At 41.0% G+C, this 115343-nt stretch carries 98 protein-coding genes and 1 tRNA gene; 41 read left to right on the top strand and 58 right to left on the bottom strand.

Going from position 1 to position 115343, the window contains the following annotated elements; genetic code table 11:
• Positions 1 to 463: 463 nt before the first annotated feature.
• On the top strand, positions 464 to 901 hold the full coding sequence (locus H5187_RS01070; RefSeq protein ID WP_182718992.1) for a DUF4265 domain-containing protein: 438 nt from the start codon (positions 464 to 466) through the stop codon (positions 899 to 901).
• A gap of 378 nt (positions 902 to 1279) precedes the next feature.
• Here the strand turns inward: H5187_RS01070 and H5187_RS01075 are convergent, their stop codons facing one another.
• The 8 genes from H5187_RS01075 to H5187_RS01110 all read right to left on the bottom strand — a co-directional run bounded on the left by H5187_RS01075 (position 1280) and on the right by H5187_RS01110 (position 10031).
• Positions 1280 to 2131: an HDOD domain-containing protein gene (locus H5187_RS01075; protein ID WP_182797460.1), complete on the bottom strand. Its 852-nt coding sequence runs from the start codon at positions 2129 to 2131 to the stop codon at positions 1280 to 1282.
• Positions 2132 to 2392: 261 nt separating this feature from the next.
• Complete coding sequence (locus tag H5187_RS01080; RefSeq protein ID WP_145233291.1) at positions 2393 to 3154, bottom strand: SDR family oxidoreductase; 762 nt, start codon at positions 3152 to 3154, stop codon at positions 2393 to 2395.
• A gap of 3 nt (positions 3155 to 3157) precedes the next feature.
• Complete coding sequence (mmsB, locus tag H5187_RS01085; protein ID WP_182797461.1) at positions 3158 to 4048, bottom strand: 3-hydroxyisobutyrate dehydrogenase; 891 nt, start codon at positions 4046 to 4048, stop codon at positions 3158 to 3160.
• Positions 4049 to 4052: 4 nt separating this feature from the next.
• On the bottom strand, positions 4053 to 5198 hold the full coding sequence (locus H5187_RS01090; protein WP_182797462.1) for an enoyl-CoA hydratase/isomerase family protein: 1146 nt from the start codon (positions 5196 to 5198) through the stop codon (positions 4053 to 4055).
• On the bottom strand, positions 5198 to 5977 hold the full coding sequence (locus H5187_RS01095) for an enoyl-CoA hydratase (RefSeq protein ID WP_182797463.1): 780 nt from the start codon (positions 5975 to 5977) through the stop codon (positions 5198 to 5200). The genes H5187_RS01090 and H5187_RS01095 overlap by 1 nt, the downstream gene beginning before the upstream one ends.
• Positions 5978 to 5987: 10 nt before the next feature.
• Positions 5988 to 7145 (bottom strand): acyl-CoA dehydrogenase family protein, encoded by a 1158-nt coding sequence (locus tag H5187_RS01100; protein ID WP_145233281.1) that lies wholly within the window; start codon positions 7143 to 7145, stop codon positions 5988 to 5990.
• A 124-nt stretch (positions 7146 to 7269) separates the two neighbouring features.
• The gene (locus H5187_RS01105) at positions 7270 to 8760 is read right to left on the bottom strand and encodes a CoA-acylating methylmalonate-semialdehyde dehydrogenase (protein WP_182797464.1); all 1491 of its coding nucleotides are present in this window, start codon (positions 8758 to 8760) and stop codon (positions 7270 to 7272) included.
• Positions 8761 to 8849: 89 nt separating this feature from the next.
• On the bottom strand, positions 8850 to 10031 hold the full coding sequence (locus H5187_RS01110) for an acetyl-CoA C-acyltransferase (protein ID WP_145233277.1): 1182 nt from the start codon (positions 10029 to 10031) through the stop codon (positions 8850 to 8852).
• Positions 10032 to 10360: 329 nt separating this feature from the next.
• Between H5187_RS01110 and H5187_RS01115 the strand changes: the two genes are divergently transcribed.
• From H5187_RS01115 to H5187_RS01155, 9 genes are all read left to right on the top strand, one after another.
• Positions 10361 to 10795 (top strand): MerR family DNA-binding transcriptional regulator, encoded by a 435-nt coding sequence (locus tag H5187_RS01115; RefSeq protein WP_145233276.1) that lies wholly within the window; start codon positions 10361 to 10363, stop codon positions 10793 to 10795.
• Between the two features lie 63 nt (positions 10796 to 10858).
• Entirely contained in the window at positions 10859 to 12034 is a 1176-nt protein-coding gene (locus H5187_RS01120; RefSeq protein ID WP_145233275.1) for an isovaleryl-CoA dehydrogenase, read from the top strand.
• 11 nt (positions 12035 to 12045) lie between these two features.
• Positions 12046 to 13653, top strand: a complete 1608-nt coding sequence (locus H5187_RS01125) for a carboxyl transferase domain-containing protein (protein WP_149982463.1) — start codon at positions 12046 to 12048, stop codon at positions 13651 to 13653.
• Between the two features lie 10 nt (positions 13654 to 13663).
• Positions 13664 to 14434, top strand: coding sequence for an enoyl-CoA hydratase/isomerase family protein (locus H5187_RS01130; protein WP_182794776.1), 771 nt, complete (start codon positions 13664 to 13666; stop codon positions 14432 to 14434).
• An 8-nt stretch (positions 14435 to 14442) separates the two neighbouring features.
• Positions 14443 to 16419, top strand: coding sequence for an acetyl/propionyl/methylcrotonyl-CoA carboxylase subunit alpha (locus H5187_RS01135; protein ID WP_182730586.1), 1977 nt, complete (start codon positions 14443 to 14445; stop codon positions 16417 to 16419).
• Complete coding sequence (locus H5187_RS01140) at positions 16412 to 17323, top strand: hydroxymethylglutaryl-CoA lyase (RefSeq protein ID WP_145233271.1); 912 nt, start codon at positions 16412 to 16414, stop codon at positions 17321 to 17323. The genes H5187_RS01135 and H5187_RS01140 overlap by 8 nt, the downstream gene beginning before the upstream one ends.
• A gap of 54 nt (positions 17324 to 17377) precedes the next feature.
• Positions 17378 to 18076 carry a CoA transferase subunit A gene (locus H5187_RS01145; protein WP_145233270.1) on the top strand — a complete coding sequence of 233 codons (699 nt, stop codon included), beginning with the start codon at positions 17378 to 17380 and terminating at the stop codon, positions 18074 to 18076.
• 12 nt (positions 18077 to 18088) lie between these two features.
• A complete protein-coding gene (locus tag H5187_RS01150; protein WP_145233269.1) occupies positions 18089 to 18745 on the top strand; it encodes a 3-oxoacid CoA-transferase subunit B in 657 nt (218 codons plus the stop codon).
• 359 nt (positions 18746 to 19104) lie between these two features.
• Positions 19105 to 19983 (top strand): LysR family transcriptional regulator, encoded by an 879-nt coding sequence (locus H5187_RS01155; RefSeq protein WP_145233266.1) that lies wholly within the window; start codon positions 19105 to 19107, stop codon positions 19981 to 19983.
• Positions 19984 to 20136: 153 nt separating this feature from the next.
• On the opposite strand, the gene msrA is transcribed toward H5187_RS01155, so the two are convergent.
• The gene (msrA, locus tag H5187_RS01160) at positions 20137 to 21429 is read right to left on the bottom strand and encodes a peptide-methionine (S)-S-oxide reductase MsrA (protein WP_182797465.1); all 1293 of its coding nucleotides are present in this window, start codon (positions 21427 to 21429) and stop codon (positions 20137 to 20139) included.
• A 167-nt stretch (positions 21430 to 21596) separates the two neighbouring features.
• Between msrA and H5187_RS01165 the strand changes: the two genes are divergently transcribed.
• The 8 genes from H5187_RS01165 (at position 21597) to H5187_RS01200 (ending at position 30128) form a co-directional block, all read left to right on the top strand.
• The gene (locus tag H5187_RS01165; protein WP_182719002.1) at positions 21597 to 23114 is read left to right on the top strand and encodes a leucyl aminopeptidase; all 1518 of its coding nucleotides are present in this window, start codon (positions 21597 to 21599) and stop codon (positions 23112 to 23114) included.
• Positions 23115 to 23411: 297 nt separating this feature from the next.
• Positions 23412 to 24080 (top strand): 5-oxoprolinase subunit PxpB, encoded by a 669-nt coding sequence (pxpB, locus tag H5187_RS01170; RefSeq protein ID WP_145233263.1) that lies wholly within the window; start codon positions 23412 to 23414, stop codon positions 24078 to 24080.
• On the top strand, positions 24077 to 25012 hold the full coding sequence (locus H5187_RS01175; protein ID WP_149982470.1) for a biotin-dependent carboxyltransferase family protein: 936 nt from the start codon (positions 24077 to 24079) through the stop codon (positions 25010 to 25012). The genes pxpB and H5187_RS01175 overlap by 4 nt, the downstream gene beginning before the upstream one ends.
• A 65-nt stretch (positions 25013 to 25077) precedes the next feature.
• Positions 25078 to 25782 (top strand): DUF969 domain-containing protein, encoded by a 705-nt coding sequence (locus H5187_RS01180; protein ID WP_182797495.1) that lies wholly within the window; start codon positions 25078 to 25080, stop codon positions 25780 to 25782.
• Positions 25782 to 26807, top strand: a complete 1026-nt coding sequence (locus H5187_RS01185) for a DUF979 domain-containing protein (RefSeq protein ID WP_182797466.1) — start codon at positions 25782 to 25784, stop codon at positions 26805 to 26807. Before H5187_RS01180 ends, H5187_RS01185 begins: the two co-directional genes overlap by 1 nt.
• Positions 26800 to 27468 (top strand): pyroglutamyl-peptidase I, encoded by a 669-nt coding sequence (pcp, locus tag H5187_RS01190; RefSeq protein ID WP_149982472.1) that lies wholly within the window; start codon positions 26800 to 26802, stop codon positions 27466 to 27468. The genes H5187_RS01185 and pcp overlap by 8 nt, the downstream gene beginning before the upstream one ends.
• A 154-nt stretch (positions 27469 to 27622) precedes the next feature.
• The gene (gene asnB, locus H5187_RS01195) at positions 27623 to 29296 is read left to right on the top strand and encodes an asparagine synthase B (RefSeq protein ID WP_145233255.1); all 1674 of its coding nucleotides are present in this window, start codon (positions 27623 to 27625) and stop codon (positions 29294 to 29296) included.
• Positions 29280 to 30128 carry a PhzF family phenazine biosynthesis protein gene (locus H5187_RS01200; RefSeq protein ID WP_182797467.1) on the top strand — a complete coding sequence of 283 codons (849 nt, stop codon included), beginning with the start codon at positions 29280 to 29282 and terminating at the stop codon, positions 30126 to 30128. The genes asnB and H5187_RS01200 overlap by 17 nt, the downstream gene beginning before the upstream one ends.
• On the opposite strand, the gene H5187_RS01205 is transcribed toward H5187_RS01200, so the two are convergent.
• From H5187_RS01205 to egtB, 3 genes are all read right to left on the bottom strand, one after another.
• A complete protein-coding gene (locus H5187_RS01205) occupies positions 30099 to 30887 on the bottom strand; it encodes a 2-keto-4-pentenoate hydratase (RefSeq protein ID WP_220493218.1) in 789 nt (262 codons plus the stop codon). The two genes, H5187_RS01200 and H5187_RS01205, sit on opposite strands and share 30 nt — an antisense overlap.
• Positions 30888 to 31029: 142 nt before the next feature.
• Positions 31030 to 32001 carry an L-histidine N(alpha)-methyltransferase gene (gene egtD / locus H5187_RS01210; RefSeq protein WP_182797468.1) on the bottom strand — a complete coding sequence of 324 codons (972 nt, stop codon included), beginning with the start codon at positions 31999 to 32001 and terminating at the stop codon, positions 31030 to 31032.
• A 2-nt stretch (positions 32002 to 32003) separates the two neighbouring features.
• On the bottom strand, positions 32004 to 33233 hold the full coding sequence (gene egtB / locus H5187_RS01215) for an ergothioneine biosynthesis protein EgtB (protein ID WP_182740128.1): 1230 nt from the start codon (positions 33231 to 33233) through the stop codon (positions 32004 to 32006).
• 506 nt (positions 33234 to 33739) lie between these two features.
• On the opposite strand from egtB, the gene H5187_RS01220 reads away from it, so the two are divergent.
• Positions 33740 to 35320 (top strand): BCCT family transporter, encoded by a 1581-nt coding sequence (locus H5187_RS01220; protein WP_145233245.1) that lies wholly within the window; start codon positions 33740 to 33742, stop codon positions 35318 to 35320.
• Positions 35321 to 35403: 83 nt separating this feature from the next.
• Here the strand turns inward: H5187_RS01220 and H5187_RS01225 are convergent, their stop codons facing one another.
• From H5187_RS01225 to H5187_RS01240, 4 genes are all read right to left on the bottom strand, one after another.
• Positions 35404 to 36114, bottom strand: coding sequence for a 3'-5' exonuclease (locus H5187_RS01225; protein WP_182794771.1), 711 nt, complete (start codon positions 36112 to 36114; stop codon positions 35404 to 35406).
• Positions 36115 to 36117: 3 nt separating this feature from the next.
• Positions 36118 to 38013 carry a DUF294 nucleotidyltransferase-like domain-containing protein gene (locus tag H5187_RS01230; protein ID WP_145233241.1) on the bottom strand — a complete coding sequence of 632 codons (1896 nt, stop codon included), beginning with the start codon at positions 38011 to 38013 and terminating at the stop codon, positions 36118 to 36120.
• 94 nt (positions 38014 to 38107) lie between these two features.
• The gene (locus H5187_RS01235; RefSeq protein WP_145233239.1) at positions 38108 to 41188 is read right to left on the bottom strand and encodes an efflux RND transporter permease subunit; all 3081 of its coding nucleotides are present in this window, start codon (positions 41186 to 41188) and stop codon (positions 38108 to 38110) included.
• Positions 41189 to 41190: 2 nt separating this feature from the next.
• Positions 41191 to 42207 carry an efflux RND transporter periplasmic adaptor subunit gene (locus H5187_RS01240; RefSeq protein ID WP_182740129.1) on the bottom strand — a complete coding sequence of 339 codons (1017 nt, stop codon included), beginning with the start codon at positions 42205 to 42207 and terminating at the stop codon, positions 41191 to 41193.
• Positions 42208 to 42617: 410 nt separating this feature from the next.
• Here H5187_RS01240 and H5187_RS01245 point away from each other — a divergent pair, with 410 nt between their 5' ends.
• Positions 42618 to 42959: a hypothetical protein gene (locus tag H5187_RS01245; protein WP_149982479.1), complete on the top strand. Its 342-nt coding sequence runs from the start codon at positions 42618 to 42620 to the stop codon at positions 42957 to 42959.
• Positions 42960 to 43279: 320 nt separating this feature from the next.
• Here H5187_RS01245 and aroQ read toward each other — a convergent pair whose 3' ends face one another.
• Both aroQ and H5187_RS01255 read right to left on the bottom strand, forming a co-directional pair.
• Complete coding sequence (gene aroQ, locus H5187_RS01250; protein WP_149982480.1) at positions 43280 to 43810, bottom strand: gamma subclass chorismate mutase AroQ; 531 nt, start codon at positions 43808 to 43810, stop codon at positions 43280 to 43282.
• 136 nt (positions 43811 to 43946) lie between these two features.
• On the bottom strand, positions 43947 to 44954 hold the full coding sequence (locus tag H5187_RS01255; protein ID WP_182761865.1) for a rhodanese-related sulfurtransferase: 1008 nt from the start codon (positions 44952 to 44954) through the stop codon (positions 43947 to 43949).
• A 215-nt stretch (positions 44955 to 45169) separates the two neighbouring features.
• Here H5187_RS01255 and H5187_RS01260 point away from each other — a divergent pair, with 215 nt between their 5' ends.
• The 4 genes from H5187_RS01260 (at position 45170) to H5187_RS01275 (ending at position 49595) form a co-directional block, all read left to right on the top strand.
• Entirely contained in the window at positions 45170 to 46498 is a 1329-nt protein-coding gene (locus H5187_RS01260) for a DEAD/DEAH box helicase (RefSeq protein WP_145233234.1), read from the top strand.
• Positions 46499 to 46500: 2 nt separating this feature from the next.
• Complete coding sequence (locus H5187_RS01265; protein ID WP_182719011.1) at positions 46501 to 47331, top strand: S1 RNA-binding domain-containing protein; 831 nt, start codon at positions 46501 to 46503, stop codon at positions 47329 to 47331.
• A gap of 373 nt (positions 47332 to 47704) precedes the next feature.
• On the top strand, positions 47705 to 48964 hold the full coding sequence (locus H5187_RS01270; protein WP_182797469.1) for an AAA family ATPase: 1260 nt from the start codon (positions 47705 to 47707) through the stop codon (positions 48962 to 48964).
• Entirely contained in the window at positions 48942 to 49595 is a 654-nt protein-coding gene (locus tag H5187_RS01275) for an HNH endonuclease (RefSeq protein WP_182797470.1), read from the top strand. The genes H5187_RS01270 and H5187_RS01275 overlap by 23 nt, the downstream gene beginning before the upstream one ends.
• Positions 49596 to 49892: 297 nt before the next feature.
• On the opposite strand, the gene pyrF is transcribed toward H5187_RS01275, so the two are convergent.
• From pyrF to gyrA, 9 genes are all read right to left on the bottom strand, one after another.
• Complete coding sequence (pyrF, locus tag H5187_RS01280) at positions 49893 to 50597, bottom strand: orotidine-5'-phosphate decarboxylase (protein WP_182797471.1); 705 nt, start codon at positions 50595 to 50597, stop codon at positions 49893 to 49895.
• Between the two features lie 49 nt (positions 50598 to 50646).
• A complete protein-coding gene (lapB, locus tag H5187_RS01285) occupies positions 50647 to 51783 on the bottom strand; it encodes a lipopolysaccharide assembly protein LapB (protein WP_182797472.1) in 1137 nt (378 codons plus the stop codon).
• 2 nt (positions 51784 to 51785) lie between these two features.
• Positions 51786 to 52067 (bottom strand): lipopolysaccharide assembly protein LapA domain-containing protein, encoded by a 282-nt coding sequence (locus H5187_RS01290; protein WP_016707217.1) that lies wholly within the window; start codon positions 52065 to 52067, stop codon positions 51786 to 51788.
• Positions 52068 to 52088: 21 nt separating this feature from the next.
• Positions 52089 to 52376 carry an integration host factor subunit beta gene (ihfB, locus tag H5187_RS01295; protein WP_016707218.1) on the bottom strand — a complete coding sequence of 96 codons (288 nt, stop codon included), beginning with the start codon at positions 52374 to 52376 and terminating at the stop codon, positions 52089 to 52091.
• A 62-nt stretch (positions 52377 to 52438) separates the two neighbouring features.
• Positions 52439 to 54106: a 30S ribosomal protein S1 gene (gene rpsA, locus H5187_RS01300; RefSeq protein ID WP_029216020.1), complete on the bottom strand. Its 1668-nt coding sequence runs from the start codon at positions 54104 to 54106 to the stop codon at positions 52439 to 52441.
• Between the two features lie 93 nt (positions 54107 to 54199).
• Entirely contained in the window at positions 54200 to 54910 is a 711-nt protein-coding gene (gene cmk, locus H5187_RS01305) for a (d)CMP kinase (protein ID WP_149982486.1), read from the bottom strand.
• Positions 54911 to 55017: 107 nt separating this feature from the next.
• Positions 55018 to 56295, bottom strand: a complete 1278-nt coding sequence (aroA, locus tag H5187_RS01310) for a 3-phosphoshikimate 1-carboxyvinyltransferase (RefSeq protein ID WP_182730600.1) — start codon at positions 56293 to 56295, stop codon at positions 55018 to 55020.
• The gene (gene serC, locus H5187_RS01315) at positions 56295 to 57377 is read right to left on the bottom strand and encodes a 3-phosphoserine/phosphohydroxythreonine transaminase (protein ID WP_182730601.1); all 1083 of its coding nucleotides are present in this window, start codon (positions 57375 to 57377) and stop codon (positions 56295 to 56297) included. The genes aroA and serC overlap by 1 nt, the downstream gene beginning before the upstream one ends.
• Positions 57378 to 57491: 114 nt before the next feature.
• The gene (gene gyrA / locus H5187_RS01320; protein WP_182734225.1) at positions 57492 to 60191 is read right to left on the bottom strand and encodes a DNA topoisomerase (ATP-hydrolyzing) subunit A; all 2700 of its coding nucleotides are present in this window, start codon (positions 60189 to 60191) and stop codon (positions 57492 to 57494) included.
• Between the two features lie 179 nt (positions 60192 to 60370).
• Between gyrA and ubiG the strand changes: the two genes are divergently transcribed.
• From ubiG to yfaE, 5 genes are all read left to right on the top strand, one after another.
• Positions 60371 to 61081 carry a bifunctional 2-polyprenyl-6-hydroxyphenol methylase/3-demethylubiquinol 3-O-methyltransferase UbiG gene (gene ubiG / locus H5187_RS01325; protein ID WP_145233215.1) on the top strand — a complete coding sequence of 237 codons (711 nt, stop codon included), beginning with the start codon at positions 60371 to 60373 and terminating at the stop codon, positions 61079 to 61081.
• Positions 61081 to 61764 carry an HAD family hydrolase gene (locus tag H5187_RS01330; protein ID WP_182740744.1) on the top strand — a complete coding sequence of 228 codons (684 nt, stop codon included), beginning with the start codon at positions 61081 to 61083 and terminating at the stop codon, positions 61762 to 61764. Before ubiG ends, H5187_RS01330 begins: the two co-directional genes overlap by 1 nt.
• Positions 61765 to 62165: 401 nt before the next feature.
• Positions 62166 to 64448, top strand: coding sequence for a class 1a ribonucleoside-diphosphate reductase subunit alpha (nrdA, locus tag H5187_RS01335; RefSeq protein ID WP_145233211.1), 2283 nt, complete (start codon positions 62166 to 62168; stop codon positions 64446 to 64448).
• Positions 64449 to 64517: 69 nt separating this feature from the next.
• Complete coding sequence (gene nrdB, locus H5187_RS01340; RefSeq protein ID WP_145233209.1) at positions 64518 to 65648, top strand: class Ia ribonucleoside-diphosphate reductase subunit beta; 1131 nt, start codon at positions 64518 to 64520, stop codon at positions 65646 to 65648.
• On the top strand, positions 65648 to 65920 hold the full coding sequence (gene yfaE, locus H5187_RS01345) for a class I ribonucleotide reductase maintenance protein YfaE (RefSeq protein ID WP_145233207.1): 273 nt from the start codon (positions 65648 to 65650) through the stop codon (positions 65918 to 65920). The genes nrdB and yfaE overlap by 1 nt, the downstream gene beginning before the upstream one ends.
• Positions 65921 to 65924: 4 nt before the next feature.
• Here yfaE and H5187_RS01350 read toward each other — a convergent pair whose 3' ends face one another.
• The gene (locus H5187_RS01350; RefSeq protein WP_182717449.1) at positions 65925 to 66452 is read right to left on the bottom strand and encodes a YaeQ family protein; all 528 of its coding nucleotides are present in this window, start codon (positions 66450 to 66452) and stop codon (positions 65925 to 65927) included.
• Between the two features lie 149 nt (positions 66453 to 66601).
• On the opposite strand from H5187_RS01350, the gene H5187_RS01355 reads away from it, so the two are divergent.
• Positions 66602 to 69004 (top strand): TonB-dependent receptor domain-containing protein, encoded by a 2403-nt coding sequence (locus H5187_RS01355; protein ID WP_182797473.1) that lies wholly within the window; start codon positions 66602 to 66604, stop codon positions 69002 to 69004.
• 70 nt (positions 69005 to 69074) lie between these two features.
• Here the strand turns inward: H5187_RS01355 and H5187_RS01360 are convergent, their stop codons facing one another.
• The 7 genes from H5187_RS01360 to H5187_RS01390 form a co-directional block, all read right to left on the bottom strand.
• The gene (locus H5187_RS01360) at positions 69075 to 69692 is read right to left on the bottom strand and encodes an FKBP-type peptidyl-prolyl cis-trans isomerase (RefSeq protein ID WP_182760918.1); all 618 of its coding nucleotides are present in this window, start codon (positions 69690 to 69692) and stop codon (positions 69075 to 69077) included.
• A gap of 104 nt (positions 69693 to 69796) precedes the next feature.
• Complete coding sequence (locus H5187_RS01365; RefSeq protein ID WP_182717446.1) at positions 69797 to 70183, bottom strand: hypothetical protein; 387 nt, start codon at positions 70181 to 70183, stop codon at positions 69797 to 69799.
• 49 nt (positions 70184 to 70232) lie between these two features.
• A tRNA-Ser gene (locus H5187_RS01370) sits at positions 70233 to 70323 on the bottom strand.
• Positions 70324 to 70424: 101 nt separating this feature from the next.
• A complete protein-coding gene (locus H5187_RS01375) occupies positions 70425 to 70802 on the bottom strand; it encodes a hypothetical protein (RefSeq protein ID WP_145233198.1) in 378 nt (125 codons plus the stop codon).
• Positions 70803 to 71004: 202 nt separating this feature from the next.
• The gene (locus H5187_RS01380; RefSeq protein ID WP_182739601.1) at positions 71005 to 71553 is read right to left on the bottom strand and encodes an NAD(P)H nitroreductase; all 549 of its coding nucleotides are present in this window, start codon (positions 71551 to 71553) and stop codon (positions 71005 to 71007) included.
• A 114-nt stretch (positions 71554 to 71667) separates the two neighbouring features.
• The gene (locus H5187_RS01385; RefSeq protein ID WP_149982495.1) at positions 71668 to 72345 is read right to left on the bottom strand and encodes a DoxX family protein; all 678 of its coding nucleotides are present in this window, start codon (positions 72343 to 72345) and stop codon (positions 71668 to 71670) included.
• 64 nt (positions 72346 to 72409) lie between these two features.
• Positions 72410 to 74371 (bottom strand): FAD-dependent oxidoreductase, encoded by a 1962-nt coding sequence (locus tag H5187_RS01390; protein ID WP_182717443.1) that lies wholly within the window; start codon positions 74369 to 74371, stop codon positions 72410 to 72412.
• A gap of 218 nt (positions 74372 to 74589) precedes the next feature.
• Here H5187_RS01390 and sppA point away from each other — a divergent pair, with 218 nt between their 5' ends.
• Together sppA and ansA are read left to right on the top strand one after the other, a co-directional pair.
• Complete coding sequence (gene sppA / locus H5187_RS01395; protein ID WP_182797474.1) at positions 74590 to 76455, top strand: signal peptide peptidase SppA; 1866 nt, start codon at positions 74590 to 74592, stop codon at positions 76453 to 76455.
• A 70-nt stretch (positions 76456 to 76525) separates the two neighbouring features.
• On the top strand, positions 76526 to 77536 hold the full coding sequence (ansA, locus tag H5187_RS01400) for an asparaginase (protein ID WP_149982498.1): 1011 nt from the start codon (positions 76526 to 76528) through the stop codon (positions 77534 to 77536).
• Positions 77537 to 77621: 85 nt separating this feature from the next.
• Here the strand turns inward: ansA and gndA are convergent, their stop codons facing one another.
• Complete coding sequence (gene gndA, locus H5187_RS01405) at positions 77622 to 78995, bottom strand: NADP-dependent phosphogluconate dehydrogenase (protein ID WP_182797475.1); 1374 nt, start codon at positions 78993 to 78995, stop codon at positions 77622 to 77624.
• A gap of 404 nt (positions 78996 to 79399) precedes the next feature.
• On the opposite strand from gndA, the gene pyk reads away from it, so the two are divergent.
• Positions 79400 to 80836, top strand: a complete 1437-nt coding sequence (pyk, locus tag H5187_RS01410) for a pyruvate kinase (protein WP_149982500.1) — start codon at positions 79400 to 79402, stop codon at positions 80834 to 80836.
• Positions 80837 to 80940: 104 nt separating this feature from the next.
• On the opposite strand, the gene H5187_RS01415 is transcribed toward pyk, so the two are convergent.
• The 6 genes from H5187_RS01415 to thrS form a co-directional block, all read right to left on the bottom strand.
• Positions 80941 to 81765 (bottom strand): LytTR family DNA-binding domain-containing protein, encoded by an 825-nt coding sequence (locus tag H5187_RS01415; protein ID WP_149982501.1) that lies wholly within the window; start codon positions 81763 to 81765, stop codon positions 80941 to 80943.
• Positions 81762 to 82835 (bottom strand): sensor histidine kinase, encoded by a 1074-nt coding sequence (locus tag H5187_RS01420; RefSeq protein ID WP_149982502.1) that lies wholly within the window; start codon positions 82833 to 82835, stop codon positions 81762 to 81764. Before H5187_RS01420 ends, H5187_RS01415 begins: the two co-directional genes overlap by 4 nt.
• A 173-nt stretch (positions 82836 to 83008) precedes the next feature.
• Positions 83009 to 83371, bottom strand: a complete 363-nt coding sequence (gene rplT / locus H5187_RS01425; RefSeq protein ID WP_008110477.1) for a 50S ribosomal protein L20 — start codon at positions 83369 to 83371, stop codon at positions 83009 to 83011.
• 15 nt (positions 83372 to 83386) lie between these two features.
• A complete protein-coding gene (rpmI, locus tag H5187_RS01430; protein ID WP_004587840.1) occupies positions 83387 to 83587 on the bottom strand; it encodes a 50S ribosomal protein L35 in 201 nt (66 codons plus the stop codon).
• 208 nt (positions 83588 to 83795) lie between these two features.
• Positions 83796 to 84359: a translation initiation factor IF-3 gene (gene infC, locus H5187_RS01435; protein ID WP_145233176.1), complete on the bottom strand. Its 564-nt coding sequence runs from the start codon at positions 84357 to 84359 to the stop codon at positions 83796 to 83798.
• Between the two features lie 59 nt (positions 84360 to 84418).
• Entirely contained in the window at positions 84419 to 86329 is a 1911-nt protein-coding gene (thrS, locus tag H5187_RS01440) for a threonine--tRNA ligase (RefSeq protein WP_145233174.1), read from the bottom strand.
• 258 nt (positions 86330 to 86587) lie between these two features.
• On the opposite strand from thrS, the gene H5187_RS01445 reads away from it, so the two are divergent.
• The 3 genes from H5187_RS01445 (at position 86588) to H5187_RS01455 (ending at position 90061) form a co-directional block, all read left to right on the top strand.
• Positions 86588 to 87601 (top strand): endonuclease/exonuclease/phosphatase family protein, encoded by a 1014-nt coding sequence (locus H5187_RS01445; protein ID WP_182717438.1) that lies wholly within the window; start codon positions 86588 to 86590, stop codon positions 87599 to 87601.
• A 66-nt stretch (positions 87602 to 87667) separates the two neighbouring features.
• Positions 87668 to 88114 (top strand): DUF3010 family protein, encoded by a 447-nt coding sequence (locus H5187_RS01450; RefSeq protein ID WP_145233170.1) that lies wholly within the window; start codon positions 87668 to 87670, stop codon positions 88112 to 88114.
• 201 nt (positions 88115 to 88315) lie between these two features.
• On the top strand, positions 88316 to 90061 hold the full coding sequence (locus H5187_RS01455) for an AMP-binding protein (RefSeq protein WP_182717437.1): 1746 nt from the start codon (positions 88316 to 88318) through the stop codon (positions 90059 to 90061).
• Positions 90062 to 90143: 82 nt separating this feature from the next.
• Here the strand turns inward: H5187_RS01455 and H5187_RS01460 are convergent, their stop codons facing one another.
• The 5 genes from H5187_RS01460 to H5187_RS01480 all read right to left on the bottom strand — a co-directional run bounded on the left by H5187_RS01460 (position 90144) and on the right by H5187_RS01480 (position 99425).
• The gene (locus H5187_RS01460; protein ID WP_182717436.1) at positions 90144 to 91073 is read right to left on the bottom strand and encodes an alpha-E domain-containing protein; all 930 of its coding nucleotides are present in this window, start codon (positions 91071 to 91073) and stop codon (positions 90144 to 90146) included.
• Position 91074: 1 nt separating this feature from the next.
• Complete coding sequence (locus H5187_RS01465; RefSeq protein ID WP_182717435.1) at positions 91075 to 92529, bottom strand: circularly permuted type 2 ATP-grasp protein; 1455 nt, start codon at positions 92527 to 92529, stop codon at positions 91075 to 91077.
• A gap of 43 nt (positions 92530 to 92572) precedes the next feature.
• Positions 92573 to 93451 carry a transglutaminase family protein gene (locus H5187_RS01470; RefSeq protein ID WP_145233166.1) on the bottom strand — a complete coding sequence of 293 codons (879 nt, stop codon included), beginning with the start codon at positions 93449 to 93451 and terminating at the stop codon, positions 92573 to 92575.
• Positions 93448 to 95967, bottom strand: coding sequence for a circularly permuted type 2 ATP-grasp protein (locus tag H5187_RS01475; RefSeq protein WP_182797476.1), 2520 nt, complete (start codon positions 95965 to 95967; stop codon positions 93448 to 93450). The genes H5187_RS01470 and H5187_RS01475 overlap by 4 nt, the downstream gene beginning before the upstream one ends.
• Positions 95968 to 96113: 146 nt before the next feature.
• Entirely contained in the window at positions 96114 to 99425 is a 3312-nt protein-coding gene (locus tag H5187_RS01480) for a DUF2126 domain-containing protein (RefSeq protein WP_182797477.1), read from the bottom strand.
• 575 nt (positions 99426 to 100000) lie between these two features.
• On the opposite strand from H5187_RS01480, the gene H5187_RS01485 reads away from it, so the two are divergent.
• Both H5187_RS01485 and H5187_RS01490 read left to right on the top strand, forming a co-directional pair.
• The gene (locus tag H5187_RS01485) at positions 100001 to 100801 is read left to right on the top strand and encodes an SHOCT domain-containing protein (protein WP_182797478.1); all 801 of its coding nucleotides are present in this window, start codon (positions 100001 to 100003) and stop codon (positions 100799 to 100801) included.
• Between the two features lie 128 nt (positions 100802 to 100929).
• Positions 100930 to 102105 carry a putative zinc-binding metallopeptidase gene (locus H5187_RS01490; protein WP_182797479.1) on the top strand — a complete coding sequence of 392 codons (1176 nt, stop codon included), beginning with the start codon at positions 100930 to 100932 and terminating at the stop codon, positions 102103 to 102105.
• Positions 102106 to 102256: 151 nt separating this feature from the next.
• Here H5187_RS01490 and H5187_RS01495 read toward each other — a convergent pair whose 3' ends face one another.
• From H5187_RS01495 to H5187_RS01515, 5 genes are all read right to left on the bottom strand, one after another.
• A complete protein-coding gene (locus tag H5187_RS01495; RefSeq protein WP_182797480.1) occupies positions 102257 to 102727 on the bottom strand; it encodes a hypothetical protein in 471 nt (156 codons plus the stop codon).
• Positions 102728 to 102741: 14 nt separating this feature from the next.
• Entirely contained in the window at positions 102742 to 103173 is a 432-nt protein-coding gene (locus tag H5187_RS01500; protein ID WP_182797481.1) for a hypothetical protein, read from the bottom strand.
• 215 nt (positions 103174 to 103388) lie between these two features.
• Positions 103389 to 104786 (bottom strand): M28 family peptidase, encoded by a 1398-nt coding sequence (locus H5187_RS01505; protein WP_182760911.1) that lies wholly within the window; start codon positions 104784 to 104786, stop codon positions 103389 to 103391.
• 203 nt (positions 104787 to 104989) lie between these two features.
• On the bottom strand, positions 104990 to 106342 hold the full coding sequence (gene gdhA / locus H5187_RS01510) for an NADP-specific glutamate dehydrogenase (protein ID WP_182760910.1): 1353 nt from the start codon (positions 106340 to 106342) through the stop codon (positions 104990 to 104992).
• Between the two features lie 334 nt (positions 106343 to 106676).
• A complete protein-coding gene (locus tag H5187_RS01515) occupies positions 106677 to 107150 on the bottom strand; it encodes a DUF1456 family protein (RefSeq protein WP_182783613.1) in 474 nt (157 codons plus the stop codon).
• Positions 107151 to 107285: 135 nt separating this feature from the next.
• Here H5187_RS01515 and H5187_RS01520 point away from each other — a divergent pair, with 135 nt between their 5' ends.
• Positions 107286 to 108050: a spermidine synthase gene (locus H5187_RS01520; RefSeq protein WP_182783586.1), complete on the top strand. Its 765-nt coding sequence runs from the start codon at positions 107286 to 107288 to the stop codon at positions 108048 to 108050.
• On the opposite strand, the gene H5187_RS01525 is transcribed toward H5187_RS01520, so the two are convergent.
• The 5 genes from H5187_RS01525 to H5187_RS01545 all read right to left on the bottom strand — a co-directional run bounded on the left by H5187_RS01525 (position 108047) and on the right by H5187_RS01545 (position 112739).
• Positions 108047 to 108580, bottom strand: a complete 534-nt coding sequence (locus H5187_RS01525) for a DUF924 family protein (protein WP_145233156.1) — start codon at positions 108578 to 108580, stop codon at positions 108047 to 108049. The genes H5187_RS01520 and H5187_RS01525 overlap by 4 nt on opposite strands.
• A 9-nt stretch (positions 108581 to 108589) precedes the next feature.
• Entirely contained in the window at positions 108590 to 109834 is a 1245-nt protein-coding gene (locus tag H5187_RS01530) for a lipoprotein-releasing ABC transporter permease subunit (RefSeq protein WP_145233155.1), read from the bottom strand.
• Positions 109824 to 110522, bottom strand: a complete 699-nt coding sequence (lolD, locus tag H5187_RS01535; protein ID WP_145233154.1) for a lipoprotein-releasing ABC transporter ATP-binding protein LolD — start codon at positions 110520 to 110522, stop codon at positions 109824 to 109826. Before lolD ends, H5187_RS01530 begins: the two co-directional genes overlap by 11 nt.
• Positions 110515 to 111732, bottom strand: coding sequence for a lipoprotein-releasing ABC transporter permease subunit (locus H5187_RS01540; RefSeq protein WP_145233153.1), 1218 nt, complete (start codon positions 111730 to 111732; stop codon positions 110515 to 110517). Before H5187_RS01540 ends, lolD begins: the two co-directional genes overlap by 8 nt.
• 137 nt (positions 111733 to 111869) lie before the next feature.
• A complete protein-coding gene (locus H5187_RS01545; RefSeq protein WP_182739612.1) occupies positions 111870 to 112739 on the bottom strand; it encodes a LysR family transcriptional regulator in 870 nt (289 codons plus the stop codon).
• A 117-nt stretch (positions 112740 to 112856) separates the two neighbouring features.
• Between H5187_RS01545 and H5187_RS01550 the strand changes: the two genes are divergently transcribed.
• Both H5187_RS01550 and fghA read left to right on the top strand, forming a co-directional pair.
• Positions 112857 to 113978, top strand: coding sequence for an S-(hydroxymethyl)glutathione dehydrogenase/class III alcohol dehydrogenase (locus H5187_RS01550; protein ID WP_182739613.1), 1122 nt, complete (start codon positions 112857 to 112859; stop codon positions 113976 to 113978).
• Between the two features lie 59 nt (positions 113979 to 114037).
• Positions 114038 to 114880: an S-formylglutathione hydrolase gene (fghA, locus tag H5187_RS01555; protein ID WP_182797482.1), complete on the top strand. Its 843-nt coding sequence runs from the start codon at positions 114038 to 114040 to the stop codon at positions 114878 to 114880.
• On the opposite strand, the gene H5187_RS01560 is transcribed toward fghA, so the two are convergent.
• Positions 114834 to 115217 carry a hypothetical protein gene (locus H5187_RS01560; protein ID WP_182797483.1) on the bottom strand — a complete coding sequence of 128 codons (384 nt, stop codon included), beginning with the start codon at positions 115215 to 115217 and terminating at the stop codon, positions 114834 to 114836. The genes fghA and H5187_RS01560 overlap by 47 nt on opposite strands.
• Positions 115218 to 115343 lie beyond the last annotated feature (126 nt).

The following is a 115343-nucleotide window of genomic DNA, read 5'->3' on the forward strand; positions in this document are numbered from 1 at the left end:
GTGATCTAAATCCACCGTTAGCTAATTAAAATAAAGGTCAAAATAGACAGTCCAATGGCGCGACGACAGGTTTTTCTTGAAGGAATGGCAAACAACGTGGTTTTATAGAGCCGCTTTACTGAGGTGAAAAGCGAAATTTTACGGTCAACAAAGGCATGAAAAAACTGATCTTACGGGTTAAAACGAAAGTAAACTCCCAATACAACTGTATTGCTTAGTTCATAATATAGAAAAGCTGCAAACAGGCTGCATTAAAACCACTTAAGCCGTAATATAGCCAGTAAACCAACTGTAATACCTTGCAAAATGCCAATTAAAGCAACAGCAAATCCTTTTTTATATTTTATGTGAAAGTCAGTTGTCGATTGAATCAAAATAGGAACTCGGCTATGGTTAATGCATCAATAAAAATAAATTAAAAACGAGTTATTCTACAAGCTCGTTAGGTGAAAAAGGAAGTTCAGTGTCTGCCAAAAAAGTAATGTTCGCTTTAGATATCGAAAACGGTTGGCCACCAGTAAGTGCTGAAGGTGCTTGGTGCGAGCGAGTTAATGGTAACTATAAGTTAGTTAATGCCCCTTTCTTTGTTCCTGATTTGGCTTATGGCGATATTTTTTCTGCTACTCCGGATGAAGTAAATGAGCATATATTTGAATTTAAAGTTGTAAAAAAGTCAGGTCATTCTGTTATCTGGGTTATGAATAATGATGGTATAGATACCACTTTTTTCATAGATATGCTTAAACGACTAGGTTGTAAAGTTGAGACTCTCAACCAGTTTTCTTTAATGTCAGTCGATGTACCGCCAGGACTAGATCTTGATGCACTAGATCCACTATTAGATTTACATGAAGAACAAGGCTTAGAATATGCTTTTCCAGTCTGGAGGCACGGTGATTAATTTAACCTAATCGGGTAAACGTAGGTCTATAACCTCCAGCCCCCACACCACCCATCATGCACTTTTTATTAAAATGAAGTGCAATGGGCGGGTCATCTCCCGTAATGAATATTGATCCAAATATCTCTCAGTGACACTAAACCTTGTGAATCTAAGTCATTGCCTAGCGCAATGTTAATTCCTTTTGTTTTCGAGCTTCAACGGTAAGCATATGGCTAACAACACCTAGTTTACTCAATGTTCCAGGGTAACAGCGGCTCAAGGTTATTAGGCTGCTCAGTAAGGTGCCCAAGCAAGTAGAAATATAGTGCTAAAAACTGGACTAACATTGGCACTAAACGATAGCTGAGGCGAAAGCTAAGAACCTTAATTAATTATTTATGAGCAACTGTTTAAAAAATCAATAACGTCCTCTTTTAAGTCACAATACTCATCATCATTCAAATGCAGTACATCTAAGACTTTTGATTCTATAATACCCCACTGTGGTATAGGCGAGCCTCGTCTGACCGTAGTCACTAAGTTTTCAGACATTTTCAAAATAGCAAAGCAGATTTGTTCATCTGTATCTGTCACCTCAGCAAGAATAGCTGCATTGTGGTGGTTGAGGATTAACTGACATATCTCTTTTGGTAAATGCCAACTATTAGCAAAATAATAGCCAACAACTGCATGGTTTGTTTTATATAAACGCTCTTCAATCTCAATAATAGTTTCTTTGTCTGTTTGATTAGCACAGTGTAAAGCGGTTAAATAATTATCATATTTTATTGCCATAGGAGGCACACCGCAATCATGAAAAAGCCCAAGCGTATACAAGGGCTCTATGGCTATCTGTTTTTTAAGACGCTGACCTATCATCATGTTTACATTAGCAATCTCGGTTGAAGTATCCCAAAATCTTTCTAAACTAATACAGCTGTTATCGGTTGCAAACATTTCTTTTAATTTCAAGCCCTGTGCAAGCGTATTGACTCCGTCCCAACCAAGAAACATCACGGCTTGTTTTATATCAGCAACAGTACGAGATAAGCCATAAGCAGGAGAATTTATTATTTTTAGTATTGCTGATGAAATTGCTAAATCTTTTACCACTACCTTAGCGGCATCAGCAATAGGCGCATCGCCAGTTGCTATTAAATTTTGTAACTCAGTTAATATTTCAGGTTTAGGAGGAATAATAAAATTTCTATTTATATCTTTCAGTATCTGTTCGTTTATCTCAATCATGTATGTTTGATCCCTGAAGGTGCTTATCATTATAAGAACAAATAGATAATTAATAGTAGAAGTTCATCGCAACTATGACAACTAAAATAGGAAGCGCTAAATGAATTACAGCCCAATTCGTTAAGCTATTACTGATAAACAAAAAAAGCACTGTATGTACATACAGTGCCATTTAAAATGCTACTTTATTAACCAATTAAGTTATAAAACAAAAACGGCAAGCCGAGGCTTGCCGTTTTATTACACTTAAAAAAGGTTTACTTACAAACGAATACCGCCGTCAATCTCAACCACGCGACCGGTGAAGAAGTCGTTTTCGATAATATACTGTGCTGTGTGCGCAATTTCATCCGCTTCACCAAAGCGCCCTACGGGTGTTACTGCTAGCATACGCTGCTTGGCTTCTGGTTTCATAGCATCAGTCATATTAGTACGAATAACGCCTGGTGCAATGGCACCTACACGAATACCAAAACGGCCAAGCTCTTTTGCCCAACCTGTAGTCATCGCTACCACACCCGCTTTCGACGCAGCGTAGTTAGTTTGACCAATGTTACCTGCACGAGCAACACTCGACATATTAACTATCACGCCACCTTTACCCGATTCAATCATATGACATGCAGCTTCACGCCCCGCTAAAAACACGCCGGTTAAGTTTACATCAATCACTGACTTAAATTGATCAAGCGCCATTTTTGCAACCACTTTGCCTTCTTTGGCTTTGATAAACATACCATCGCGTAAAATACCGGCATTATTTATCAATACACCAATATGACCAAAATCTGTATTGATGGTATTAAATGTATTTACCACCGCATCTTCATCAGTCACATTGGCAACATAGGCTTTTACAGTTACACCATGTTGGCTAAGCTCAGCAACTGCATCATCTAACAACGCTTGTTGCATATCAATTAACGCAATATTAGCACCAAGCGACGCAAGTTTATGCGCCATTGCAAATCCTAAGCCTTGTGCGCCACCGGTGATCACCACGGTATTATTTTTAATTTCCACCTGTTACTCCTTCGAGAATAATTTAAATATGGCGCTAAAGTCTTCGCTGCCCGCACCTTGGTGTTGCAACATGGTATAAAGGTTTTTAGCCATTGACCCCATCGGGGTTACTGAATTACTTTGCTGCGCGGCTTCCATCGCAAGACCTAGGTCTTTAGCCATTAAATCAACCATAAAGCCTGGTTTATAATCATTACTAGCAGGGGCTGTGTCCATCACACCTGGGCAAGGATTGTAAAGCTCAAGAGTCCAGTTACGACCAGAGCTGGCGGTCATAATGTCGCTCAGCACTTTTGCGTCAAGGCCATTATTTATACCCATTTGAATTGCTTCACTGGTTCCCGCCATAAGAATACTCAATAGCATGTTATTACAAATTTTTGCGACTTGTCCTGCGCCAATATCACCTGCATGAAAGATATTTTTACCCATATCAGCAAGCACCGGCTGGGCCTTAGCAAATTGCTCATCGCCACCACCGACAATAAAGGTCAATGTGCCAGCCGTTGCACCGGCAACGCCACCAGACACTGGCGCGTCAACAAAGGCAATACCGTGTTCACCAAGTTCAGCACCGACTTCGCGCGCCGATGCAGCATCAATCGTTGAGCAATCAATAACCAATGTGGTTTTAGCTAACACATGGACAAGACCGGTATCACCTAAATAAAGTGACTTAACGTGCTTACTGGCCGGTAGCATGCTGATCAATACATCAACATCCGTTGCACAATGTTTAGCATCATCCGCGGCGATCGCGCCATTTTCAGCAAGTAGATTTACGACCGTTCGGTTTAAATCAAACACCTTAACCTGATGACCCGCTTTAACTAAGTTGGCAGCCATTGGGCCACCCATGTTACCTAAACCAATAAAACCAATAGAAAGTGACATAACATTATCCTTGTGTAAGTTGTTTTAGTGGATGTGAGTCGTGATCCCAACGTTGAACGAAAAAACTCTCGACTAATTCATCTGGGATCTGTTCAAGCGTTTTAAACTGCCAATTAGGCGCGCCGTCTTTATCAATCAGTAACGCACGAATACCTTCTTGAAACTCGCCGACTTCACCACAGCGAACCGACATACCCAGTTCCATTTGAAAGCATTCGCCTAAACTTTTACCTTTTGAACTAGCAAGTTGACGCTCAACTAAGGCGCAACTGAGCGGGCAACCATGCTTTAATGCTTTTTGTGCTCGGGTAAGCCACGTATCGTCAGTTTCTAGATTTAAGATATAATTTACTTTATCGCGTAGATCAGTAAATTCACCCAATTGTTGAATGGTGGCTAAATGCGCCTTTACATTGCCTTTTGGCATTCGCCCAGAAACATTATCAAGTTCGGTAAGTAAACTGGTCAGCTTCTCGTGATTCAATGAAGCCGTTTTACCCCACTTAATGCTGCACAATTGCTCAATCAGAGTGTCGTATTTATCCGCTTTGAGGTAGTGATCAGCTAATGCCACATACATTGCATCGTCACAATTAATAGACGCTGCAGTTAACCCCAAAAATAAGCCGACATGTTCAGGCATTTTATGTAGAAAATAACTGCCGCCTACATCTGGGTATAAACCAATTGTTAGCTCAGGCATAGCTATACGTGAGTTCTCAGTTACCACACGATGACTTGCACCCGCCATTAAGCCTAAACCGCCGCCCATCACAATACCATTACCCCAAACAAGGATCGGTTTATCATAACAATGAATGAGGTGGTCAAGGCGATATTCGTGAGCAAAGTAATCTTCTATTAGATTTGCCGGTTCACCGCTGTTCATAGCATTATGCAGGCTGACTACATCACCACCGGCACAAAATGCTTTATCCCCTGCCCCTTTAAGTATCACCATCGCTACATTACTGTCAGCCGCCCATGCGTTAAGTTGCGGCGCTAATAATTTGATCATCTCAAAATTAAGTGCATTTAACGATTTAGGGGAGTTGAGCGTGGCAAAACCAATGAGTGAACCGTTTGCAGCGCTCGCAGTTTCAAACACCACGGGCGCATCTGGTGAATTTAATTGCGTTAACTCAATCATTAGCCATTCACCCAATTTGCTTTGCGTTTTTCTAGGAAGGCATTCACCCCTTCTTGTTGATCTTGTGTATCAAACAAACCAACAAATAACTCACGTTCAAGCGGTAATACATGCGCCATTGGCTGAGTGCGGCCCTTTTGGATCAGGGTTTTACAGGCACTAACAGCAACAGGACTTTGATCTGCCACTTGAGTAGCTAATTTAAGTGCCACAGCAAGACTTTCGCCTTGTGGTACCACTTCTTCAACTAAGCCGATTTGTAGGGCTTTATCTGCTTTTAGACGCTCACCACATAAGATCATACGTTTAGCCCAGCCTTCACCAACTAACCATGCTAGGTTTTGCGTGCCACCCGCACACGGTAGTAAACCTACTTTGGCTTCTGGTAGTGCCATTTGTGCTTGCTCTTCTGCAATGCGAATATCACATGCTAACGCCACTTCTAGACCACCACCCATGGCATAGCCATTGATCGCGGCAATGGATACACCTCTAAATGCAGTTAATGCTTCAAATGCGTCACCAAATACTTGCGACATAGTCGCTGCTACGCCTTTATCGCCACCAGCAAATACATTTAAATCAGCACCAGCACTGAAGAATTTTTCACCTTCACCGGTGATCACTAAGGAGTAAACATTTTTATTGCCATTGAGCTCATTTACCATATTTTTTAAGGCAATTAACGTGTCTTTAGTCCAGGTATTCGCTGGCGGATTAGACATGGTTAAAATCGCTACGTGACCTTCAATGGTTAATTCAATACTTGGGTTTGACATTTCGCGCTCCTTATAGAATATCGGCTGCTGATTCAGCTAAAATACGGCGTGCAATAATCACCCGCATGATCTCGTTAGTACCTTCAAGAATTTGATGAACGCGCACATCACGAACGTGGCGCTCCAGTGGGTATTCTTTGATATAACCATAACCACCATGAATTTGTAGTGCGTCATTACACACAGTAAAACCTACATCAGTGGCAAAACGCTTTGCCATGGCGCAATAAGTGGTTTTTTCGCTGTCATTATTATCAAGTTTAAAAGCCGCTAAACGCACCATTTGACGCGCCGCAACAAGCTCGGTATTCATATCGGCAATTTTAAATTGCAGCGCTTGAAAAGCAGCCAACGGTTTACCAAATTGTGTGCGTTCTTTTAAGTATTCACGGGCTGTTTCAAGTGCCGCTTGGGCAGTGCCAATTGAACAAGTTGCAATATTAATACGCCCGCCATCAAGGCCTTGCATTGCAAACTTAAAGCCTTCACCTTCTTGACCTAATAAATTATGAGCAGGTATGCGTACATCTTCAAAACTAATTAGTCGTGTTGGCTGCGCATTCCAGCCCATTTTTTCTTCTGCTTTACCGTATTCAACGCCTTTGGCATCAGCCGGTACTACAAACGCAGAAATACCCGCCGCACCTTCACCGCCAGTACGCGCCATAACTACTAACACTTCGGTCTCGCCTGCGCCTGAGATAAACATTTTTGAGCCATTGATCACGTAATCATCGCCATCACGAACCGCTTTTGTTTTCAATGAGGCTGCATCGGAGCCTGAACCAGGCTCTGTTAAACAATAAGAAGCTAGTAGTTCACCCATAACAAGTTGGTCACAATATTGAGCTTTTGTTTGCTCAGTACCAAAACTTGCAATCATCCAGGTCGCCATATTGTGAATGGTCAACATGGCGGTTGTAGCTGTACAACCCATCGCCAACTGTTCAAAAATAATACTTGAATCTAAGCGCGACAGGCCTAAACCGCCTGCTTCCTCTGGCGTATACAAACCACAGAAACCCAGTTCACCTGCAGCTTTAATGGTATCTTTTGGAAAAATATGTTCGCGGTCCCATTTTGCTGCATAAGGAGCCAGTGCTGATTCTGCGAATTGACGAGCTGTTTGAGCAAATGCTTGCTGATCTTCAGTTAAATTAAAGTCCATTGGAGACCTCTTGTTTATAATTGCGTTGTCAAATTAGATATTCGTGAAGAGCAACGAAGGCAATATTGTGTGTGAAATAGCCTTCGTGCCCCTCTTTTTTATTATGTGGAGTAAGTTAAATTAGTTATTTAAGATTAATGCTCATGTTTGGACCAGAGGCAATCTCGTCTTCAAACCAACGTGAAGTAATTGTTTTGGTCTCAGTATAAAAACGAATACCTTGCTTACCGTACGTATGCGTATCGCCATAGAATGAACCTTTCCAACCGGTGAACGAAAAGAATGGCAGTGGCACAGGAATTGGTACGTTAATACCCACTTGACCAACTTCAATCTCATGTTGGAACTTACGCGCAACCGCACCACTTGAGGTGAATAACGACGTGCCATTCCCAAATGGAGAATCATTTATAAGCGCGATTGCTTCATCAAGCGAATCAACAAACATACACGCCAGTACTGGGCCAAAAATTTCTTCTTTGTATAAATCCATCTCAGTGGTGACGTCAGTAAATAAGGTAGGTCCTACCCAGTTACCTTTTTCATAGCCTGCAACAGTAAAATCAGAGCCATCAATTAAACACGTTGCACCTTGCTCTTTACCTTGTGCAATCAGTGACAAAATACGCGCTTTGGCTGCGGTCGATGTTTGCGGACCATAGGCTGCATCTTTGTCATCCCACACACCCGGGCGCACATTGGCAAAACCGGCTTTGATATCTTCAACCCAGTCTTTCGCTTGGCCAACAAACACCGCCACTGAAATACCCATACAACGCTGACCCGCAGCACCAACAGAGGCACCAACAAGGTTATTAACTACATGTGAGCGACTTGCATCAGGCATGATCACCATGTGGTTTTTAGCACCGACACAGGCTTGTACACGTTTTAAATTAGCCGTGCCTTTAGAGTAAATGTATTCACCTACGCCACACGAGCCAACAAACGAAATTGCGCGTACTACGGGATCTTCTAATAAGCGGTCAACTTGTACTTTAGTGCCATGAACAACTTGTAATACACCTGCTGGTGCGCCGGCTTCAATGAACAGTTCAGCGAGTCGCATTGGCGTCAGCGGATCTTGCTCAGAGGGTTTTAAAATAAAGGTGTTACCACAGACAATCGCAAGTGGGAACATCCATAGTGGGATCATCGCTGGAAAGTTAAACGGCGTAATACCCGCGCACACACCCAGTGGTTGCATGTATGAGTAAGTATCGATTTTACGGGCCACGTTTTCCATGGTTTCGCCCATCATTAAAGATGGCGCATTAGCTGCTTGCTCAACCACTTCAATACCACGCCAAACATCGCCTTTGGCATCTTCAAAGGTTTTGCCTAATTCATGGCAAATAATGGTGGCTAGTTCATCGTGGTGCTCTTTTAAAAGTGCTGCATACTTCATCATAATGCGCGCACGTTCAGTAATTGGCACGTCTTTCCAGCTTTTAAAGGTGTCTTTGGCAGATGCGATAGCCGCATCCATTTCAGCGTCGTTAGCACACGGAACTTGTGCTAACACTTCTTGGTTTGCTGGATTAATAACGTCAATCAGTTGATCTGATGTTGATTGAACAAATTCGCCGTTGATCAGTAATGGTACTTGGTGCATAACGCACTCCTCCCCAGAGGGTAATAAATTAAGCCGCAGTAGTTATTGTTAAAAGAGCCTACGGCTGTAAGAGTTTAAATTTAACTAATTTATAGTGCTTCAACCGCCAGTGCGACCGCCTCGCCACCGCCAATGCATAAAGACGCTACGCCTTTTTTCAGGCCACGATTTTTAAGAGCATGGATAAGTGTCACTAAAATACGTGCGCCGCTAGCACCAATTGGGTGGCCAAGTGCACAAGCACCACCATTAACATTCACTTTACTGGCATCAAGTTTTAATTCATTAATCGCCAACATTGTTACCATGGCGAATGCTTCGTTAATTTCCCATAAGTCAACGTCGTCAGTTGTCCAGCCTGCTTTTGCAAGCAAACTATTCATTGCGCCAACAGGAGCAAGAGTAAACTCACTTGGTTTTTGAGAATGGGTACTGTGCGCAACAATACGACACAGTGGCGTAAGCCCTTGTGCTTTGGCGTGCGATTCACTCATTAAAATAAGGGCTGCGCCACCGTCTGAAATTGACGATGAATTAGCCGCAGTGATGGTGCCGTCTTTTTTAAACGCAGCACGCAAACCGGGAATTTTTTCTGGGCGTGCATTACCTGGTTGCTCGTCAATGCTGATGGTTACATCGCCCTTGCGAGAGCTAATAGTGTGCGGCGCAATTTCATTTACAAAATCGCCATTTGCAATCGCTGCATTGGCTTTGGTCAGTGAATTAAGTGCAAATTCATCCATTTGCTCGCGGCCAATACCGTATTCATCAGCCGTATCTTGAGCAAAACAGCCCATCGCTTTATTATCGTATGCGTCTTCTAGGCCATCACTCATCATGTGATCTTTAATTTCGCCATGGCCCATACGCATACCGCCACGCGCTTTAGGAATAAAATATGGCGAGTTGGTCATGCTTTCCATGCCACCTGCAACCGCGCTGTTAATTGAACCGGCTTTAATTAAATCATGTGCAAGCATGGCGGCCTTTAAACCTGAACCACATACTTTATTGATGGTCGTAGCGCCAGTACTGCGCGCAAGACCTGCTTTTAACATTGCTTGACGTGCTGGCGCTTGACCTAAACCTGCCGGTAATACACAGCCCATGATCACTTCATCAATAGCTGTATCGCTTAATCCGGTGTCAGCAAGCGCACTGGCAATGGCTGTTGCACCTAACTCAGTGGCGGCTGCATCACTAAGGGCTCCCATAAAACCACCCATTGGGGTGCGTTTTGCTGCTACAATAACAACGGCTTCGGTAGTCATAAAAAAGGCTCCATTTTATAATTGGCTATATTCATATGCAGAGATTAGCCAAACACTGTAATTTATAATCTGCTTATGAGCATACATAATATTTACGTTTACGCCAACGTAAATCTAAAATCAAGGTTTTTGCGCCCAACGAAAGTGTAAACATATCTTTATTTTGCTGTAGCCTAATACAAACAGCGCCCCTGCAAGCTGCATTAATACAGGTTACACCTGCTATTTATGGCTTTAGGTTATTAGTCTAAAGTATAAGTTCTACAATCCACTTTACCTTTACGTAAACTTCACTTATATTGGAGTTATTCGAATGAGGTAAAAACACTATGAATCAAGATAATCAAACAAACTTTGCAAGTTCAGCCGCCGAACCGGCAAGCAATGAACAAACCTTTAGTATCAGTGAACTGGCTAAAGAGTTTGATATAACCACCCGCTCAATTCGCTTTTATGAAGATCAGGGCTTAATTTCACCTGAGCGTAATGGCCAAACCCGTATTTATTCAAAACGCGATAAAGTGCGTTTAAAACTTATTTTACGTGGCAAGCGGTTAGGTTTTACCTTAGCTGAAACAGGCCGTTTGTTTGAACTTTATGATGCCGATAAATCCAGCGCTAAACAGTTAGTGACTATGCTTGACTTAATTTCAGATAAAAAAGCTGATCTAAGCCAACAAATGGATGACATTAAAGTTGTCTTGATGGAATTAGTAACCGCAGAGCGTCGTTGTCGCGACACCTTAAATCAATTAGATGAATAACTAGCTTTAAACAATAACGATTAAATGACTATTCATTAACAGTCTCTCACACAGGAATGAATCATGAGCACTATTTCACTATATAAAGAAATGAACTTTGGCCTTGGCGAAACCGCAGATATGATCCGCGATCATGTAAACAGTTTTGCTAGCCAAGAAATTGCCCCTTTAGCTGAAAAAACCGATCTTGATAATGCGTTTCCTAATCAGCTTTGGCCACAACTTGGCGAAATGGGCTTACTAGGTATGACCGTACCCGAAGAGCTCGGTGGTGCCGGTCTTGGTTACCTTGAACACGTAATCGCAATGGAAGAAATTAGCCGAGCGAGTGCCTCTATCGGCCTAAGTTACGGTGCTCATTCTAACCTGTGTGTTAATCAAATTAATCGCAATGGCACGCAAGCACAAAAAGAAAAATACTTACCTAAATTAATTAGTGGTGAGCACATTGGTGCCCTTGCCATGAGTGAGCCAAACGCAGGCTCTGACGTAGTATCAATGAAACTTAAAGCCGAGAAAAAAGGCGATAAGTACATTTTAAACGGTAATAAAATGTGGATCACCAATGGTCCAGATGCGCATACTTTAGTGATCTATGCTAAAACTGATTTAACCGCTGGCGCTAAAGGCATCACCGCATTTATTGTTGAGAGTAATTTCCCTGGTTTTTCTACCGCCCAAAAACTCGACAAACTCGGGATGCGCGGCTCAAATACCTGTGAATTAGTGTTCGAAAACTGTGAAGTACCAGAAGAGAATATTCTTGGCAATTTAAACGAAGGCGTTAAGGTACTAATGAGTGGCCTTGATTATGAACGTGTTGTACTAGCGGCAGGCCCGCTGGGTATCATGCAAGCCTGTATGGATATTGTAGTACCGTATATTCATGAACGTAAGCAGTTTGATACACCGATTGGTCAATTTCAGCTGATACAAGGCAAAGTAGCCGACATGTATACACAAATGAATGCAGCTCGCTCTTATGTATACACTGTTGCGCGTTCATGTGATCGCGGTGAAACCACCCGTAAAGATGCCGCAGGCGCAATTTTATATGCGGCAGAGCTGGCAACTAAAATGGCACTTGATGCTATTCAAATTCTCGGTGGTAACGGTTATATCAACGAATACGCCACTGGCCGCCTGTTGCGTGACGCTAAGCTTTATGAAATTGGTGCCGGTACCTCGGAAATTCGTCGCATGCTAATTGGTCGCGAATTATTTACTGAAAGCCGTTAAGGATAAGCGCTATGACTATTTTAAAATCAAGCGTCAACCCTCACGACCCGCAGTTTTTGCAAAATCATAAAAATATGGCGGCACTGGTTGATGATTTACGCGATAAAGTAAGCGAGATCAGCCAAGGTGGTGGCGTAGCGTTAATAGAACGCCATGAAAGCCGTGGTAAAATGTTCGTGCGTGAACGCATTAGTACCTTACTTGACGAAGGTTCACCATTTTTAGAGATTTCACAATTTGCAGCCTTTGGTGTTTATGAGCAAGCGATTCCTTGTGCCGGTGTAGTTGCTGGTATTGGCCGTGTTAAAGGCGTTGAATGTATGATCATCGCCAATGATGCGACAGTTAAGGGCGGCACCTATTTTCCGCTAACCGTTAAAAAACATTTACGCGCACAAGATATTGCTGAGCGGTGTCACCTACCGTGTATATATTTGGTTGATTCAGGTGGTGCCAACCTACCTGAGCAAGATGATGTGTTTCCTGACAAACTGCACTTTGGTCGTATTTTTTATAATCAAGCGCGGATGTCGGGCAAAGGCATTCCACAAATTGCAGTCGTTATGGGTTTATGTACCGCAGGTGGCGCGTACGTGCCTGCAATGGCCGACGAAAGCATCATTGTAAAAGAGCAAGGCACAATATTTTTAGCCGGCCCACCGCTGGTAAAAGCGGCTACAGGTGAAGAGGTAACCGCAGAAGAACTTGGCGGCGCTGATGTCCACTGTAAAACATCAGGGGTTGCCGATCATTACGCTGAAAATGACGCTCATGCGTTATCAATTGCTCGCCAATGTATTGAACGAATTAATTATCAACGCCCTACTTCGCCAATATTAGAGCAAGTAAAAGCACCGCGTTATGATATTAACGAATTATACGGCATTGTTGGCACCGATCTTAAAAAGCCATTTGATGTTCGCGAAGTGATTGCACGTACCGTGGATGACTCTTCGTTTGATGAGTTTAAACGTTACTTTGGCGATACCTTAGTGACTGGGTTTGCGAAAATCTATGGTCATCCGGTTGGGATTGTTGCTAACAATGGCATTTTGTTTAGTGAGTCAGCTCAAAAAGGCGCGCACTTTATACAGCTGTGCGCACAACGAAATATTCCACTGGTGTTTTTACAAAATATTACCGGCTTTATGGTAGGTAAAAAATACGAAGCCGAAGGCATTGCTAAACACGGTGCTAAAATGGTGATGGCTGTTTCGTGTGCTGATGTTCCAAAATTTACCGTATTAATTGGCGGCTCTTATGGCGCAGGTAACTATGGCATGTGTGGTCGTGCGTTTGAACCGACTATGATGTGGATGTGGCCTAATGCGCGTATTTCTGTGATGGGCGGCGAACAAGCAGCAGGCGTTATGGCGCAAGTTAAACAAGATGGTTTAGCCCGTAAAGGCCAAAGCATGACTGATGAGCAAATCAGCGAGTTTAAACAGCCGATTATCGAGCAATACGAGCAACAAGGTCATCCATACTATGCCAGCGCCCGTTTGTGGGATGACGGTATCATCGATCCAGCAGATACCCGTAGTGTGCTAGGTTTAGCCCTCAGTGCCGCAGCCAATGCACCAAAACGTGATTCGCAATTCGGCGTATTTAGAATGTAAGGACGTGAGTATGTCAGTAACACTACAAATAACTAAATCAAATGTGGCTGTACTCGTTTTAAGTCGCCCTGAAAAGCGCAATGCCTTTAACGAGCAAGTGATCCAAGAACTTATTCAATGTATAGAGCATGCTAATAGCTTAGATGTACGCGCCCTTGTTTTAAAAACTGAGGGAGAGCATTTCTCTGCAGGGGCTGATCTTAATTGGATGAAGTCCATGGCAAACAATGACTTCAGTGAGAATCTTGCGGATTCAAAACAACTTGCCAAATTAATGCATGTATTAGCCAGCAGCCCACTGCCAACGGTATGTGCTGTGCAAGGCGCGGCATTTGGCGGCGCACTGGGCTTAATTGCCTGTTGTGACATAGCCATATGCCAAGACAATGCACAGTTTTGTTTAAGCGAAGTAAAACTTGGCCTCATTCCAGCTGTAATCAGCCCGTATGTGATCAGAGCCATTGGCGAGCGCGCTGCACGTCGTTATTTTTTAACCGCTGAGATTTTTGATGCCCACACAGCCAAGCAATTAGGCTTAATTCATCAAGTAACCGGTAAACTTGAATGCGCGCTTGATCAACTACTCGAAACACTGATCAACAACGGCCCTGTCGCGGTTCGCGCAGCAAAACAATTGATCAACGATGTAGCTGGCCATGATATTAGTGAACAAATCATAAATTTAACCGCAGAGCGTATCGCCAAAATTCGCGTATCTGAAGAAGGTCAAGAAGGGTTATCTGCCTTTTTTGAAAAACGCCCACCAAATTGGCAAAAATAGGGATCACCATGAGCACACAATCATTACAAAAAATTCTTATTGCTAATCGCGGCGAAATTGCCTGTCGGGTTATGCGTACCGCAAAGCAAATGGGCTTAACCACTGTGGCGGTTTACTCTGATGCAGATAAAAATTCACAACATGTAAAACTCGCCGATGAAGCCTACCATATTGGCGCAGCGCCGAGTAAAGACTCCTATTTGGTAGCTGATAAAATTATCCAAGTAGCACTGGATGCCGGTGCTGATTGCATTCACCCTGGTTACGGCTTTTTATCTGAGAACAGTGAATTTGCAAAGGCCTGTGAAGCCAATAATATTGCGTTTATAGGCCCACCAGCGAGCAGTATCGAAGCAATGGGCTCAAAAACCCGCGCCAAAGAAATAATGGCAGCCGCGAATGTACCATTAGTACCTGGTTATTATGGTGACAAACAAGATCCTGCGTTTTTACAAGCTGAAGCTGAAAAAATTGGTTACCCAGTGCTTATCAAAGCAGCCTTTGGTGGCGGTGGTAAAGGCATGCGCGTGGTTGAACATGCAAAAGACTTTATCAGTGCTCTACAAGGTGCACAGCGTGAGGCAATCGCCGGTTTTGGTAACGACTTAGTACTACTTGAGCGCTATGTTAATAAACCACGCCATGTTGAAGTGCAAGTGTTTGCTGATAATCACGGTAACTGTGTGTACTTAGGTGATCGTGATTGTTCATTACAACGCCGCCATCAAAAGGTGATTGAAGAAGCCCCCGCGCCTGGTTTATCTGACGAACTACGCAAAGAAATGGGAGAAGCCGCAGTACGCTGTGCACTTGCGATCAATTACCGAGGTGCAGGCACGGTGGAGTTTTTACTGTGTGGCGATGAATTCTTCTTTATGGAAATGAACACCCGGCTGCAAGTTGAGCACCCTGTTACTGAAATGGTGACTGGTGTCGATTTAGTTAATTGGCAAATTAACGTCGCCGCAGGTAACCCATTACCCATGCAACAAAGTGATATCCAATTACAGGGCCACAGCTTTGAAGCGCGTATTTACGCCGAAGATCCAAGCAATGACTTTATTCCTTGCTCTGGTACCATCAATGGCTTGTATATACCAGTTCAATCTGAGTATGTACGCATTGATACTGGGATCATGCAAGGGGATGAGATCAGTCCATTTTACGATCCTATGATCGCTAAATTGATCGTTCATGATGACTCGCGCGAGCAAGCTTTAGCACGATTAAGCACAGCCCTTGAACAATTTCATTTAGCGGGCTTTAGTTGTAATGTGAGCTTCTTACACACCCTTGCTAACCATGCAACCTTTAAGCAAGGCGCTCCTGATACTCACTTTATTGAAGAGCAAGGCGATGCGTTGCTTAAAGTTAATCAACAACACGCTGTTAGCAGCCGCATTATAGCTGCATTTAGCTATTTAACTGGGCTTAATCGTCAAGGAACTCAGAACGCATGGGACAGTCTAGCTGGTTTTAAACTCAATGCAGAAGCAACAATCAAGGTGCCATTCGTTGATAATGCGATCACTGCAACAGCTCATCAAGCGGGGTACACAGTCCGCATCGATGAGGTTGACTATACAACCTCTGGCAGTATCGACAATAACCTGTGTAGTGTATTTATCAATGGCAATAAACATATCGCCCATGTGGTTACTGCAGACAATAGCATCACAGTAATGTACAAGGCATTGCAAACTACCTTTGATATTTTTGATAAACACTATATCAGTGATCACGAAAGCGATGCCCTACCGCTTGCAGCACCACTTAATGGTACCGTTGTAAAACACCTTATTGACGTTGGCAGCACCATCACAAAAGGTGATGCTGTGGTGATCATAGAAGCAATGAAAATGGAATATACGCTCACCGCCCCCCATGATGGTGTATTGCAAAGCTATTGTTTTGCAGAAGGTGCTCTGGTGAGTCATGGTGCCCTATTAGCAATTGTCAGCGATGAGAGCGCAGCAGATGAATAGTACACTACCAAGTCATGTTCGCATTGTTGAAGTTGGTGCCCGTGATGGCTTACAAAACGAGCGTGCAGTAACTACCCAAGATAAGGTAACCTTAATTAACGCTCTTGCTGATGCAGGTGTTAAAGACATTGAAGCAGGCGCATTTGTATCACCGAAATGGGTGCCACAAATGGCCGATTCCAGCAATGTGATCAGTGCGCTTGATTTACCTACGACTAATTTAACGGCACTTACGCCTAACTTAAAAGGTGCAGAAGCAGCCCATGCTGTAGGTATTAAAGAATTTGCTATTTTTACCGCTGCCAGTGAAGCCTTTTGTCAGAAAAATATTAACTGCTCAATTGACCAAAGCATAGCCCGCTTTACTGATGTAATGGCCTTTGCTAAATCACATAATATTCGTGTTCGTGGTTATGTTAGTTGTGTGCTTGGCTGCCCATACGAAGGCGATATCGATCCGCAGCGCGTACTACAAGTATGTCAAAAGTTATTAGACCTTGGTTGTTACGAAGTAAGCCTAGGTGACACTATTGGCGTAGGTACCGCAAAAAAGGTCGATGAGCTGTTGGACGTGCTACTAGCTGAAATTGATAAGTCATTGTTAGCTGTTCATTTTCACGACACTTATGGTCAAGCGCTCACAAATATTTACACTGCCTTAAAGCGTGGTATAGCAACGGTTGACAGTGCGGTTGCAGGCCTTGGTGGCTGCCCTTATGCAAAGGGTGCGTCAGGAAATGTTGCCACTGAAGATGTAGTTTACTTACTACAAGGACTTGGCATAGAGCATGGAATTGATTTAGAAAGACTGGCTAAAGCTGGTTGGGCAATTTGCACGGCATTAAATAAACAACCTGTGAGCAAGGTATCCTTGGCACTTAAAAATCAAACTACTGATCAATAGTCTATATTTAGCCTTAAATTAGTAGTCATATAATTACAAATAAGGAGTGGGCCCATGGCCGGTTTCGATAAAGTGGTTTCAAGTTATGAAGCTGCAATGGAAGGCTTAAAAGATGGCGATACCATTATCGCTGGTGGTTTTGGTTTATGCGGTATCCCTGAGGGATTGATCAGCGAAATCAAACGTAAACAAACCAAAGAACTTACTGTGGTATCGAATAACTGCGGTGTAGATGATTTTGGTTTAGGTATTTTATTGCACGACAAGCAAATTAAAAAAATTATTGCCTCCTACGTGGGTGAAAATGCCCTATTCGAACAGCAATTGTTGAGCGGCGAAATTGATGTAGAGCTTACTCCGCAAGGTACGCTGGCTGAAAAAATGCGTGCCGGTGGTGCTGGCATTCCTGCTTTTTATACAGCAACAGGTTACGGTACGCCTGTGGCAGAAGGTAAAGATGTAAAAGAATTTAACGGACGCCCTTATATCTTAGAAGAATCAATCACTGGTGAGTTTGCCATTGTAAAAGCATGGAAAGCGGACCGTTATGGTAATTTAGTGTTTCGACACACGGCGATGAACTTCAACCCAATGGCCGCAACAGCAGGTAAAATTACCGTTGCTGAAGTTGAAGAAATTGTTGAACCAGGCGAACTTGAGCCAAGCCAAATTCACACCCCTGGTATTTTTGTTAATCGCGTGATCAAAGGTAACTTTGAAAAACGCATTGAACGTGTAACCACTCGCGATTAAGGAGCAATAATTATGGCATTATCACGTGAACAAGTCGCAATGCGCGTTGCACAAGAACTACAAGACGGTTATTACGTTAACCTCGGTATCGGTATTCCTACGTTAGTGGCAAACTACGTACCTGATAACATTGAGGTGATGTTACAGTCTGAAAATGGCTTACTAGGCATGGGGCAATACCCTACTAAAGCAGAGCTTGATGCAGATATGATCAACGCGGGTAAAGAAACCGTGACAGCAGCTAAAGGCGCAGCCATATTTAATAGTGCAGATAGTTTTGCAATGATCCGTGGAGGTCATGTAGACTTAACTGTTCTAGGTGCATTTGAAGTTGACCAAAACGGTAGTATCGCATCGTGGATGATCCCTAAAAAGTTGATCAAAGGCATGGGCGGCGCGATGGACCTTGTCGCTGGTGCAAAAAATATTATCGTTACTATGACCCATGCAAGTAAACATGGTGACTCGAAACTGCTAGAAAGTTGCTCTTTACCTTTAACTGGTGTTAACTGTGTGAAGAAAATAGTAACAGATTTAGCCGTGTTAGAAGTCAAAGACGGCGCATTTCATCTTTTAGAACGCGCACCGGGCGTGTCAGTTGATGAAATTATTAGTAAAACAGCAGGTAAATTACTTGTTGATGGTGAAATCCCTGAGATGGTTTTTTAATTTAACGCTCAGGTCCACCTTGTACCGACCTCATTCCCAGTGCCAATGGCGCTGAGTTACCCAAAATCCCTCGCAAGAGGGATTTTTTTTGGCTGCACCAATTTGTCACACAAATAGCGTATAATGCCCCATGATTGTGAAAATCACTGAAATTGCTTAAACATATAATTTAATAAGCAACGGAAATAACTTAATATATTAGCTATTTAAATACTTATAGCAGATTAAACAATCCAATAAAGTCTATTTATTAGGCATTCTGGCAAATATTACCTATTCCCATACTTTAAGCAGAGGTTTTTTGCAAATTGGGATAATAATTGCTTAACTAACGTTATTGAGAATTACTAGCAACGACTATGCAAACACCTATCAGAGGATTGCGTTCATTTTGTTTTGCGGCAAGAACGCTAAGCTTTAAAGAAGCCGCCAATCAGCTTTATTTGACTCCATCTGCTGTTAGTCATCAAATAAAGCAACTAGAAGAACAGTTAGGGATTGAGTTGTTTGAGCGCCAAACACGCTCGATCAGACTTACAGCTGCGGGGAAAAACTTTTATGACTCGGTATCACCACTTATAAAAGCACTCGAAAAAACCATTAACGAATTTAGTCAGCTGCAAGAAAATATAACCATCAGCATTACTTTGCCAGAGTTTTTTGCCAGTGAGTTATTAATGCCGAAACTGAGCGAGTGGACTGTTGAGCACCCTAAAACCAATTTACAACTAAACACCATGAAAACGCGTAAAGAGTTAACTAAACAAAGTGATTTATCTATTGTGCTGTCGTCTTCGAAGCCAATTGAAGGCGTTGTCCACGAGCTGTTTTCATTACAATACACACCGGCTTGTAATAAAGAAAATTGGCAACAGTGGCACAAAAAGCCACTTGAAGCATTACAACAAGTGCCGTTAATTTTGCACAAAGCGCGTCCTTGGGCTTGGCATCAATGGGCTGAACATGCAGGCCTTGATGACTTTTCACCCAAGCAAATTATACAAGTAGATAGTATGTTTGGTGTTGCCCGTGCAGCGCAACAAGGTATGGGTATAGCGCTAATTCCTTTGCCTATTAGTCAAACATGGTTTGACGAAGGCTGGTTGTGCAACTTTACTGATGAACCATTAGTAACCAAGGATAAATACTATTTAGTACAGCACTACCCTGGCGAGGCAAATGCACAGCTTGAGCTATTTATAAAATGGCTGCTAGACACATTTAAACACTTAAAATAAAGCCAATAACAGTGATGATCCGACATTAATTGTACTCTTATAATTTGATATACAACTCATTAAATACGATAAACCCAGCTCAATGGGTTTATCGTAAAAATAGTTTATTTTGAAGCCTTACTCTGCAATTTCCTCAGCCATTATTCTGAACTGTTAGGTGTCTTTGCGAGCGACAAAATCTAACACAGTTGCATTGATACAATAACGATCTTCACCTTTTGGGCCTTCACCTGGGAACAAATGCCCTAAATGAATACCCGTAGATTTAGATTTAATTTCAATACGTTGCATACCGTAACTATTGTCTTCATGCATGGTCACACTGTCTTTGATAGGGTGAGTAAATGACAGCCACCCGGTGCCCGATTTGAACCGATCCCGAGTATCAAACAGTGGTACACCACTGAGTTTGTCTATAAAAATACCATCCGGGGTATTTTTAAAAATATCGTACTGTTTACAAAACGGACTATCTGTACGGGCCTTAAATGCCACTGTATATGCTTCACTATCCCCTAATTTAAATGCGCCAAGTGCTTTATAAAACTCTTCGCTAGACACATAACCTTGGCGACCATAAACCTCTTTACCATCTTCTAAAAATAAGATTGTTGGGGTGGCCCAGGTCGCTGATTTAATCGTTAAACCATCAAGTTGATCGGCTTTACGATAAGTGACGGCAATGGTTCCTTGATAATCATTTAACACATCTTTTTTGAGTTTTTCACAATAAGGGCAGTAATCTCGTGAATCAATGATCACTATCTGCTTTCCTGCGAGTAAAGCCGTATTATCAACTTTATCATCACTGCGTTTTTCAAAAACAACGCCTGTTGAATGATCAGGGCAATAGCCATTAGGATTTTTAACTAAGTAGTCTTGGTGATATTCCTCAGCCGGAAAAAATACCGTTAATGGTTTTATAATGGTTTTTATAGAGCCATAACCAGCTTGGGTTAGTTTATCTTGATACTGCTGTTTTAATTCTTCAGCCAGTGCAGCTTGTTGCTCAGTAGTAGTTAAAATAATTGAACGGTACTGCGTGCCAATATCATTTCCTTGGCGATTTTTTTGCGTTGGATCATGACTTTCAAAGTAACTTTTTAATAACGTTGCAGCACTGATTATATTGCTATTGTAAGTAACCTGAACAACTTCAGCGTAATTATTTTCATCGAACTTGCGCGATGATTGGGTAATATTACGATAAGTTGCTTTAAAACCCTTACCATCTGCATAGCCTGACTTTGCATCAATTACACCAGCAAGCGCTTCATAACGTTTTTCTGCCCCCCAAAAGCAACCAGAACCAAGTACCATGGTTTCTAAATGCATTGTTGCTTGAATATCATTATCTTTTTCATTGTTAAGGGAAACACCATAACTTGCCGCACTGAACAAAATTGTTAAAGTGGTTAATTTAAGCCAATTCTTTGCTGCCAACATACTCTACCTCTTTCTATTTGTTGCTTCATTTTAGTAGACCTTGAAGCAGAACATATTATTTCAGGAATGTGGGTTATTTTATCGCTCATTATTGCGGCTTTACCGAATCCGACTTAACCTATGCGAATAAATGAGGTAAAACGTATTTATTTAATAAAGGTACAAACATGAAAAACCTTATTGCTTTTTCTGCATTATCAATTGCCCTTGCACTTAGTACGCAAAGCCATGCTGCAGAGTTTAATTTTTCTTCCAAGCTTGATAGTAATGCACAAGCATTAGTGTTGTTTTACAGTGAGGATGGGAGCAATACCGCATTTAACTCAATCAATAAAAAGTTCAATGCTCAATTACAGCACGCTATTGAAAATGAAAGTTTTAGTGGCAAATACGCCAGTACTGTTGAATTAATTGCACCTTATAATAGTGACTATAAACGCGTGCTAATTGTTGGTACCGGTAAGCAAGATAAGCTTGATAGAGCGTTAATGACCAAACTAGGTGGTAATATTCATGCGCGATTAATGAGCAGTAAAACAACAACTGCTGCGGTTGCATTCGATGACGTTGAAGGCGTAAACAATAACAGTGTACTTAGTGCTCACTTTGCACACGGTGCAAATTTACGCGACCATCGTTTTGAAAAATATAAACAAACTCCGAACACTCACACTGTCAGTTATCATTTTGACGTTAGTAATTCCAAGCAAACAAAACGTAACTATTCTGAACTTGAAAGCATTCAAGCAGGAGTGTTTTTAGCACGTGATTTAACCTCAGAAGTGGCCAGCGAAATGACTCCTGTTGACTTTGCTAGTGCGGCAAAAGAGCTTGAGTCTCTAGGTGTAGAAATCACTATTTTAGAGCCTAAGCAATTAATAGAACTAGGTATGGGGGCACTTGAAGCTGTCGGGCGTGGCAGCGAACAAGGCGCTCGCTTAGTCGTTGCACATTACAAAGGCTCAAACGCGACCCCTATTGCTCTGGTTGGTAAAGGGATCACCTTTGACTCTGGTGGTTATAGTATCAAAACAGGCGCATCAATTGCGCGTATGAAATCTGATATGGCTGGCGCCGCCGCTGTACTTGGGACTATCAAAGCAATGGCGCTTGCAAAAGCTGACAAAAACATTGTTGCCGTTATGGGAATGGCTGCCAATATGGTGTCGCAATACGCTGTTGCCCCTGGTGATGTGGTTCGCACCGCAGAAGGTTTAAGCGTTGAGATTGTTAATACTGATGCAGAAGGACGCTTAGTATTAAGTGATGCAATGTGGTATGCACGTGAATATTTCAAGCCCGAGATCATGATAGACGTTGCCACCCTTACCGGCTCTAAAATCAAAGCCGTAGGTAACGATTATGCGGCGGTGTTTTCTGATGACGATACGCTTGTTACGCAACTCACTTTAGCTGGAATGCAAGTAAACGAAAACCTATGGCGCTTACCGCTGGGATATAAAGAAACCTTAAGTTCAGACATTGCCGATCTTAAAAACCTAGGCTCAAGTGGCCCCGGAGCAACAACGGCCGCCAGCTTTTTGCAACATTTTGCTGGTGAAACTCGTTGGGTACACATAGATATTGCAGGTAATGCACTAGCAACTAAAGGAAAAGATGAAATTTCACCAGGCGGCACAGGTTATGGTGTGCGCTTGCTCAGTGAGTGGCTGTTAAGTAATTAGCAGTAAGCTATTATAACTTAATGCATTCTACTAACATCATTAGTTGTTATAACAACTGTGGCATTATCAAACACCTACTCTAAGCAATAGTGAGTGATATGCCACAGTTTTTTATAGTCTGACTCACATATCTAGTTTACGTGTATTAGTCCAGAACATTCCATAACCAAACTAATGTGTTTGCGCTACACTGGGTAATGTTAATATTGCAAGGTTGTTAACTAGTCGCATCGCTATAAACATTTCATACGTTATATGCTAGTTTGAGGTATTCAAGAATAATAAATACATTTGGCTATGGATCAACAAACTATCTCTCCAACTATTAGTGTCCTCAGTAATAACAGCATATTGCTTGATGCCACTGCCCTAAACGATGACAGTCTGAGCATTCAAAAAAAAATCTGGGCACTAGTGCAACAATGCAACACCAGCGACGCCTTTATAGATGTAGTACCCGCAATGAACTCGCTGACAGTTTATTTAATAGACCCTACTTCGCTTGCTCACTGGCAAGCTCAGTTAGCACTTTGGTGGGCAAATATAAATCCGCACGACTATCAGGGTAAGCATCATAAAATTATTACCCAATACGGTGGTGACTATGGCCCAGATCTAGACTATGTAGCTGAGTATCACAATTTATCGCCACAACAAGTAATTGATATACATAGCCAAGGGCATTATCAAGTATTGTTTTTAGGCTTTCAGCCAGGCTTTGCATATTTGCACGGTCTGAATAGTCAATTACATACTCCGCGCAGAGCACAGCCGCGAACTCGAGTGCCCAAAGGTTCGGTTGCCATTGGCGCTAATCAAACCGCGATTTACCCAGCTGATTCGCCCGGTGGTTGGCATATTATCGGCCACAGTGATTTTGCATTATTTGACAGTGAAAATACTCCACCATGCGCAATACAACCGGGCGATACGCTGCAATTTATTACTAAGGAGTCGGTATTATGATCACCGTAATAAAGCCCGGAATGCAAATGACGATTCAAGATCTCGGCCGTCATGGCTATCGTCATTTAGGAATTGCCCAATCTGGTGCGCTTGACCCTTATGCAATGATCATTGCCAATCGTTTAGTGGGCAATGATGATAATCAAAGTGTTATTGAGATCACTTTAGGCTTAGCACAATTACAGTTTCAATGTGCCACTGTTATTGCGCTGCATGGCGCTGATATGCAAGCAAAGCTTGATGGGGTAAGTATTTATCCCGGCTGGAGTTACCCAGTAGAGCAAGGACAAACACTGACATTTGCCACCGCTCGGCAAGGGTTTCGCAGCTACCTCGCAATTAAAGGCGGCATTGATTGTCATGCAGTGATGAATTCAACAGCCACCGATATTGCAGCAGGTTTTGGTGGCCTAACGGGCGCGCCTTTACAAGCCAATGATCAAGTCCCAATCACGCCATTTGATGGCAATTGGCCGCAACGTGGAGCGATTGCCCCCGCTAAGCGCAGTGTGATCCGCGTCCATTCAGGCCCACATCAACAATTACTATCACAACAATTTAGTGATTTTTTTGCCCAGACGAAATGGCAAGTCAGTCCGCAAAGTAATCGTATGGGAGTAAGGCTCAGTACGGAACATAATCAATTAATGCATACACATTCATTGCCTTCTTTAGCTGTTAGTCCGGGCTCTATCCAACTAACACCCAGTGGTGAGCCTATCGTTTTGCTAAATGATGGCCAAACAACCGGAGGATACCCGCTACTTGGTACTATAATAAGTGCGGATCAACACCAATTTGCACAACTTAAACCTGGTGACTTTGTAATATTTGAATTCGTCAACCTAGCAGCTGCAAATACTGCGCAGCGAAAACTTGACGCTCACCTACAACAATTGACTATTGCACTAAAAAACTTGAGCATCAGATAACCAATCACTAAATAAAAGCTCAGCTTAATAAATAATAATAAACACAGCACAGTGTAGGAACTATGATGTTTGATCTTAATTATTGGCCATTAATTGGCATTCCAGTGGTTGTGCTAGGATTTGCCTTGCGCTTTAACCCACTGATTGTAGTAACCGTTGCTGGCCTTGCAACTGGTTGGGCGGTAAATTTAGATATCCTCACCCTTTTGCAAACCTTTGGCGAGAAGTTTATGAACTCTCGTCAACTGGCCAGCTTTATTCTTATTTTACCCGTTATCGCACTGCTAGAGCGCTATGGTTTACAACAGCATGCGAAAAACTGGATTGCACAAATTCAAAGTGCCACCAGCGCACGTATATTAGCCCTGTATTTTATCGTTCGAGAATGCTCAGCAGCCCTAGGATTATTAAGCCTTGGCGGTCAAGCACAAACTGTTCGTCCATTATTAGCCCCCATGGCATTAGGTGCCGCGACCAATAAACACGGTGAGCTGCCAAAACCCATAAAAGCCATGATCAGCGCCCATGCAGCTGCCGTTGATAATATTGCGATGTTCTTTGGAGAAGACATTTTCATTGCTTTTGGTGCTGTACTATTGATGGATGCCTTCTTAAAGGAAAACGGCATTGCCGGTATTGAGCCGCTGCATATTGGTTTATGGGCTATTCCGACCGCCATTGCCGCACTCATTATTCATTTATTTAGATTATCTCGTTTAGAAGCAAAAATAGCTCTGGCTGTTGCTCACTACAAACAGCAGGAAGTGTGATGAGTAAAGTACTAACAACCTATGTAACTAACTCAAACGCTACAATTATCACCATTGAGAACATTTATTTATTAATTGGTCTCGTTGTGATGTTTTTAGTTGTTCGAACGCTGCAAGACAAAAACCATCCAAAAAGGCTCACCACAGCATTATTTTGGTTGTTATTTGGTAGCAGTTTTTTATTTGGTGATGTATCTATTGCCTTGTTCGGCAAAGCCAACACTTATTTATGGGTTGGTGTGAGCGTAGTATTAATTGCCCTATTAGCGGGCTTAAACCTAGTAAGCATGGGCAGTTATCAACCACTCACTGAACAGCAACAAACACAATCGGCCTCTCGCCTGGGCAATAAATTATTTGTTCCCGCATTAATGATACCCGTGATCACGGTATTACTGACTGTTTCTTTTGATGGTATCGCAATTGGTGATTATTACTTACTTGATCAACGTCATTTAACTCTCGCATCGCTCACTATAGCGTGTGTGTCTGCGCTACTGATTGGCTGGAAAATTACTGGGGGAAATCCGATTGAAGCTGTCACTGAATCCCGTCGGCTGCTAGATTCTATCGGTTGGGCAGCAATACTGCCACAAATGCTAGCAATGCTTGGTGGCGTGTTTATTGTGGCGCAAACAGGTGACTCAATTAAAGAGTTGGTTACTTTATTTATAGCGCCAGAGAATCGTTTTATGCTGGTGGTGCTGTATTGTGTTGGCATGGCGTTATTTACCATGGTGATGGGAAATGCGTTTGCTGCATTTCCGGTAATGACTGCGGGTATTGCTATGCCTTTTTTAATCGAAGGTCATGGCGCCAGCGCCGCACCACTGGTAGCAATTGGGATGTACAGTGGTTACTGTGGAACGTTAATGACGCCAATGGCAGCAAACTTTAATATCATTCCAGCGGCATTACTCGACCTAAAAGACAAATACCATGTTATAAAGGTGCAAATACCTACTGCGCTGGCCTTATTAACGGTCAATATTATTTTAATGTATATGGTGGTTTTTAATGACTAAACTGACATCAAGCATGCCCTGCGTATTGATAACTGGGTTTGCACCATTTGGCGGCGAATCGCTCAATCCGTCGTGGCAAGCGGTAAGCAAACTCGACGAACATTTAATCGCTAAACACCGAGTAATAGCCCTTGAGCTACCGTGTGAGTTTAATACCTCATTAGAGGTGCTTTATAAAGCCATAGAGCAGCATCATCCGGTTCTAGTATTATGTATCGGGCAAGCCGGTGGCCGCAGTGAAATAAGCATAGAGCGTATCGCGATTAATATTGATGATGCCCGAATTAAAGACAACGCAGGAAAGCAACCCATTGATCACCCCGTCGTCAAAAATGCTCCTGCCGCATATTTTGCACAATTACCTATCAAACGCATGTTATTAGCACTGCAACAAAGTGAGATCCCAGCCGCCATTTCTAATACAGCGGGTACATATGTGTGTAATCACGTTATGTATGGTCTATTACATCATATCAATGAGCATGAACCACACATCAAAGGGGGCTTTGTGCATATCCCTTATTTACCAAGCCAAGCTGTGCACCATAATGGCGCACCGAGTATGAGCGAAGAAACCGTGCTAAGCGCGTTAAAAGTAATGATCAACGAAGCTATTGTTGCAAAACAAGATGTAAAAGTCGCGGCTGGCACCACCCACTGACCAATTTGGTGCATCAGCGGCCATGCTGGTGCATAAATTATTCTGAAAATATTGTAAAAGCTATGTGACTTAGTTAATTATTTCTGTTAAAACAAACGTGAATGGTTAGGTATTATGACCTAACTAACACACATGATAGGAATGAGGAGTTACTATGTGTTCAATTTTTGGTGTATTAGATATAAAGTCTGATCCCGCTCCATTGCGTACGCAAGCAATTGAAATGTCAAAATTATTACGTCACCGCGGGCCTGATTGGTCTGGTGTATATTCATCTGAGAAAGCGATTTTAGTGCATGAACGTTTAGCCATTGTTGGTGTATCAAGCGGTGCACAGCCTTTATACAACCCTGAAAAAACTCATATTCTAGCTGTTAATGGCGAAATTTATAATCACAAAGAACTTGCCGCTAACCTTGAAACCGATTTCACTTTTCAAACTCAATCAGATTGTGAAGTTATCTTAGCGTTATACAAACAGAAAGGGCCTGAATTTTTAGATGATCTGAACGGTATTTTTGCTTTTTGTTTATATGACGAAGAACAAGACGCTTATTTAATTGGCCGTGATCATATTGGTATTATTCCACTTTATACTGGCCACGATGAGCACGGTAACTTTTATGTTGCCTCAGAGCTAAAAGCACTTTCACCAATCTGTAAGCATATTGAAGAATTTCCTCCTGGACATTTTTTATGGAGTAAAGATGGTCAATTGCGCCCATATTATGCCCGTGATTGGCAAAGCTTCGATGCAGTTAAAGATAACAGCGCAAAAGCCGAAGACGTCAAAGATGCACTTGAAGCCGCCGTTAAACGTCAATTAATGTGTGACGTACCTTATGGCGTGTTGTTGTCAGGTGGTTTAGATTCATCCGTTATTTCAGCTATTACCCAACGTTTTGCAGCAAAACGTATTGAAGATAATGATGAAAGCGATGCATGGTGGCCTAAGCTGCACTCTTTCTCGGTTGGCCTTGAGGGCTCCCCAGATCTAGCGGCTGCACAAAAAGTAGCTGATATGATAGGAACTGTTCATCACCCGATTATATTTACGATTCAAGAAGGGATTGATGCCCTACGTGAAGTTATTTATCACATTGAAACCTACGATGTAACTACGATCCGTGCTTCTACTCCGATGTACTTAATGGCTCGCCAAATCAAAGCGATGGGTATTAAAATGGTGCTCTCTGGTGAAGGCGCTGATGAGCTATTTGGTGGTTACTTGTACTTTCATAAAGCACCAAATGCACAAGAGTTTCATGAAGAATTAAACCGTAAAGTATCTAAACTGCACATGTTTGATTGCTTACGCGCAAATAAATCAATGGCGGCATGGGGTGTAGAAGCCCGCGTTCCCTTCCTTGATAAAGAGTTTGTTGATGTTGCTATGCGTATCAACCCTGAAGCTAAAATGTGTAAAGATGGCAAAATTGAAAAGCATATTTTACGTGAAGGCTTTGACGGCTACTTACCTGATGAAGTGTTATGGCGTCAAAAAGAGCAGTTTTCGGATGGTGTAGGCTACAGCTGGATTGATACATTAAAAGAGTTTGTAAACGAGCAAGTAACCGATCAAGAGCTTGAAAACGCAAAATTTAAATACCCTATTAACACACCTGATTCAAAAGAAGCGTATTACTACCGTACTATTTTTGAATCTCACTTCCCAGGTGATGCAGCCGCTAAATGTGTACCACACGGTAAGTCAGTCGCCTGTTCAACGCCTGAAGCGTTATTATGGGATGCATCATTTCAAAATAATGCCGATCCATCAGGTCGTGCCGCAGGTATTCATAACGACGCCTATGCACAAAAGAAATAATAAGCCTAGTCGCTTATTAAATCTGGCAATAACTCACAGACTGCACAAAGCCCCGCGCTTTGTGCAGTCTTTTGCTATTGAGCAAGTTTTTAACGATACAGCGAGACGCTGTAAAGGTTCGTCTGCGTTAATTGTTATTTATAAAACAGGGTTAACAACTCAACTAATGCAGCGCATTGCAAAAAACACCGCTCAGCACGCCACCGTATTTTTAAATCAAGCCAATATCAAAAAAAATCGATGCCCTATTCGTTGGTTTAATCACAGCCATGAGATCAGCCGCTGTGGTCATGGGACACTCGCCGCTGCACTGTTTTTAAAAAAATGGCAAGGGTTTAGCCCAAACACCTTTTATACAAATACAGGGGAAGTATTTAAAATCAGAATACATCAACGCGCACTGCAACTACAATTAGCCACCATTGATAGCACCGAGGTACAAACAGAGGTTCTGCTGCAACAAGCCATTCCTACCTCAATAGTGCAAAGCTATAAAACAGCAAAAATTAACGGCTACAGTACTGTGATGATTAACAGTGATCAGCCTTTAAAAACACTCGCGATAAATACAGCACAATTACAATGCTACCCAAATGCAGTGATTGTATTGCAACAACGCCAAACAGCTAATCAAACCACACAGTGGCATTTTCGATATTTTGCTCCTTATTATGGCGTGGATGAAGATAGCGCTACAGGTTCAGCCATCAGCATTATTGCCCCCATAATCAAACAATACACTGAACAAACACATGGCCAGCTTTTCCAAGATTCTGTTTTCGGAGCAACCATTAATTACCGTTTAAAAGATAACAGCGTCATTATCAGTTAAGCCACTAAATTTGACGGTGTATTTTCCAAGCCCTGCATAGTCAATTTCAGTATCAACATCAGTGTCTAACTCAATAACACCACAATATGAGCCTGTTATGAGAATTTGCCCAGCAGCGAGCGTGATCCCACACTTAGCCAGATAATTTACTGCCCAATAGATTGGTGTTTGTGCCAGACCACATGGGTGCTTGCCAAGATAGCTATGACAGCGATTATTTTGTGTTATCGCGATAGTAATATGTGCCGCATCATAAGCTACTTGCTTATTAATTTTAGGACCAAGTAACACCCCTTGGTTACTTAAACCATCCGCTAACTTTGCAAAGTGATTTGCTTGATACGCTGTAGAGAAACGGTTTTGGATCAGCTCAAGTGCCATATGCGTGTCACTCACCGCGTGGTCAATTTCATCTTCGCTATAGCTGGCCTGCTTTGGCATATTTTGCGCAAACACAAAAGCAATTTCAGGCTCTATCCGTGCCTTGTTTTGTTCAGTATATAATCTGCAGATTTGTGCAAATGATTGCGGCGGCTTTAATATTGGAGCCAAAATAATCGCACCGTTATCAAGTGGTAATAGGCATTTCCAACCAAATACTTGGCCCTTGTTTAATGCAATCATCAATTGTTGAACAGCTAAACTATCTTCAGTGCTTGTTAATGCTAATTGTGGCGGTAAATCTGATTGTGGCGCTGCACTTGTGCGTTGTGCAAATAAATGTGCTGCAATCGTTTTTAATTTAGTAGAACTGTCCACACTAACCTCTTCGTAATAAGGTTTTATAATGGCTGCACCAGCAGCCGTAGGTTTAATGCAGTATTTATACTATTAAAAAATCAATTTGCGCAGCATTTTTAGCTAAGTACAGTTAAATAATAAATGATGGACTGTGCATTATTTAAATTGGCCTCAATAAACACAATGCAAAATAACCCTGCTCGTCTTGCCACGTTTGCTCTAAACGTAATCCAGCTTGGGCGCTAAGTTCAGTAAATGCCTGTAGTGCGTATTTATGGGAGTTTTCTGTATGGATGCTCTCACCTTGAGAAAAGCTAAATGATTCGCCATTAACGGTGACTGTTTGAGCACAGTTACTGATCAAATGCATTTCAATACGGCTTAGTTTTTCATTAAACCGTGATTGGTGATTAAACTGGCTAAGATCAAAATCAGCATTTAACTCAGCATTAATACGCTGGAGTAAGTTTTTATTAAATGCCGCGGTGACGCCTTGTTTATCGTCATAAGCATCAAGTAATACTTGACGGTCTTTGAGCAAATCAATGCCAATCAGTACATAACCGTTAATACCACATAACCGATGGAAATTTTTCATGATCTCAATGGCTTTTAGTGGTGAAAAATTGCCTATTGTTGAGCCTGGAAAATACACGAGATTCGTTTGGCTATCCAATTGTGTTTCACGGCTTAACTGCTTTACCATTTGGCTATGAGTAAAATCCCCCAACAACGGCGAAATAGCTAACTCAGGAAATAATGGAGATAAATGGGCCAGTGAGTAATTAAGCATTTCATTAGAGATCTCAAATGGCACAAAACTTTTCACATTCACTAAGTGCGCTAACAAATAAGCAATTTTTTTACCCGAGCCACAGCCCGGCTCTATGATTGATAAGTTATCAGGAAGCAACTTGGCAATTGCTTGGCTGTGCTTGGTTAAAATGCTCAGCTCTGTGCGTGTCACGTAGTACTCATCAAGCTCAGTGATCTGCTCAAACAAAGCGGCCCCGTTATCATCATAAAAATATTTACAGGGTAGATTCTTTTGCTGCTGTGACAGTCCCGCAATAACATCGTTTAAAAAGCGGTTATCAATGTCGGTTGTCATTAATGTTGTTACTTGGCTCATGCTCAATCCTTAGCGAGTCTAATACCACTGCGCATCCACGCTTGGTGTGGGTAATAGAAATTGCGATAAGTTAGTCTTAAATGATTTTGTGGGGTAAGTTTACAGCCACCGCGCAGTACCATTTGGTTCGCCATAAATTTACCATTGTATTCCCCTGCCACGCCTGCTATTGGCTTAAAGCCTGGGTACGGTAAATAGGCACTGTTTGTCCACTGCCAACAGTTGTCGGTCAGCTGGGTGATAGTTTGCGCCGCATTACTGTTAGCAACGCTTTCCCATTCAAATTCGGTTGGGAGGCGTGCTTGTGAGTAATGTGCAAAAGCGTTTGCTTCGTAAAAGGTAACATGGCTTAGCGGCTCATTTAGCGCCAAAGGCTGTAATCCAGCTAATGTAAATTCAAACCACTCATTATTTACTTTATGCCAATAGAGTGGCGCAGTTTGCCGAGCATTATTTATCTGCGCCCAACCGTCACTGAGCCAATGCTCTGGATTTTGATAACCACCGTCTTGTATAAACGCTAAATACTCACCATTGGTAGTTAACCGGTTAGCAAATTTAAATGGCTGAATAAGCACTTGATGAGTTGGCCGTTCATTGTCGTAGCTGAACGTTTGCTCAGTTGCACCAATATGTGCAGTATGCTTTGAGAATGCCACAAAGCTAAGAGGACTGGCTTGCGTAACAGGATTTTCTATACGGATATTGTTAGTGTCACAATAAGCAGGAAACAACGGATTAACTGAAAAGTTATATTGAATGTCCATCAGCATTAGTTCTTGGTGCTGTTGTTCATGGTTAAGTCCTAATTCAATAACTTGCTTTATTGACTCGCTACACGGTGCACTCAGTAATTCAATCACCGCCCGGTCAACATATTCTCTATAGGTAATCACGTCATCTAAACTAGGCCGCGATAAACTCCCTCTGCAGGCACGCTTAAATTGTTCACCTATACCGTTATAATATGAGTTAAATAAAGTTTTAAATTTAGGATTAAATACTGTGTAGTGAGAGCTATGTGCAATTAGCAAAAAAGTTTCAAAGAACCACGTTGTGTGCGCAAGGTGCCATTTACTAGGGCTTACATCTGCCATAGCTTGTAATTGGCAGTCTTCTGCTGATAACGAGTTTATTAACGTCACGCTGTGGTGTCGAACGCGATGATAATGCTGAGCTAATTGATGCTCATCAGCCGTGTTTTTAGTGTTCTCTTTGCCATGGTTACTCATAGTAATGACTAAATTCCTTATCGCTACTGATCAATGATATAGCTCATCTAATGTTAAATCATATTCATATTACGCTTTCATTACTGCGACTATAAAACGTCAATCTCGTGCAACTGCCTTTTACAACTACAAAAAATAATAGCTCAATTAACCACAAAAAACAGCCGCGATTACTTTAACAATCAAACTAATTTTTGACCTTTTGCGAATTATGTACTTTTATATAAAAACATAAAAATGGTTACAATGGCCATATAAGCCGCTATTTAACAACAAAATCATTTACATTTGGTATTTAACTCATACACTAGTAGCTGTATGATCATCTTTTAAATTAGTTAGTCTTCAAATAAATTAAAGTATCAATTATTACCTAACCTGAACTTTGCTTTAAAAATTTACTAACGTAGTGATTTATTATCCGAAGCTTCAAGTTACTTAGACTAATTAAATTAGGTATGTTGCTGGTAACAAGCAGCTTGTTAGGACAACAAAAGAGGTATTGCATGAGCGAAAATCATGACAAATATAGTATCGACAATACGGATTACACCGTAGGTCAGGATAACGTGCAAAAATGGGGATTTGATATACACAACCCTGTTTTTGGCATCAGCGCGGGCCTGATTGTCATCTTTTTAATCGCCATTCTCGCTACCGATCCACAAACTGCAAAAGCAGCACTTGATGGTGTGAAACTCGATATAATTAATAATTTTGATGCCTTGTTTATGTGGGCTGCAAACTTCTTCGTTATTTTTTGTTTAGCACTGATTGTTTCTCCTTACGGAAAGATCCGTTTAGGAGGCAGTGATGCTAAGCCTTCATATACTCGTGTTTCATGGCTCGCTATGTTATTCGCCGCAGGCATGGGTATTGGCTTAATGTTTTGGGGGGTAGCTGAACCGGTTGCATATTTTACTGGTTGGTATGAAACACCACTGAATGTAACAGCCAACACCCCAGAAGCTGCAAAACTGGCAATGGGGGCAACTATGTTCCATTGGGGCCTGCACCCTTGGGCTATTTATGCTGTAGTTGGCTTATCACTATCATTCTTTACATATAACAAAGGTTTACCACTGTCTATCCGGTCAATTTTTTACCCTATATTGGGCGATAAAGCATGGGGCTGGCCTGGTCATATCATTGATATTTTAGCAGTACTGGCAACTTTATTTGGCTTGGCAACATCATTGGGGTTAGGCGCTCAGCAAGCGTCTGCGGGGATAAACCACGTGTTTGGTCTCGAAGGTGGCATTGGCTCACAAATACTCGTTATTGTTGGCGTTACCCTACTGGCTATTATTTCCGTTGTGCGCGGCATTGATGGCGGTGTAAAACTCCTTAGTAATATCAACATGCTAATTGCTTTTGCCCTATTGGTATTTGTTTGCTTAGTTGGCTTTGCTGTTGCGATGGGTAATATTCCTACCACCTTTATGGGTTATGTAGAAAATATCATTCCATTAAGTAATCCACATGGCCGTGAAGACGAAACATGGATGCATGGCTGGACTGTATTTTACTGGGCTTGGTGGATTTCGTGGTCACCGTTTGTAGGCATGTTTATCGCTCGCGTATCACGCGGTCGTACTATTCGTGAATTTTTGATTGCGGTATTACTTATTCCAACATTGGTTACAGTTTTATGGATGTCAATTTACGGCGGTATTGCAATTGATCAAGTAGTCAATGGTGTTGGCGCACTTGGCCTAAATGGTTTAACCGATGTCCCTATGGCTATGTTTCAAATGCTAGATGAATTACCTATGTCTAATATTTTGTCTGTAATTGCTGTGCTATTAGTTTTAGTGTTTTTTATCACTTCATCTGATTCAGGGTCATTAGTAATAGACTCTATCACTGCTGGCGGGAAAATTGATGCGCCAGTACCACAACGCATTTTTTGGGCATCTATTGAAGGTGCTATTGCAGCCGCGCTATTGTGGATTGGTGGTACACAAGCAATCGAAGCACTGCAAGCAGGTGCGGTCTCTACCGGCTTACCATTTACAATCGTCTTGCTGTTTATGTGTTTAAGCCTTATTTTAGGTCTGAGAACTGAGCCGTTACCGGCTAAATAAACGCTATATAAAACCAAAAACGCCGCAAATTTGCGGCGTTTTTTTATTTAAGCTTATTAGCCAAAGTTCAGGTTAAGAAATTTTTAACTCCATAACTGCGAGATCGGTGTATCTTCTCGGTAATGGTGACTCAATTGTGCTTGTAACAGTTCAGCTGTTGCTAAAGCGTCTGTTAAAGCATTATGGTTTTTATACACAGGTAATGAATAGCGCTGGCGACAATCACCTAATCTAAGCGATCCTAACCTAGAATTAAATAACCAACCTAGCAAACCCTGCCTGGCTTTTAAGGCTTTTCGTTCAATTTCCATGGTATCAACCAAAGCAAAGTTGATCCCCTCGTTAAGCCTAAGTAACAGTGCAGTATTTAAGAAGTGCCGCTCAATCGCGCCATAGTGTACAACAACCACTTTACCACTGAGTGCTTGCAATAATGGCTCAATAATCTGGTTAAAATCCGGGGCATCGTCAATTTCTGAATGCGTTATGCCATGTATTACAATGGATCCCTCGTTGAAATTACGCCTAGGGCGCACCACCCAATGGCGACTATCTTTGCAATATATACGCTGTAAATTAAAAGGAATTAAACCAACACTGACAATATCATCACTGGTGCTATCTAAACCGGTTGTTTCAAAGTCCATTGCAACAAATGGCACATCTTTAATTGCTGCGAATTTATCGCTAAAAGCAGCTCCATAAAAACGTTTGATAGTGTCATTTTGAGCGCCGCTTAATAAATTTTTATAGCGTGTTGCCCAGTCAATCATTGCTTGCTTTTTGAAAGCCATAAATTACTTTACCCCAGAGTTTGCTGAGTAACTAAATTTCAAATAGCTTTGTGCTTTTTCTAAAATTGCAAAAGCTTCTTTTAAGTTACGCTGCTCAAAAGGCGATAATAAATGAGGGTCTAAATCGTTGTCGGGTTCTTCCCCTTGTTCAATTTGCCATGCTTGGTGACGGATCCGCATCATGGCAATATATTCTAGCGCATCTCGCAAATCTTGTGCTTTGCCTTGCGGTAGGAGCTTGGCTTCAATAATATCTTCTAAGCGTTCGAACGAGTTTTGCTTACGTGATCCAACCGCCAATGCGTGAACACGAATAACATCTGAAAGCGGCGCTGTGCCTCTGCGCTTTAAATTCATAGAACGTTTATGCTGACCATTGTGCTCCATAACAAAGCCTTTAAAAAACCCCAATGGTGGGGTTCTGTTGCGAGCATTTGCAGCCATATTAGCTAAAAATACGCGATTAACTTTGCTTTGTTTGGCAATAAATATTTTAAGCTCATCGGCCCATTTGGTTTTACCCCACACCCCGTCTAAATCAAAAAATATGGAGCTATTTAGTAAGGCTTGCGGTTTAGGCAGCTCTATCCACTGAGCAAATTGCTCAAACCATTGTGCACGTGTTTTTCGCCATTTTTTAAATGACGCCATTATTTCGCCATCACAATAGGTATAACCGCATTGAGCTAAACCATCACAAACAAAATCGGCAATATTTTGAAAATACGTATCATGAAGTTCATCATCATAATCATCATCTAGAATGAGCGCGTTATCTTGATCAGTAACAATGAGTTGCTCATCCCGCGCCATTGAACCTAAAGCGATAAAACAGTATGCAACCGGAGGCGGCCCATACTTTTCTTCAGCTAATACCAGTAACCTTTGTTTAAAAGTGCGGCCAATCACAGCCATTGCCGTGCCAATCATATGCGAGTTTGCATCTTCATTTACCATCCGTACAAACACATTCGGCAGCTGGCGTGCATAGTGTGTTAAATCTTCAATCGATTGCTGCGCAAGTATTCCACGTACCAATAGCAAGCTGCTTTGTGATTCATAGCGTAAAATATCAGAAAGAGAAATAACCCCAATTGGACGGCGTTTTTGGACCACCGGTAAGTGATGTAAGTTATCACGTAGCATCGCAAGTACAGCTTCGAAAACATAGGCATTGGCATCTAATAAAACCAAGTTTGTAGACATTATTGTATGCGCGGGTGTGTCAAATGCAAGGCCATGAGCAATGACTTTGGTACGTAAATCTTTGTCTGTGATAATACCAACAACTTGACCATCATCTTCCTCTGGGTCGTCGTTAATAGGTTTGGTACTATCAGTAACTAAAACCGATGACACCGATTCATCAGTCATAAGCTGGGCAACTTGTTGCACCGTTGAATCAGTATTAACTGTCACCACATCACGGTGGATCAGCGATTTTACTTTTGCTGTGGTTAAATCATTACCATCGGCTTGTTCAACAATTGCCTGATGTAAACGAACATTACCATCCGTTTCAAAATAGTCAGCAAATGAATCAAATTCGTCGCAATAGCGGTTAAATAGTTCAACATTAATGCAATACACTAGCGTATCTTCAAGTGCTTTAGCTGGAAAGCGCACCTTGCGATTCATCAGTAAACCCATCTGCCCAAATATACCCGCAGTGGTTAAACGATTATCCAGTTCCCCATTACGTCGATACATTTCAACAGACCCGCTTCTGATCACATAAAGATCAGCGATATCTTGACCAAATAATAAAATATCGGTGTGCGCTCTAAAGTAAGCGACTTCAACTTGTTGCGCGAGCTCATTGATTGCTTTGCTCGGTAGGCTGTCAAAAGGCGGGTGTTGTGCTAAAAACTGCGCGATTTCTACTTGTTCGGCTTGCATAAAAAAAACCTGTTGGGGATAGCTTTCCCAAGTGTGAGCCTAATTAACTTATTTTTCAAAGATAAATAGTTAATTAGGCTATTTTAATTGTGATTTACTCTACCTTATCAAGCTCCTGCGCAAGTTGCTTACTTTCATCACCACGAGGTGTAGTAAAGCGTGCTAAGCCCAAGTAAATTACCGGTGTTAAGTACAACGTAAATAGCACCGCTAAAGACAAGCCACCAAACACGACCCAGCCAATCGCATTACGTGCCTCAGCACCTGCCCCGGTTGATAATATCAGCGGCAGTGCACCTAGTAAGGTTGATATCAAGGTCATAGTAATTGGTCTTAAACGTACTAATGCTGCTTGCTCTACAGCTTTACGAACTGTTAAACCTTGGTCGCGCAATTGGTCAGCAAATTCAACTAACAAAATCGCGTTTTTCGCGATTAAGCCAATTAACATCACCAAACCTATTTGCGAGTAAATATTTAACGAAGTACCAGTTAAATACAGCGCTAAAATTGCTGATGTAATACCAAACGGTACTGTTACCATCACCACCACAGCACTATTAACATTTTCAAACTGTGCGGCTAATACTAAAAATACGATTAAAAATGCCAGTATGTAAGTGATAAATACTTCATTAGAAGTTTCTTCAAAGGTTAAAGCTTCACCTTTAAATGCCAAGCTAATGCCACTTGGTAGCGTTTGCTCTGAAATATCACGTAATTGCGATACCAGCTGTGCAATACTCATGTCCGCCGGCAGTTCCATATCAAGCTCGATAGCACGACGCTGTGCGTGGCGTTCAAGCTCGGCGGCAACACCTTCTTCTGTAATGGTTGCAACGCTACTCAGTGGTACTAACTGACCGTTATTTGCACTGATATATAAATTAGCGAGATCACTGGGATCTTTAATGGTTTGATTTTGTGCTTGCAGAATAATCGGTACCGATTGGTCACCAATATTTAAATCTGCAATATCATCGCCATTTATCGCAGCACGTAAGGTGATTGATATATCACTCAGTGACACCCCTAATTCCTCTGCACGGCGTCTATCAATATTAACGCGCAATTGCGGCTGTGATGGCTGATATGAAATACGCACGTTGTCAATCGACGGGATAGTCTGCTCAACCTGGGCAGCAAAATCTTGTGCGGCCTTATAAATCTGCAGGTAATCTTGCCCTAATAGTGCCAGCTCAATACCGCCACCTTGACCGCGTAAATTTAAACTATTTGACCCAGACGGATAACCTGCCGCCCCAGGAATATTACCCAGCGGACCGCGAATTTTATTAATGATCTCTTGCTGTGAAAAATGACGCTCATCCCAGTGTTTTAAAGGCACGGTAATAAACACAATATTTGGATCCCACTGCCCTACAACAGTATAAATAGATTCAATTTCGCCGCTTTGCACATACGGCAGCAAAATATCTTCCATTTGCATTGCTTGACGGTCCATAAAATTCAAACCAACACCGTCAGGGCCCCGAGCAAAGATACGTATTTTTCCGCGATCTTCTGAAGGCAGTAATTCATTATCTAAATTGAGATACAAAGCACCCGAACCCGCAGCGACTAATATACTAGCTATAAACGTAAGCCACGCATGATCAAGCACCCAATGAATGGTTTTAGTATAAATATTAGCAAGCCAATGACCTATTTTAGCAAATGGGTGTTTACCACCTTGTTTGAGTTTTAGCTTTGAGGTGAGCGCTGGCACTAATGAAAGCGCTACAAAGCTTGAAATGATCACCGCTCCCGCAAGTACCCCACCAAACTCCCTAAATAATCGCCCTGCGGTTGAGGGTAAAAAAGCGATAGGAACAAATACCGCCGCTAACACCGCTGTCGTTGCGACAACAGCAAAAAACACTTCTCGCGTGCCAATTACCGCAGCAGCACGGCGGCCAAGGCCTAAACCGCGTTGACGTTGAATGTTTTCGCTGACCACAATCGCATCATCAACAATCAACCCCGTTGCTAACACTAATGCCAGCAAAGTAAGTATATTGATTGAAAAACCCAGTGCCCATATCAACGCTAATGAACCAACCAAGGCAACAGGAATTGCAAATGCAGGCACTAAAGTCGCGCGCCAAGAGCCGATAAATACCCATAATGTAATGATCACCAGCAGCACAGTTAGCACCAGTGAGTAAATCACCTCATCAACTGAGCTCCTGATAAATTGTGCATCATCAGAAGTTAAAGTAAATTTCAGCTCCGGAAAACGCGTTTGCATTTTTGCTAATAAACTTAATACTTCGTCAGATATTTCAATGGTATTTGACTGTGCTTGACGTATAACTTCCATGCCAATCACTGGCTGGCCGTTTAAGCGCACCATAGAGCGAGGATCCGCAGGACCAAAATACACCGCCGCAATATCACCAATACGCGTACCATCACGAATAATAATATCGGCCACTTGCTCAGCGGTAACTGAGGTTGCATCTGCGCGCACTATAATTTGTTGATCCGTCGATTTCAAACTACCGGCAGGTACGTCAAATGGCGCTTGGCGCAGTACTTGGGCTACATCAGGAACGGTTAAATTAAAACTGGTTAATTTAAGTGGATCAAGACGCACCCGTAAAACACGTTTTCGGTCACCATTTAAACGTACATCGGCCACACCTGGAATGGTTAAAAACTGCGGTGCTAAATCAACCTCAACCAGTTCAGTCAACGCTTCAAGGGCTATGGTATCGCTTGATACGGTTAGCGATACCACCGCCTCAGCATCATTATCAGCCTTGATAATAGAAACGCGCTCAACTTCTTCTGGCAACTCCCGTTGTACACGTGCTACCGACTCACGGGTTTCATTCGCAGCATCATCAAGGTCAACACCAGCACGAAACTCAACAACAATCCGTGCATTGCCTTCTTCACTTTGTGCGCGAATAGTTTTTACACCACTTACGCGGGCTACCGCCCCTTCAAGTTTACTGGTTACTTCGGTATCAACAGTCTCTGGAGAGCCCCCAGGAAATGAAGCCGACACCGTGATCCTTGGCGTATCAACATCAGGCAGTTCACGAACTTCAACCCCGGCAATGGCCGCAATACCCGCAATAATGATCAGTAAATTAAGTACTACAATAAGCACTGGGCGGCGAATGGCCATTGAAGGGAGATCTTGCATCATAGGTTGTTGTTTCATACCTACTCCTGCGCTGCTGCAAGCGGCTTGATATAATTAAGCTCTTGCGCTGGGCGTAAACGTTGTACGCCTTCAACTACCAAAATATCACCTTCGTTTAAAGGCCCAGATACGAGCAAACGACCCGCTAAACGTTGCTGGATTTTAACATCAACGCGAGTTGCCTTTTGCTCAACACTTTTCCATACATAGGGGCCGGTTGCCCCCCATAAAAGCGCAGCTTCAGGCACTGCAGCTAAACTCTGCCCTAATACCTCAATATGTACTCTAAAACTCATACCCGGTAAAAATTGTGCTTGTGCATTATCCAGTTTTGCTTTGACACGCAGCGTACGTGTTTGTGGATCAATGCGTGAGTCAAGATAAGCGACTTGCGCATTGATCGCATCGCTTCCTTGCCACGGCATCACAGTCACGTTACCGCTAGTTCTGAGCATTGAAATAGCTGACTCTGGTGCATTAAAATTAATGTATAACGAACGAGTATCATCAATACTGGCGATGGCTGTTTGTGTGGTAATTCGATCGCCAACTTCGACATCCGTTAACCCCATGGTGCCACTAAAAGGCGCTCGTACTTGGCGATCTTCTAATTCGGTTTCGGCTTTAGTCACCGCAACCTTAGCTAACTCATACACAGTTTTTGCATCATCTAGATCGCTTTTTGGCACCGCGCCTTTAGCATGACTTTGCTGTAAACGTGTTTGTATTCGTTCACTATCTGCAAGCTTTATTTTCGCTTCATTAAGCGCCGCTTTTTGTCTGCGCGAATCGAGCTCTAACAAAATAGTACCTGCGGTTACCTGATCACCGGGTTTAAAATGCACAGCCGTCACTTTATCCCCCACTGCAGGATAGAGGATAACAGAGCGAATCGCTTCAGCATTACCAACCGCTTGAACTTGCTCTTTTGCACGTTCCATCGCAACAGGTTCAACAATTACATTAGCAGCAAATGCCGATGGCATTACCGCTGAACAAGTAATAAAAACACTGACTAAAAGAACTCGTAATTTCAAAAAGATCACCTAATTAATTATTATTTCCATTATGGTACGCAGTGTAACAGTGTTTTGATCAATAAAAAGTCTAGTTCGATTAACTGTCAAAACAATACGTTGAAATACCTTTATAGGGGAAAGTAACTATAGCCGTGTATTTAATACTAAGAGGCTAACTAGCTATAAAGACCCTATACATAAACAGCCTAATTGGTCAGAATAAGGTATTGTCTTAAATTTACTCATAATGATAGTTTGAGCTTTTAGAACTAAAAATTGTTGAATTTACGGATTAATAAACCCTGAAAGTGGTCCAAAATATCTAATTTATTGCTAAGTACTTTTGAGTAAGTGGGCAAACAGGTATAGTATGCAACAATAGTTTTTATTAGGGTCCCCCCTGCTAGTTTATATTTAAAAGGACAATTATGTTTAAGCAAAAATTTACCGATATACATGGTATTACACACCAAGAAGCCGTATTTTTGGTCAACCTGATCAACATTAGTGAACAGCTTTCTAAACAACTACAATTCGATCACAGCGGAGAAGTTAGCGTTGAGTCTTACGAACATGGCAATGTTGAATTTTCAGCCGTTTATTGGACATCAGCAAAAGCTAAAGAGGACGGTTGTGAGCCGCTGATTTTTATGTATAAAAAAGATGTGTACACACTAGAGCAATGCACTATTGCTGTAGATAACGCCAAAGATATGACACCTGAACAGCTCACCAATGCCGCCGAAGCGCATTTAAAAACATTAATCTAAAGTTGGCATGTATACATGGTGATTTAATAAAAACATCACCGTGTTAACACGCTTATTTAGAACTTAAGATGACACCTATCATAATCATTTACCGAAAACAGGTATTCACCACATAAAAATTCACGACGCACGCCACGGGATACGCAATGGTAATAACCGGATCTGAATACTAAATCAATAAAGTTGCTGTTGCTCGAATCATAAAATACTAATAGCTTAATCACTGATGTAATAACTGTGCTTAAAGCTATGATTTTTAAAAATTTGTGCCTGTCCTATTGTTATAGATTAACGCTTACCTGCTAGTATAAAAATTTATATTATTGAAGCCTGATTTCAATCAAGGCGTTAAATAACATCTCTTTGTCTGCTCGTGTTAAATATCGAGAATTTAGTGTGCGTTCAAAAACTTTAAATTCTTGCTGTGAAAAAACGCCTCCATGACGTAAATACTGTGTAAGTTCAATATTGATGTCTTTCCCTAGCTTTATCAGCGCAGGACGGATAACAGTATCTAAATTTCTAGGCTCTTTATCTGTTGGCTTACTAAGCAAGTCAGCGCGGTATCTGTATTGTATAGCCTTAGCCGCAGATATTTGGGCACGAAAAAACGCGAGGACACTTTCTTTGTTTAAGCCTTGTTTTTCTGCTGACAAACTTGCATTGTTAATAACAATTAGCTCACGCTCTTTATCTTCAATGGCTTGGTTATTATTACTCTTATAAAGCGCAACATCTTCCATGTAACTCAAGCGCAAGTTTATTGTTGAAAAAAGCTCTTGTGCTGTACTTGCAGCAAAAGAATTAGTTGAAAGCAGCATAGCTGCAAAGATTGAGATGATTCGAAACATAATATCTTACCTTATGATGGGGACTGTTATCGTGCAATAAAAACCTAACGATTAAAATTCATTCAATCTTGGTTACCTTAAAAAAGCCCCAGACAACGCTGAGGCTTTATAAAACGGTAGTAATAGCTCTACTAAATTACTTTTTACGCTGTGCGTCTTTTTGCGCTTTTTTAGCTTCTTTACGCTTTTGTAAAACGGCTTGTGCTTCGTTGCCAATATGGCCTTCGCCACGAGCTTGCGCTAATTCAATTTGCTTTTGACGCTCAGCAAATCGTTCACGTTGTTCGTCGGTAACATCATCAATACAATGATGACACGAGACACCTTCCATGTACTCTGGTTTGAGTTTTTCGTCTTCAGTGATTGGCATACGACACGCATGACATTGATCGTATGAGCCTTTTTGCAAGTCGTGATCGACTGCTACGCGATTATCAAATACAAAGCACTCACCTTCCCACATGGTTTCTTCTTTTGGCACTTCTTCTAGGTATTTTAAAATGCCGCCTTCAAGATGGTACACATCTTCAAAACCTTGCTCTTTCATGTAAGCAGTTGATTTTTCACAGCGAATACCACCAGTACAAAACATAGCTACTTTTTTATGTTTGCTCGGATCCAGGTTTTCTTTTGCCCACTGCGGAAACTCGCGGAATGTTTTAGTATTTGGGTCTACTGCGTTTTGAAAAGTACCAATTTCGATTTCATAATCGTTACGGGTATCAACTAAAATAACCTCAGGATCTGAGATCAATGCATTCCAATCTTGTGGTTTTACATAACTGCCAACCACTTTCAGCGGATCAATCCCTTCAACACCCATTGTGACGATTTCTTTTTTTAGTTTTACCTTAGTACGGTAAAACGGGCATTCATCATCAAATGATTCTTTGCTAACAATGTTATCAAGGTTTGGTTGGCTGTCTAACCAGCTTAAAAGGTTGTCAATGCCTTCACGCTTGGCAGAAACTGTGCCGTTGATACCTTCTGCGGCAATTAATAAAGTACCACGTACTTCATTGGCTTCCATCACATCTAACAATGGTTGGCGTAGGGCTTCGAATTCAGGTAAAGAAACAAACTTATAAAGTGCACATACAACAAAGTGCTCGCTGGTTACATTGTCTTTATGGACAGCAGTCATGGTGATTCCTATTTTGCTTTAGCCGTTATTGGCGGTAACCGAATCGTAAATCCGGCGCATAATACATATTGAGGGCGCGTATTTTACGCTTTTTCTAATTAAATGCAAAAAAAGCAGTGATAATTGGCTTTTTACTATTAGCCACACTCGGGACTGCGCTATAATAGCGAAATTATTTATACCCAAACAAATTGCTCATTTTGGAGAAACACACTTTGCATTTTACTGATCTTGGGATTGATACTCGCCTTGAAACACAATTAGCGCATCAAGGGATCACCCAGCCCACTGATATTCAGGCCCATGCAGTGCCCACCGCACTGGCAGGCCATGACATTTTCGCCCAGTCTAAAACTGGGTCGGGCAAAACCTTGGCATTTTTATTACCTGCTGTTCAACGGGTTATGAAACAAAAGGCGCTCAGTAAACGTGATCCTCGTGTGCTTATTGTGGCGCCTACTCGTGAACTGGCGACCCAAGTATTTACCCAACTTCGCCTGCTAATTGCAGGTACTAATATTAAAGCGGTGAAAATATTAGGCGGTGAGAACTTTAATGATCAAATTAAAGCACTGCGTAACGACCCGCAATTTGTTATTGCTACACCGGGTCGTTTAGCCGATCACTTAACTCAGCGTTCATTACAATTAAGTGGCCTTGAGTTACTTATTTTTGATGAAGCTGACCGTATTTTAGATTTAGGTTTTACTGCACAGTTAAAGATGATCAACGAGCAAGCTGATCATCGCCTGCGCCAAACATTATTGTTTTCAGCGACACTGGATCATGCACAAGTCGATGCGTTATCACGTAATTTACTGAAAAAGCCAAAACAAATTACCCTTAGTGCGGCTAACGAACAACATTCAGATATTAAACAAAGCTTATATTTAGCAGATCACCTTGATCATAAAGAAGCGCTGCTTGAGCATTTTTTAAAGCAAGACGAGGTCGGGCAATGCATTATATTTACAGCGACTCGTACAGATACCAGCCGTTTAAGCGAATCACTTAATGCTAAAGGTTTTAAAGCCCAAGCATTAGCAGGTGATTTAGCACAAAATAAACGTTTAGATATCATGGACGGCTTTAGCCGTGAAAACTTTAAAATTTTAATAACCACCGATGTTGCCTCTCGTGGTCTTGATTTACTGAGCGTAACTCATGTAATCAATTTTGATTTACCTAAACACGCCGAAGAGTATGTGCATCGTATTGGTCGTACTGGTCGAGCTGGCTTTAAAGGCACCGCTATTTCACTGGTCGGTCCTAAAGATTGGTTAAGCTATAAAGCAATTAAATCATTCTTAAATGATGAACTTGAGTTTCATACCGTAGCAGGGTTAAAAGGTAAGTTTAAAGGTTTACGAGAACCAAAACCTGATGCAACATGGGCTAAAGCACAAGAAAATGTAAAGCCTAAAGTAAAAGCTGTGACTAAACGCAAAGCAAAACCTAAAAAGCCACAAGCGCCAATCAAAGCCCCTCTTAATATTGATGGTGATGCACCAATGCGCCGTCGTAAAAAGCCAGAACAGGAATAATTATGAGTTACCTTGGAACCACCCAAACCCTATTCGTTAACGAAGTAAGTAACGAAGGCGCGTACCTTGATGGTCATGATCTGGGTGAAGTTTTTTTACCAAGCAGTGAAATTAAACATGAGCTAGAAGCTGGCGACAGTGTCAGCGTATTTATCTTTTTAGATAACGCTAATCTCGCCACCGCAACAACTAAAAAGCCGTTAGCTCAAGTAGGTGAATACGCCCTACTTCGTGTTAAAGAAATCAACAGCATTGGCGCTTTTTTAGATTGGGGGCTTGATAAAGATGTACTGGCACCGTTCAACGAACAAAAGCCAAGAATGCAAGAAGGCTATTCTTATTTAGTACGTTTGTATTTAGATAATGCCAGCGGCCGTATTTGTGCATCAAATAACTTTAATCGTTTTATCAATAAAACGGAGCCTGAGTACGCGCCGCTGCAAGAAGTACAATTAATTGTCGCTGGCAAAACCGATATTGGCTATAAAGTATTAATAGAAGAAGCACATTATGGCGTTATATTTTACAACATGGTGTTTAAAAACATGTTTGTTGGCCAACGCTTAACTGGATTTATTCAAAAAGTACGTGAAGACGGAAAAATTGACGTTATTCTTGAAAAACCAGGTATGGCTAAAGTAAGTGACTTGGGTGAGAAAATAATGGATAGATTAAAATCCGAAGGCGGTGTTATTGCTTTAGGTGATAAATCGGATCCTGAGACAATTAAAAAAGTTTTCTCAACCAGTAAAGCAAATTATAAAAAAGCCATTGGCGGTTTGTTTAAGCAAGGCCTAATTGATATTGAAGCTAAGGCTATTAGGCTTAAGTAAGCGGTCAGCGGTCAGCGGTCAGCGGTCAGCGGTCAGCGGTCAATTTAAAATGATATAGAAAAGAGTAAAGTGAAAGCTTTGCTCTTTTTTGTTTTTATAAGCTTCAATGGCAACTATGAGCGTGAACCGGACACAGAAAAAGTTAAATTTATTCCTACTTCTTTGAGTAGGAACCTAATTTTGTCCGATAACATTATTAAACGCCGTTTTGGTGCAAAATAACAAGCTCAATTCCTAGCTATTTTAATTATTTGTTTACAATGGTAATTTTTGGTGAAATTATCAGGGTATATAATATACGCGGTTTTGGTGTGTTATAAACCACCAAAATGGTGTTCAATAAGATGTTATCTCTTGGAGTAAACTGTCAAGAATGTTCAAAAAAATAGAAATTAGCCACTGGCGTCAATTTGAAAAAATCGATGTAGATATTGATTCAAAAATCACTATCATTACTGGCTCAAATGGTGCTGGTAAAACTACGCTCTTAGGAATTCTGAATCAGCACTTCGGTTGGAATTCTAGACTTCTTTCAACTCCCATGATGGATGAAAAAACAGGGGGTATTACATTTTTTACTGGATGGTGGAAAAACCTATTTAAGAAAGAAGAAAATGACCAGCACTGGACTAAAGTTGGAAAAATTTTTTACGAAAACAACAACGACAGTGATATACAAATTCCAAGAGAATCTGGCTCTAGCTATAATTTAAATTTCTCTAGACAATCATCTGTAAGAGGAATGCATATACCTTCTCATAGGCCTGTATATAGCTATAAAGAAGTCGAGGCAATCCCAACAAGGCCCAAAAGTAAAGAAGATTATTTTAACGAATATAACTCAAACATAATAAACAAGTTTACCGGAACTAGTAATTATGTAGAAAATATCAGTCCAAGCTATTTGCTTAAACAATCACTTATAGGATTGGCAACATTTGGCTATGGAAATAATCATGTTGTCGCCAATCAAGAATATGCGGATTTGTTTGAGGGGTTTGAAGATGTACTTAGAAAACTCTTACCAAAAAGCTTAGGATTTCAAAGATTGGAAATCAGAATCCCTGAAGTTGTTCTTGTGACAAGTTCAGGTGATTTTTCTATAGATGCAGCTTCGGGTGGAGTTGCTTCAATTATTGGTCTCGCATGGCAAATTTTCATGTTTGCCCAGAACAAGGAAAGATACGTAATCACAATTGACGAACCAGAAAATCATCTCCACCCGTCTATGCAAAGAGAGTTAATTCCAAATTTACTTTCAGCCTTTCCAAATGCCCAATTTGTAGTCGCAACTCACAGCCCATTCATTATTAGTTCATCTAGAGATTCATCAGTTTACGCTCTGGCATACAATGATGAAAACAGAGTTTTTTCTAGAAAGCTCGACATGATCGACATGAGTGGTTCTGCTGCAAAAATTTTACGAGAAGTTTTAGGGGTGCCTGTTACCGTCCCGGTCTGGGTTGAAAGTGAAATACAAGAAGTAATTGAGAAATACTCTAATCAAAATATTGATGAAACCCTTTTTCAAAGAATGCGCATTGAAATGAAAGAAAAAGGGCTAGAAGAGTTTATGCCTAATGCCGTAACGTTAGTTGTGGAGGCATTAAATGATAAAAATAACAAAAGGTGAAAAGCCTGGGTTACTTACAGATAATGCTGACGCTTGGCGTGATGAACTCTTAGATTATATCTCACGAAGTGAGAAACCACCTCAAAGCTTAAAAAACAAGTACAACCAATCGTCCATAAAAGAATCTTTAAGGGAAGAGTCAAATTCAAAGTGCATGTATTGTGAAAGCAATATAAAGCACATTACTCCGGAGCACATTGAGCACATAAAACCAAAATCTAAGTTTCCTGAACTTGCATATGAATGGGATAATTTTGGGTTATCTTGTCCTGTTTGCAATATGAATAAAAGTGATTTGTACGATACTACTTGCACTTTTATTAATCCATATCATGAGTCACCTGATGAATTTCTTATGGCTGTAGGCCCATTAATTTATGCACGGCCAGGGCAACCACGAGGAGAAGTTACTGAAAGGGTTATACAGTTAAATAGAACAGAACTTGTAGAGAAAAGGATTGAAAGAATTTCAGCAATTAGAAATCTTGTTGAAAAATATGAAAATCAGCAGAGTGTTTTATTAAAAAAACTTATTCTCAAAGAAATACAGATAGAGATAGGTAAAGATAAAGAATATTCTCTCATCGCAAAGTCTTTAATAAAAATTATTGGAGTTGAAGTTGCTGCTTGAGATAATCGGGTAGCCGGAGGTTTCTAACCTCCAACTCCCCCCCCCATCATGCGCTTTTTATTAGCAGGAAGTGCAATGGGCGGTTCATCTCCCGTAATGAATATTGATCCGAGAAAATGGTGTCGCGTCTAGAAAATGGGGTCGCGCCTTGCCTTTTGCCACTTTGTGTTTCGAATGACCGCAACTGACATATTCCAGACTATTCATAACCAAGTTATTAAGTTTGTATACCCAGAAACAAAAAGAGCAAAGTAAGTACTTTGCTCTTAATATTAGTAATAGCTAAAAGACCGCTGTTTATTTTATCGAGTCATTAATTTCTTTAAGAACCGCAACTGGGTCTGCGGCTTGTGTAATTGGACGGCCAACAACTAAATAATCGCTGCCATCTTCAATCGCTTGTTTTGGTGTCATGATACGTTTTTGATCTCCTGCATCACTTCCCGCAGGGCGAATACCTGGCGTCACCAATTTAAAATCGTTACCGAGTAGCGATTTTAATTGCTTGGCTTCTTGCGCTGAGCACACTACCCCGTCAAGGCCTGATTCTTTGGCAAGTTTTGCTAAATAAATAACCTGCTGTTCTGGGGTTTTATCAACCCCTAAACGAGTAAGCTCTGCGGCATCCATGCTGGTTAAAACAGTAACCGCAATTAACAGTGGCGCTTTATCACCAAATTGCCCAAGCGCTTGTTTGGCTTTAGTCATCATTTCGACACCGCCACTGGCATGAACATTAACCATCCACACTCCCATTTTTGCCGCTGCTGTAACAGCTTTGGCAACCGTATTTGGAATGTCATGAAATTTAAGGTCTAAGAATACGTCAAAGCCTAAATCAATCAGCTCTTTAACAAACGCAGGTCCAAAATAGGTAAACATTTCTTTGCCTACTTTTAAACGACATGTATCAGGCGATAATTGCTTTACAAAGTTTAAAGCGGTTTGCTGATCATCGTAATCGAGGGCGATAAGAACTTTTTTTGAATGTTCGAGAGACATAACTTTCCTAAAACTGATTGTAGAAGTAAGTGAATATTTTTATAGAAAACTAAAAACCGTCTAAGCCACGGCTCGGTACTATGGTTTCCCAATGTTTACACGACGGGCAAACCCAATAAATTGTATGGCTGGTAAAGCCACAGTGTTGACACTGAAAATCTGGCTTGGTCGCAATATAAGATGTGACCAGTTTATCTATTTGATCAAGTACATCTTTAATATCATTATTTTGTTTTGCTAATAGCTGTAATAAAAAACTAAAGCCACGAATTGTTGGCTGACGTTTTAAACTATCAGTTAAAAACTTAATTGCTTGATCGGTGTGCCCTTGCTCAAGTAATGCTTGGCAATGTTTTATTTTTATTAGCACCCCACCCTTATCAAGTAGCTGCTGTAATAATTCATGAAATTGGTGGGTTAGGTTTAATTGCTCATAACTGTGAGCTAAATCATCTATAAACAAGGGAGCAAAAAAAGTGAAACTACAGATCAGCTCACGCCAATAATAAATTGCTTTTACGTAATCTTCTTTTGCAAATGCTGATTTACCTAATTCATATAATGGGCGGATCGCTTTATGATTTAGGCTAATGGCTTTGCGCATAATTTGCGGATCATTGCTAAGCAACGCAGCTTCACAATAAAAGTTAGCAATGGCTTTGAAATGTTGCGGCTTTGAAAATAAATCACTGTGTGCTTCAAACATATTGATACCCTTTTCCCATTCGCGTGTTTGCGAATATAAATTAAGTATCGGCTCTAATGCATCACTGTGGTTGGCTTTTACTAACCACACTAAATGTTCTTCGGCGCCATCAAGCAAACCCGCCATAATATAATCTTCAGCAAGTTCAAGGCGACTAGCAGCAGCTTGTTGTTCATTAAGGCTTGGGTGTTTGAGCAGTAATTCGTGGATTTTTATTGCACGATCTAATTCACCTCGGCGGCGAAACATCGTTGCTAATGTAGAATAATGTTCAACAGAGTCAGCGGCGACTTCAAGCAAGTTGATTAAGTGCTCAAGGCCTTGATCTTCCTCTCTGTCGAGTAAAAACTTTAAGCCTTTACTGTATTCAGATGTGATCTGACGATTAAGTTGATGAGCTTGGTTTTTAGCGCTATTTTTACCCATGATCCAGCCATAACCAGCCGCAACAGGTAAAAGTAAAAACAAAAGCTCAATCATAGTTAGGTGTCTTTATTAGCAACAAGCTTATTATTATCTTTTTCAGGCGCTAATTTTTTTTTCAAACGATAGTTTTGCCACTTTAATTGCGAAAACAATTTAAAGCTAATAAAACAACCAATTGCGACACCTAAAGCAAAGCAGATACTTATTATCATTGCGAGGGGTAAAGTATTGCTGGCAATAATATAATTTATTTGCACTAACTGTGGATTTTGCGAACCAAGTACAAATGCAAAAATTAAGCATATTGCTACCAGGATAATTTTTAATACCCTAAACAAGTAACTACTCCAACTAAGTAACTAGGCAATGCTCGCGTTTACGCGATCTCGTAACTCTTTGCCTGGTTTAAAATGTGGTACGTGCTTACCTTCTAACTCAACCGTGTCGCCAGTCTTTGGATTACGACCTGTGCGAGGTGAACGAAAGTGTAATGAGAAACTACCAAAGCCACGGATTTCAATACGATCTGAGCTTGATAATGAGCCGGCCATTTGTTCAAGAATTTCTTTAACAGCATTCTCAACATCTTTCACAGGTACATGCGCGTGTTGCTCGGCTAATTGTTCTATCAATTCTGACTTAGTCATAACGTTTCCTTAAAAAGAGATAAAGGAAGGGCAACACTGCCCTTCCAATTAAGACTGATTAATTAGTCTTTTTGTGCATTTGCGAATGCAGCTGCCATTGCGTTTTCGAACACTGGCTCTTCTTTCTTAAGCTTTTCTAGTACTTCTTTCTCTTCTGCTTCGAAAAGAGCTTTAACTGAAAGGCTTAAAGTGCGGTTCTTACGATCAACACCAACATATTTCACTTCAATTTCGTCGCCTACAGAAACAACAGTAGTTGCATCTTCAACGCGCTCTTGAGCGATATCAGCTACACGGATGTAACCTTCAACGCCTTCGATAAGTTCAACAGTTGCGCCTTTCGCATCAACTTCTGTCACTTTACCTTTAACAATAGCACCTTTTTTGTTTGCATCAAGGTAGTTATTGAATGGGTCAGCTTCGATTTGCTTAACACCTAGAGAGATACGTTCACGCTCTGGGTCAACTTGCAATACGATAGCAGTGATTTCGTCGCCTTTCTTGAATTCACGTACAGCGTCTTCGCCAGGTGTATTCCAAGAAATGTCTGAAAGGTGTACAAGACCGTCAATACCACCGTCAAGACCGATAAAGATACCGAAGTCAGTGATTGATTTGATCTTACCAGTAACTTGATCGCCTTTGTTTTGTAGACGAGCAAATTCTTGCCAAGGATTAGCAATACATTGCTTAAGACCAAGTGAAATACGACGACGTTCTTCGTCGATTTCAAGAACCATAACTTCAACAGTGTCGCCTAAGCTAACAACTTTAGAAGGATGGATGTTCTTGTTAGTCCAATCCATTTCAGAAACGTGTACTAGACCTTCTACGCCTTCTTCGATTTCTACGAAGCAACCGTAATCTGTAAGGTTAGTTACACGACCAGAAAGTTTAGAACCTTCTGGGTAACGACCAGCGATAGCTGCCCATGGATCTTCACCAAGCTGTTTAAGGCCTAGAGATACACGAGTTTTATCTTTGTCGAATTTAAGAACTTTAACTGCGATTTCGTCGCCAACATTAACGATTTCTGAAGGGTGCTTAACACGCTTCCACGCCATATCAGTAATGTGTAGTAGACCATCAACACCACCAAGGTCAACGAATGCACCGTAGTCAGTAAGGTTCTTAACGATACCTTTAACTTCTTGACCTTCAACAAGGTTAGCAAGAAGCTCTTCACGTTCTTGTGAGTTTTCAGATTCGATAACTGCACGACGTGAAACAACAACGTTGTTACGTTTTTGATCAAGCTTGATTACTTTAAATTCAAGCTCTTTGCCTTCAAGGTGAGTTGTGTCACGTACTGGACGAACATCAACAAGTGAACCAGGTAGGAAAGCACGGATTGAATCAACTTCAACAGTGAAACCGCCTTTAACTTTACCGTTGATAACACCAGTAACAGTCTCTTGCTCTTCACATGCTTTCTCAAGACGGATCCACGCTTCGTGACGCTTCGCTTTCTCACGAGAAAGGATAGTTTCACCGAAACCGTCTTCAATTGCATCTAGTGCAACATCTACTTCGTCGCCAACAGCAACTTCTAGTTCACCAGCAGCATTTTTGAACTGCTCTGCAGGGATAGCACTTTCTGATTTAAGACCAGCATCTACAAGTACAATGTTGTTCTCGATAGAGATAACTGTACCTTTAACGATAGAGCCTTGCTCTGCTTCAAAACCCTTTAAGCTTTCTTCAAATAACTGCGCAAAATTTTCTGACATACGAATATACGTCTCATATATTATTACCAATAAGCAACCATGCTGCATGGGGTTGTTAAAATAGCACTGGCATCCTGCTGGCGCATAAATAGTTTATCGTCGCTTTGGAAGTTTACCTTCGACGATCGCTGCATCTAATAAAGTCATAACTTTATCAAACACTTGCTGTGCATTAAGCTCGCTAGTATCGAGTTCAATAGCATCGTCAGCTGGTACAAGCGGCGCAACAGCACGATTCATATCGCGGTCATCACGTGCTTGAATATCTTCTAATAGACCACTTAGTGTAACATCAAGACCGCGTTCATTCAACTCAACAAAACGTCGGCGCGCGCGTTCTTCTGCACTAGCGGTTAAATAAATTTTTAATGGAGCATCTTGGAACACCACAGTGCCCATATCGCGGCCATCGGCTATTAGCCCATTTTCAGTTCGAAATGCACGTTGGCGCCGTAATAATGCTTCTCTAACGCGCGGTAAGGCTGCTACTTTTGAAGCGGCAGCTCCTACTTCTTCATTTCGAATTGTTGTTGATACATCTTCACCTTCCAGAATAACCTTTCCAGCGTTAGTTTGACTATCAACTAAAAACTGCACATCTAAGTTAGCAGCTAAAGGCACCAATGCCTCTTCGTTGTCTAGTGCAATTTGGTGATGAAGTGCTGCTAGTGCTAATACGCGATAAATCGCGCCACTATCCAATACATCCCACCCTAATTTATCGGCTAACAAGCGACAAACAGTTCCTTTACCTGAACCACTTGGGCCATCAACGGTGATCACGGGCATTAATAACGCCTGCATTTAAACCTCCTGCAATGCACACCAAAATAAAACTGCGACATTATACGTTACTTAATTAAATATATCCGCTTTTTGTATGTAACTTTTTATATTTCAACTTTAGTCATTTATTGACTAACCGATGCTAGTACATTGAAAAATGTTGGAAATGTCTTGTATGTACACTTAGGATCATTGATAGTTATTGGCTTGCCGCCTACCGCTACCATGGCAAAACACATCGCTATACGGTGGTCGTCATAGGTATCAATCGCCACATCGTTAAAGTGTTTTGGCGGTGTTATTTCGATGAAATCTTCACCTTCAACTACCTCAGCGCCCACTTTACGCAGCTCTGTCGCCATTGCATGTAAGCGATCAGTTTCTTTTACGCGCCAGTTATAGATATTACGAATAGCGGTTGGACCATCTGCAAATAACGCCACTGTCGCAAGGGTCATCGCCGCATCAGGAATAGCATTGGCATCGATATCAACACCTTTTAATTCGCCTTTACGTACCACTAAGCGCTCGTCATACCAATCTATTTTAGCACCGACCTGCTCCATCACTTTTGCAAAGCCAATATCGCCTTGCACAGATTTTGCACCTACACCTTTGATCTCTATTTCACCACCGGCAATTGCCGCCGCAGCGACAAAGTAAGATGCACTTGATGCATCCCCTTCAACCATAATACGCTCAACAGCTTGGTATTGCTGCGCACCTTTTACAGTAAAGGTTTTATAGTTATCGTGAGTTACCGATATGCCAAAGCGAGCCATTACATCTAAGGTAATATCAATATACGGTTTAGATACCAACGTCCCCTTAATTGTAATGCACGTATCGCCATTAAATAACGGCGCTGCCATTAATAATGCAGTGAGAAATTGGCTCGAAATACTGCCATCAATTGCAACGTTGCCGCCATTAATTTGCCCACCAACAATTTTAAGTGGCGGATAGTCTTTATTTTTTAAATAACTAACATCCCCACCGAGCGCTTGTAATGCATCAACTAGGTGACCAATTGGACGTTCCTCCATACGTGGCTCGCCAATTAGTTCATAGTTTCCCTTCACAGCGGCTAATACCGCTGTCAGTGGGCGATACGCGGTGCCTGCATTACCTAAAAACAGTGGCTCAGCTGGAGTTAAAAACTGCCCGCCAACACCTTTTACAGTGGCTACAGTTTTATCATCATTAAGACTGACATCAACGCCCAATAATTTTAATGCACCAAGCATATGACGAATATCATCACTGTCTAATAAGTTTTCTACAACCGTTGTGCCTTGCGCAAGTGCCGCTAACAATAAAATACGATTTGATAAACTTTTTGAGCCAGGTAAGGTAACACTGCCATTTACTAGATTGATTGGCTCTAAGCGTAACTGCTCCATTAACTGTGCTCCTTGGCAAATTTCGCCATAAAGTCAACTAACGCTTGTACACCGGCAAGTGGCATGGCGTTGTAAATACTCGCACGCATACCGCCAACAATACGGTGACCTTCAAGTGCAAGTAAGCCAGCTTCTTTTGCTTGAGCTAAAAACTGTGCATTTAAGCTTTCATCATTGAGCCAAAAAGGCACATTCATACGTGAACGACAATGCTTAGCAACCTTATTACTATAAAACGGTGATTCATCAATAAAGCCATACAGCAGTTCGGCTTTTGCTATATTTTGCTGTTCCATGGCTTTAACACCACCGTTTTGCTCAAGCCAGTCAAATACTTCTGCCGCTAAATACCAAGCAAACGTAGGTGGCGTGTTATACATGCTGCCTTGTTTTACTTCGAGTGCGTAATCAAATATACCTGGCTTTGCAACCCCTTCACGCTCAAGCAACGTTTTACGAATGATCACAATGGCAAGGCCTGATGGACCAATATTCTTTTGTGCACCAGCGTAAATTAAATCAAACTGATCAACATCAAACTCACGCGATAAAATAGTTGATGACATGTCTGCAACGATCGGCGCTGTTGGGTGACTTGGTACATCAAACACTTCAATGCCATCAATGGTTTCATTTGGGCAATAGTGGATGTATGAAGGATCGGCTGGAAATTGCCACTCACTAACTGGTTTGATAGAAAATTGCTCATTTGTGTCATTACGGACATCAAGCTCAGTGACGGTAGTAAATTTAACCGCTTCGTCAACCGCACCTTTAGACCACACACCATTTTCACAATATACGGCGTCTTTACCTGCTTGGTGCAGGTTCAGTGGCACTGCAGCAAATTGGCCTCGACCACCGCCATGCATAAACAGCACTTCAAATTCATCGCTGATATTCATTAACCGGCGTAAGCTTGCTTCACATTGTGCCGTTAATGCTAAAAATTCTTTACTACGGTGACTGATCTCCATCACCGATACACCTAAATCTTGCCAATCAAGAAATTCTTTTTGTGCTTTTTCCATCACAGCTGGCGGTAACATTGCAGGCCCAGCACAAAAATTATATATACTCATTACCTTTCCTCATTCCAGTAATTTAACAATTGTTTTTAATTGCTAATTTTAACAATTAATTTTTTTGATTTTTATAGTAAAAAAAAGCGGCCGAAGCCGCTTTAATGATTAATGTTATGCCTCTGGAGGATTATCCCCAGCGTCATCATTAACAGTGTCGACTAGTTCAACGCTTTCACCTTCGATAATAGCGTTAAGCTCATCGATTTCGATCTCTTCGATACGTTGTAAACCAACTACTTGCTCTTCGTCAATAGTTCTTATCAAAATAACACCTTGGGTATTTCGCCCAACGGTAGAAACTTCATTAACGCGAGTTCGCACCAGAGTACCTCGATTAGAGATAATCATGATTTCATCGTTATCGTCAACTTGTACAGCACCAACTACAGCACCGTTACGCTCACTTACTTTGATTGATACCACACCTTGAGTCGCACGACTCTTAGCAGGGTAGTCACTGAGCAATGTACGCTTACCGTAGCCGTTTTCTGTCACGGTTAAGATAGCACCATTCGTCTTAGGTACAATTAATGATACAACACGTTGCCCTTCAGGCATCTTAATACCACGAACACCTGTTGCAGTTCGGCCCATCTGACGAACACCCTTGAACTTGATTTCCGGGTTACCGTTTTCATCAAGTACTGGGTTGCCATTTTCATCTAAAACAGGTGATTCTTCTGCTTCTTTAAAGCGAACAACTTTACCAGCATCAGTAAACAACATGATTTCGTTGCTACCATCAGTGATATCTACACCAATCAAGCTATCACCGTCATTTAAATTAACGGCAATAATACCGCTAGCACGTTGACGGCTATACGCAGTCAATGGTGTTTTCTTCACGGTACCAAATGCAGTTGCCATAAAGATGTATTTATTTTCTTCATACTCACGTACTGGCAAGATAGCCGTAATACGTTCGTCTGCTTCAAGCGGCAATAAGTTTACAATTGGCTTACCACGGGCTGCACGACTGGCAAGTGGTAATTGATACACTTTAAGCCAATATAAGCGACCCGCCGTTGAGAAACAAAGAATCGTGTCGTGAGTATTAGCAACTAGTAGACGTTCAATGAAATCTTCATCTTTCATCTTGGTTGCTGATTTACCTTTACCACCACGGCGCTGTGCTTCGTAATCAGACAATGGCTGATACTTCACATACCCTTCGTGAGATAGGGTTACTACCACGTCTTCTTCAGTGATCAAGTCTTCAAGACTAATATCATGAGCCGCGGCATTAATTTCAGTACGACGTTCGTCGCCGTATTGCTCTTTAATTTCAACTAACTCATCGCGGATAACTTCCATTAAACGCTCAGGATTAGCAAGAATATATAAAAGCTCGGCAATTAAATCTAATAACGTTTGGTATTCGCTTAGAATCTTTTCATGTTCAAGACCAGTAAGCTTGTGTAAGCGTAAATCTAGAATTGCTTGGGCTTGTTGCTCAGAAATATAATACTGACCATCACGAATGCCTAAGTCATCCGCTAACCAATCTGGACGGGCAACATTTGCTTCACCGGCTTTTTCAAGCATGGCTTTCACATTACCTAATTCCCACGGACGGCTAGCAAGTGCTACTTTAGCTTCAGCTGGCGTTGGTGAGTTACGAATAAGCTCGATAATTGGGTCAATGTTAGCAAGTGCAATTGCTAAGCCTTCAAGCATGTGTGCACGATCGCGGGCTTTACGTAGGTCAAATACCGTACGACGGGTCACTACTTCACGGCGGTGAATGATGAATTCTTCAAGCATTTCTTTTAAGTTGAAACACTTAGGCTGGTTATTGATCAACGCAACCATGTTCATACCAAACACAGTTTGTAACTGAGTTTGTGCATAAAGGTTGTTTAAGATCACTTCGCCTACGTCACCACGTTTGATCTCGATAACGATACGCATACCGTCTTTATCTGATTCATCACGTAATGCACTAATGCCTTCAATCTTCTTATCTTTAACAAGCTCAGCAATCTTTTCGATTAAGCGGGCTTTATTTACTTGATAAGGGATCTCGTGAACGATGATCGTTTCACGATGGGTTTTTTCGTCAACTTCAATTTCCGCACGTGCACGCATGTACACTTTGCCACGGCCAGTTAAATAGGCTTGTTCAATGCCTTTTTTACCGTTGATAATTGCCGCAGTTGGAAAATCTGGGCCCGGAATATAATCCATTAGTTCATGAATGGTTAATTCAGGGTTTTGAATAAGTGCTAAACAGCCATTCACAACTTCAGTTAAGTTATGAGGAGGAATGTTTGTCGCCATACCTACCGCAATACCCGATGAACCGTTCACTAATAAGTTAGGAACTTTGGTCGGTAATACGTCAGGAATTTGCTCTGTACCATCATAGTTAGGTACAAAATCAACAGTCTCTTTTTCAAGATCAGCCAAAAGCTCATGAGACATTTTCGCCATACGGACTTCGGTATAACGCATTGCTGCTGCTGAGTCACCATCAACTGAACCAAAGTTACCTTGGCCGTCAACTAACATATAACGTAAAGAGAATGGCTGGGCCATACGTACGATTGTGTCATACACCGCACTGTCGCCATGGGGATGGTATTTACCAATTACATCACCAACCACACGGGCTGATTTTTTGTAAGGCTTATTCCAATCATTATTAAGCTCGTTCATAGCAAACAAAACGCGGCGGTGAACAGGTTTTAAACCATCACGTACGTCTGGTAGTGCTCGTCCTACTATTACGCTCATTGCGTAATCTAAATAGGAGTTTTTTAACTCGTCTTCAATATTGACTGGCAGAATTTCATTGGCGAAATCAGTCATTTGATATCACATTCCTTCAGTATTGACCCACGAAAGTGCCACATATGGGCGCTTGCGGGGATTTAGTTATTATTACCAAGTCATGCTACCACAATTAATTTAGATTTACAGGCGCTAAATCTTTGCGATTTATTAATTTACCCCTATATAATGGCCTGAGATTGACGAGGAAGTTTTTTATGACCGAACATCAAAATGTAGATAGTGCAGAAATTGCAAAGTTTGAAGCCATCGCTGAGCGTTGGTGGGATCGTGAAGGCGAATTTAAACCCCTTCATGAAATTAATCCATTAAGATTAGATTTTATTGCCGACAAGGCCAAAGGCTTATTCGACAAAGAAACACTCGATGTCGGCTGTGGTGGCGGTATATTGAGTGAAAGTATGGCGCGAATGGGCGCACATGTGACTGGTATTGATATGGGTCAAGAGCCGTTAACCGTTGCGAAACTGCACAGTTTAGAAACCGGTGTAAACGTTGACTATATAAAAATACCTGCCGAACAGTATGCCAGCGAACACCCTGCCCGCTTTGATACTATTACTTGTATGGAAATGTTAGAGCATGTGCCAGACCCTGCATCTATCATTCATGCAGTAGCAGAATTAGCGAAACCTGGTGCTGATGTATTTTTCTCTACATTAAACAAAACCCCAAAAGCATATTTGTACGCAATTATCGGGGCAGAAAAATTATTGAAGATGGTGCCTGATGGAACCCATGATCACAAAAAGTTTATCAAACCAGCACAACTCATTGCATGGGCAGAACAAGCAGGCCTCAAAGTACGTGCTAGTGCGGGATTGAGTTATAACCCTTTATCAAAGCAGTACAGCTTAAATACCGATGTAAGCGTTAATTATATTCTGCATTTTGAGAAACTAGCGTAATGGCTGGTTTTAACACAGCAACCCCCGCAATTGATTACGACGCCTTTATTTTTGATTTAGACGGTACATTACTCGATACCGCAGATGATTTAGGGGCTGCGCTAAATTACGTACTCGCTGATCATAACCAACCATTAGTAACCGCTGATATATATCGTCCTGCAGCTTCTAACGGTGCAATGGCGCTGCTTGCAGCTGGATTTGGTCAGCAATGGCACGATCACCCAAATCAAGCTGACTTACGCCAGCAGCTATTAACGGCCTACGCAGATAATATTGCCACCCATAGTCAATGCTTTACTGGAATTGCACAATTATTAATCGCACTTGATCAACAACAGATCAAATGGGGGATCATGACTAATAAACCTGAGTTTTTGACTATTCCATTAGTTGCTGCAATTGCTGAACTCAAAGATGCACAAGCAATTGTCAGTGGTGACACCCTCGATATCGCTAAACCATCTCCTTTACCTTTACTGCATACAGCCCAACTGTTAGATGTTGATCCGAATCGTTGTTTGTATATCGGTGATGCGCAGCGTGACATAATTGCAGCCAAGGCTGCAAACATGCACAGCGCTGCTGCGTTGTGGGGCTACATCCCTAGTGAAGCTGAGGCATTGAGTTGGCAAGCCGATTTTAATTGGCAATCACCTATTGATGCATTTAACCATATATAGTGCCATGTTAAATTTTAACCACTACATATTGTGATCGTGTTACTTTTTGCACATTGTTTGTTGATAAAAAAAGCAGCCAAAATTTATTTTTAAAATGCGTAAATTTAATCGATCATCAGTTGATTTTTATAAATTTCATTTTAATCAGATGGTCAAAGGTTAATGGCTACTAACACAAGCATGTTATCCCAACGTTATCCACAATTAGGGGCGTTTATGCCCCTTGCAAATGATCGCATACCACACTATCTTGTGATCTAGAATTTGATGAACACCAGATGTTGTGGCTAAATGTTATTCAATTAAATTCGCGCTAATACAGTTTTATTGCAATAAAAAATTTATTTTCAGAAAAATGTGTCACTAAAAAATATTATATCCCAAGGAATACAGGCAAAACTATGAACCAACAGCTATCTGTAAGCAAACGTGACGGCCGTAAAGAGTCACTTGATTTAGATAAGATCCATCGCGTTATTGCTTGGGCCGCCGAAGGTCTAAATAATGTGTCTGTCTCACAAGTTGAGCTGAAATCGCACATCCAGTTTTATGATGGTATTCGTACTGAAGACATCCATGAAACCATCATCAAAGCGGCCGCTGATCAGATCTCTAAAGAGTCGCCTGATTATCAATATTTATCAGCCCGCTTAGCTGTATTCCATTTGCGTAAAAAAGCCTATGGTCAATTTGAGCCACCGCGCTTGTATGATCATATCGTTAAGTTAGTTGAAGATAAGCGTTACGATGCACACTTACTAGCTGACTACACAGAGCAAGAAATTGATCAACTGGATGAATACCTTGATCATGGACGTGATTTAAACTTCAGCTATGCTGCTGTTAAACAGCTTGAAGGTAAATATTTAGTACAAAACCGTGTTACGGGTGAAATTTATGAAAGCGCACAGTTTTTATATATTTTAGTTGCAGCCAGCTTGTTCTCTGATTACCCAAAAGAAACGCGTTTAGACTACATAAAGCGTTTTTACGATGCGGTGTCATTGTTCAAAATTTCATTACCTACGCCTATTATGGCGGGAGTTCGTACCCCTACGCGTCAATTCAGTTCATGTGTACTGATTGAATGCGGTGACAGCCTAGATTCAATTAATGCAACCTCATCAGCGATTGTAAAATACGTATCGCAACGTGCAGGTATTGGTATTAATGCTGGTCGTATTCGCGCACTAGGTAGCCCTATTCGCAATGGTGAAGCATACCACACCGGTTGTATCCCGTTTTATAAGCACTTTCAAACGGCTGTTAAAAGTTGTTCGCAAGGTGGTGTCCGTGGTGGCGCAGCAACCCTGTTCTATCCACTTTGGCATCTAGAAGTTGAAAACTTATTAGTGCTTAAAAACAACCGTGGTGTTGATGATAACCGCGTTCGTCATTTAGATTACGGTGTACAGTTTAATAAACTAATGTACTCACGTTTGATCAAAGATGATTACATCACATTATTCAGCCCGTCTGATGTGCCTGGTTTATATGATGCATTTTTTGAAGATCAAGATGAATTTGATCGTCTTTACGTACAATATGAACAAGACGAGTCAATTCGTAAAAAACGTATTAAAGCTATTGAGCTGTTTTCAATGTTTGCACAAGAGCGTGCTAGCACTGGCCGCATCTATTTACAAAACGTTGACCACTGTAATACACACAGCCCGTTCATTGCTAAAGTGGCACCAATTCGCCAATCTAACTTATGTTTAGAAATTGCATTGCCAACTAAACCACTTAACAATGTTAATGATGAAGAAGGTGAAATTGCACTGTGTACGCTGTCGGCCTTTAACTTAGGTGCGATTGAGTCACTGGATGAACTTGAAGAGCTTGCAGAACTTGCGGTACGTGCACTTGATAACTTACTGGATTTCCAAGACTACCCGGTGCCAGCAGCACATAATGCAACTATGGGCCGTCGTACACTCGGAATAGGCGTAATCAACTACGCATATTACCTTGCTAAAAATGGCAAACGTTATTCTGATGGCAGTGCCAATGCATTGACTCACAAAACATTTGAAGCAATTCAGTATTACCTAATGAAAGCCTCAAATGAACTGGCTAAAGAACGTGGTGCATGTCCTAAATTTAACGAAACAACGTATTCGCAAGGTATTATGCCAACCGATACGTACAAACGTGATTTGGATAAAATTTGTGATGAACCATTGCATTTAGATTGGGATACATTACGTGCCAATATCAAAGAGCATGGTATGCGTAACTCAACGTTATCTGCGTTGATGCCATCTGAGACATCGTCGCAAATTTCAAATGCAACTAATGGTATTGAACCACCACGTGGTCATATCAGTGTTAAAGCCAGTAAAGATGGTATTTTAAAACAAGTTGTACCTGAGTATGAACGCCTTAAAAATAATTATGAATTATTGTGGGATATCCCATCAAATAAAGGTTATTTAGAATTAGTGGGTATTATGCAAAAGTTTGTTGACCAAACAATTTCTGCCAATACTAACTACGATCCAAATAAGTTTGAAGGTGGTAAAGTACCAATGAAGGTCTTATTACAAGATTTACTGGGTGCTTACAAACTTGGCGTTAAAACCCTTTACTACCATAACACCCGTGATGGTGCATCTGATATGCAAGAAGATACACCAGAAGTGGAAGATGATGATTGTGCAGGCGGTGCGTGTAAAATCTAATCGGTAATAAATATAAATTGGAAGCGGGCTATACGCCCGCTTTGCCCTGTTCGTTTTTTGAGTGATCTTATGTCTTATACTACTTTTAGCCGAAACCATAATAACCAACTACAAGAACCGATGTTTTTCGGCCAAACCGTTAACGTATCGCGTTATGATCAACAGAAGTACCCTATTTTCGAAAAGCTAATTGAAAAACAACTATCGTTTTTTTGGCGTCCTGAAGAAGTCGATGTAAGTAAAGATCGGTTAGATTTTCAGGCCTTACCTGATCACGAAAAACATATATTTTTAAGTAACTTAAAATATCAAACCTTACTTGATAGTGTGCAAGGTCGCTCGCCTAATGTTGCGTTACTGCCAATTGTGTCGATCCCAGAACTTGAGACCTGGATTGAAACATGGGCATTTAGTGAAACAATCCATAGCCGTTCATATACACATATTATTCGTAACGTTACCCAAGCCCCTGAGCTTATTTTTGATGATATCGTTAGTAACGAAAAGATCAGTGAACGTGCTGATGCCGTAACTAAATATTACGATGAATTAATTAATAAAGTGGCTGTGTATAACTTATACGGTGAAGGTAAACATGAACTTAATGGCGAAACAGTTCATATCAGTTTATTTGAACTTAAAAAGCTTTTATACCTTGCAATGATGTCAGTGAATATCTTAGAAGCGATCCGTTTTTATGTCAGTTTTGCCTGTTCATTTGCGTTTGCAGAGCGAGAATTAATGGAAGGTAACGCTAAAATTATTAAGCTGATCGCCCGTGATGAAGCGCTTCATCTTTCTGGTACTCAGCATATTTTGAATATTATGCAAGATGGTAAAGACGATCCTGAAATGGCTATCGTAGCAGCCCAGTGTCGTGATGAAGCGATCAAGATGTTTGTTGATGCTGCTGAACAAGAAAAAGAATGGGCTGAATACCTGTTTAAAGATGGTTCAATGATTGGCTTAAACAAAGATATTTTATGCCAATACGTTGAGTACATTACTAATGCTCGTATGACTGCTGTTGGTTTACCAACACAGTTTAAAACCAGCAGTAACCCTATCCCATGGATCAATTCATGGTTAGTGTCAGACAATGTACAAGTTGCTCCACAAGAAGCGGAGATCAGCTCATACCTTGTAGGCCAAATTGACTCTCAAGTTAATGCCTCTGATTTCGGTGACTTCGATCTCTAATGACCAGCAACAAAACTGCAAAGATCCACTTTGCAGATAATAGCCAGTGTGTAGATTTTGACACTGGCTGTCATTCCCTTTTAGACTGCCTAGAACAACAGCAATATGAAATTCCTTTTCAGTGTAGAGAAGGATATTGTGGTGCCTGTAGAGCAACCCTAGTAGCAGGGCAAGTCACCTATAACGAAGAACCACTCGCCTTTGTACGTGATGGAGAAGTACTGCTGTGCTGCTGTAAACCCGATGGCAATATCACTCTCAATTTGAAGTAATTTATTAATGCCAGTCAAACTGCTTTGTTTCATAGCAATGTATTTTATCACTGATCATTAAACTACTTTCATCTATGGTTACATCCCAATTTAAACTGCGGGTTAAATCCACCTGAATATCATCAATAAACTGCTGGTCAATCTCAATAATATGGCTATTATCAAATAACTTTAACCGTGACTGAGATTGCGTTAACCATTCACTATTGCCCGTTGTTAATATTAATAATTCATCCACTTGCTTAGCGATCTTAACTAATTCATCAAGGTCAGGTTTATCAACACTTAACCAGGTTTTATAATGTTCATCCAACGCTTGAATTCCTACATCTGGCTGTAGTTTATCAGCAAGTTTATTAAGCACTGCATGGCTGTCATAAGATAAAATACAATAGCCTAACAGCTTTAAAACAAAATGCTCCAGTGTTTCATTTTTAGTCAACGCTGTGGTAAAAATTTCTTTGTGATTACGCTGATGACGCAGATCAGCTATGCTAAATCGTGCTTTAAAAATACGTGTTTTATCAGACATAATATTCACCAGTCTCGCCGTTACTCCTATTGAGTATAGCCCAATCTGATATAAGCACGTTTATTTTAAAGTTATGGTATAACATTATTGATCAGCACAAATGATGGTGTTATATTATATCACAACATAATAGCAACAACGTAGTAACCATGATCCGACATTCATTAATATCAACTGCAATTATCACTGCTTTAAGCTCTTTTTCTGCTCATGCTGCGCTGGTAACTGGGCAAGTTTTTGACAATAACAAGCAACCACTCAGCTATGCCGATGTGCACGTACACGGTAAAGCACAGTCAATTAAAACTGACGAGAATGGCCGATTTAGTATTAATATTGATGCTAATAGCCAATTACATATTAGTAAAAATAATTTTGTTGATGCTAGAGTTCAAGTAACTGAAACCAGTTCTGCTCTAAATATCACGCTTGTACCTACGTCAGTTGAATCTGTCGTTGTGTATGCCTCCGCCCTGCATAAAAATAGCTTAGAGATGATTTCACCAGTGAGTGTACTCAGTGGTGATGAACTGCGCAATAAAGCAAAACCCACGTTAGGCGAAACGCTCAAAGGCCTTCCGGGTGTTAATGCCAGCTATTTTGGCCCTGTTTCATCTAGCCCTATAATCCGTGGCCTAGATGGCCCTCGCGTTAAAATCACCCAAAATGGCTTAGACAGCAGCGATGCGTCACGTATTGGCCCAGATCACGCAACATCGAATGACAGCCTAGCTGCAGAACAGATTGAAGTTTTGCGTGGCCCAGCTACGCTACTTTATGGCTCAGGCGCGATTGGTGGCGTAGTTAACGTAGTAGATAACCGCATTCCAACTGATAATATCGAGCAGTTAACTGGGGCTGTTGAATACAGCCATGACACGGTTTCAAATGCCAACACCTATGCTGCCAAGCTTGAGACGGGCCATAACAACTTTAACTTCCATTTTGACGGTACCAAACGCACTGGTGATGACTACCAAACTCCGCGTTTTAACTTACCTGAAGAAGAGCACGAAGATCATGAGGGTCATGACGAAGAAGAGCATGAAACAGCCACCTCGGTAAAAAATACCTTTATTGATAGCCAAACCGTTAACTTTGGTACCAGCTATGTAGGTGAGCATTTAACGCTAGGTGTTTCTTATGGCCGTATTGAAACCGACTACGGTATTCCAGCACATAGCCATGAACATGAACATGGCCATGATCACGAACACGACCATGATGAAGGCGAAGAAGAAGCCGTTTATGCGCGTGTAGAACAAGATCGCTGGCAAGGTTTGATGAGCTATGCATTACACAACAACTGGATTGAAACTATTAATTTACGTCTAGGTTATACTGATTATCGCCATGCTGAAATTGAAGATGGCGCGATCGGTACTATCTTTAGTAATGAAACCACTGAAGCACGTTTAAATATCGAGCATAAGTTAGGTAATTGGCATGGTATGGCTGGTTATCATTTTAGTGACTCTGATTATGATGCCGATGGTGAAGAAGCCTTCACACCCGCGAGCAAAACGACTACTCATGCATTATTTATCCTCGAAGAAAAACAGTTTGGCAACGTGACATTAGAATTAGGTGCGCGTATTGAAGATTATAATATTGATAGTAATGTCGGTGCTGCTGCGCATGACCATGACCATGACCATGACCATGAAGATGATCATACTGATGAACACGCCAATGAAATAACGCCTTACAGTAAAAGCTTTACTAATCTGAGCGCTTCAGCAGGCGCTATTTGGCAATATACACCCGGACAAAGTATTGCGCTGAGCGTGTCACACTCTGAACGCGCACCGTTATCAGCCGAGCTATTATCAAATGGTGTCCATATTGCAACTGGCACCTATGAGCTTGGTTTAGGCTACGCGATAGAAGACGGTGAAATTCACTTCGAACCTGAAAATATCAAACAAGAAACATCAACCAATATTGATTTTGGCTTTAGACGCTTTAGTGGCGATTTTGGTTATACGGTTAACTTTTTCTATAACGACATTGCCAATTTTTACTATCAGCAGAACACGGGGTTAGTGTTTGATGAAGAGCACGGCCTTGAAGCTGCAGAGCCTGGCCACGATGATGGTATGGCTGTTTATCAATTTGTCAGTAAAGATGCGAAATTATACGGCATTGAATTTGACGCACATTATCAATTAAATTCAAATGCGATGGTAAAAGTATTTGGTGACTCAACCACTGCAAAACTTGCTGATGATGAAGGGTATTTACCGCGTATTCCGGCAAATAAGTTAGGTTCAGAATTACAGTATAATATCAGTGATTGGCAGTTCAGCTTAACTGGCACACACTACTTTGAACAACGTGATATTACGGCTTATGAAACCGCAACTGATAGCTATACACTGTTTGATGCGCAAGCAAATTACCAATTAAGTGTCGGTCCGGTAGATACACAGTTTTATATCAACGTTGATAATATTACGGATGAACTGGGTTTTGTACATAGTTCATTTATTAAAGATGAAGCGCCACTACCCGGGCGTAACTTTAGAATTGGTCTACGTGGTTATTTCTGAACTCAGTAAATAACCATAAAAAAGCCGCGCTAATAGTTATTAGCGCGGCTTTTTATTACTCAATTTCTAATTAAAGAATTTCGTGTAGCTCAACGTCAAATACCAGTGTTGAGAATGGTGCAATTGCAGCACCGGCACCACGTTCTCCATAAGCAAGCTCATGAGGAACATAGATACGCCATTTGGTGCCTTCAGGCATCATTTGTAATGCTTCAGTCCAGCCTTTGATCACGCCACCAACTGGAAACTCAGCAGGTTGACCACGCTCATAAGAGCTGTCAAATACAGTACCGTTGATAAGTGTACCGTGATAATCAACACGCACTGTTGACTCAGCAGTTGGCTTGTTGCCTTGACCTGTTGCTAGTACTTCATATTGAAGACCAGACTCAGTCACTGTGATTTCAGCACGTTTTGCATTTTCTTCTAAGAATGCAATGCCTTCAGCTGCAAGTACTTTCGCTTCTTCTTCACGACGGGCTTGGATTTCAGTGTTGATTTTTTCGAATGCAGCTTGGATCTCAGGGATCTCAACTTGGAAATCGCCGCCCACATACGCATCTTTCATGCCTGCAAATACTGAATTTAAGTTTAAACCTTCGAAAGGGTTAGCTTTAAGTTGCTCACCCATCTGTAGGCCAATACCGTAACTTGCTTTTTCAGCATCTGTAGTAAAATTATCTGACATAATATGTTTCACGTTTTGTTTATACCAAGCTTAATAACGCTGGTATCAGTTAAAAGACGCGCCTATGCTATCATAAAAAAAAGCCCTTTTGGGCTTCTTTAGAGCTAGTTTTTAGTGAGTTTTCGCTTTATTAATCGCACAGCAAAAGTCAAGATTGGCAAGCTGATTAAAATACCAGCAAGTAATGGACGACTCAGTAATGCCTGCGTACCAACTAATAACACCGGCACGACTAATAAACCGATACAACCAATAAATATTGCCGCAATTTCTGGCCAGTATTTATCATATTTAGTAATTAAATGCCCAGCTAATAGATTAAAGCCTAGGCAGTAAAGCATAGCTGTGAGCAATACATGCTCTGGTTGTGCATCCATCGCCATTTTAACGAGTAAGTTAATAGCACTGTGATAACAGTAGCCAAACACCGACCATAACAGTATGTGTTTTAGCACCCGTTGTGTGGTGTTTAATTGATTTTGCTGTGACATCTTAAACTCCAGATAGCAAAAAGCCGCCCATAAGGCGGCTTTTTAAATATGGTGGAGAGATAGGGATTTGAACCCTAGAGGGGCTATAAACCCCTGCCGGTTTTCAAGACCGGTGCATTCGACCACTCTGCCATCTCTCCGTACGGCGCGGATAATAGGGGTTAGCCGCCTTGTTGTAAAGCCCTAAAAGTAAAAAAGTTCAAATTAATCGTTACAATTACTCGAAGCGCTTAAAAATACATCAATAATACTGTTTTGGACGTTTCGCGACCCACGAACACAGTAAGCAGACTAATAAGCTAAAAGTTACAAAACTTAAGCTCTGAAAGATTAAATCAAAGCGGTTTAGATCATCACTTGGTACAAGCACCAATACAAAAGCGGGTAAAATACTCACAAACAACACGTAACAACACACTTTAAACGCTCTACCAAAATCAAATCGTCTTGTGCGTTGCATCCACCACGCTAAGATAACCACAATAGCAGTTGATGAGATCGCGATTAAATGAGGAGTCTGTGTACTAAATGCTGTGTAAAGAGTGATAGCCGCACCAACAAAGCCCCATAAGGACCACGTTAACCATTTTTCTTTTTCACGTAAAAATAAATTTCCCATTATCCTCGTCTTCTTGTTGTTATTCTAATTAAGACACTCCATACATTAACAAACTGCAGAAAAATAACAAACCATTGTATTGAGGGTTATTGCATCCAAGCGCTTCAGACAGCCAAGCTACCTAAAGATAATAACAAAGGTAGCCTTAATGCACTCTGACTGAAATAACACGACAAAGTTCCAATTAATTACGTTTTGGCAACTATAAGTTTGTGAAAAAGTGTTCTGGGCTATGACGAACAGTCTTTTTACAGTCCACTTCTGGAGTGCCTAAATACAGGTAACCGACAATCTCATCTTCATTATCAAGCTTTAACGCCGCTTTTACCGCCTCACTTTGCGCAAAGTAACCAGTACGCCAGACACCACCAAGTCCCTGCGCAAAAGCTGCTTGTTGCATAGCTAACACAGCACAACCAGCACTTTGTACTTGTTCGATACGCGGTACTTTTGGGTGCGCTTGATATTTGGCAATGGCAATGATTATCATCGGTGCACGCAGCGGTAACTCTTTGGCACGATTAATTACTTTTTCATCTTGTTGTTCTGCAACTGCACTTTGATAATAAATTTCGCCGAGTCGTTCTCGCGCATCTTCTGCAACAACAATAAATTGCCAAGGCGCAAGGCAACCATGATCAGGCACACGAAGCGCTGCTTGTTTAATAATATCAAGTTGACTGTTGTTTGGGGCAGGTGCAATCAGTCGAGGATCTGACTGACGAGTCAATAAAAGCTCAATAGCGTCCATAGCGATTCTCTAATTAAAAAAGAAACTAGCATAGCATTGATAGGGATTGCTGAGAAAGTTTGAAAGTTAGAAAGTTTGCGACGGGCGTCGCAAACTGACAGGTAGAGATTTAGATTATTCGAATCTTTTCCGTAACCAGTGATCAAGGCTAACAAAACGCCCACCGCCGGTAAAAAATAAACTCAATAACATCGCAAAATAAATTGCTGAAAACTCAATGCCATTATTCAAAATCGACGGTTTACCCTTTTCATAAAGGTAATCTGGGAAACCATGTTCTTGTACAAGTCCTCGAATTTTCTCAATACGTTCTTTTACTTCACGAGAATTATCTAAACTTTCTTTTGCACCGGGGATCGCCAACCAATCAAGTACTTGTGCAGCACTGGTATCTGGATCTGTCGGCGCAATCGCAAACCAGCCATTGTGCCAATGTACAGAGGTTGCGGCAACGACCATAGTAAACATCAGCGGTATGCTAACCAGACGGGTTAATAAACCAACTAAGAGCAGCCAGCCACCGAGAAATTCACTCCAGCCAGCTAAAAAAGCCAGTAAATCAGGAAAAGGTAAGCCTAAGCCCCAGTCTGGGTTACCAAACCAAGCAACAACATCTGGAGAAGCTAAAAAGAATTCAAAAAACCCATTACCATTACCACTGATATTTAGCTTGTTATAACCTGCGATGATCATAACTGGCGCCAGTATCAGTCTAAATAGTAAAGCAGGGATACCATCAAAAATGGCTATTTTTTGGAGGGAAGTTTTATATAGTGTGATCAATGTATTCATCGTAGCAGTCTAGTCTTTTGTAATGTATTAAACAAAGACCGCTACGATTAAAAGTTTATTTCAGTTAAATTTTACGCGCGACCTGAAGCGCTTCATAAATAGCTCGTTTTGCATCAATTGCTGATGCTAATTTGGCCCCGCCAATTACATGTACTTTAGGATTATCGATTAACCCCGACATTAATTCGTTATTAGAGACTTGCCCGATACAAGCGATCACTGTATCAACAGGTAGCACCTGCTCCTCTCCTGCCACAGTAATTTTTAGACCTTGCTTATCAAAATGATGATACTGACAATCAGCGATCTGTTTTACACCATGTTGCTTTGCAACTTGACGATGTATCCAGCCCGTTGTTTTACCAAGCTCACTGCCAAAACGCCCGGCGCTGCGTTTTAGCATAAACAATTGACGATTATCTTTATCTGGACTTGGCTGACACTCAATTCCCCACTGCGATTTAAAATCAGCAATACTTTGGTCTTTATGTTCACTTAAAAAAGCAACCATATCAAAGCCAATGCCGCCGGCACCTAAAATTGCAATCGATTGCCCTAATTCAACTTCGCCTCGAATAACTTCATCGTATGAAAAAACACGTTTATTATCCGCGCAGGTAAAGTTTGCCTCACGCGGGCGCACACCCGTTGCAAACACCACGTCATCGTATTGCTCAAGCATTTTATCGGTAAAAGGAGTATTGAGTGTTACCGTGACCTTCAGACGTTCAAGTTCATTAATAAAATAACGCAAGGTATGATTGAAATCTTCTTTACCAGGAATTCGCATCGCTAAATTAAATTGGCCGCCCATATCTGTATTTTTATCAATCAGCGTTACCGTATGGCCTTTTTGCGCTAAGTAACAACTGGCAGATAAGCCCGCAGGCCCAGCACCTACAACCAACACATTTTTAGCCTTGTTGGTCAGCTCAAGAGGATAATCTAGCTCAAACCCCGCTTGAGGATTCACTAAGCATGTTGCTCGTTTACCTTTAAATACATGATCTAAACAGCCCTGATTACAGCCGATACAAATATTAATGTGTTTACTTTGTTGTGCTTGGTATTTATTAAAAAATTCTGGATCGGCTAATAGTGGTCGTGCCATCGAAATCAGATCGGCATCCCCTGCAGTTAAAATTTCATTGGCAATCTCGGGGGTATTAATACGATTTACAGCAATGACAGGAACCGATACCACTTCTTTTAAACGTTTTGAAGCTTCTTTAAATGCACCTGCTGGCACCATACTCGCAATAGTAGGTACTCGTGCTTCATGCCAGCCTATGCCAGTATTTAAAATATCAACTCCAGCCTGCTCTAATGCTTTGGCCTGGATCGTAACCTCTTCAGGTGTTGACCCATTCGGAATTAAATCCATCACCGATAATCGAAAGATAATTAAAAATTCTTTATTTACTTTGGCACGTACAGCTTTGACTATCTCTAACGCTAAACGCATACGGTTTTCTAAACTTCCACCGTATTCATCTGAGCGTTTATTGGTATGCGGTGCCATAAACTCATTAATCAAATAACCTTCTGAGCCCATCACTTCAACGCCATCGTAGCCTGCCTTTTGTGCTAAATAGGCGGAATGAGCAAAGTCTTTGATGGTTTTTTTTATTGCACTGAGCGACATTGCTTTGGGTTGATATGGGTTAATAGGTGCTTTAATTGCACTTGGTGCTTGATTAAATGGATGATACGCATAACGTCCAGCATGTAATAATTGTAAGCAAATCTTACCGCCGTGTTGATGGACAACATCAGTGTATGCACGGTGCTTAAACACATCATAATAGCTATTAAAAGACGATGAGATTGGGGTTAATTTGCCACGCAAATTAGGACTGTAGCCCCCCGTAATGAGCATCGCAGTACCACCTTTAGCGCGCGCTTCATAAAAAGCACGCAGTCGTTTTCGGTTATGCCATCCCTCTTCAAGCCCCGTGTGCATTGAGCCCATTACCAAACGGTTACGTAGCTGTGTGTGTTTCAATTGTAATTGTTGTTCTAACATCCTCTGCCCCAATGAACTGGTCTAACCTCTATACATTAGCCAATTTTGCTCGATTGGCAAGTAATAAGCAACAAAAGCGATAAATTAGTTAATATGTTCACATTCTCACGGTTAAAACCTCGCTCATAAATACTTAGTTACGATTTAACAGTTAAATTAATTTTTATTCTGGGCTAAGATGGTGACAGATATAAGTTGTACCAGACTAAGGATTTATTTTGATTGCAAAGCTATTTAAAGGACTGTGGGCAGGAATTAACTTTTCTCGTCGTTTAGTCCTCAATTTTTTATTTGTGTTACTCGTTATTCTTTTCATTGTTTCAATCGCAAGCGATGACAATGAAATCAATGTTGCTAACACATCGGTGCTCAGGCTAAACCTCAATGGTCCAATCGTAGAAGAAAAAGTTTACGTTGATCCAATTGAAGCTGCCATCAATGATGCAACACAGGGCAACGACGAGCCGGCTGAAATTTTACTTGATGATATTATCGAAGTAATTGATCAAGCCACTGAAGATAAACGCATTAGTGTGATTTTGCTGGATTTACAAAAAATGCCTAACGCGCATTTAAATAAATTAAAACAAATCACTCAAGCGTTAGAGCGGTTTAAAGCGAGCGGCAAAAAAGTAATTGCCTCTGGTTATTATTACTCACAAGCACAATATTACATTGCTGCGCACGCTGATGAAATATCGATGCACCCTTATGGCGGTGTAGAGATCCAAGGCTTTGGCATGTACCCATTGTATTTTAAAGATGCGCTTGAAAAACTCGGTATCACTCAGCATATTTTCCGTGTTGGTACATTTAAATCGGCTGTTGAACCGTTTATTCGTAACGATATGTCAGATGCAGCAAAAGAAGCTAATAATGTATGGCTAGGTGCATTGTGGAAAGAATACAAACAAGACGTTGCCGCTGTGCGCCCATTTGATGAAGCAAACTTTGATGAAACAATGGACGTTTTTCTGGCTAAAATGCAAGCAGTTAATGGCGATTCAGGTAAATATGCCCTTGAACATCAATGGGTTGATTCTTTAAAAACCAATCAACAAATGCGTCAACAATTAATTGCCTTAGTAGGCACTGAAGAAACGGGCAAAACCTTCAACCAAGTATCATTTAAAGAATATCTCTCATTGGTTAAACCGCCGATTGAGTTTGATAACCCAATGACAGAAAAAGTCGCCGTTGTGGTTGCACGCGGTACTATCTCTGACGGCGAACGTAAAGCCGGTGAAATTGGTGGTGACTCTACAGCGGCTTTACTACGTAAAGCACGCTTAGATGATAAAGTAAAAGCGGTTGTACTGCGTATTGATTCTGGCGGTGGCAGTATGTTTGCCTCTGAAGTTATTCGTGCTGAAGTGCTTGCTCTTAAAGCAGCTGGTAAACCAGTGGTTGCTTCAATGAGCTCAGTAGCAGCTTCTGGCGGCTACTGGATTGCCTCTGCTGCCAACGAAATTTGGGCAGCGCCGAGCACAATTACCGGCTCAATTGGTGTATTTGGTAACTTTATGACCTTTGAAAACACCATGGCTAAATTAGGTGTTTATTCCGATGGCGTTGCCACAACTGAAATGGCTGGTCTATCGATCGCTCGCCCGCTTAATGAAAAAATGGCACAGGTTATTCAACTAAGTGTAGAAGATGCTTATCAACGCTTCTTAGAGGTTGTTGGTGAAGCACGAAATATGACCCCTGAGCAAGTTGACTCTATTGCACAAGGCCGTGTTTGGATTGCAAGTCAAGCGCAAGAGCTTGGCTTAGTTGACAAATTAGGCAATAAGCAAGACGCTATCAAAGCGGCAGCTGAACTGGCTAAGCTTGATTTTTATGAAGTTAAAACCATTAAGCAGAGTCTATCGGCGGAAGAGAAATTAATGCAGGATATTTTTGGAAATGCATCGATTAGATCGCTAATTGGCTCACAAAGTACGCTACAAAACGCACTCTCAAACCAAGCATCTATCAATGGTTTAGTTAAGCAATTAACAACTGAGGTTGAAGATCTAAAAGATTACAACGATCCGCAAGGCATTTATGCCCGCTGCTTAGTGTGTAATATTTCGCAATAAATAGTGTATAGGCTGTAATCGCAGCAACTAACCGTTATACTAAGCCCAGTTTTTTTACTGGGCTTTTTTTATGAAACGTAAACGTATTTATATCGCATATACTGGCGGTACGATTGGGATGAAAAAATCGAGTCGAGGCTATATTCCCGCTGAAGGTTTTTTAACACAAACCGTAGAAAACAATGCCGAATTTAATCGTGATGAAATGCCCTTATTCGATATTCACGAGTATTGCCCGCTGATTGACTCATCAGACATGTCCCCTGCTCATTGGCAACTAATCGCAGATGATATTAAAAGTAAATACCAAGATTATGATGGCTTTGTCGTGCTTCATGGCACAGATACCATGGCGTATACCGCATCTGCTTTGTCCTTTATGTTTGAAAACTTAACAAAGCCAGTGATAGTGACAGGCTCGCAAATTCCACTGTCGCAATTGCGCTCTGATGGCCAAGTAAATTTACTTAATGCGATGTATTTAGCGGCTAATTATCCGATTGCTGAGGTTAGTTTATTTTTTAATAATCAATTATTTCGCGGCAATCGTGCGACTAAAGCGCATGCCGATGGCTTTGATGCCTTTGCATCCCCTAACCTAGATCCATTAGCACTATCAGGTATTAATATTCAATTATTAAAAGGCCAGTTAAGCCCGTATGTTGAAAATGAGCTACAAGTCACCAACATCACGCCGCAACCTATTGGTGTTTTATACTTGTATCCAGGGATCAGTCATGCTGTAGTTAAAAGTCTGGTAAACGACAATATCAAAGCCCTCGTATTATTGAGCTTTGGTGTGGGCAATGCGCCACAAGATCCAGACTTTTTAGAGATCCTCTCCAGCGCAAGTAAGCGCGGAATGGTTATCGTCAATTTAACCCAGTGCTTAAAAGGGCATGTAAATATGGGCGGCTATGCAACTGGTAACGCATTACTTAACATTGGTGTGATCAGCGGTTACGATATGACCTTAGAGGCATGCTTAACTAAATTACATTACTTATTTAGCCAAAAGCTTGAAATTGAAACTATTCGCCATTTAATGCAAGACAACTTACGTGGTGAGTTAAGTAGATAAGCTGAGCGCTTTATAATAAAAACTATTTTTTAAATTAAAAAGGCACGCTAATTAGCGTGCCTTTCATTTAAACCTATTGGTCTAATTAACGTACTTTCGCGTCAATCTCTACTAAATCAGTTAAATGACATACCTCACCACTATGAGCTTTAATGCCATGCTCACCAAAATAATCTCGCTGTGCTTGTACTAGATGACCATTGCTTGGTGTCGTCAACGTCGCAAAATACGTTTGCGTTGAGCTAAGTACCGGAAATGCTAATCCAGTCATCATTGCTTGACCTGTTATTTTACGCAGCGCTAATGACTCTTTTTCTAAAGTGTCGATAAACTCAACACCTTCAGCGATGTTATCTAAGTAATCAGCACGGATAATACAACCAGCACGCCACGTTTGCAGTGTTTTAGATAAATCGACTTTCCATTGATGTGCACGTGATGCACCTTTGATCAGCGCAAGGCCTTGACGATAAGCCAGTAAACTTGCAAACAAGAAGGCATCTTTAAGTTCATCTAAATCTAATTCAACCTGTGAAGTTGATTTAGCTGCATACGTCATTTCTTTCGCTGCATGTGTGTCACCAGTATTGGTTAAGTGACGCGCTTGCACAGCTGCAACCAATGAAGGAACGGCGATACCCAGTTCTAATGCATTTTGTGCCGTCCACAAACCAGTGCCTTTCGCGCCAACTTTATTATCAATCAAATCAACTAACGCTTCACCCGCATCGGTTTCTAACGATAAAATATGACTTGAGATAGATAATAAATAGCTATTGAGTGTGCCTTCAGACCATTGATTAAAAATCTCTGCAACTTCATGTGGAGTGCGGTTAGTGCCTAAGCGTAATAATTGATACATTTCTGCGATTAGTTGCATTAATGCATATTCAATTCCGTTGTGCACCATTTTTACAAAGTGACCACTGGCTGATTGACCAACACGGGCAAAACACGATTCACCTTTGTAGCTTGCTGCTACTTTTTCAAACCATGGCTCAACGCGTTCCCAGCCGCCTTCTGAACCACTTGCCATCATCGCAGGACCATGACGCGCGCCTTCGGCACCGCCAGAAATACCCATCGTGGCAAATTCAAATTTATTTTGATATTTAAGTTTACGAGTAATACCGTCTTTATAATTACTATTGCCACAATCGACGATAATATCGTCACAATCAACGCCTGCATCAACTAAATCGCTGCAAACTTTATCGACTAACTCACCCGCTGGCACTAATAACAAAATTGAGCGAGGCGGCGTTAACCGTTTTACCATATCACCTAAATCAGACACAATGTGCAGACGATCTGCCATGCCTTGTAATTTAGCACAGCTTAATAGCTCTTCGCCCGCGTCTGGGTTTTTATCATAAGCTACTAGCGTCATCCCTTGTTCAATCAAGTTGAGAGCAAGATTTTTACCCATAACGCCTAACCCTACTAATGCAACTTGCATTTAGTGTCCTCCTCGGTAACAACTATTGGTTAGTAAATGAAATAATACCGCGCGCATTATATACCCAAGCCACTTAAAATTGCGAGCCTAGACAACAGATACAACGCTTTGCGCAAGACAAACACGCAAGATACTGTGATTATATCAAACAACCGTTGCCTCGGGGCGATAAATTTTCCTGATATGGATTTCTGAGTCGAGCATTGACGAGACCTGACACCGGTGTCATAATGTGGTCATAATTTTTTTGTATAAAATAATGACAGCTTTACACGTTACCTTGATGTCAACGCGCTATTTGCTGTCAGTAAAAACTGTATTATGCGTGTCAGTTAAACTAACACCTATAAATAACGAAAAACCGTCAACCTGCTTACAACATCGTAAGCCTACAGGAGAATTTGATGCTTAGACGCACAAAAATAGTCGCGACCCTTGGACCTGCAACCGATCGAGATAACAACTTAGAAAAAATAATCCGTGCTGGTGCAAACGTAGTGCGTTTGAATTTCTCACACGGCATTGCACAAGATCACAAAGACCGTGCCCAAGCTGTGCGTGACATTGCCAAAAAACTAGGCAAGCACATTGCTATTTTAGCCGATCTACAAGGCCCAAAAATTCGTGTGTCGACATTTAAAGATGGCAAAGTAACGCTATCTGTTGGTGCAAAATTTATTCTTGATGCAAAAATGGAAAAAGGCCTAGGCGATATCAACGCCGTTGGTATTGATTATAAAGAATTACCACAAGATGTTGCCCCTGGTGACTTACTACTTTTAAACGATGGTTTAATTCAATTAACAGTAGTAAATGTTGAAGGTCATTTAGTGCATACCACAGTAACTGTTGGTGGTGTGTTATCTAACAATAAAGGCATCAACCGCTTAGGTGGTGGTTTAACTGCTCCAGCCTTCACTGATAAAGATAAAGAAGATTTATTAACTGCAGCAGAAATTGATGTTGATTATATCGCAGTATCGTTCCCACGCAGTGGCGATGATATGCGTTATGTGCGTTCACTAGCTGAAGCTGCAGGCTCTAAAGCACAGCTTTTAGCTAAAATTGAGCGTGCTGAAGCCGTTGAAACGGTAGAAGCAGTTGATGATATTATCCTTGCTTCAGATGCAGTGATGGTTGCTCGTGGTGACTTAGGTGTTGAAATTGGTGATGCTGCCTTAATGGGTAAACAAAAACTCATTATCCGTCGTGCTCGCTCACTTAACCGTACCGTGATCACAGCAACACAAATGATGGAATCAATGATCGATAACCCAATGCCAACCCGTGCAGAAGTTATGGATGTTGCCAACGCAGTCCTTGATGGCACTGATGCGGTAATGCTTTCAGCTGAAACAGCGGCAGGCGATTACCCAGAAGAAACCGTGGCAACCATGGCGCGCGTTTGTTTAGGGGCAGAATCACAAAAAGAAACTCACGTTTCTAAGCATCGCTTAGATAGTCGTTTCTCTTCTAATGCAGAATCAATTGCATTGTCAGCTATGTATGCGGCAAACCATTTAGATTCAGTAAAAGCGATTATTACTTTAACTGAATCAGGTAGCACAGCAAAATTGATGTCACGTATCAGCTCTGGCTTACCTATTTATTCATTGTCTCGTCATGCCAGTACGCTTGGTCAAACAGCATTATATCGTGGTGTTTACCCGGTATTCTTTGACTCAACACAATGTGAAAAAGATAACATGGTAAAAGATGCCCTTAACACACTTGTGAATGCGGGCTCATTACAATCTGGCGATACTGTGATCATTACTCATGGTGATGCTATGGAAACGATTGGTGCAACCAACACTATGAAAATTGTTACTGTTGCTTAATTAACGCAGTTATAAAAAAACGCGAGCCAAGGCTCGCGTTTTTTATTTAAAACACATGGTTTAATTTACTTCGTTATATAACAGCTATTGAGCTCGTTTCTAAGTTAACTTGCTAACGCAGCTTTTACTTTATCGCGATAACTACGACTTACTTTTAATTCTTGGCCGTTATCAAGCACTAATAAATACTCACCACTTACCTGAGTTACAAGCTTGCTAATTTGTTTAGTATTTACTATCGCACTGCGGTGTACACGTACAAATAGCTGAGGATCAAGTTCCTGTTCTAGTTCTTTCATAGTTTTTCGTAAAATATGCGTTTGACCATCTTGGCAATGTAAACACATATAGTCACCAGCGGCATCAACCCATTGAATTGTCGCTACAGGTACACGGATTATTTCACCCTGCTCTTTCACCGCTAAAGATTCTGGGTAACGGCGATCTGTTAATGTATCGCCAGTTGCCAGTTTTTTCAAAATCTCTTCACAATTATTACCAGTAATTCCAGCTACAAAACTCGCCAATTTCTTTTTATGGGCGTTGTCTTGTTGCGTCTTCAAGTAGGTATGCACTTTTTCTACCGCCTGTTTTAGTCTGTTGTCGTCGACTGGTTTAAGGATATAATCTAAAGCATGGATCTCAAATGCTTTGACTGCGAACTGATCAAATGCGGTTACGAATACAATAGCTGGTAACGCTCTGACACTTTCACTGAGTGCTCTGGCAACCTCAAATCCATTCATTCCAGGCATTTGAATATCTAAAAAAACTAAATCTATTTTCCCTGCTTGGCATGCATCGATTGCCTCTTGGCCAGAGCTACATAATTTAATGACTTCGATATCATCAAACTCCTCTAGCCTTACAGCTAAGCCTCTACGGGCTAATGGTTCATCATCGACAATCAGGGTCTTAATCTTGCTCATTTCTTCACAGCCTTCTCAAACGGAACGCGCAGATTCACTTTCAATCCACTTGGCGTATTATGTGATAACACAAACGAATAGTTATTTTCATACAAAGTTTTCAGGCGGTCTTTCGTATTTGCCACCCCTACCCCTTGTGAATTAACTAATTGGCCATTAAGTAATTCAGTACCAGGGCCATTATCGCCTACTTCCAGTAATAGTTCATTAGCAAAAACTTGTGCTTTAATATCAATCACCCCACCTTCGATCAGATGAGCTATCGCATATTTAATCGCATTTTCGATGATCGGTTGCAATATTAAACTCGGCACTAATGCATTTTTTGCTTCATCACTGATTTGCACATTCACTTGCAACCGTTCATCAAAGCGTACTCGCTCTATTTCAAGATAAAGCATCAGTGCATGCAACTCTTGTTCAAGTGGGACTTTCTTTATCGGATCGGTATTGAGTGTATAACGTAAAAAGTCGCTCAATTTCGACACCATTAAATTAGCATCTTTATTCTCTTTTACCAAAATCAATGTAGATATAGCATTAAGAGTATTAAACAAAAAATGAGGATTTAATTGATAACGTAGCATCTTCAGTTGTGCTTCATGCGCCATCGTAGTAGCTTTTAGAGCTTTTTGGCGCTCACTTTGCAGTAGTTGATAATATTTAATGCCAAAGTACAAACCACTCCAACAAAGAATAATATAAACCGAATCTAAGCCTTGTTGTAGATAGTAAAACCACTCTGTAGGACGATAGCCATGGCGATAAATTTCCCATAAATTGAACTTTTGTATTACCGCCCATAAAGTCCCTGTAATGTACGAAGCGCCAAACACTACTAACATTAAAACCCAAGGAGATGCATTCCAGGCTTTGCGATACATATAACGCAATGGCACAGTCATTAAACAGCCGGCGTAAGCATTGAGTACGATCACAAATACATAAATATCGCGCATCTCAAAGACTTTAGAGCCAATGTAGTTAACAAGTGCATAACCGACCCAACCCGCAATCTGTAATACCCAGAAAAAGCGTTGACGGTTATCAACTAAGGATTGCCAATTCAAAATAGTTAATTACCTCATTTATTTGTAATTATTATATAGCGTTAGCGCGGTTGGGATCACTACCGACTATCTCGCTTTTCACGAGCCTTACCGCAAATAACTGTTGGTGAAAACTTTATTTTAGCCACAAAAAAAGGAGCCATAGGCTCCTTTTTAATACTTATTTTAAAAGCTTAAGCTGCCGCTAGGCCTTCTTTAGCTTTTGCAACAAGCGCTGCGAATGCAACTTGGTCATAAACAGCGATATCTGCAAGGATCTTACGATCGATTTCTACAGATGTCTTTTTAAGACCATTGATAAAACGGCTGTAAGACAGACCATTTTGACGTGAAGCAGCATTGATACGTGCAATCCATAATTGACGGAAAGTACGTTTCTTCGCACGACGGTCACGGTAAGCGTATTGACCCGCTTTAGTAACAGCCTGGAAAGCTACGCGGTAAACACGTGAACGTGCTCCGTAGTAACCTTTTGCTTGTTTTAAAACTTTTTTGTGACGTGCACGTGCGACAACGCCGCGTTTAACTCTTGCCATTTCTAAAAACCCCTATTAAGCGAATGGTAACATACGTGAAACTAGACCATGGTCGTTCTTATGAACCATCATCTTAGGACGTAGGTGTAACTTACGCTTAGAAGTTTTCTTAGTCAGAATGTGACGAAGATGCGCTTGTTTACGCTTGAAACCGCCAGAAGCAGTCTTTTTGAAACGCTTAGCCGCGCCTCTGTGACTTTTTAGCTTATAAGCCATTGCAATAACTCCAAATGTATTGCTTTAAAATTAGTAAGCAGGCGTGAGATATATTGCTATAGCTCCACTTTTAGGCCTAACTTACTGCCATATTCCGGTGAAAACCCAACATAAATGCTGCAGTTTTACTTTATTACCGGTTAGCACAGGTGAATATTTGCATATTACTTGGTGACCTGAGCTAAATTCGCTGCGTATCTTAGCTTGTTTATTGCTTTTTAGCAACAGGCGCCATCATCATAACCATTTGGCGACCTTCAACACGATTAGGGAAAGACTCAACAACTGCAAGCTCTTCCAAATCGCCTTTGATACGGTTTAATAATTCTATACCAATTTCTTGGTGGGCCATTTCACGACCACGGAAGCGGATGGTAATCTTAGCTTTATCGCCACCTTCTAAGAACTTACGTAAGTTGCGAAGCTTAACCTGATAATCACCTTCATCCGTGCCAGGACGGAATTTGATTTCTTTTATCTGGATTTGCTTTTGCTTCTTCTTCTGCTCTTTTAGTTCTTTGCTTTTTTCAAAGATGAACTTACCGTAGTCCATGATTCTACAAACAGGCGGCTCAGCATTTGGGCTAATCTCTACTAGATCAACACCAGCGGCATCAGCCATAGTTTGCGCGTCTTTTAATGACTGAATTCCAGCTTGCTCGCCTTCAATGTCAATTAAGCGAACTTCTTGAGCTGTAATTTCTTCGTTAATACGATTTTTTTGGGCTGTTTGTTGCCCTTTCTTGCCGCCTCTAATAGTACGTTCCTCCAAGAATATCAAATAATAAGCGTGTAGTTAGCAATTAAATGTATGCCCTACACGCAGAGTTTTTATAGTCGATTTTTAATTTCTTCGCTAATTTTAGCGACAAATTCATCAACATTAAATTTGCCCAAGTCTTCACCTGTGCGGGTACGTACTGCTACTTCTTGTTGTTCAACTTCTTTATCACCAACAACAAGTAAATAGGGGATACGTTTTAATGTATGTTCACGGATTTTAAAGCCAATCTTCTCATTTCTCAAGTCAGCAGCGGCTCTAATTCCAAGTTTATTTAATTTTTGTACAATTTCCTGCACATAAGCAGCTTGTTTATCAGTGATATTCATAATCACTACTTGCTTTGGTGCAAGCCAAGTCGGGAATAAACCCGCGTACTCTTCTGTAAGAATACCGATAAAGCGCTCGATAGAGCCCAATATTGCACGGTGGATCATAACAGGTGTACGACGTTCGTTGTTTTCAGCAACATAAGTTGCCCCTAAACGCCCTGGTAATGCAAAATCTAGTTGCACTGTACCACACTGCCACGCTCTGTCTAAGCAATCGTACAAAGTAAATTCAATTTTTGGACCGTAGAAAGCACCTTCACCCGGTAAATAATCAAATTCGATGTTATTTGCTTTCAGTGCATCAGCTAATGCAAGCTCTGCTTTGTCCCACATATGATCTTCGCCAATACGCTGTTCAGGGCGTGTTGACAGCTTCACCACAATTTTTTCAAAGCCGAATGTTTCGTACGTATCGTAAACCATTTGGATACACGCTGATACTTCGTCCATGATTTGCTCTTCAGTACAGAAGATATGGGCATCATCCTGAGTAAAGCCACGTACGCGCATTAGACCATGAAGTGCGCCTGACGGCTCGTTACGATGACAACAACCAAATTCAGCCATACGCAGTGGAAGATCACGGTACGATTTTAAACCTTGATTAAAGATCTGTACGTGACCTGGGCAGTTCATTGGTTTGATTGCGTATTCACGCTTTTCAGATTCAGTGGTAAACATTGCTTCTGAATACTTTTCCCAGTGACCTGATTTTTCCCACAAAGAACGATCCATCATCATTGGACCTTTTACTTCTTCGTACTGGTACTCGCGTAACTTTTCACGCACAAACTCTTCAAGTTCACGGTAAATGCTCCACCCATCGTTGTGCCAAAACACCATGCCTGGCGCTTCTTCTTGCCAATGCCATAAATCAAGTGCTTTACCAATACGACGGTGATCACGTTTTTCGGCTTCTTCTAAACGTTGTAAGTAGGCTTTAAGTTGCTTTTTATCGCCCCATGCAGTGCCATAAATACGCTGCAACATTTTATTATCTGAATCGCCACGCCAGTAAGCACCGGCTACTTTCATTATTTTGAAATGTTGGCAAAAACGCATGTTCGGTACATGTGGACCACGACACATATCGATGTATTCTTCGTGGTGATATAATCCTGGACGGTCATCTTTAGCAATGTTTTCGTCAAGGATTTGAATTTTGTACATTTCGCCGCGCGCTGCAAATGCATCACGGGCTTCTTGCCAGCTTACGGTTTTCTTAACCACGTCGTAGTTTGTTTTAGCAAGTTGCAACATGCGCTTTTCAATAGCTTCTAAGTCATCTTGACTTAATGAATGTTCCATATCGATATCATAGTAAAAACCATTATCAATCGTTGGACCAATTGCCATTTTTGCATCAGGAAACAGTTGCTTAACTGCATGACCAATCAAGTGAGCACATGAGTGACGAATTATTTCTAAGCCGTCATCATCTTTTGCGGTGATGATTTCAAGGCGAGAATCGTCAGAAATTAAATCACAGGCATCAACACGAGTGCCATTAACACGACCAGCGATAGTGGCTTTTGCTAAGCCTGGGCCGATATCATTGGCTACATCAAGTGTACTTACAGGGTTTTCAAAACTACGCTGACTGCCGTCAGGAAGAGTAATAACTGGCATTATAAGTCCTTACTACAGTGGTGACGCCTACAATGCATCACATGTATTTATTAAATTAAAATGAATAACTCGACAACGCTTTTACGAATAAGCATTGTTAATTTTAACCGTATTTGGTTAATGTATTTGTTGAGTCTTAGCAAACACAAGCAGTTATTGTCGCGTTTGGAGCCACTAAATACAAGTATTTAGCCAGACAAATTGACAAATAACCCTCGCATTTCATACTTAATTTAATTTCAGCTGTTGGATAACCTAATGACGACGTCTAATCGTATCCGTTTTGCCACTTTAAATTTACTTAATTTTACGGCGCCACCTTATTCTTTTTATCAATTACATGAACGTTACAACGCAACGCAATGGCGGCAAAAACAGCAATTTATCACTGACTTTCTACAGCAAAGTCAAGCAACGGTTGTTGCTTTCCAAGAGGTGTTTAGCCCCAAAGAATTGGCTATTTTGTGTAAAGAGCAAGGCTATGACTATTTTGCTACTGTTGCCAGTCCACGCAGTGATCATCTCTATCCACAGGTGTTATTTAACCCTGTGGTGGCGATTGCCGCGAAAATCCCTTTTCAAGCGTGTCACGAACTCACCCCTTGCCCAGAACTACTTGAGTACTTAAATAATCAAAATGAATTTAAATTTAATCGCACACCTATTAAATGCAGTTTTGATGTACCTGAATTTGGTGATTTAACCTGCTATGTGGTGCACTTTAAATCACAACGGGTGCATTCAATGGCGCATATTTTAAACATTCATAATCAAGACGATCCCTTATTAAATCTATTACAACAAACCGTTGGCATGATGCAATCGCAAATATCACGCTCACTGGAAGCTTCGATTGTTTATTATGATGCGCTAAAAACCCAGCGTGAAAAAAACTGTGCAACATTAGTAATGGGGGATTTTAACGACAATATTGACAGCCCTGCGCTGTCATTCATGACCCAAGGATTTCACCCTACTCGTTGCGAGCCCTGTTTAGAGCTTGAACAACCCATTGTAGGATTAACTGATTCGTTTGCATTAAGCAGTGAATCAGCAAATGGTAAAGTAAAACCAGCAACACATTACTATCAAGGTCGTGGCAATGTGCTTGATTATATTTTGACCTCAGGACACTTTAATACTGATTGTGCATTATCGCGGATAAAATCGTTGCACTATCTAAGCTTTGATAAACACTTAAATCCAAACCAAATTGATGAAGATATCTGCGTAAGCGACCACAGCGGCATTGGGATTGAAATCGGTTTTTAAAATGCACTGTTTTTAAGGCGTTTAATTGATATAATGCTGCCCAAATTAGTTATTTAGAGAATGACAATGAGAACATGCGGTGTAGAAATTACCGGTAGTGACGTACTACTGTGTATTTTAACAAAAGATAACGATGTATTTGATATACGAGATATTCGCCAAACTCGCTTTACCTTAGGTAATGGTAATGACACTGAAGTAATGCGTAAATTCCAATTTGATTTTGCGAAACTTATGCAGGACTATCAAATTGACTCAGTTGCTATTCGTCAACGTGCGCCTAAAGGTAAATTTGCCGGTAGTGCGAACGGTTTCAAAATGGAAACTGCAATTCAATTGATCCCTGAGCTGAGTGTTTATTTATTCAGCACAACCGAGATCAAAGAGCAATTAAAACGTAATCCTATTCCTATTGATTTCGCTGAAACGGGGCTTAAAAAGTACCAAGAAAATGCGTTTGTAAATGCATATGTACATTTAATGAAAAAAACCTACCGCAGCGAAGAACTTTAATTTTCAATTAAAGTTCAATTTATAATCAGATACTACGCTAGTGTGTACTGCAATGTTTTTGTTGTAGCTACAGCTAGCGTTTTTTATTGCCTAATATTTATCATTTTTATTACTACATTGGTCGTATAGCGCTTTCATTTGTCGACAATCTGTGTTTTTCTAACTAAGTAGACTCTCACAACATTGACACGGAGACCGTACATGCAAATAAGTAACAATAATACAACTGCAACCGATGCGAATAAAACAGTCAAAGATGCAGCAGGCTTAGAGCATAGCTACTATAAAGGAGCACAAAGCCCAGCATTGATCAATAAAACCATAGGTGATTACTTCGACTCCATTGTCGACAATAACCCAGACCACCCTGCAATAGTACTGCATCATCAAAACATTCGTTTAAGCTATAAAGAATATCAGCAGCAGATCAACCAGCTGGCAATGGGGTTACTGGCTTTAGGTGTAAAACCAGGTGATCGTGTTGGTATCTGGTCACCAAACAACCTTGAGTGGTGCTTAACCCAATTTGCGACCGCCAAAATTGGCGCAATCATGGTCTGTATTAACCCAGCGTATCGTCCAAACGAACTACAATTTGCACTAAATTCAGTCGAGTGTTCAACTCTTATAACCGCTTCAAGTTTCAAAGCCAGTAATTACCTAGGCATGCTTAATGAATTACTGCCCGAACTTGCCGCTGCAAAAGCTGGGCAACTGCAGGCAAAAAACCTCCCCTATTTAAAAAATATTATTCGCATTGGTGATGAGCCTGCCGCAGGCATGTTTAGTTTTAGTCAAGTTATGACAATGCCAACGGCCGCCCACCGCGTTGAGCTCAACGCCATTGGTGCAACTTTGCAACCAGATCAAGATATCAACATTCAGTTTACCTCCGGCACAACAGGCAATCCTAAAGGCGCTACGCTCTCCCATAAAAACATTTTAAATAATGGTTTTCTTATGGCTAATGCAATGCGCTTAACTGCAGATGATAAGCTGTGTATTCCAGTGCCGTTATATCACTGTTTTGGAATGGTATTAGGTAATTTAGTATGTATAAGTAAAGGAGCTACGGCAGTATTTCCGGGAGATTCTTTTGATCCAACAATCACGCTTGAGGTGGTTGAAAAAGAACGCTGTACTGCACTGCATGGCGTACCGACTATGTTTATTGCTGAACTGGAACTAAAAGATTTTGCTCGTTTTGACTTATCCAGTTTACGTACGGGTATCATGGCAGGCTCGACGTGTCCTGAGCAAGTAATGCGTAAAGTACAATCGCTGATGCATATGAATGAAGTTGTTATCGGTTACGGTCAAACGGAATGTAGTCCCATTAATAATGCCACGGAGATTGACTCATCCATTGAAAAACAAGTTACTACCGTCGGCCGCGCGCTGGCGCATACAGAAGTAAAAATTATTGACGAAGTGGGTAATATACAAAAAATAGGGCTTGCTGGCGAAGTATGCAGCCGTGGTGCGGGTATTATGCGTTGCTATTGGAATGATGAAGAAAAAACCGCCGCAACTATCGATAAAGAAGGCTGGCTACACTCTGGTGATTTAGGTGTAATGGATGCGGAAGGTTTTGTTGCAATAGTGGGCAGAATTAAAGATATGATCATTCGTGGTGGCGAAAATATCTACCCGCGCGAAATTGAAGAAGTACTTTACACTTACCCTGGCGTGCAAGATGCTGCTATTTTTGGCATCAGTGACGACAAGTACGGCGAAGAAGTATGTGCTTGGGTGCAGCCTAAAGATGATGCCGTGTTAACAGAGCAAGAAATTCGCAGCTTCTTAAAAGATAAATTAGCTTATTTTAAAATACCAAAACACATTCAATTTGTTGAAAGTTACCCTATGACGGTTACCGGAAAACTGCAAAAATTTAAAATGCGCGAACAAATGCAAGCACAATTAAAAGACAACGCGTTTTCATAATTAGCCAAAGCTCACGTTAGTTAATAACGCCCAATGTAATTTAAAACCTTGGGCGTATTATAAGATTAATAGCTTAACAGACCTATTCTGGCGGTTTTAAAAAATACGTTTGCGCTAATGCATTATGAATGCCCGCTAATTCAATTTGAATTTGATCCATATAATTGTGTAAGTGGCCATTTTTAAGCGCTCTTACATCTTTAGCTTTCAATTGTTTTACCACTGCATCTATTAAATTTATAATCTCTGTAGAATTTGGCAAAGGTGAAATCAGCGTTTTCAGCTCTATTAAGCAAAACAAAATTGACCGTGGAAATACTTCACTGTGCATCACGAATTCTAATACATCAGCACGTTGCACCCGTACGCTCATCTCTTGTCGATACATTTGATAAGCACTAAGCGAGCGCAATAAGCTGATCCACTGAATATTTTCATAAGGTTTTGCTTCATCGCTGGTGATCAACGTCTCTGAACGAATGTCTAATATTCGTGACGTCATATCAGCACGTTCTATTAACGACCCAAAGCGGATAAACGTAAAACCATGGTCATGGTTAATAGTCGCATCTAAAGCACCAAAGATTTGATGGGCTGATTCGATGATTTTCTTTAGATAAGCAAATCGGCCACGCTTAGCAAGCCCTTCTTTTTGATTATCTTTTACATAGTAATAAAGGGAGTTAATTTCTTCCCATACATCGCGAGGCATTACGTCTCGGATCGTCCGAGCGCTCTCTCTTGCATAGATAATAGAATTTAAAATAGACGAGCCATTATCACTACCTACAAGTAAATAACGCAGCGCTTTTTGCTCTGTGTAATCAGCGTGTTTATCTTCATACGCCTGACGCGCGCCAATAATATCTATTAATGGCTCCCAGCCTGTACATACGCCTTTAGGTAAATCCAACATCAGCATGTTGTTGACATTAATTAACCGTGCAACATTTTCTGCACGTTCAACGTAACGAGCTACCCAATATAAAGTTTCACCTACTCTTGATAACATATTATTTAGCCTCTTCGTCAACAATCCAGGTATCTTTACTACCACCGCCTTGAGATGAATTTACCACTAATGAACCTTTCACCATCGCAACACGAGTAAGGCCACCAGTAGTGATCTGTGTGTCTTTACCTGACGATAATATAAACGGTCTCAAGTCAACGTGACGTCCATCAGGCTCTGTGCCGTCAAGGGTCGGAACCGTAGACAAATCAAGAGTTGGTTGCGCTACCCAATTCCGTGGATCGGCTTTTATTTGTGCAATGGTTGCTTGTTGCTCTTTTTTAGTCGATTTAGGACCAATCAATAAACCATAGCCACCCGACTCGTTTGCAGGTTTGACAACTAGTTTATCGATATTTTTAATAACATAATCACATTCTTTAGGATCTAAACACTTATAGGTTGGCACATTTTCGATCTTGGGTTCTTCATCCAAGTAATATTTTATGATGTCAGGTACATAGGCATAAACCACCTTATCATCCGCAACCCCTGCACCGGGTGCATTGACTAACGCCACATTACCTTTCGACCATGCTCGCATTAAACCGGGTACACCTAATTGTGATTCAGGTAAAAAAGCGTCGGGATCTAAGAATAAATCGTCGATGCGTCGATAAATTACATCAACGCGTTGCAAGCCTGTAATTGTGCGCATATAGACACAGTCGTCTTTTTCGACTACTAAATCACGCCCCTCTACTAATTCACAGCCCATCTCTTGAGCAAGGTAACAATGTTCAAAATAGGCGGAGTTAAATACACCGGGTGTTAATACCACTACTTCAGGCTTATCGTCTGGACGAGGTGACATTGCTGCCAACATATCAAACAGTTGTGAAGGATAATCATCAACTGGTAAAATCGACACTTGTTCGAATAACTCAGGGAAAACACGTTTCATCACTGAGCGGTTCTCAAGCATATAAGACACCCCAGACGGCACCCGTAAGTTATCTTCGAGTACAAACATAGTGCCATTTCCATCGCGCACTAAATCGGAGCCGCAGATATGCGCCCATATATTATTTGGCGGAGTAATTCCAACACATTGAGAGCGAAAGTTAACTGATTTTTCGAGTAAGCCTTTTGGAAAAATACCGTCTTTTATTATTTTTTGATCATGGTATAAATCATTTATAAACAGATTCAACGCTTCAACACGCTGTTTTAAACCTACCTCAACAGTTTGCCATTCTTTTTTACCAATAGTGCGCGGAATAATGTCAAACGGCCACGCTCTATCGATCATATTGCCTTCATTATAAACTGTAAAAGTAATGCCCATTTCTTTTATGGCTAGATCGGCAACAGCTCTGGCTTTAACTAATTCTTCTTTTGATAAGCTAGAAAAAAACTGTGCTAACTGTTTACCATGCGTTCGAATATTTCCTTGTGCGTCTATTAATTCATCAAAAAAGCCATTTGTTTGATATGCTTTCCAGTCAATTTTCATACATCCTTCCGCCTTATCCATTATTAATATTGAGTTGTTTTAATCACTCCAATCGAATCATATCAACCGCTACATCAAGCAATTGTGTACCGCCACCAAAAACAACGCCTTTCAAAGGAGTGACATCAGAAAAATCACGGCCAACAGCAAGTGTTATATGCTGCTCATTAGGCATAACATTGTTTGTTGGATCAAAGTCTACCCAACCAAACCTTGGCACAAACACAGAAAACCATGCATGGGTCGCATCTGCACCAGCTAACTTTTCTTCCCCCTCGGGAGGCATTGTTTCTATATACCCGCTAACATAACGTGCTGCTAAACCAATACTGCGTAAGCACGCTATCGCAAAATGTGCAAAATCTTGGCAAACGCCCCTTTTTTGTGCAAAAACAACACTCAAAGGCGTACTAATCGTAGTAAAACCGGGATCATACTGAAACTCATGAAAAATCCGTGCCATGAGATCTTTACAGCCGCAAATCAAGCTAATATCAGCTAAAAACGACGTTAAAGCGTATTCCTTTATACCCTGTACAAAAGGAGTATATTGAGATGGCAAAATAAACTCCGATGTTTTTAACAGCTGATATGTATTTGGCTTTGCGACGATATCGCGAGCCTCTTGCCAAGGCATATCAGTGTCGACGAGGTTAATATTTGCACTTAATAAAAGTTCCACTTCACTGGTCATAGTCACTTTCAGTTTTTTATGCTGAGTGGCTATTTCAAACGCGGTCACTTTATTATCAAAATAATCCGTAAATTCTTGTAGATAATTTGCCGGCGGCTCAATATCTATGCGACTACTGTGGCATATCTGGGCACGATTTGTTTTTGGTGTTAACCGTGCTTGGTTTTGACACAAGCTAACAAAATCGGCATAACTGTAAGTTGTGGAATGCTTTATTTTATATTTCACGATTGAGCTTGCTCAATATTAGTCCAATTCAATTTATTCGCCGTTTGTGTATGAGAAAAATACTGCAATAATAATACATCACAAAAGGTATTTAAGTTCAGGCGAATATTATGGTTAAACTCGATTAACTGTTTACGAACTCCAGCGTCCGTCCTTTGCAGGTAGTCTTTTTCTGTGACATAGCAACTCGTTTTAGAAAGTAAAATTGCTTTTTCATGTGCTGCTATCACTCCCTGTCTGCGTTTAGTCGGTAAATGCTTGCATAACTGGTTTATTTGCTCTAACTGAAAAAGTAATGAGCGAGGGTATTCTGCATCAAGTAATAATAGCTCAAGCCCAGTACCTATACTTTGATACATTCTATAGCGACGTTTATGGGTCACTAAGCTAACTTGACTACTCAAAACCGCTTCGAGTAAACCAAGCTCTTCAGCTTGCTCGAGTTCTTGCGTTAATAAAGCCCCTGTTAATGAGGTGATTTGTAAGCTGCGCTCAATCCTGCGACCCATCTCAAGTAAAAACCAGCCATTGCTGTTTGGCATACAATCCACTAACGAGCCATTAAAGGCCATGATCAAACCAATCACTTTATCTAAAATACTTTGCATCGCACGTGATGAAATATTGATATTGATATGCTTTAGCACTTTAACTTGTTCATTGATTTCATCAATAATACGACGACTATCATGGGACAATAATTCTTGGATCTGTACTGATGCATTCGCTAAATAATGTAACGTATTTATTATACTACCCGCGCGTAGCTCATCAGCGAGTAAAGCAAACGCTGTTTGCTTAGACACTGCGCTATCAAATTCTTCAAGCTTGATAGCTTGCTCTACATAAGGGTAGACAATATGCTGAGCGCTGATAGCAGCCAACAAACGAGCAACAGTACTGCGGCGTATTAAATCTGGATAAATAGCCAACTCAGTGTAACGATCAATAAAGATACGTAATATTCTTATGGTATTTTCACAGCGCTCTAAATAACGACCGAGCCAAAATAAATGTTCTGCAGTACGACTTGATATAACCCCTTCAAGTAAGCTTACATCCATTCTTTTTTTAATTGGTGTTGGTACACTTTGCTCAGTTAAATCAATATCTTTACTGGTATTTATCCAAGTATCTTTGAGCCAACCAGCGCCCTTAGCGTTAGCACTATTTTGATAAGAGAAACACAGTGCCGATGGCAGCACTTCGATGCCATTTTCTGTGGTTAATACATAACACCTAAATACCACAGGTTTTGCAATTAACTTACCGTCATCCCAAAATGGTGCGCTACTAAATGCGGGTTTATCTTGAAAATAATAATCGCTAGGTTGCTTAGTTATAAGTTGTTTAATTTTATCCGCGTCTAAATGGCCATCAAGTGTTAGTTTAGGATCTTTATAACTACCAAACACTAACTGTGACCAATCCGATGATTTAACATCTTCAATGCTGTGGTACTTAGGGCAATCTAGTAATAATGGTTGTTGTAAAAGTTGCTCTGATAGCTGGGCTAAATTACATTGTATTGCTGGTGATGAGAGTACCCCGCTACCAAAAGGATTTAATACTTTTACTGAGCCCTCACGTACAGCTTGTAATAAGCCTGGAATACCATGTAACGAGTATTGTGTTTGTTCAAGTGAATCGATACTTTGATCTGGGATCCAACGTAAAATCACATTGATTTTCCCCAACCCTTGTAATGACTTTAAACACACTTCGCCATTACGCACTGTTAAATCAGCGCTTTGCACTAAAGTATAGCCAAAGTAAGTAGATAGAAACGCATGCTCGTTATAATTTGGATCATCGATCCCTTGAGTTAAAATAACAATACGAGGATCATCCATATAATGAATAAACTCGTTAATGCCTTCTTGAAACAAATTTAAAAACTCTTTAATTTGTTGCACGTTGCATTCAGCAAACTCTTCAGCCATAACGCGCCTAGCTATAATGCGGTTTTTAAGCAATAGCCCTAGACCTAACGGACATTGGCAATGATCAGCTAAGACTTTAAATTCACCCGATGGTGCGCGATACACATCAACCGCTGTAAAAAACAGTTTTAGCTCATCACTTGGTAAGCTAAATCCTTCACGTAAGTAATGACTATCTTGGTACAGCTGCTGCGGTGATATTTTCCCACTCAAAAGTAGCTTTTGCTCAGAATAAACATCTTGTTGGATCTTATTAAGTAATAAAGTTCGCTGTTTTATGCCTTGCTCTAACGTATTCCAATCTGCTCGAGAAAACATAAAAGGCAGTGGATCGAAGTGCCACTGTTGATTACTCTCACTTTTAATATTGCCATTTTGCAAAAGTTGCGTAATTTCAATGGCACGACTACTTACATCTTCAGCGGTTAAACTTGCTAAACGATTAAATAAAGTATCCCAATGCTCAGGGTTTAAGCCACTGTGATCCGCCAATTCATCATGACCGTGGCGTTTATCAAGGTATAAAGACAACCAATTAGGCAGCTCTGGCATCGTATTATTATTAATGTACAAGCTAAAAGCGCTCCGCTATAAAAAGTAAACTATCATTCTAGTTCAATTTGTTGGTAATTGTATTAACAAAAGCGTCTGTTAAATAATGACTCTACTTTGCGTAATGTCAAAGTGGAGTCATACAATTAGCAACCCAAAAATATCATTTATTTGAACTTAGGTTGTCTCCTTAAATCGAGCGTATTAGGGTAATCTGAATTAGTATTTTCTTCATCGGGAACAACAAATTCACTCACTGATTGTGCTGATTCAAAGCTTCGTGTCGCAGCCGATGGGCTCCAACTAGGCTGATCAGATGCTAATAATGATGGTGTGTGACCATGCTCCCAAAATCGTGCAACCCTTCGCCCTTCAGCTTCAAATGCATTAACGGGTAATGTTTCTGGATTTCGCCCACCAGCATGACTAACATGGTAGACAAAACCACCCATTGAGCGGCCTTCCCAGGTATCGATCAGATCAAATACTAACGGTGCATGTACACCAATTGTAGGATGCAGCGCTGTTGGTGGCTGCCATGCACGGTAACGGATCCCAGCAACCATTTCATCTTTCGCTTTGCCTTTAACAATTTTAAGCGGCACGCGTCGGCCATTACACGTAACGATATAGCGGTCACTCATTGTGCCAATTACTTTGATTTGCACGCGCTCTAATGACGAATCAACATACCGAGCAGTACCAGATGCACTGGCTTCTTCACCCAGTACATGCCAAGGTTCAATCGCGGTTCTAAGCTCTAACGTCACATCATCGAGTTCTCGGGTGCCGCAAACAGGGAACCTAAACTCAAAAAATGGGTTTAGCCAACTTACTTGGAATGCAAAACCAGCTTGCTGCAGATCTCTAACAACCTCAGCTAAATCATTTTCAACATACTGAGGTAATAAAAATTTATCATGTAATTCGGTGCCCCAACGGATCAACGGTTTGTGATAAGGCTTTTTCCAAAACCAAGCTAATAAAGTCCGTAATAACAACATTTGCACTAAGCTCATTTGTGAGTGAGGTGGCATTTCAAACCCCCTAAACTCGACAATACCTAGTCGTCCTGTTGCTGAATCGGGTGAATATAGCTTATCAATACAAAACTCCGCCCTGTGTGTATTACCTGTTAAATCAACAAGTAAGTTGCGTAACAAACGATCAACGAGCCATGGCTCAGGCACTTCCCCTTCAGGCATGTGTGAAAATGCGATTTCAAGCTCATAGAGCAACTCATCACGAGCTTCATCCACACGAGGTGCTTGGCTTGTAGGGCCGATAAATAAACCTGAAAATAAATAAGATAATCCAGGATGGTGCTGCCAATAAGTAATAAAACTTCTTAAAATATCTGGGCGTCGTAAGAACGGGCTTTGCTGCGGCGTTTCACCACCTAAAGTGACATGATTCCCCCCCCCGGTGCCGGTATGACGACCGTCCGCCATAAACTTATCTGTTCCTAAACGTGCTTGTTTGGCTAGATCGTAAAGTGTCGTTGTTCTATCTACCAATTGCTGCCATGACGAAGATGGGTGGATGTTCACTTCAATGACACCTGGATCAGGTGTCACGGCGTATTTTTCTACACGACTATCTTTAGGCGGGCTATAGCCTTCAATAACAACCGGGATTCGCAGGGTTTTTGCGGTGCTTTCAATCGCATTTAATAGCGACATATAATGTTCAAAATGGCTCGTTGGGGGCATAAAGATGTACAACCGCCCTTCTCTTACTTCCAATGCCATTGCGGTTTTGATCATCTGTTGACCAATAAAGCCTTTTTGCAGTTTTTTAGCTTTTGTAAAGTTATCTGGAATATCAAACGGATCTCGCTCAATAATGTTGCTTGTCCACTCAAGGCTATCAAGCGGTAATCTATAACCAAGGGGTGATTCACCTGGTAATAAAAAACAGTATTCGCGTTTAAATTCCCATTTGCATGACTGCCAGCAATGTTTCGCTTGATTAAACTGCAGCGGCAATGCATAACCAACAGGCTTTTCAATACCTTGTTCCATTTTAGCTAAAAAGCCTTTACGGCTCATTGCACTAAGAAGTTCAGGCTGTTTAGGCCCCACCTCTTTGGGTAACGATGCCTCTTGCCATAAATGATATAAAATATCTTCATAGGCTGTAGTGATAGCCTTGGTTTCAAGGCCTATTTCTGCACATAGCTGTTCTGTAAAACGCTTGGTATCTGTGTGGTCTAATTTATAATCTTTATTCGGATCAGCTAATAAACTGGCATCTTGCCACAAAGCTTCACCGTCTTTTCGCCAATAACATGCATATTGCCAGCGAGGCAGTGACTCTCCCGGATACCATTTACCTTGCCCATAATGTGTAAAGCCACCTTTGGTATATGCTTTGTTCATCGCAATAAATAAGCTTTGTGCTAACACTCGTTTTTCTTTACCGTCGGCTTCTGTGTTCCATTGGGGATGTTCCATATCATCAATAGAAATAAACGTCGGCTCACCGCCCATTGTTAAATGAACACCTTCCTTAACATATACATCATCAACTTGCTGACCCAAGCGGTTTATTGCAGCCCATTGTGTTTCTGAATACGGCTTTGTAACGCGAGGGTCTTCATGTACGCGCGTTACTTTGTTATAAAAACTAAATTCTGATTCGCACTTATCTATGCCACCAGAGACAGGTGCTGCTGAGCTAGGTTCAGGAGTGCACGCAAGCGGAATATGGCCTTCCCCAGCAAATAAGCCGGAGGTAGGATCAAGCCCGATCCAACCTGCGCCTGGAATATATACTTCCGTCCATGCGTGTAAATCAGTAAAATCTTCATCAGGACCACTTGGGCCATCAAGTGATTTTTGATCTGATGTAAGTTGGATTAAATAACCAGATACAAAACGAGCAGCCAAACCTAAATGACGAAACAGTTGTACTAACAACCACGCAGAATCTCGACATGAACCGGTTTTTTTTGTGATGGTTTCGTTCGCCGTTTGAACTCCAGGCTCTAAACGAATGCCGTAGCCAACAAGATTATAAATTGACTGATTGACCGCAACTAAAAAATCAACACTTCTGATTGGTTTTTCCGGACGTAACGAATCAATCAATTCTAAAAACTTAGGACTCGCCTTACGTTTTTTTAAATAGGGATTAAGCTCAGCCTTTGCGACTTTATCGTATTCAAATGGAAACTCTTCAGCATATTCTTCTAAAAAGAAATCAAACGGATTAATTACCGTCATTTCAGCCACTAAATCAACAGTAAAACTAAACTCAGTTGTGGGGCTATTAAATACCACTCTTGCCTGATAATTACCAAAAGGGTCTTGCTGCCAATTGATGTAATGATCTTCCGGCACTATTTTTAATGAATAGCTTTTAATTTTAGTTCGGCTATGCGGTGCTGGACGTAAGCGGAAAATATGCGGCCCCATATTTACTGGGCGGTCGTACTTGTATTGAGTATGGTGCGCTATACCAACAGTAATTGTCATCGATTAATCCCTCTTTAATTTTTTGTATAGCCATTTAAGTATAACTTACTACTACCTGCCTGCTATTTAAGCAATATACATTCCATATAGATTACATAATAAAATTAGGCTGTTAGCCTATATATTGGTCACTATTGACTGTTTAGAATCAAAGAGCGAGCGCTGTGAAGAATTATTTGGTGCGACATCCGCACCAAATTAGCACAAAGCTAGGTATTAAAAATCACACAGCGCTTATTATTTTATGTAATTCACCAATAAAGCATGCCTGTTTTTTCTAGCGATTAAATAGAAAAAAGTCCCAATTAATCACAACACCAGTTAAATGCTTCGCTAAAACGAACTTAAAAAATAGTTCACAATAAAACCACGATTAAGCTTCTTAACAGTGTTATAGTAGTTTGATTTTTAATCGCCCTGAAAGCCAAACTAGCAAGCTTAGTGTCTTTAAACAAGCAATGTTGGCATTTTATTTTGCTAATTTATGATTAGCATCAATGCTTAAGGTAGATTGTTCACAGTTAGATCATGACGTAATACACATCCCGCCTATCTTCATATTAAGGACGCTATTTATGCAAACATTAACAAACATTGGTGACAACTTGGTTAAAGGGATATCTGCCCGTTATGGTTTAAGTTATGGGGCAGTAGTACATATGTTAGTTGCAGTAAATAATGGCGGCGGTTCAATGGCGCAGTTTAATTGCCCAGAACTTGGCGGCTCAGGTCAATGGATGCGCGGTGGAATGACAATGGTAGGAGACATGTTCAATAATGGCTTGAAAAACACCGTTGATAACTTATGTAACGAACTTGCCACTATTTTAGCAAACAACCAAGTTTTCCCCGTCATTCCTGCAGGTACTTTAGGAAGCAACCAGTGGTGGCCAGTTAATTTAGGTAATCCATCGAGTACCGGTTCACAAAACAACACCCGATATGCTGTCTTCCCTAATCGCTTAGCCATTGAAAAAAATGGTCAGGTCACAGTCTATGATACACTCGATCACCAGATCGGGGGGGTAAGCCAGCAACAAGGCAACGATATATCGCTTACCTTTAGTAGCCAGTGGGGAAACATTAGCGTAAATAGTTTGCCAGTGATTGCTGATGATAGCTTCACTCAGACACATTCAAGTCACAATACCAACTTTGCCCAATCAACAGACTTTGCAAAACAACAGCAATCCCCCCCTGAGACAGGCTCAAATGATAAAATGATGAGTAGCGAGTCGACAGCTATTAATGCTTCGCAATACTCAGTGAATGAAACCCTCGACATTATTGAAAAATTAGCACAATTACGTGATTTAGGCGCACTCACTGATGCTGAGTTTAATGAGAAAAAATCAGATTTATTGCAACGAATTTAACGGCAAGTAATCTCAGGCTTATTAATTTTATAATTTGCTAACTTTATAATTTGTTAGCAATATAGCTTATGTAAGTCTGTTCACTGAATAATTTGTCATTGTATTTATCAACGGATACGGTAAAAAATATGAAAACGTTTAAATGTAACTGCAAAGATAATCAAATATTGTTTTTTGAAAGTAGTCACTGCCTTGCCTGTGGCAAAACTGTTGGTATTGATGACAATTTTAACCTTGTAGAACCCTACGAATTTAATGACACAACGGGCTTATATTACAAAGCGTCAGCCCCTGATGTGCCCTATCAAAAATGTGATAACAATGCACACTATAAGGCATGCAATGGCATGGTTGATATCGACAGTTTTGTACCAGCGCCAGACACAGAAGAAGTGCTGTGTTTCGCATGTCGGTTTAATGAAACAATCCCAGATCTAAGTATTAATCAACACATTCCACTTTGGACCAAAATGGAAACAGCAAAACGCCGGGCATTGTATACGCTTAAAGCGCTTTCTTTACCATTAAATAACCTCAGCCAAGATGCCGAATGTGGCCTTAGTTTTGATTTTATAACCGACCGCAGTGTTAATGACCATTTCGTGACTAAATTAGCAGGTCAAGAAAATGTTTTTACTGGCCATAACTGCGGCCATATTACAATTAATTTGGCTGAAGCTGATGATGTCGCTCGATCACAAACAAAGCATGCTATGGGTGAGCGCTATCGCACTTTGCTTGGTCATTTTCGTCATGAGTTAGGGCATTATTATTTTGACCAGTTAATTGCAAATTCACCGCAAAAACATGCTTTATGTAAACAATATTTTGGCGATGATTCTTTAGATTACCAACAAGCGATTGATGCCCATTATAAAAATGGCGCTCCTGCTAATTGGCATGAAAACTATATTAGTGAATACGCCACCATGCACCCTTTTGAAGACTGGGCAGAAACTTGGGCGCACTACATGCATATTATTGATACTTTAGAGACAGCAAAAAATTTCTCTATTACCGGTTCTACACTCGGTAATGAATTTGAAGTTGAGGACACTGATGAGTTAAGGCTACCGCAAAACTCGTATTACTTTAATAGCCAAACATCAATCTCAGTAATGTTGGATAGCTGGATGGAATTTTCGATTATTTTAAATTCGTTAAATCGCAGCATGGGCTTAGCTGATGCTTATCCATTTGTTTTAACACAGGCGGTACGCACTAAGCTTTCGTTTGTTCATCACGCGATCCATAACAGACTTAACCTTATGCCTGATTTAAATACAACAGCTGATAACACATAAATAACAACAGCTTTGATAATGTAATTTCGGCAAATGCTCTACCCGGATTAACAGCACTGACACAGATAACAAACCGCAGTACGTTATCAGCCAGCTAACATAACACATCCGCTAATGAGTATGACCTGTATTGCGTTATAATCTTTTGATATTACAAACTAAAGCTTGCCTGATACTTAGTTGAAATTAATCGTACTCGTTCAAATGGCCAATGCTCAGCGAGCCAATGTAAGATACATAACCGTAAGGTATTATTTAATTCCTGACTATCATTACGTAGCCAAAAAGTAATCTCACTATCGAATTCATTGTTTACCCCAGGATCGATATACACTGAGCCTAGGCAGCGTGTTTTTTTCGGGTTTAATATCGCATAAGCAAATGCTTTTTTTTCGTTAAACTCTGCGGCATGTTGAGCTAAGCTTTGACGATTCTCTTCAAGGGTCATATCGGCTTTTGGCCAATCAGGCTTGGTGGCGAATATACCTTTTAGCTGCGGCACACTTAACATTACAGCAGTAAAATCAAGCTCGACTACCTGCTCATTTAATGGGGTAAAATAAAACGCAGTTGTTTGCAGCGCTTCTGGGGGGTTAAAATCCGTCGATACAAATAAAGACATTGCTTCCTTCCTTGCTAATATTTAACTGATAAAACCAGCCATTGTTGTTTTAATCCTATAAAATGAAAGCCGCCAATCAGTAAACAAATGATCGAGCTGCAAAGCCAAAACATCTCACTGCGTCCTAGCGGATTAGTCATTAAATATAATCCTGCAATACCGCGAAACAAATAAATCGCAGTTACCACAACTAACACAAAGCGTATGAAAGGTAGCTGTTTGAACAAACCCGCGGCAGAAAAAGCATATAACGACCAAACGCTTAATACAAAAGCGATGAAGAAAGTGATCAGCGAAGGCGTCAACTTGCCCTGCTCTGCGAGCATTGCCATGTACTCACCAGCACCGAAAAAGCGATACCACGGCGCACCAAAAACAATACAACCAAGGTGAGCGAGTGCGGCTAAAGCACTCAAGCTGCCTGCAATCAGCAAAAATAGGTTCATACACTGTCAACTAATTCACATTTAACTCCACCATAATACGAAAAAGCCATTAACTTCAAGTATTCACTGAAATTATTGTATGAAAAGTGTACTTTCATAAACTAAGGTCAACATAAAATACAACTATTGCTGTTCAATTGCGAAGTCCGCTACTAAATTGTCTTGCCTGATATTCAAGCGCAACTATATTACGCTTGAATATCAGACGCTACACATTACTTTAGTGTTTGCTCAAACGCACCTACATCGCCAGGGAAAACCACCGGTGATTCAATACCGTCTTTATTAACCGCAGCAACCCCAAAATAATAATTATCAATGACTACATTTTTAAGAGTCGCTTCACTTACATCACCCACATAGCGGCTAAATTGCCATTGTGGTTCACTGGTATAACGCCAATAGAGTCTGTACCCCGTGGTCGTTTTATCATTATTTTTTTGCCATTTTAAGGTCGTACTAGGTTGCACAGCACCTGATATTTCAACGTTATTAGGTGGTGCAGGTGCCCATGCCATTGACGCTAAACTTACCGCATTAAGCGCTGTTAATTTTGCGGTATAATCAAAATCAACGCCATCAATGGTATCACCATAAACAATACCATCCTCAGTGCGTAAGTCTTGATGTTGATGGTTATAATTTTCGTTCGTTTCCATTACTCTTACAGCAGCATAACCCATGTCGTTAAACGGGCGATGATGCCCTCCTCGACCAAAGCGATCGAGTCGATAAACTAGCAATGTGTCAAGATTGGGAATATAGCGATCGGCAATGGTATCGATATAACGGGCTAAATTACGACTAGCTGAATCGACCTCGCCACCGGTAAAACGGCGTTTATGCGCTTGCTCTTTGGTTTCGATAACCCGCGTACCTTCAGAGAAAATACGTGCAGTCGTGTTATCAGTAACGCCATTAATACCAGTAATATTACCAATCATGTCATTATTGAGTACACCGTGTACTTGCCAGCCTTGCTTTTGTGCATAGTCGGCTAAAATTTTACCACCAAAAAGTCCTTGCTCTTCGCCTGAAAGCGCGGCATAAACAATTGAGCCATTAAATTTATATTTAGATAACACGCGAGCTGATTCAATCACCCCAGCAACACCCGATGCATTATCATTCGCCCCTGGTGCGTCGCTGGTAAAATCCATTACATCGCTGACCCGTGAATCAATATCGCCCGACATCATCACCATCCGGTTTGGCTGATCAGTACCGCGTTGAATAGCAATAATATTCACCACTTCAACAGGATTTGGAATACGCTTTTCGCCAGAAATGGTATCTTTAACTTCTATTACTTCTAAACAGCCACCGCATTGCTGAGAAATTTTCTCAAACTCAGCCTTGATCCAACGCCGAGCTGCACCAATTCCTCGGGTGTTTGATTTCGTTTCTGATAACGTATGACGAGTGCCAAAATCAACAAGTGTTTGAATATCACTGCCAATACGTGTTGCTGAAACATCAGCGGCAATATCATGAAGCTTGGTTTGATCTTGATAATTTAGCTCAGCGGCCAAGGTGCTTGTTGAAATAAACAATGTAGTTATTAAAATTGCGGGCTTGAGGGTCGATAGCTGATAGGTTTTATGATCAGACATAGTGTTGATGCTCTTTATTATTTGATAAATATACAATACGTGAGCAGTTACCTGCTGCAAATAATTTTGAGACCAACACCTGTTTAACTCGTTCAATCACTGATTGGTTAGATAAACGGGATAATAATCGCGGTATGAACAAATATACGTCAATAAAAAACCCACCAATATAGTGGGCTTATGCATAGTAAAACTATCGTATGTTAAACAACACCTTGCTCAATCATAGCATCTGCTACACGACGAAAAGCAGCAATATTAGCACCTAACACTAAATTACCAGGTTGATCAAATTCAGCGGCTGTATTACTTGCAGTATCAAAGATATTTTTCATTATTTGTTGCAGCTTAGTATCGACCTCTTCGAACGTCCACATTTGCATACTGGCATTTTGCGCCATTTCTAATTGACTCGTCGCAACACCACCCGCATTAGCTGCTTTGCCAGGGCCATAGGCTATTTCAGCAGCAAGCAACACATCGACCGCTTCTTTAGTACTTGGCATATTTGCGCCTTCACAAACTAATATACAACCATTGTTTATTAACGTTCGCGCATCAGCTTCAGTTAACTCATTTTGCGTCGCACAGGGAAAAGCGGCATCAGCAACAAAACGCCATACCGCATGTCCATCACTTGGGTAATCTGCACAAGCAATATACTTCGCATCGCTGTGGGTTTCTAAATAGACAGCTAAACTTTCACGCGCACCTTCTTTAAGCTTTTTAACAAGTGCAACATCAATACCTGATTCATGATACAGCGTACCGCTTGAATCACTGCAAGTGATAGGTGTTGCCTCTAATTGATAAAGTTTTTCCATCGCGTAAATTGCCACGTTCCCGGCACCAGAAACTAAACAGCGCTTACCTTTAAGTGAGTCATCATTGTCTTGCAACATGTAATTGGCAAAATAAACAGCGCCATATCCTGTCGCTTCTTTTCGAGCCAATGATCCACCCCACAATAAACTTTTGCCGGTAAACGCACCGTCGTAACGTCCGGTCAACCGTTTATATTGACCAAACATATAGCCTATTTCGCGTGCCCCAACGCCAATATCACCCGCAGGCACATCGGTGGTTGGGCCGATATGACGATACAACTCATTGATAAATGATTGGCAAAAACGCATTATTTCGCTGTCAGAGCGGCCCTTAGGATCAAAGTTTGCGCCGCCTTTACCACCACCAATCGGTAAGCCAGTTAACGCATTTTTAAAAATTTGCTCAAACCCTAAAAATTTTATGATGCTGGCATTTACACTTGGATGGAAACGTAAACCACCTTTGTATGGACCTAAGCTTGAGTTAAATTCAATTCGATAGCCTTTATTGACATGAATGTTACCGTCATCATCAACCCAAGGGACTCTAAACATAATTTGACGTTCAGGTTCAACTAGACGTTGAATAATCGCATTCTTTTGATAGTCGGCTGAGTTTTCAAGAATAGGTTCAAGTGATTCAAGCACTTCTTCAACGGCTTGATAAAATTCGCATTGTGCTGGGCTAGTTTGTTTTAAATGTGCAATGGTATCATGGATATAATTCATAATTATTCTTCCGTGTTAAAAGTTATGCTTGTCTCAGATGTTAAAATAGACGTGATCAAGTTTATGGGTCATCTAGTTAAGAGCCTTAAAAATTGTAATATTTTTAACACTGTAACATGATAAACCTATATATTTAACGTTCGATAACGTGAATTATTTTTGAGTTCATACGCAAGAGCAACAATTAACGCTCATTAAAAAAGAATATAAATTTATGAAATGTGAATAAATAAAGATTTAAATACTAACGCAGAGGGCTGCTTAAAACACCGATGCTTAAAGTGGGGTTAAAAATCATACCCGTACGATATAAATACGGATATGAACACGTAAATTATTCGCCGCTTGCCTCTGGACGAAGTTGTAGCTGTAAACCAGTTAAAAAGTTACGTAATATTTGGTCATTACATACACGATAATGCTTGTTATCGGCTTTACGAGAAAATGCACTTAACTCATGCTTACTCAAACTAAAATCAGTTAAGGCAAAGACATCGATCACGTCTTCCGTTTTCATATTTAATGCGATACGTAATTTCATTAAAATAATATTATTATTTAATTTACTTTCTGGCGCTGGTTGCTCACCGTCGCGCTTACCGCGCTTTGTATTAATAAAACCATTTAGAAAAATGGCAAACTCAGTATCACTTGGATCTACGTAACCCTCTTCCCCTTCTCTGGTTAGCCAACCAATCACTTGTTGTTGAGTCACGTCATGATCTGCTGCAGCAAAAATTTCAATCATGGTAGTATCAGCTAAATTAAAGGTATAGCGAAGGCGGCGTAAAATATCATTATTAGTCAAAGTAAATTCCAGAGTAAGATAAGACAACCAAGCAGGTATTGCAGGCTTATGAGTAGCCATACAGTTTAGCAGAGTTAACAAGGCCACCCTATTGATTTTTTGTTTTGCTCAACATCCCCATTATGAAGGAACGGCATGATTGATTTAACGCCATTTACTACCGATGCATACCTAGTAGCAACAATCCAAAGTAAGCAAGACACGCTAAAGATTTTTGAAAATGCTGATTATCGTTGGCTTACACTCGGGGATAAGCTAACTTTACAAGGTGTAATGGAAAAATCACAACCGCAGCAAGTATGTAATCCGGTAAATCAAGCTATGCTGCTATTTTTGCTTTGTAGCGAACCCTCCTCACAGATATTAAATTTAGGTTTAGGCAGCGGTTGTTTTGAACGAGCAGTGACTAATAAAGCCGGATTTGAATTAACGACTGTCGAAATTAATCCGAATGTAATTAAAGCAGCTAAGCAGTATTTTTTCCTCAATGACAACAATCATATTGTAGCGCAATGCGCTGAACAATTTGTTGCTCAAAGTAGCCGCAAATTTGATGTGATTATAATTGATGTTTTTAGTGGTAAATCGCAGCCAGCATTTTTACAAAAACAGGCATTTTTGTGCGACTGTCATGCTCGACTTAGCACATACGGTAAGATCTGCATCAACTTTACTGCAGAAAATAAACAACAATTAATCGCTCTACTAACGACACTTCGAAGTCTATTCAGTCATATTGTGGTGATTGAATTTAACCAATATAAAAATATTGTGCTGATCGCCAGTGAGCAACGCCTTGATGCTATTAATATTGAACAGATAAAACAGCACAACAATTTTAGCTCGCCTGATTTAGCTGCTGAAATTAAACAATTATTTCATATACCTAAGCTTGATTAAAAATGCGAGCCTGGTTGAGCTAAAAACGCAACTTCCTCGGCGCTGGACTGACGCCCTAAAATAGCATTTCGGTGTGGGTAGCGACCAAACTGATCGATAATATTTTTATGGGCAAGTTCATAATCTTCATTACTCAAACCTTTAAATAATACCATCGCCTGTTGGTGTATAAAGCTCGATTCGCTGTGCATAAACGGCATATAAAAAAACACCCGCTGCTCAACAGGTAATAATTGATCAAAGCCTTTTTCGATTGCCAACTGTGCCAATGTTAACGCTTGCGGATCTTGACTAAACGCGTGAGGGGTATCCCGGTAAATATTACGAGAAAACTGATCAAGCACAATCACTTCAGCTAATGCACCTAAGGCAGTCACTCGCCAAGACGCATACTCGCCTTTTGTAATAGCTATCAACAGATCACTAAATGTATCTCGTATCTTAATATCTGTAGCATCAGATTTTTTATACCAACCAGATGGACCGAGTTCATCAAACCAATAATCTATTACTACTTGATAACTAAACATAAATTCCCCTTAGTTGCCTAATACCTTGGCTGGATCCACTCTTGTTGCCTGCCATGCAGGGTAAATAGTGGCTAATACTGCCAACACAAAAGTTACAATAACAGTGATCACAATATCTTGCCATACCAGCTTACTGGGTAAAAACTCAATAAAATACACCCCTTCCAGCGGGTTTGAGCCTAACAACTGACTCAGTAGGGTAAAAAGCTCACTGATGTTCAGCGCCAGTATCACACCTATAAATGAGCCCAGTACCACGCCAATAAATGCTTGGCTAAGTCCTTGTAAAATAAAGGTCGCTAATATCGTACTGTCTTTAGCGCCCATGGTTTTTAATATCGCTATGTTGGCCTGTTTTTCACGTACTTCCATCACTAATGACGAAACAATATTAAAACTTGCCACCGCAATGATTAAAAACACCACAATATAAACAATGGTTCTGACCATTTGTATATCTTGGTATAAGCTACCTTGGGTTCTAAACCAGCTAGAGATATAAACATAATCATCAATTGTTTGGCCAACCCGTAGCGCAATTTGGTGTGCTTGAAAAACATCGGTTACTGCTAAGCGAAGCCCTGTTACTTGCAGTGGCTCATAACCAAGTACTGATTGCGCCTTACTGAGATGGATGAAGGCAGCAGAACTATCAATAGGGCCCCCCATTTCAATAATACCCGCAAGGGTTAAAGTGACCCTTTTGGGTGCTAAAATCTCAGTACTTATCTCGTTAACTTGCGGGATCAATAAGGTAATTAACTCCCCTTGCTTAACACCTAATTGTTTAACAATTTGTTGGCCTAAAATAATTTCGTCTTCGCTTATTTGGCTGACCAACTTGCCATGGGTAAACTGATTAACCGCCGATACGTCACTTTCTAGAGCAGGATCAACCCCTCGCACTTCAACCGCTTTTAGTTCACTTTTATATTGCGCCATGCCATTGACACTAATAAAAGGTGCTGCACCGGTTACGCCACGTTGCTCTGAGAGCTTTTGAACTTTATCCGGCCAGTTATCAATTGGACGATTAGGCGCAACATATTCAACTTGTGGCACAACGCTTAATAAGCGATGTACTAGTTGTTGTTCAAAGCCATTGATCACCGACAAAGCAACAATTAACACTGCAACGCCGAGTAAAATACCAATGGTTGACGCTTTGGCAATAAAACTAACAAAGCCATTTTTTTCATCGCTGCTGCCGGAGCTTGCTCTAAAACGTTTACTTAAATAGGCACTAAGCAACATGGCTGGCCTCTTTAATTGCCAATTTCCCATCATCAAGGTAAGCAATTTTACCCAGCTTATCGGCTAATTCTAGGTCGTGCGTCACCACCACAAAACTGGTATTCAAACTGCTATTAAGCTCTTTGATCAAATCGTAAATTTTAATCGCATTTTGTTTGTCTAAGTTACCTGTTGGCTCATCGGCCAATACTAAATCAGGTTCGCTCACCAATGCCCGCGCAATTGCCACCCGTTGACGCTCGCCACCAGAGAGCATTGATGGTTTATGGCTACTACGGTGCGATAGCCCTACTTTATCGAGCATTACGAGGGCTTTAGCATTGGCTTTTTTAGCGCTGAGACCTTTGATCAACAGCGGCATCGCAACATTTTCTAACGCGTTAAACTCCATTAATAAATGATGGAACTGATAAATAAACCCTAAATGCTCATTACGAAATTTCGCTTGCTCAGCACGTGATAGTTTAGCAACTTGTTGACCTTTAATTTTTGCCACACCGGCACTTTGTGAATCCAAAGTCCCCAAAATGTGCAGTAAAGTACTTTTACCAGAACCAGAGCTGCCAACAATAGCCAGCATCTCACCTTGTTGTAAGGTTAAATCAACCCCTTTTAAAACCTCAACGTGATTTTCACCATCTTGATACACTTTACTTAACTGTTCACATTGGATAACTAAATCATTCATAGCGCAATACCTCTGCTGGGCTAACATTGGCAGCTTTACGCGCCGGATATAAAGTGGCTAAAAAGCTCATGGTAATACTGCCTACGGCAATCAGCGATAAGCTCATTACGTCAAATTTTACTGGTAAGGCAATCCCTGTTAACAAGTTTAAACCTATGCCTGCCAGCACTTCGTTGATATAAGCACTGAGTAATAAGCCAAGGGCTGCACCGATACTGGTACCAATCAAACCATTGTACAAACCTTGGATCATAAAGACTTGCTGCACTTGAGCCGGCGTTAAGCCAAGCGTTTGTAAAATAGCCACTTCACTTTGTTTTTCGCTCACCATCATGGTCAACGCAGAGACAATATTAAATACCGCAACTAATACAATCAGCGCCAGCAGCATCGACATAATGCGTTTTTCCATTGCGACTGCTGCAAACAAAGTACCTTGTGACTGGCGCCAATCGGTGACTGTATGTTGACTTAAAATTGCACTAGCTGAAGCGCTAAAGGCATCTAGTTGAAAAGGATCGTTCAGTGAAATACTCAAATTAGGAGCACTAGTTTGTGGCAACTTTAATACCCGTTGTAGCGATTCGCCGCTAGTAAAAGCAAGTCCCATATCAATTTCAGAACCTGTTTCATAAATGGCAGCAACGGTGAACAAACGTTGGCTTGGTACGCGACCTAAAGGTGTATAGGTTGACGCATTAGGCATGATCACGCGCACTTTATCACCTAAACCAATTCCCAGTTTACGTGTTAAATAACGACTAACCGCAATGTGATAGCGCGATGTCATGACTGTTTGCCAATTACCTTGAATAACTTTATCGCTGATTTTATAAAGCGATGCGTTATCGTCGTACAAACCTTGCAATAGCACGCCATGTAAATCGCGATTGGTTTGTAAAATGGCTTCACCATGGCGATACAAACTCGCTCTTTTCACAAATTTGGACGCAACAATGGTATCTTGCAGCTGGATCATTTGTGCTTGAGTTTGTCCATCAGACGCAATTTCAACATGAGGAATGAGGCCCAACATATTGGTTTTAAGGTTATTTTCAAAACCATTCATCACTGAGCTGACAGTAAATAATGCCATTAAACCAATGGCGATACCGGCAATGGAGAAAAACGAAATAAAAGAGATAAATGCGTTCCCTTTCGAGGAGCGACTGTATCTCAGCCCGATAAACAGGCTAACAGGTTGAAACATAATTATTTATGGTCACATTTAATGCCAATTCAGCGCTCATACTAGCATAAATAAAGTGCCATTGGGTATGCGCAAAAGTGTAAAAATTCATGACAAATCAACTGCTGTATCAAAATTAAGCCGCTTTATTTAAACTTTTAGTTTAGAGATTTAATAAGGTGATCGAGTAATGCTCTGACATTGGTCGCAACAAATTGTCGCGGAGGATACACTCCCCATACACCTTCTGGTTTTGGCTGATTATTGGTTAAAATAGGCACTAAATCACCCGTGGCTAAATCACTCTCAATGTAGTAGTTTGGCACTTGTATGATGCCAAGACCCTTTTTAGCTGCATCAGCTAACGCCCAGCCACTATTACACTGTAACCGCCCCGCAATTTTGATATGTTTATCACGCCCTTGCTCGCACACCCGCCAATAACTGCTGTTGCCGACTAAGCATTGATGGTGCTGTAATTCAGCTAATGTGTGAGGTTCGCCAAAACGGGCTAAATAGGCTTTTGAGCAGCAAATTACAAAATGACGTGCACTTAAACGTCGTGCTTTTAAGCTAGAGTCTTTTAAATGACCAAGGCGAATAGCTAAGTCAAAGCCGCCCTCAAGTAAATTTTCTTGTTCATTGCTCAGCGCCATCACCACTTCTACATCAGGGTGCAGTTGCATAAAAGTATGCACTGCTGGCATCACGAAGCTTTCGCCATACATAACCGGAGCTGTGAGTTTAATTTTACCTTTAGGAGCATTTTGCTGTTGTGCTAATAACGCGGTGGCGTCGTCCATTGCATGCTGTAAATGTTTTGTTTGATGTAAAAAGACTTCGCCTTCTTTAGTCAGTACAACTTTACGGGTAGTACGCGTTAATAATTGGGTATTTAAGCGCTGCTCTAATTGCGTTACATGGCGGCTTATGTGTGCAACGGATACCCCTAATGCGGTTGCAGCGCGGGTAAAGCTGCCTTCTTCACCGACTGCGATAAATTCGTCTATGCCTAACCAACGACTCATTATTACCATACTGTAAAAGTGTTTTATTAAAATGAAGATTAACATTGTTTGAGAAACAAATAAAATAGCGTTATTGTTTTCAAGTCATCTTCGTATTTAACCAGCAAGAGAGTTACTATGTCTGAATTTATAAAATCAAAAGCCGCAATTGCTTGGGGTCCAAATCAACCACTATCTGTAGAAGAAGTGGATGTAATGATGCCTAAAAAAGGCGAAGTAATGGTAAAAATTACTGCTACGGGCGTATGTCACACCGATGCATTTACATTATCAGGTGCCGATCCTGAAGGGATTTTCCCAGCCATTTTAGGGCATGAAGGCGCCGGTGTTGTTTATGCTATCGGCGAAGACGTAACCAGTGTTGCTGTAGGCGATCATGTTATTCCTTTATATACTGCAGAATGCGGTGTATGTAAAATGTGTACTTCAGGCAAAACAAACTTGTGTTCCGCTGTACGTGAAACGCAAGGTAAAGGCTTAATGCCAGACGGCACGACTCGCTTTTTCAAAGATGGCCAACCAATTTATCACTACATGGGCACATCAACCTTTTCTGAATATACGGTACTGCCAGAGATCTCACTGGCTAAAGTAAACAAAGCAGCATCACTTGAAGAAATTTGCTTACTAGGCTGTGGTGTTACAACTGGTATGGGCGCGGTCACAAACACTGCAAAAGTTCAAGCAGGCGATACCGTTGCTATCTTTGGTTTAGGTGGTATAGGTTTGTCAGCAATTATCGGCGCGAAAATGGCTGGTGCCTCGCGTATTATCGGTATTGATATCAACACGTCTAAGTTTGATCTAGCCACTAAATTAGGTGCCACAGACTTGATCAATCCAAAAGATTTCGACAAGCCTATTCAAGAAGTTATTGTCGAGATGACCGATGGTGGCGTTGATTTCTCATTTGAGTGTATAGGTAATGTTGATGTCATGCGCTCAGCCCTTGAATGTTGTCATAAAGGTTGGGGGGAATCGGTGATCATTGGTGTTGCTGGTGCAGGACAAGAAATTTCAACTCGCCCATTCCAGCTAGTCACTGGCCGTGTCTGGCGTGGTAGCGCATTTGGTGGGGTTAAAGGTCGTTCACAACTACCTGAGATTGTTGAACGTTACATGGCTGGCGAATTTGCATTAAATGACTTTATCACTCATACCATGGGTCTTGAAGACATAAACGACGCGTTTGATTTAATGCATGAAGGCAAAAGTATTCGTACTGTGATCCACTACTAATATTAAAAATACAGATACCGCATAGCGTGTAAGCTATGTGGTATTTTAGCGAGGAATCTATGTTAGACAATTTAAGCGCCACAAAAGTTAGCGGTGGCTGGCACAAGCAATACAGCCATACATCTACAAGCACCCATTGCCCAATGCGGTTTGCTATTTTCTTGCCACCCGGTGCCAGCCAAACTAATAAAGTACCGGTACTGTATTGGTTATCAGGCTTAACCTGTACGGATGAAAATTTTATGCAAAAAGCAGGTGCATTTAAAAAAGCGGCAGCGCTTGGTATTGCTATCGTTGCACCTGATACCAGTCCTCGTGGCGACACTGTGCCAGACCAAGACAGTTATGATTTTGGCCAAGGCGCAGGGTTTTATTTAAACGCCACCCAAGCCCCCTATAACACGCACTATAATATGTATGATTATGTGGTAAATGAATTGCCTTCGCTAATTGAACAGCACTTTCCCGTGACTGATAAAAAAGCGATTAGCGGGCATTCTATGGGGGGGCACGGTGCGTTGATGATTGCATTGCGCAATCCAAAAAGTTACACCAGTGTTTCTGCTTTTAGCCCAATCACTAACCCTATTGACTGTCCTTGGGGGCAAAAAGCGTTTAGTCAGTACTTAGGAGATGATCAATCACAATGGGCCAATTACGATAGCTGTGAACTAATGAAAAAGGCACACAGTAACGAATTTTTACCAATGCGTATTGACCAAGGTGATGCCGATAATTTTTTAGTCGAGCAACTAAAACCAGGCAACCTAACTGCAGTGGCAAAGCAAGTTAATTACCCGCTAACGTTGAATATGCACGCAGGCTACGATCATAGCTACTTTTTTATCAGCAGCTTTATCGACGAACACTTATCATTTCATCAACTGTATCTTCAGCGTTAATTGTATTCTCTACTGTGAGGTTGTCAGTCGTTACTTCCTCACATTGTTGTATTGATTTAGTTATTCTTTTGCATACCAGAGTAGGCTCTGAGCTTTCTTGCACTAACCCCACTAAAAAACGATCTACTTCGATGCCTAAGTCCGCAAATGACAAAGTCTGTTCATGACTAAAGTAAGTATTATCTTGAGGCGATACATGTGCGGGGGCCTGCGCTAAATCAGCATCATAATTTGTATCCGCTTTTGAATAAATAACTCCATCAACTAATACACCCGCTACAGTGCATGCGCTTAGTAATTGGCTGACAAGTAAAACAGTAATAAAGTGCTTGAACATAAATTTAATCCTTTATATCCCATTGCTTAAATGCGTAAGTTATTATTCAACTACCTCGAATGAGCCAGTTTTTAATAGCATTAGTATTGCTTAGTGGTTGTATCTGTAATACTCACTATAAACGAA

It is taken from the genome of Pseudoalteromonas sp. SG44-1, from assembly GCF_014164315.1.
GTDB lineage: Bacteria > Pseudomonadota > Gammaproteobacteria > Enterobacterales > Alteromonadaceae > Pseudoalteromonas > Pseudoalteromonas rhizosphaerae.

Excerpts from the sequence above, each read along its gene's own strand:
- H5187_RS01075 (WP_182797460.1), bottom strand. The coding sequence starts at position 2,131 with ATGATTGAGATAAACGAACAGATACTGAAAGATATAAATAGAAATTTT.
- mmsB (WP_182797461.1), bottom strand. The coding sequence starts at position 4,048 with ATGTCACTTTCTATTGGTTTTATTGGTTTAGGTAACATGGGTGGCCCA.
- H5187_RS01090 (WP_182797462.1), bottom strand. The coding sequence starts at position 5,198 with ATGATTGAGTTAACGCAATTAAATTCACCAGATGCGCCCGTGGTGTTT.
- H5187_RS01095 (WP_182797463.1), bottom strand. The coding sequence starts at position 5,977 with ATGTCAAACCCAAGTATTGAATTAACCATTGAAGGTCACGTAGCGATT.
- H5187_RS01100 (WP_145233281.1), bottom strand. The coding sequence starts at position 7,145 with ATGGACTTTAATTTAACTGAAGATCAGCAAGCATTTGCTCAAACAGCT.
- H5187_RS01105 (WP_182797464.1), bottom strand. The coding sequence starts at position 8,760 with ATGCACCAAGTACCATTACTGATCAACGGCGAATTTGTTCAATCAACA.
- H5187_RS01110 (WP_145233277.1), bottom strand. The coding sequence starts at position 10,031 with ATGACTACCGAAGCCGTTGTTATTGTAGCAGCAAAACGCACCCCAATG.
- H5187_RS01115 (WP_145233276.1), top strand. The coding sequence starts at position 10,361 with ATGAATCAAGATAATCAAACAAACTTTGCAAGTTCAGCCGCCGAACCG.
- H5187_RS01120 (WP_145233275.1), top strand. The coding sequence starts at position 10,859 with ATGAGCACTATTTCACTATATAAAGAAATGAACTTTGGCCTTGGCGAA.
- H5187_RS01125 (WP_149982463.1), top strand. The coding sequence starts at position 12,046 with ATGACTATTTTAAAATCAAGCGTCAACCCTCACGACCCGCAGTTTTTG.
- H5187_RS01130 (WP_182794776.1), top strand. The coding sequence starts at position 13,664 with ATGTCAGTAACACTACAAATAACTAAATCAAATGTGGCTGTACTCGTT.
- H5187_RS01135 (WP_182730586.1), top strand. The coding sequence starts at position 14,443 with ATGAGCACACAATCATTACAAAAAATTCTTATTGCTAATCGCGGCGAA.
- H5187_RS01140 (WP_145233271.1), top strand. The coding sequence starts at position 16,412 with ATGAATAGTACACTACCAAGTCATGTTCGCATTGTTGAAGTTGGTGCC.
- H5187_RS01145 (WP_145233270.1), top strand. The coding sequence starts at position 17,378 with ATGGCCGGTTTCGATAAAGTGGTTTCAAGTTATGAAGCTGCAATGGAA.
- H5187_RS01150 (WP_145233269.1), top strand. The coding sequence starts at position 18,089 with ATGGCATTATCACGTGAACAAGTCGCAATGCGCGTTGCACAAGAACTA.
- H5187_RS01155 (WP_145233266.1), top strand. The coding sequence starts at position 19,105 with ATGCAAACACCTATCAGAGGATTGCGTTCATTTTGTTTTGCGGCAAGA.
- msrA (WP_182797465.1), bottom strand. The coding sequence starts at position 21,429 with ATGTTGGCAGCAAAGAATTGGCTTAAATTAACCACTTTAACAATTTTG.
- H5187_RS01165 (WP_182719002.1), top strand. The coding sequence starts at position 21,597 with ATGAAAAACCTTATTGCTTTTTCTGCATTATCAATTGCCCTTGCACTT.
- pxpB (WP_145233263.1), top strand. The coding sequence starts at position 23,412 with ATGGATCAACAAACTATCTCTCCAACTATTAGTGTCCTCAGTAATAAC.
- H5187_RS01175 (WP_149982470.1), top strand. The coding sequence starts at position 24,077 with ATGATCACCGTAATAAAGCCCGGAATGCAAATGACGATTCAAGATCTC.
- H5187_RS01180 (WP_182797495.1), top strand. The coding sequence starts at position 25,078 with ATGTTTGATCTTAATTATTGGCCATTAATTGGCATTCCAGTGGTTGTG.
- H5187_RS01185 (WP_182797466.1), top strand. The coding sequence starts at position 25,782 with ATGAGTAAAGTACTAACAACCTATGTAACTAACTCAAACGCTACAATT.
- pcp (WP_149982472.1), top strand. The coding sequence starts at position 26,800 with ATGACTAAACTGACATCAAGCATGCCCTGCGTATTGATAACTGGGTTT.
- asnB (WP_145233255.1), top strand. The coding sequence starts at position 27,623 with ATGTGTTCAATTTTTGGTGTATTAGATATAAAGTCTGATCCCGCTCCA.
- H5187_RS01200 (WP_182797467.1), top strand. The coding sequence starts at position 29,280 with ATGCACAAAAGAAATAATAAGCCTAGTCGCTTATTAAATCTGGCAATA.
- egtD (WP_182797468.1), bottom strand. The coding sequence starts at position 32,001 with ATGAGCCAAGTAACAACATTAATGACAACCGACATTGATAACCGCTTT.
- egtB (WP_182740128.1), bottom strand. The coding sequence starts at position 33,233 with ATGAGTAACCATGGCAAAGAGAACACTAAAAACACGGCTGATGAGCAT.
- H5187_RS01220 (WP_145233245.1), top strand. The coding sequence starts at position 33,740 with ATGAGCGAAAATCATGACAAATATAGTATCGACAATACGGATTACACC.
- H5187_RS01225 (WP_182794771.1), bottom strand. The coding sequence starts at position 36,114 with ATGGCTTTCAAAAAGCAAGCAATGATTGACTGGGCAACACGCTATAAA.
- H5187_RS01230 (WP_145233241.1), bottom strand. The coding sequence starts at position 38,013 with ATGCAAGCCGAACAAGTAGAAATCGCGCAGTTTTTAGCACAACACCCG.
- H5187_RS01235 (WP_145233239.1), bottom strand. The coding sequence starts at position 41,188 with ATGAAACAACAACCTATGATGCAAGATCTCCCTTCAATGGCCATTCGC.
- H5187_RS01245 (WP_149982479.1), top strand. The coding sequence starts at position 42,618 with ATGTTTAAGCAAAAATTTACCGATATACATGGTATTACACACCAAGAA.
- aroQ (WP_149982480.1), bottom strand. The coding sequence starts at position 43,810 with ATGTTTCGAATCATCTCAATCTTTGCAGCTATGCTGCTTTCAACTAAT.
- H5187_RS01255 (WP_182761865.1), bottom strand. The coding sequence starts at position 44,954 with ATGACTGCTGTCCATAAAGACAATGTAACCAGCGAGCACTTTGTTGTA.
- H5187_RS01265 (WP_182719011.1), top strand. The coding sequence starts at position 46,501 with ATGAGTTACCTTGGAACCACCCAAACCCTATTCGTTAACGAAGTAAGT.
- H5187_RS01270 (WP_182797469.1), top strand. The coding sequence starts at position 47,705 with ATGTTCAAAAAAATAGAAATTAGCCACTGGCGTCAATTTGAAAAAATC.
- H5187_RS01275 (WP_182797470.1), top strand. The coding sequence starts at position 48,942 with ATGATAAAAATAACAAAAGGTGAAAAGCCTGGGTTACTTACAGATAAT.
- pyrF (WP_182797471.1), bottom strand. The coding sequence starts at position 50,597 with ATGTCTCTCGAACATTCAAAAAAAGTTCTTATCGCCCTCGATTACGAT.
- lapB (WP_182797472.1), bottom strand. The coding sequence starts at position 51,783 with ATGATTGAGCTTTTGTTTTTACTTTTACCTGTTGCGGCTGGTTATGGC.
- ihfB (WP_016707218.1), bottom strand. The coding sequence starts at position 52,376 with ATGACTAAGTCAGAATTGATAGAACAATTAGCCGAGCAACACGCGCAT.
- rpsA (WP_029216020.1), bottom strand. The coding sequence starts at position 54,106 with ATGTCAGAAAATTTTGCGCAGTTATTTGAAGAAAGCTTAAAGGGTTTT.
- cmk (WP_149982486.1), bottom strand. The coding sequence starts at position 54,910 with ATGCAGGCGTTATTAATGCCCGTGATCACCGTTGATGGCCCAAGTGGT.
- aroA (WP_182730600.1), bottom strand. The coding sequence starts at position 56,295 with ATGGAGCAGTTACGCTTAGAGCCAATCAATCTAGTAAATGGCAGTGTT.
- serC (WP_182730601.1), bottom strand. The coding sequence starts at position 57,377 with ATGAGTATATATAATTTTTGTGCTGGGCCTGCAATGTTACCGCCAGCT.
- gyrA (WP_182734225.1), bottom strand. The coding sequence starts at position 60,191 with ATGACTGATTTCGCCAATGAAATTCTGCCAGTCAATATTGAAGACGAG.
- ubiG (WP_145233215.1), top strand. The coding sequence starts at position 60,371 with ATGACCGAACATCAAAATGTAGATAGTGCAGAAATTGCAAAGTTTGAA.
- H5187_RS01330 (WP_182740744.1), top strand. The coding sequence starts at position 61,081 with ATGGCTGGTTTTAACACAGCAACCCCCGCAATTGATTACGACGCCTTT.
- nrdA (WP_145233211.1), top strand. The coding sequence starts at position 62,166 with ATGAACCAACAGCTATCTGTAAGCAAACGTGACGGCCGTAAAGAGTCA.
- nrdB (WP_145233209.1), top strand. The coding sequence starts at position 64,518 with ATGTCTTATACTACTTTTAGCCGAAACCATAATAACCAACTACAAGAA.
- yfaE (WP_145233207.1), top strand. The coding sequence starts at position 65,648 with ATGACCAGCAACAAAACTGCAAAGATCCACTTTGCAGATAATAGCCAG.
- H5187_RS01350 (WP_182717449.1), bottom strand. The coding sequence starts at position 66,452 with ATGTCTGATAAAACACGTATTTTTAAAGCACGATTTAGCATAGCTGAT.
- H5187_RS01355 (WP_182797473.1), top strand. The coding sequence starts at position 66,602 with ATGATCCGACATTCATTAATATCAACTGCAATTATCACTGCTTTAAGC.
- H5187_RS01360 (WP_182760918.1), bottom strand. The coding sequence starts at position 69,692 with ATGTCAGATAATTTTACTACAGATGCTGAAAAAGCAAGTTACGGTATT.
- H5187_RS01365 (WP_182717446.1), bottom strand. The coding sequence starts at position 70,183 with ATGTCACAGCAAAATCAATTAAACACCACACAACGGGTGCTAAAACAC.
- H5187_RS01375 (WP_145233198.1), bottom strand. The coding sequence starts at position 70,802 with ATGGGAAATTTATTTTTACGTGAAAAAGAAAAATGGTTAACGTGGTCC.
- H5187_RS01380 (WP_182739601.1), bottom strand. The coding sequence starts at position 71,553 with ATGGACGCTATTGAGCTTTTATTGACTCGTCAGTCAGATCCTCGACTG.
- H5187_RS01385 (WP_149982495.1), bottom strand. The coding sequence starts at position 72,345 with ATGAATACATTGATCACACTATATAAAACTTCCCTCCAAAAAATAGCC.
- H5187_RS01390 (WP_182717443.1), bottom strand. The coding sequence starts at position 74,371 with ATGTTAGAACAACAATTACAATTGAAACACACACAGCTACGTAACCGT.
- ansA (WP_149982498.1), top strand. The coding sequence starts at position 76,526 with ATGAAACGTAAACGTATTTATATCGCATATACTGGCGGTACGATTGGG.
- gndA (WP_182797475.1), bottom strand. The coding sequence starts at position 78,995 with ATGCAAGTTGCATTAGTAGGGTTAGGCGTTATGGGTAAAAATCTTGCT.
- pyk (WP_149982500.1), top strand. The coding sequence starts at position 79,400 with ATGCTTAGACGCACAAAAATAGTCGCGACCCTTGGACCTGCAACCGAT.
- H5187_RS01415 (WP_149982501.1), bottom strand. The coding sequence starts at position 81,765 with ATGAGCAAGATTAAGACCCTGATTGTCGATGATGAACCATTAGCCCGT.
- rplT (WP_008110477.1), bottom strand. The coding sequence starts at position 83,371 with ATGGCAAGAGTTAAACGCGGCGTTGTCGCACGTGCACGTCACAAAAAA.
- rpmI (WP_004587840.1), bottom strand. The coding sequence starts at position 83,587 with ATGGCTTATAAGCTAAAAAGTCACAGAGGCGCGGCTAAGCGTTTCAAA.
- thrS (WP_145233174.1), bottom strand. The coding sequence starts at position 86,329 with ATGCCAGTTATTACTCTTCCTGACGGCAGTCAGCGTAGTTTTGAAAAC.
- H5187_RS01445 (WP_182717438.1), top strand. The coding sequence starts at position 86,588 with ATGACGACGTCTAATCGTATCCGTTTTGCCACTTTAAATTTACTTAAT.
- H5187_RS01450 (WP_145233170.1), top strand. The coding sequence starts at position 87,668 with ATGAGAACATGCGGTGTAGAAATTACCGGTAGTGACGTACTACTGTGT.
- H5187_RS01455 (WP_182717437.1), top strand. The coding sequence starts at position 88,316 with ATGCAAATAAGTAACAATAATACAACTGCAACCGATGCGAATAAAACA.
- H5187_RS01460 (WP_182717436.1), bottom strand. The coding sequence starts at position 91,073 with ATGTTATCAAGAGTAGGTGAAACTTTATATTGGGTAGCTCGTTACGTT.
- H5187_RS01465 (WP_182717435.1), bottom strand. The coding sequence starts at position 92,529 with ATGAAAATTGACTGGAAAGCATATCAAACAAATGGCTTTTTTGATGAA.
- H5187_RS01480 (WP_182797477.1), bottom strand. The coding sequence starts at position 99,425 with ATGACAATTACTGTTGGTATAGCGCACCATACTCAATACAAGTACGAC.
- H5187_RS01485 (WP_182797478.1), top strand. The coding sequence starts at position 100,001 with ATGCAAACATTAACAAACATTGGTGACAACTTGGTTAAAGGGATATCT.
- H5187_RS01490 (WP_182797479.1), top strand. The coding sequence starts at position 100,930 with ATGAAAACGTTTAAATGTAACTGCAAAGATAATCAAATATTGTTTTTT.
- H5187_RS01495 (WP_182797480.1), bottom strand. The coding sequence starts at position 102,727 with ATGTCTTTATTTGTATCGACGGATTTTAACCCCCCAGAAGCGCTGCAA.
- H5187_RS01500 (WP_182797481.1), bottom strand. The coding sequence starts at position 103,173 with ATGAACCTATTTTTGCTGATTGCAGGCAGCTTGAGTGCTTTAGCCGCA.
- H5187_RS01505 (WP_182760911.1), bottom strand. The coding sequence starts at position 104,786 with ATGTCTGATCATAAAACCTATCAGCTATCGACCCTCAAGCCCGCAATT.
- gdhA (WP_182760910.1), bottom strand. The coding sequence starts at position 106,342 with ATGAATTATATCCATGATACCATTGCACATTTAAAACAAACTAGCCCA.
- H5187_RS01520 (WP_182783586.1), top strand. The coding sequence starts at position 107,286 with ATGATTGATTTAACGCCATTTACTACCGATGCATACCTAGTAGCAACA.
- H5187_RS01525 (WP_145233156.1), bottom strand. The coding sequence starts at position 108,580 with ATGTTTAGTTATCAAGTAGTAATAGATTATTGGTTTGATGAACTCGGT.
- H5187_RS01530 (WP_145233155.1), bottom strand. The coding sequence starts at position 109,834 with ATGTTGCTTAGTGCCTATTTAAGTAAACGTTTTAGAGCAAGCTCCGGC.
- lolD (WP_145233154.1), bottom strand. The coding sequence starts at position 110,522 with ATGAATGATTTAGTTATCCAATGTGAACAGTTAAGTAAAGTGTATCAA.
- H5187_RS01540 (WP_145233153.1), bottom strand. The coding sequence starts at position 111,732 with ATGTTTCAACCTGTTAGCCTGTTTATCGGGCTGAGATACAGTCGCTCC.
- H5187_RS01545 (WP_182739612.1), bottom strand. The coding sequence starts at position 112,739 with ATGAGTCGTTGGTTAGGCATAGACGAATTTATCGCAGTCGGTGAAGAA.
- H5187_RS01550 (WP_182739613.1), top strand. The coding sequence starts at position 112,857 with ATGTCTGAATTTATAAAATCAAAAGCCGCAATTGCTTGGGGTCCAAAT.
- fghA (WP_182797482.1), top strand. The coding sequence starts at position 114,038 with ATGTTAGACAATTTAAGCGCCACAAAAGTTAGCGGTGGCTGGCACAAG.
- H5187_RS01560 (WP_182797483.1), bottom strand. The coding sequence starts at position 115,217 with ATGTTCAAGCACTTTATTACTGTTTTACTTGTCAGCCAATTACTAAGC.